At 61.9% G+C, this 115,343-nt stretch carries 88 protein-coding genes and 4 pseudogenes (1 of these 92 running past the window's edge); 40 read left to right on the top strand and 52 right to left on the bottom strand.

Annotation, left to right across the window (positions count from 1 at the left end; genetic code table 11):
* A protein-coding gene (locus tag PseAD21_RS11785) for an AI-2E family transporter (RefSeq protein WP_102355823.1) crosses the window boundary here: on the bottom strand, positions 1–603 show its 5' portion. Its footprint begins 459 nt before the window's first position; 603 of the gene's 1,062 nt are visible here — the first part of the coding sequence; it begins with the start codon at positions 601–603; the stop codon falls past the left edge of the window.
* Positions 604–713: 110 nt separating this feature from the next.
* On the bottom strand, positions 714–1,400 hold the full coding sequence (locus PseAD21_RS11780) for a cysteine hydrolase family protein (RefSeq protein WP_102355822.1): 687 nt from the start codon (positions 1,398–1,400) through the stop codon (positions 714–716).
* Between the two features lie 209 nt (positions 1,401–1,609).
* On the opposite strand from PseAD21_RS11780, the gene yegQ reads away from it, so the two are divergent.
* The gene (gene yegQ / locus PseAD21_RS11775; RefSeq protein WP_102355821.1) at positions 1,610–2,953 is read left to right on the top strand and encodes a tRNA 5-hydroxyuridine modification protein YegQ; all 1,344 of its coding nucleotides are present in this window, start codon (positions 1,610–1,612) and stop codon (positions 2,951–2,953) included.
* Here the strand turns inward: yegQ and PseAD21_RS11770 are convergent.
* A complete protein-coding gene (locus tag PseAD21_RS11770) occupies positions 2,944–3,810 on the bottom strand; it encodes a LysR family transcriptional regulator (protein ID WP_102355820.1) in 867 nt (288 codons plus the stop codon). The two genes, yegQ and PseAD21_RS11770, sit on opposite strands and share 10 nt — an antisense overlap.
* Before the next feature lie 101 nt (positions 3,811–3,911).
* On the opposite strand from PseAD21_RS11770, the gene PseAD21_RS11765 reads away from it, so the two are divergent.
* Positions 3,912–4,805 carry a DMT family transporter gene (locus tag PseAD21_RS11765; RefSeq protein WP_178082122.1) on the top strand — a complete coding sequence of 298 codons (894 nt, stop codon included), beginning with the start codon at positions 3,912–3,914 and terminating at the stop codon, positions 4,803–4,805.
* Positions 4,806–5,009: 204 nt separating this feature from the next.
* Here the strand turns inward: PseAD21_RS11765 and PseAD21_RS11760 are convergent, their stop codons facing one another.
* Positions 5,010–5,726 carry a FadR/GntR family transcriptional regulator gene (locus PseAD21_RS11760; protein WP_102355818.1) on the bottom strand — a complete coding sequence of 239 codons (717 nt, stop codon included), beginning with the start codon at positions 5,724–5,726 and terminating at the stop codon, positions 5,010–5,012.
* Positions 5,727–6,094: 368 nt separating this feature from the next.
* On the opposite strand from PseAD21_RS11760, the gene PseAD21_RS11755 reads away from it, so the two are divergent.
* The gene (locus PseAD21_RS11755; protein WP_102355817.1) at positions 6,095–7,441 is read left to right on the top strand and encodes an MFS transporter; all 1,347 of its coding nucleotides are present in this window, start codon (positions 6,095–6,097) and stop codon (positions 7,439–7,441) included.
* Between the two features lie 35 nt (positions 7,442–7,476).
* Positions 7,477–8,820 carry a glucarate dehydratase gene (gene gudD / locus PseAD21_RS11750; protein ID WP_102355816.1) on the top strand — a complete coding sequence of 448 codons (1,344 nt, stop codon included), beginning with the start codon at positions 7,477–7,479 and terminating at the stop codon, positions 8,818–8,820.
* 42 nt (positions 8,821–8,862) lie between these two features.
* Here the strand turns inward: gudD and PseAD21_RS11745 are convergent, their stop codons facing one another.
* On the bottom strand, positions 8,863–9,735 hold the full coding sequence (locus PseAD21_RS11745; protein ID WP_102355815.1) for a LysR family transcriptional regulator: 873 nt from the start codon (positions 9,733–9,735) through the stop codon (positions 8,863–8,865).
* Positions 9,736–9,876: 141 nt separating this feature from the next.
* Between PseAD21_RS11745 and ampC the strand changes: the two genes are divergently transcribed.
* Positions 9,877–11,049 (top strand): class C beta-lactamase, encoded by a 1,173-nt coding sequence (ampC, locus tag PseAD21_RS11740; RefSeq protein ID WP_371859055.1) that lies wholly within the window; start codon positions 9,877–9,879, stop codon positions 11,047–11,049.
* A 108-nt stretch (positions 11,050–11,157) separates the two neighbouring features.
* Here ampC and PseAD21_RS11735 read toward each other — a convergent pair whose 3' ends face one another.
* Both PseAD21_RS11735 and PseAD21_RS11730 read right to left on the bottom strand, forming a co-directional pair.
* On the bottom strand, positions 11,158–11,424 hold the full coding sequence (locus PseAD21_RS11735) for a hypothetical protein (RefSeq protein ID WP_102355813.1): 267 nt from the start codon (positions 11,422–11,424) through the stop codon (positions 11,158–11,160).
* 22 nt (positions 11,425–11,446) lie between these two features.
* Positions 11,447–11,767 (bottom strand): DUF6124 family protein, encoded by a 321-nt coding sequence (locus PseAD21_RS11730; protein WP_102355812.1) that lies wholly within the window; start codon positions 11,765–11,767, stop codon positions 11,447–11,449.
* A 489-nt stretch (positions 11,768–12,256) separates the two neighbouring features.
* Between PseAD21_RS11730 and PseAD21_RS11725 the strand changes: the two genes are divergently transcribed.
* Both PseAD21_RS11725 and PseAD21_RS11720 read left to right on the top strand, forming a co-directional pair.
* The gene (locus PseAD21_RS11725; RefSeq protein WP_102355811.1) at positions 12,257–13,618 is read left to right on the top strand and encodes an AAA family ATPase; all 1,362 of its coding nucleotides are present in this window, start codon (positions 12,257–12,259) and stop codon (positions 13,616–13,618) included.
* The gene (locus PseAD21_RS11720) at positions 13,611–14,231 is read left to right on the top strand and encodes a retron system putative HNH endonuclease (RefSeq protein WP_102355810.1); all 621 of its coding nucleotides are present in this window, start codon (positions 13,611–13,613) and stop codon (positions 14,229–14,231) included. Before PseAD21_RS11725 ends, PseAD21_RS11720 begins: the two co-directional genes overlap by 8 nt.
* A gap of 86 nt (positions 14,232–14,317) precedes the next feature.
* Here the strand turns inward: PseAD21_RS11720 and PseAD21_RS11715 are convergent, their stop codons facing one another.
* Positions 14,318–14,884: a DUF4174 domain-containing protein gene (locus tag PseAD21_RS11715; protein ID WP_102355809.1), complete on the bottom strand. Its 567-nt coding sequence runs from the start codon at positions 14,882–14,884 to the stop codon at positions 14,318–14,320.
* 208 nt (positions 14,885–15,092) lie between these two features.
* Here PseAD21_RS11715 and PseAD21_RS11710 point away from each other — a divergent pair, with 208 nt between their 5' ends.
* Positions 15,093–15,557 (top strand): GNAT family N-acetyltransferase, encoded by a 465-nt coding sequence (locus tag PseAD21_RS11710; protein WP_102355839.1) that lies wholly within the window; start codon positions 15,093–15,095, stop codon positions 15,555–15,557.
* 16 nt (positions 15,558–15,573) lie between these two features.
* Here PseAD21_RS11710 and PseAD21_RS11705 read toward each other — a convergent pair whose 3' ends face one another.
* The 4 genes from PseAD21_RS11705 to PseAD21_RS11690 form a co-directional block, all read right to left on the bottom strand.
* Positions 15,574–15,888 (bottom strand): hypothetical protein, encoded by a 315-nt coding sequence (locus PseAD21_RS11705; RefSeq protein ID WP_102355808.1) that lies wholly within the window; start codon positions 15,886–15,888, stop codon positions 15,574–15,576.
* Between the two features lie 9 nt (positions 15,889–15,897).
* Positions 15,898–16,683, bottom strand: coding sequence for a sulfite exporter TauE/SafE family protein (locus tag PseAD21_RS11700; RefSeq protein ID WP_102355807.1), 786 nt, complete (start codon positions 16,681–16,683; stop codon positions 15,898–15,900).
* Positions 16,684–16,912: 229 nt separating this feature from the next.
* A complete protein-coding gene (locus tag PseAD21_RS11695; RefSeq protein WP_102355806.1) occupies positions 16,913–18,127 on the bottom strand; it encodes an MFS transporter in 1,215 nt (404 codons plus the stop codon).
* Between the two features lie 79 nt (positions 18,128–18,206).
* Positions 18,207–18,956: a hypothetical protein gene (locus tag PseAD21_RS11690; protein WP_102355805.1), complete on the bottom strand. Its 750-nt coding sequence runs from the start codon at positions 18,954–18,956 to the stop codon at positions 18,207–18,209.
* A 280-nt stretch (positions 18,957–19,236) separates the two neighbouring features.
* Here PseAD21_RS11690 and PseAD21_RS11685 point away from each other — a divergent pair, with 280 nt between their 5' ends.
* The 3 genes from PseAD21_RS11685 (at position 19,237) to PseAD21_RS11675 (ending at position 21,912) form a co-directional block, all read left to right on the top strand.
* Positions 19,237–20,385 carry an aldose epimerase family protein gene (locus tag PseAD21_RS11685; protein ID WP_102355804.1) on the top strand — a complete coding sequence of 383 codons (1,149 nt, stop codon included), beginning with the start codon at positions 19,237–19,239 and terminating at the stop codon, positions 20,383–20,385.
* 206 nt (positions 20,386–20,591) lie between these two features.
* Positions 20,592–21,413, top strand: a complete 822-nt coding sequence (locus PseAD21_RS11680; protein ID WP_102355803.1) for an aldo/keto reductase — start codon at positions 20,592–20,594, stop codon at positions 21,411–21,413.
* 28 nt (positions 21,414–21,441) lie between these two features.
* On the top strand, positions 21,442–21,912 hold the full coding sequence (locus tag PseAD21_RS11675) for a DUF1810 domain-containing protein (protein ID WP_102355802.1): 471 nt from the start codon (positions 21,442–21,444) through the stop codon (positions 21,910–21,912).
* Here the strand turns inward: PseAD21_RS11675 and PseAD21_RS11670 are convergent.
* Positions 21,877–24,237: a DNA polymerase II gene (locus PseAD21_RS11670; RefSeq protein ID WP_102355801.1), complete on the bottom strand. Its 2,361-nt coding sequence runs from the start codon at positions 24,235–24,237 to the stop codon at positions 21,877–21,879. The two genes, PseAD21_RS11675 and PseAD21_RS11670, sit on opposite strands and share 36 nt — an antisense overlap.
* A gap of 221 nt (positions 24,238–24,458) precedes the next feature.
* Here PseAD21_RS11670 and PseAD21_RS11665 point away from each other — a divergent pair, with 221 nt between their 5' ends.
* Complete coding sequence (locus PseAD21_RS11665) at positions 24,459–24,899, top strand: CBS domain-containing protein (protein WP_102355800.1); 441 nt, start codon at positions 24,459–24,461, stop codon at positions 24,897–24,899.
* Positions 24,900–25,022: 123 nt separating this feature from the next.
* On the opposite strand, the gene PseAD21_RS11660 is transcribed toward PseAD21_RS11665, so the two are convergent.
* Both PseAD21_RS11660 and PseAD21_RS11655 read right to left on the bottom strand, forming a co-directional pair.
* A complete protein-coding gene (locus PseAD21_RS11660; protein ID WP_102355799.1) occupies positions 25,023–25,646 on the bottom strand; it encodes a glutathione S-transferase N-terminal domain-containing protein in 624 nt (207 codons plus the stop codon).
* Positions 25,647–25,716: 70 nt separating this feature from the next.
* The gene (locus PseAD21_RS11655) at positions 25,717–26,805 is read right to left on the bottom strand and encodes a DUF1615 domain-containing protein (RefSeq protein WP_102355798.1); all 1,089 of its coding nucleotides are present in this window, start codon (positions 26,803–26,805) and stop codon (positions 25,717–25,719) included.
* Between the two features lie 337 nt (positions 26,806–27,142).
* Here PseAD21_RS11655 and PseAD21_RS11650 point away from each other — a divergent pair, with 337 nt between their 5' ends.
* Positions 27,143–28,678 carry an FAD-dependent oxidoreductase gene (locus tag PseAD21_RS11650; protein ID WP_102355797.1) on the top strand — a complete coding sequence of 512 codons (1,536 nt, stop codon included), beginning with the start codon at positions 27,143–27,145 and terminating at the stop codon, positions 28,676–28,678.
* 122 nt (positions 28,679–28,800) lie between these two features.
* Here PseAD21_RS11650 and hemB read toward each other — a convergent pair whose 3' ends face one another.
* Both hemB and PseAD21_RS11640 read right to left on the bottom strand, forming a co-directional pair.
* A complete protein-coding gene (gene hemB / locus PseAD21_RS11645) occupies positions 28,801–29,775 on the bottom strand; it encodes a porphobilinogen synthase (RefSeq protein WP_003223551.1) in 975 nt (324 codons plus the stop codon).
* Positions 29,776–30,022: 247 nt separating this feature from the next.
* Positions 30,023–30,721 (bottom strand): glutathione binding-like protein, encoded by a 699-nt coding sequence (locus PseAD21_RS11640; protein WP_102355796.1) that lies wholly within the window; start codon positions 30,719–30,721, stop codon positions 30,023–30,025.
* A gap of 318 nt (positions 30,722–31,039) precedes the next feature.
* Between PseAD21_RS11640 and PseAD21_RS11635 the strand changes: the two genes are divergently transcribed.
* On the top strand, positions 31,040–31,714 hold the full coding sequence (locus PseAD21_RS11635; protein ID WP_102355795.1) for a histidine phosphatase family protein: 675 nt from the start codon (positions 31,040–31,042) through the stop codon (positions 31,712–31,714).
* A 299-nt stretch (positions 31,715–32,013) separates the two neighbouring features.
* Here PseAD21_RS11635 and mnmH read toward each other — a convergent pair whose 3' ends face one another.
* The 3 genes from mnmH to PseAD21_RS11620 form a co-directional block, all read right to left on the bottom strand.
* Positions 32,014–33,117, bottom strand: a complete 1,104-nt coding sequence (gene mnmH, locus PseAD21_RS11630) for a tRNA 2-selenouridine(34) synthase MnmH (protein WP_102355794.1) — start codon at positions 33,115–33,117, stop codon at positions 32,014–32,016.
* Positions 33,117–34,151, bottom strand: a complete 1,035-nt coding sequence (gene selD, locus PseAD21_RS11625) for a selenide, water dikinase SelD (RefSeq protein WP_102355793.1) — start codon at positions 34,149–34,151, stop codon at positions 33,117–33,119. Before selD ends, mnmH begins: the two co-directional genes overlap by 1 nt.
* A gap of 268 nt (positions 34,152–34,419) precedes the next feature.
* Complete coding sequence (locus PseAD21_RS11620) at positions 34,420–44,943, bottom strand: autotransporter-associated beta strand repeat-containing protein (protein ID WP_102355792.1); 10,524 nt, start codon at positions 44,941–44,943, stop codon at positions 34,420–34,422.
* A 452-nt stretch (positions 44,944–45,395) separates the two neighbouring features.
* On the opposite strand from PseAD21_RS11620, the gene PseAD21_RS11615 reads away from it, so the two are divergent.
* Both PseAD21_RS11615 and PseAD21_RS11610 read left to right on the top strand, forming a co-directional pair.
* On the top strand, positions 45,396–46,355 hold the full coding sequence (locus tag PseAD21_RS11615) for a nucleoside-specific channel-forming protein Tsx (protein WP_102355791.1): 960 nt from the start codon (positions 45,396–45,398) through the stop codon (positions 46,353–46,355).
* A gap of 15 nt (positions 46,356–46,370) precedes the next feature.
* On the top strand, positions 46,371–47,393 hold the full coding sequence (locus tag PseAD21_RS11610) for a purine nucleoside permease (RefSeq protein WP_102355790.1): 1,023 nt from the start codon (positions 46,371–46,373) through the stop codon (positions 47,391–47,393).
* Positions 47,394–47,539: 146 nt separating this feature from the next.
* On the opposite strand, the gene PseAD21_RS11605 is transcribed toward PseAD21_RS11610, so the two are convergent.
* The 3 genes from PseAD21_RS11605 to PseAD21_RS11595 form a co-directional block, all read right to left on the bottom strand.
* Entirely contained in the window at positions 47,540–48,496 is a 957-nt protein-coding gene (locus tag PseAD21_RS11605) for a zinc-binding alcohol dehydrogenase family protein (protein WP_102355789.1), read from the bottom strand.
* A gap of 31 nt (positions 48,497–48,527) precedes the next feature.
* A complete protein-coding gene (locus PseAD21_RS11600; RefSeq protein WP_081794837.1) occupies positions 48,528–48,701 on the bottom strand; it encodes a DUF1427 family protein in 174 nt (57 codons plus the stop codon).
* Positions 48,702–48,827: 126 nt separating this feature from the next.
* Positions 48,828–49,595 carry a helix-turn-helix domain-containing protein gene (locus PseAD21_RS11595; protein ID WP_178082121.1) on the bottom strand — a complete coding sequence of 256 codons (768 nt, stop codon included), beginning with the start codon at positions 49,593–49,595 and terminating at the stop codon, positions 48,828–48,830.
* A 145-nt stretch (positions 49,596–49,740) separates the two neighbouring features.
* On the opposite strand from PseAD21_RS11595, the gene PseAD21_RS11590 reads away from it, so the two are divergent.
* Together PseAD21_RS11590 and PseAD21_RS11585 are read left to right on the top strand one after the other, a co-directional pair.
* On the top strand, positions 49,741–49,968 hold the full coding sequence (locus PseAD21_RS11590; RefSeq protein WP_102355787.1) for a DUF6555 family protein: 228 nt from the start codon (positions 49,741–49,743) through the stop codon (positions 49,966–49,968).
* 38 nt (positions 49,969–50,006) lie between these two features.
* Positions 50,007–50,279 carry a hypothetical protein gene (locus tag PseAD21_RS11585; RefSeq protein WP_102355786.1) on the top strand — a complete coding sequence of 91 codons (273 nt, stop codon included), beginning with the start codon at positions 50,007–50,009 and terminating at the stop codon, positions 50,277–50,279.
* A 23-nt stretch (positions 50,280–50,302) separates the two neighbouring features.
* Here the strand turns inward: PseAD21_RS11585 and PseAD21_RS11580 are convergent, their stop codons facing one another.
* The 4 genes and pseudogenes from PseAD21_RS11580 to PseAD21_RS11570 form a co-directional block, all read right to left on the bottom strand.
* Positions 50,303–50,470 (bottom strand): metallothionein, encoded by a 168-nt coding sequence (locus PseAD21_RS11580; RefSeq protein ID WP_102355785.1) that lies wholly within the window; start codon positions 50,468–50,470, stop codon positions 50,303–50,305.
* A 310-nt stretch (positions 50,471–50,780) separates the two neighbouring features.
* Positions 50,781–51,374, bottom strand: a pseudogene (locus tag PseAD21_RS30260) (methyl-accepting chemotaxis protein); the annotation flags it as partial.
* A 312-nt stretch (positions 51,375–51,686) separates the two neighbouring features.
* A pseudogene (locus tag PseAD21_RS30255) lies at positions 51,687–52,463 on the bottom strand (cache domain-containing protein); the annotation flags it as partial.
* Between the two features lie 200 nt (positions 52,464–52,663).
* A complete protein-coding gene (locus PseAD21_RS11570) occupies positions 52,664–53,980 on the bottom strand; it encodes a Na+/H+ antiporter family protein (protein ID WP_025108857.1) in 1,317 nt (438 codons plus the stop codon).
* A 384-nt stretch (positions 53,981–54,364) separates the two neighbouring features.
* On the opposite strand from PseAD21_RS11570, the pseudogene PseAD21_RS30250 reads away from it, so the two are divergent.
* Both PseAD21_RS30250 and PseAD21_RS30245 read left to right on the top strand, forming a co-directional pair.
* A pseudogene (locus tag PseAD21_RS30250) lies at positions 54,365–55,654 on the top strand (HAMP domain-containing protein); the annotation flags it as partial.
* A 102-nt stretch (positions 55,655–55,756) separates the two neighbouring features.
* Complete coding sequence (locus PseAD21_RS30245; RefSeq protein ID WP_371859056.1) at positions 55,757–56,512, top strand: methyl-accepting chemotaxis protein; 756 nt, start codon at positions 55,757–55,759, stop codon at positions 56,510–56,512.
* Positions 56,513–56,651: 139 nt separating this feature from the next.
* Here PseAD21_RS30245 and PseAD21_RS11560 read toward each other — a convergent pair whose 3' ends face one another.
* From PseAD21_RS11560 to PseAD21_RS11545, 4 genes are read right to left on the bottom strand one after another with little or no spacing between them, the layout of a single operon-like run.
* The gene (locus tag PseAD21_RS11560; RefSeq protein ID WP_102355782.1) at positions 56,652–57,965 is read right to left on the bottom strand and encodes a sensor histidine kinase; all 1,314 of its coding nucleotides are present in this window, start codon (positions 57,963–57,965) and stop codon (positions 56,652–56,654) included.
* On the bottom strand, positions 57,962–58,630 hold the full coding sequence (locus tag PseAD21_RS11555; protein WP_102355781.1) for a response regulator transcription factor: 669 nt from the start codon (positions 58,628–58,630) through the stop codon (positions 57,962–57,964). Before PseAD21_RS11555 ends, PseAD21_RS11560 begins: the two co-directional genes overlap by 4 nt.
* A gap of 3 nt (positions 58,631–58,633) precedes the next feature.
* Complete coding sequence (locus PseAD21_RS11550) at positions 58,634–58,954, bottom strand: PepSY domain-containing protein (protein ID WP_102355780.1); 321 nt, start codon at positions 58,952–58,954, stop codon at positions 58,634–58,636.
* Complete coding sequence (locus PseAD21_RS11545; RefSeq protein WP_102355779.1) at positions 58,954–59,262, bottom strand: PepSY domain-containing protein; 309 nt, start codon at positions 59,260–59,262, stop codon at positions 58,954–58,956. The genes PseAD21_RS11550 and PseAD21_RS11545 overlap by 1 nt, the downstream gene beginning before the upstream one ends.
* Positions 59,263–59,424: 162 nt before the next feature.
* On the opposite strand from PseAD21_RS11545, the gene PseAD21_RS11540 reads away from it, so the two are divergent.
* The 5 genes from PseAD21_RS11540 (at position 59,425) to codA (ending at position 64,750) form a co-directional block, all read left to right on the top strand.
* Positions 59,425–60,504: a patatin-like phospholipase family protein gene (locus tag PseAD21_RS11540; RefSeq protein ID WP_102355778.1), complete on the top strand. Its 1,080-nt coding sequence runs from the start codon at positions 59,425–59,427 to the stop codon at positions 60,502–60,504.
* Positions 60,505–60,599: 95 nt separating this feature from the next.
* Positions 60,600–60,956 (top strand): 6-carboxytetrahydropterin synthase QueD, encoded by a 357-nt coding sequence (queD, locus tag PseAD21_RS11535; RefSeq protein WP_007955941.1) that lies wholly within the window; start codon positions 60,600–60,602, stop codon positions 60,954–60,956.
* A gap of 204 nt (positions 60,957–61,160) precedes the next feature.
* The gene (locus tag PseAD21_RS11530; RefSeq protein WP_102355777.1) at positions 61,161–61,973 is read left to right on the top strand and encodes an alpha/beta fold hydrolase; all 813 of its coding nucleotides are present in this window, start codon (positions 61,161–61,163) and stop codon (positions 61,971–61,973) included.
* A 243-nt stretch (positions 61,974–62,216) separates the two neighbouring features.
* A complete protein-coding gene (codB, locus tag PseAD21_RS11520; RefSeq protein WP_102355776.1) occupies positions 62,217–63,488 on the top strand; it encodes a cytosine permease in 1,272 nt (423 codons plus the stop codon).
* 14 nt (positions 63,489–63,502) lie between these two features.
* On the top strand, positions 63,503–64,750 hold the full coding sequence (gene codA, locus PseAD21_RS11515) for a cytosine deaminase (protein ID WP_102355775.1): 1,248 nt from the start codon (positions 63,503–63,505) through the stop codon (positions 64,748–64,750).
* Between the two features lie 134 nt (positions 64,751–64,884).
* Here codA and PseAD21_RS11510 read toward each other — a convergent pair whose 3' ends face one another.
* Positions 64,885–65,865 (bottom strand): diaminopimelate epimerase, encoded by a 981-nt coding sequence (locus PseAD21_RS11510; protein WP_102355774.1) that lies wholly within the window; start codon positions 65,863–65,865, stop codon positions 64,885–64,887.
* Positions 65,866–66,240: 375 nt separating this feature from the next.
* Between PseAD21_RS11510 and PseAD21_RS11505 the strand changes: the two genes are divergently transcribed.
* Positions 66,241–67,392 (top strand): MFS transporter, encoded by a 1,152-nt coding sequence (locus PseAD21_RS11505; RefSeq protein ID WP_102355773.1) that lies wholly within the window; start codon positions 66,241–66,243, stop codon positions 67,390–67,392.
* An 84-nt stretch (positions 67,393–67,476) separates the two neighbouring features.
* Here the strand turns inward: PseAD21_RS11505 and PseAD21_RS11500 are convergent.
* Together PseAD21_RS11500 and PseAD21_RS11495 are read right to left on the bottom strand one after the other, a co-directional pair.
* Positions 67,477–67,802 (bottom strand): annotated as a pseudogene (locus PseAD21_RS11500) (TonB-dependent siderophore receptor); the annotation flags it as partial.
* A gap of 40 nt (positions 67,803–67,842) precedes the next feature.
* Complete coding sequence (locus PseAD21_RS11495; protein ID WP_102355772.1) at positions 67,843–68,220, bottom strand: cytochrome c; 378 nt, start codon at positions 68,218–68,220, stop codon at positions 67,843–67,845.
* Between the two features lie 234 nt (positions 68,221–68,454).
* Here PseAD21_RS11495 and nhaA point away from each other — a divergent pair, with 234 nt between their 5' ends.
* Positions 68,455–69,663 (top strand): Na+/H+ antiporter NhaA, encoded by a 1,209-nt coding sequence (nhaA, locus tag PseAD21_RS11490; RefSeq protein ID WP_102355771.1) that lies wholly within the window; start codon positions 68,455–68,457, stop codon positions 69,661–69,663.
* 139 nt (positions 69,664–69,802) lie between these two features.
* Here the strand turns inward: nhaA and PseAD21_RS11485 are convergent, their stop codons facing one another.
* The 3 genes from PseAD21_RS11485 to PseAD21_RS11475 form a co-directional block, all read right to left on the bottom strand.
* On the bottom strand, positions 69,803–74,272 hold the full coding sequence (locus PseAD21_RS11485; protein ID WP_102355770.1) for a hemagglutinin repeat-containing protein: 4,470 nt from the start codon (positions 74,270–74,272) through the stop codon (positions 69,803–69,805).
* Between the two features lie 113 nt (positions 74,273–74,385).
* Entirely contained in the window at positions 74,386–76,113 is a 1,728-nt protein-coding gene (locus PseAD21_RS11480) for a ShlB/FhaC/HecB family hemolysin secretion/activation protein (protein ID WP_102355769.1), read from the bottom strand.
* Positions 76,114–76,221: 108 nt separating this feature from the next.
* Positions 76,222–77,355: an MFS transporter gene (locus PseAD21_RS11475; protein WP_102355768.1), complete on the bottom strand. Its 1,134-nt coding sequence runs from the start codon at positions 77,353–77,355 to the stop codon at positions 76,222–76,224.
* Positions 77,356–77,453: 98 nt separating this feature from the next.
* On the opposite strand from PseAD21_RS11475, the gene PseAD21_RS11470 reads away from it, so the two are divergent.
* The 3 genes from PseAD21_RS11470 to PseAD21_RS11460 all read left to right on the top strand — a co-directional run bounded on the left by PseAD21_RS11470 (position 77,454) and on the right by PseAD21_RS11460 (position 81,025).
* Positions 77,454–78,218, top strand: coding sequence for a helix-turn-helix transcriptional regulator (locus PseAD21_RS11470; protein ID WP_102355767.1), 765 nt, complete (start codon positions 77,454–77,456; stop codon positions 78,216–78,218).
* A gap of 96 nt (positions 78,219–78,314) precedes the next feature.
* The gene (locus PseAD21_RS11465) at positions 78,315–79,436 is read left to right on the top strand and encodes an HlyD family secretion protein (protein WP_102355766.1); all 1,122 of its coding nucleotides are present in this window, start codon (positions 78,315–78,317) and stop codon (positions 79,434–79,436) included.
* Positions 79,433–81,025 (top strand): DHA2 family efflux MFS transporter permease subunit, encoded by a 1,593-nt coding sequence (locus PseAD21_RS11460; RefSeq protein ID WP_102355765.1) that lies wholly within the window; start codon positions 79,433–79,435, stop codon positions 81,023–81,025. The genes PseAD21_RS11465 and PseAD21_RS11460 overlap by 4 nt, the downstream gene beginning before the upstream one ends.
* 138 nt (positions 81,026–81,163) lie before the next feature.
* Here PseAD21_RS11460 and PseAD21_RS11455 read toward each other — a convergent pair whose 3' ends face one another.
* The 5 genes from PseAD21_RS11455 to PseAD21_RS11435 form a co-directional block, all read right to left on the bottom strand.
* The gene (locus tag PseAD21_RS11455; RefSeq protein ID WP_102355764.1) at positions 81,164–81,604 is read right to left on the bottom strand and encodes a carboxymuconolactone decarboxylase family protein; all 441 of its coding nucleotides are present in this window, start codon (positions 81,602–81,604) and stop codon (positions 81,164–81,166) included.
* Between the two features lie 96 nt (positions 81,605–81,700).
* Entirely contained in the window at positions 81,701–83,143 is a 1,443-nt protein-coding gene (locus tag PseAD21_RS11450; RefSeq protein ID WP_102355763.1) for a mechanosensitive ion channel domain-containing protein, read from the bottom strand.
* 160 nt (positions 83,144–83,303) lie between these two features.
* Positions 83,304–83,930 (bottom strand): isochorismate family cysteine hydrolase YcaC, encoded by a 627-nt coding sequence (ycaC, locus tag PseAD21_RS11445; RefSeq protein WP_102355762.1) that lies wholly within the window; start codon positions 83,928–83,930, stop codon positions 83,304–83,306.
* 56 nt (positions 83,931–83,986) lie between these two features.
* A complete protein-coding gene (locus tag PseAD21_RS11440; RefSeq protein ID WP_102355761.1) occupies positions 83,987–84,670 on the bottom strand; it encodes an isochorismatase family protein in 684 nt (227 codons plus the stop codon).
* Positions 84,671–84,755: 85 nt separating this feature from the next.
* Positions 84,756–85,622 carry a pirin family protein gene (locus PseAD21_RS11435; RefSeq protein ID WP_102355760.1) on the bottom strand — a complete coding sequence of 289 codons (867 nt, stop codon included), beginning with the start codon at positions 85,620–85,622 and terminating at the stop codon, positions 84,756–84,758.
* 105 nt (positions 85,623–85,727) lie between these two features.
* Here PseAD21_RS11435 and PseAD21_RS11430 point away from each other — a divergent pair, with 105 nt between their 5' ends.
* Together PseAD21_RS11430 and dkgB are read left to right on the top strand one after the other, a co-directional pair.
* Positions 85,728–86,636, top strand: coding sequence for a LysR substrate-binding domain-containing protein (locus PseAD21_RS11430; RefSeq protein WP_102355759.1), 909 nt, complete (start codon positions 85,728–85,730; stop codon positions 86,634–86,636).
* Between the two features lie 228 nt (positions 86,637–86,864).
* Positions 86,865–87,668, top strand: coding sequence for a 2,5-didehydrogluconate reductase DkgB (dkgB, locus tag PseAD21_RS11425; protein ID WP_102355758.1), 804 nt, complete (start codon positions 86,865–86,867; stop codon positions 87,666–87,668).
* A 4-nt stretch (positions 87,669–87,672) separates the two neighbouring features.
* Here dkgB and PseAD21_RS11420 read toward each other — a convergent pair whose 3' ends face one another.
* From PseAD21_RS11420 to PseAD21_RS11380, 9 genes are all read right to left on the bottom strand, one after another.
* A complete protein-coding gene (locus tag PseAD21_RS11420) occupies positions 87,673–90,891 on the bottom strand; it encodes a transporter substrate-binding domain-containing protein (RefSeq protein ID WP_102355757.1) in 3,219 nt (1,072 codons plus the stop codon).
* An 8-nt stretch (positions 90,892–90,899) separates the two neighbouring features.
* The gene (locus tag PseAD21_RS11415; protein WP_102355756.1) at positions 90,900–91,526 is read right to left on the bottom strand and encodes a response regulator transcription factor; all 627 of its coding nucleotides are present in this window, start codon (positions 91,524–91,526) and stop codon (positions 90,900–90,902) included.
* 143 nt (positions 91,527–91,669) lie between these two features.
* Complete coding sequence (locus PseAD21_RS11410; RefSeq protein ID WP_102355755.1) at positions 91,670–92,104, bottom strand: chemotaxis protein CheY; 435 nt, start codon at positions 92,102–92,104, stop codon at positions 91,670–91,672.
* Between the two features lie 87 nt (positions 92,105–92,191).
* The gene (locus tag PseAD21_RS11405) at positions 92,192–93,400 is read right to left on the bottom strand and encodes an EAL domain-containing protein (protein WP_102355754.1); all 1,209 of its coding nucleotides are present in this window, start codon (positions 93,398–93,400) and stop codon (positions 92,192–92,194) included.
* A gap of 94 nt (positions 93,401–93,494) precedes the next feature.
* A complete protein-coding gene (locus PseAD21_RS11400; protein WP_102355753.1) occupies positions 93,495–93,860 on the bottom strand; it encodes a hypothetical protein in 366 nt (121 codons plus the stop codon).
* Between the two features lie 236 nt (positions 93,861–94,096).
* Positions 94,097–94,813 (bottom strand): MgtC/SapB family protein, encoded by a 717-nt coding sequence (locus tag PseAD21_RS11395; RefSeq protein ID WP_007968289.1) that lies wholly within the window; start codon positions 94,811–94,813, stop codon positions 94,097–94,099.
* A 143-nt stretch (positions 94,814–94,956) separates the two neighbouring features.
* The gene (mgtA, locus tag PseAD21_RS11390) at positions 94,957–97,656 is read right to left on the bottom strand and encodes a magnesium-translocating P-type ATPase (protein WP_102355752.1); all 2,700 of its coding nucleotides are present in this window, start codon (positions 97,654–97,656) and stop codon (positions 94,957–94,959) included.
* A 573-nt stretch (positions 97,657–98,229) separates the two neighbouring features.
* Positions 98,230–99,567 (bottom strand): lysine N(6)-hydroxylase/L-ornithine N(5)-oxygenase family protein, encoded by a 1,338-nt coding sequence (locus PseAD21_RS11385; RefSeq protein ID WP_102355751.1) that lies wholly within the window; start codon positions 99,565–99,567, stop codon positions 98,230–98,232.
* Positions 99,568–99,701: 134 nt separating this feature from the next.
* Positions 99,702–100,184, bottom strand: a complete 483-nt coding sequence (locus PseAD21_RS11380) for a sigma-70 family RNA polymerase sigma factor (protein WP_045122005.1) — start codon at positions 100,182–100,184, stop codon at positions 99,702–99,704.
* 323 nt (positions 100,185–100,507) lie between these two features.
* Here PseAD21_RS11380 and PseAD21_RS11375 point away from each other — a divergent pair, with 323 nt between their 5' ends.
* The 3 genes from PseAD21_RS11375 to PseAD21_RS11365 are packed head-to-tail and all read left to right on the top strand — an operon-like array spanning position 100,508 to position 105,053.
* Positions 100,508–101,680 carry an efflux RND transporter periplasmic adaptor subunit gene (locus PseAD21_RS11375; RefSeq protein WP_102355750.1) on the top strand — a complete coding sequence of 391 codons (1,173 nt, stop codon included), beginning with the start codon at positions 100,508–100,510 and terminating at the stop codon, positions 101,678–101,680.
* Positions 101,681–103,654: a MacB family efflux pump subunit gene (locus PseAD21_RS11370; RefSeq protein ID WP_102355749.1), complete on the top strand. Its 1,974-nt coding sequence runs from the start codon at positions 101,681–101,683 to the stop codon at positions 103,652–103,654.
* A gap of 7 nt (positions 103,655–103,661) precedes the next feature.
* Positions 103,662–105,053, top strand: a complete 1,392-nt coding sequence (locus PseAD21_RS11365) for an efflux transporter outer membrane subunit (protein ID WP_102355748.1) — start codon at positions 103,662–103,664, stop codon at positions 105,051–105,053.
* A gap of 167 nt (positions 105,054–105,220) precedes the next feature.
* Here the strand turns inward: PseAD21_RS11365 and PseAD21_RS11360 are convergent, their stop codons facing one another.
* Positions 105,221–106,840: a PvdJ/PvdD/PvdP-like protein gene (locus PseAD21_RS11360; RefSeq protein WP_102355747.1), complete on the bottom strand. Its 1,620-nt coding sequence runs from the start codon at positions 106,838–106,840 to the stop codon at positions 105,221–105,223.
* 317 nt (positions 106,841–107,157) lie between these two features.
* On the opposite strand from PseAD21_RS11360, the gene pvdM reads away from it, so the two are divergent.
* The 5 genes from pvdM (at position 107,158) to PseAD21_RS11335 (ending at position 115,128) form a co-directional block, all read left to right on the top strand.
* Positions 107,158–108,528, top strand: coding sequence for a pyoverdine-tailoring dipeptidase-like protein PvdM (gene pvdM, locus PseAD21_RS11355; protein ID WP_102355746.1), 1,371 nt, complete (start codon positions 107,158–107,160; stop codon positions 108,526–108,528).
* Positions 108,525–109,805, top strand: coding sequence for an aminotransferase class V-fold PLP-dependent enzyme (locus PseAD21_RS11350; RefSeq protein WP_102355745.1), 1,281 nt, complete (start codon positions 108,525–108,527; stop codon positions 109,803–109,805). The genes pvdM and PseAD21_RS11350 overlap by 4 nt, the downstream gene beginning before the upstream one ends.
* Positions 109,806–109,843: 38 nt before the next feature.
* Positions 109,844–110,752 carry a formylglycine-generating enzyme family protein gene (locus PseAD21_RS11345; RefSeq protein ID WP_102355744.1) on the top strand — a complete coding sequence of 303 codons (909 nt, stop codon included), beginning with the start codon at positions 109,844–109,846 and terminating at the stop codon, positions 110,750–110,752.
* 147 nt (positions 110,753–110,899) lie between these two features.
* On the top strand, positions 110,900–112,549 hold the full coding sequence (locus tag PseAD21_RS11340) for a cyclic peptide export ABC transporter (protein ID WP_102355743.1): 1,650 nt from the start codon (positions 110,900–110,902) through the stop codon (positions 112,547–112,549).
* 116 nt (positions 112,550–112,665) lie between these two features.
* Positions 112,666–115,128 carry a TonB-dependent siderophore receptor gene (locus tag PseAD21_RS11335; RefSeq protein WP_102355742.1) on the top strand — a complete coding sequence of 821 codons (2,463 nt, stop codon included), beginning with the start codon at positions 112,666–112,668 and terminating at the stop codon, positions 115,126–115,128.
* Positions 115,129–115,343 lie beyond the last annotated feature (215 nt).

Below are 115,343 nucleotides of genomic sequence, written 5' to 3'. Positions count from 1 at the left end.
CTGCAAACGCCGTTTGTGACTCTCTTCCAGCGGCACGGCCGTACGGACCTTGCGCACCAGTTCGGCGCCATCGCGCAGAAAGAAAAACAGCAGGTAGAGCATGATGCCGAAGCTGACCACGAACTCGAACGTGCCCTGGCCGAAACTGAAGGCCTGAGTGGCCAGCACCTGGCTGCCCTGCATCGACGCCTTGACGATTTTTTCGCGCAGACCGTTGAGTTCGCCCATGCCGAAGCGATCGAGCAAGTGCTGAAAGTACGGCGGCAGGCTGTGTTTGAACTGCGCCAGATAGGCACCGATGTCCAGTTGGCCGCTTTCGATGTTGTTGTACAACGTCGCGCCTTCCTGGACCAGCAACACGCTGAGGATGATCACCGGCAGAATCGCGATGACCAGGCAAATACCCAGGGTGCATAAAGATGTCAGGTTGCGCTGCCAGCCGAACTTCTGCTGCAACCGGCGTTGCATCGGCGCAAACAGAATGCCGAGGATCACCGCCCAGAACACCGCACCGTAGAACGGCAGCAGAATCCAGATGAAGGCGACCGTCACCAACAGCAGCAACACGGTGAGGGATTTGAATTGCAGGGTTTTCTCGTTCATGTCCGGTCCATGTCAGTCAGGCGTCTCGCACGCCACGAACCTTAGTCCGCCGGGGCGCGCGCGAGTGCCATCTTTGTTCATGGAGCATAGTTGCCGATCGGCAAACGCCGTCAGCGCACCGGCAACTGCACAATCTGTTCAGTCGTGAGCACGTCGCCGAAGGTGTCTTCGACTTCCGCCAGTGCCGCCTTGTGCAGGGAATCCTTGTCGATGGACACACCGTTGCTCCGGGTAATGGCGCGGGTCGCCGAGGCATCGGCAGCGACGATCACGTTGTAGCCCAATGGCGCAGCATCCCGTGCCGCACCCGCCACGCAAGCGTGGGTCATCAGGCCGGAAATGATCAGCGTCTGGATACCGGCTTTTTTCAGTTGCTCGTCAAGGTCGGTGCTGCCGAACACGCTGACCGTGGTTTTCTGCAGAACTACATCCTGCGGACGCGGCTGCATGTCCTTGTGGAACTTCACTGTCTCACCGTCGATGGCAAACACCGCCGAACCGGCCGGCGCGACGTGCTGCACGTGATACACCGGGATTTTGTGGCTGTCGGCGAAGGCGATCAGTTCACCGGTTTTCGTCAGGGCAGTGGCGCCGTCCGGGATCGGCATCTTGCCGCTGAAGTATTCATTCTGGAAATCGATCACCAGCAATGCCGATTTGCCGGCGGACAGATGATCGACCGGCGTGGCGCCGGACATCGCCCGAATGGTCGGGTGGTTGTCGGCCATGGCCGCGCTACTGGCCAACACACCGAAAAATGCACAAGCGGCAAGTAAACGACGGGTGAAGTTCTGCATGGGATGTTCCTGCTTCGGTTGAGTGGATGCGCCAATCTTAAGCAGCCACCCCCCCACCGAACACAGTGAAACCGGCACATGATTTGTGCCAGTCCTGCACAGATCAGCTGCGCAGATCAGCGCGACCCGCGCAAAGGTAGATCCAGATCAATAAACCACGATGGCCACTGCACTACCCTGCCGCGCTTTTGCGACCGATGCCTGCCGCCATGATCCCTGACCTGCCCCTCGCCGCCCCGGAGCTGCTCGCTCCCGCCGGCACCCTGAAGAACATGCGCTACGCCTTCGCCTACGGCGCCGATGCGGTCTACGCCGGGCAGCCGCGTTACAGCCTGCGGGTGCGCAACAACGAGTTCGACCACGCCAACCTCGCGCTCGGCATTCGCGAAGCGCAGGCTCAGGGCAAGCGCTTCTACGTGGTGGTCAACATCGCCCCGCACAACGCCAAGCTGAAGACCTTCCTCAAGGACCTGGCGCCAGTGATCGAGATGGCACCCGATGCGCTGATCATGTCCGACCCGGGGTTGATCATGCTGGTACGCCGGCATTTTCCACAGATGCCGATCCACCTCTCGGTGCAGGCGAATACGGTGAACTGGGCGAGCGTCGAGTTCTGGCAGCAACAGGGGCTGAGCCGGATCATCCTCTCGCGGGAATTATCGCTGGAGGAAATCGGCGAAATCCGCGAGCAGGTGCCAGGCATGGAGCTGGAAGTGTTCGTTCACGGCGCGCTGTGCATGGCCTACTCCGGGCGCTGCCTGCTGTCGGGTTACATGAACAAACGCGACGCCAATCAGGGCACCTGCACCAACGCCTGCCGCTGGAAATACTCGGCGCAGGAGGCCACGGAAAATCAGCTCGGCGAAATCGTGCAGACGTTCCAGCCCGAGCCGACCCTGGGCATCGGTGCACCGACCGATCAGGTGTTCCTGCTGCAGGAAGCCAATCGCCCCGATGAGCTGATGCCCGCATTCGAAGACGAACACGGCACCTACATCATGAACGCCAAGGACCTGCGCGCGGTGCAACACGTTGAACGCCTGACCCGCATGGGCGTGCATTCGCTGAAGATCGAAGGCCGCACCAAATCGCACTTCTATTGCGCGCGCACCACTCAGGTCTATCGCCGAGCGATCGACGATGCGATGGCCGGGCGCGAGTTCGACCGCAGCCTGATGACCGACCTGGAATCACTGGCGCAGCGCGGCTACACCGAAGGTTTCCTGCGCCGGCATGTGCATGACGAATACCAGAATTATCAGAACGGCAGCTCGGTGTCCGAGCGTCAGCAGTTCGTCGGCGAACTGACCGGCGAGCGCCGCGACCGGCTGGCCGAGGTCAAGGTGAAGAACCGCTTTGCACTGGGTGATCACCTGGAGCTGATGACGCCCAAGGGCAATTTCCACTTCGATCTGCACCAGTTGCAGAGTGCCAAGGGCGAGGCCATTGAAGTCGCCCCGGGCGATGGGCACACGGTGTATCTACCGATTCCGGATGCGGTGGATTTGCGCTTTGGATTGTTGATGCGCGATGTCACCGGCCCTCAGGCCTGAAACTCCTCGCGCAACATCGCCACAAACGCCTCGCGCGCCGGGTGCACCCCGGCGTTTTCGTGCCAATAGAACAGGTTTTCGATAGCCGTCAGCTCAGGGAACTCATAGCCGACACACCCGGCGCCTTTGGCGTATTGCTCGAACACGCCCTTGGGCACCAGCGCGACCCCGGCGCCGGCACTCACGCAACCGACAATCGCCCCGTAACTCGCCAGGCTGACGATCGGCAGCGCCTGCCCCTGACGCAACAACCAGTGCTCCAGCGCCGCCCGATAGGGGCAGCCCTGCGGCCACATGAACACGGTCTTGTCCTGCAGGTCATGGATATCGTGCACCGGTCCGAATGACGTCGAGGCAATCAGCAGCAGTTCTTCGCGGTACATCGGTGTGCGTTTGAGTTGCGAGCGCTCGACGTCCACCGCAACGATGGCGCCGTCGAGTCGATGGCTGACGGTGTCGTCGAGCAACTGGCCCCAGGTGCCGGTGGTCAGTTCCAGCGCGACCTGCGGATAGCGCTGGTGAAATTTCGCCAACAGCCGCGGCAAACGCCCGGTGGCCGAGGACTCGATGGCACCGATGCGCAGCGGGCCGGACGGTTCGGCGGCGGGATCGAGCGCACGCTTGGCCTCGGCAGTCAGCGCCAGAATCTTCTCGGCATATACCAGAAACGTCTGCCCCGCCGGGCTGATCCGTAGCCCGCGCCCTTCGCGCAGAAACAGCGCCACACCCAATTCCGCCTCCAGCGCCTTGATCCGCGCGGTGATGTTCGACGGCACACAAAACATCTTTTCAGCGGCCCGGGCAATGCTGCCTTCATCGGCCACGGACTTGAACATGCGGATCTGAGCCAGCTCCATACTCATCACTCAAAGTGAATATTCAGCACAGTATAAGTCAGTTGTGACGAATGATTGCGCGCCCGGATACTCGGCGCATCAACCTCACTGGTGCGCTCATCATGCCGTCCCCCTCCCCTTTGAAAGTCGTTCTGGCCATGGTCTTCGTGGTCGCCTGCTGGGCCTATTCGCCGACCGGCATCCATCTCGGACTGCAAGCCTATGAACCCGGCCATCTGGCGTTGCTGCGGTTTCTCCTGGCATCGCTGTTCATGGCGCTGATCGCGGCGTTCAAGGGCATTCGCCTGCCACAGCGGCGCGACGTGCCCCTGCTGTTTGCATTGGGATTGTTCGCGGTCAGCCTGCATCACGTGGCGCTGAACATTGGCCAGCAAAGCGTCAGTGCCGGCGCCAGCAGTGTACTGGCGCAAACCAGCCCGCTGTTCAGCACGCTGCTGGCGCGCTATCTGTTCAAGGATCAGGTCAGTGCCTGGCGCTGGGGCTGTGTGCTGCTGGGCCTGATCGGCGTGGTGATCGTGGTCAGCGCCGACCGTGGCCTCGGGCAGATCGACGCGCATGGCTTGCTGATCCTGCTGGCGGCGCTGTCGTGGAGCATTTATTTCGCCCTGCAGAAACATCACGCCCGGCGTTACGACGGTTTTAGCCTTGCGTGTTACGCGGTGTGGTCGGGGACGCTGCTGTTGCTGATTTACCTGCCGGGGCTGAGTGACGCAGTGCTGAAGGCGCCATTGCGGGTGCAGTGGGCGGTGCTCGCGCTGGGGGTGTTTCCCAGTGCGCTGGCGTATCTGGCCTGGGGTTTTGTGCTCAAGCATGTGGACTTGAGCCGGGCAACGATGAGCCTGTACCTGATTCCGCCAACGGCGATCGGCATTGCTTGGGTGGGCCTGGGCGAGCGGCCGACGCTGATGGTGCTGGTGGGGGCGGCGGTGGTGTTGATCAGTGTGCTGGCGTTGAATCTGGAGCGGCGGGGGGGGGGTCGACCGGTTGAAGTCTGATCGAAGATCTTTAGTGAGGCTGATGACCTTATCGCGAGCAGGCTCACTCCTACAGGGGGCGCGTTCAACCTGTGGGAGCGAGCCTGCTCGCGAAAGGGCCGACACAGACAATAAATCTCTCGCGCCGGGTTACCCTCAGCGTCTGTCATCCGACAACGGCGTCGGCTCATGCCCGGCGGCGCATCGTGATCGGCCAGTGCCAGCTCATCCGTGCCGGGCACCGAAGCGGTCGCGGCTGTTGGTCAGGTGCAGCCACATGGCGGCGCGCGCGGCATCCGGATCCTGACGCTTGATCGCATTCAAAATTGCTTCGTGCTCCAGATGGGCCAACTGTCCCAGCTTGCTCAAGTCCGCCGCACCGCGTTCGGCAGCGTTGAGCCGTTGACGCGGAATCATCGCGCTGCCCAGGTGCTGCATGATTTCGCTGAAGCAGACGTTGCCGGTAGCTTCGGCGATCAGCAGATGAAAGCGTCGATCGGCCTCGACGCAACTGTCGTTGCTGTCCAGCAGACGCTGGTAGTCATCCAGCGCCTGACGCATGTGCAGCAATTGCTGATCGCTGCGCCGTTGCGCCGCCAACGCGGCGGCCTGCGTCTCCAGGCCCAGGCGCAATTCAAGAATGCTGCGCACGCCGAGCGCGGTGTCGACATTCAGCCGCAAGCCCTGCTCGGCAGCGCGTTCGATGACGAAGCTGCCGATGCCGTGCCGCGTTTCCACCAGCCCCGACGCCTGCAATTTGGAAATTGCCTCGCGCACCACCGTGCGACTGACGCCGTGTTCCTGAACGATGGCGTTCTCCGACGGCAGCTTGTCGCCGGGCAACATCTGGCCCAGCAGGATGCTCTGGGTGAGTTTCTCCACCAGATCATGCGCAAGGTTATGCGCGCGTTTGCGGGCGGGGGCGTCGAGGTCTTCTTGCATGTTCGGTTCCGGTCATCGGGGCTTGCGGATCGTAGCACTGCGCAGTGGCTGACGAGATTGATATTAGTCCTGAAACGACTGCCAGCTTGTATGACAACACTCAATAAAATCAAAAGTATCACGCATACGACAGGTATCTCAGCCACCCAAACCTCGACACCGATGACTGTACGGCCGGTCCAATCCAGTCACAAACCTCCAATAAACACGGTAAAAATCAATAAAAAGGCATAAAAAATCTGCTCTCCAGACAAATTTAATCGCTCCACCCCACTTGTAGGACAAAAAATCTCAGTTGTATGATGTCTATCAACAACGCAGCACCCAGTCCCTACCCCGCATAAAAATAATCAGTGGGAGAAAACCAAGTGAAAACCTCCGTCTCCGGGATGAACGAGGGCGTCGACTCGACACTCGCGTCCGCCATCTCGAAAGTGAAACGCCACGTCCTGCCGCTCTTCGTGATCATGTTCATCGTCAATTACATTGACCGGGTGAACATCGGTTTCGTCCGCACCCACATGGAACATGACCTGGGTATCGGGGCTGCCGCCTACGGCTTCGGCGCCGGGCTGTTCTTCATCGGTTACGCGCTGTTCGAAGTCCCCTCCAACATGCTCTTGCAGAAAGTCGGTGCGCGGATCTGGCTGACCCGCATCATGCTCACCTGGGGCCTGGTCGCCGCCGGCATGGCGTTCATCCAGAACGAAACGCACTTTTACATCCTGCGCTTTCTGCTGGGTGTGGCCGAGGCCGGGTTCTTTCCCGGAGTGATCTATTACTTCACCCGCTGGCTGCCGGGTGCCGAGCGCGGCAAGGCGATCGCGATATTCCTCAGCGGTTCGGCGGTCGCCTCGCTGATCTCCGGCCCGCTGTCCGGCCTGCTCTTGCAGATCAACGGCCTGGGCATGCACGGCTGGCAGTGGATGTACTTCATCGAGGGGATGTTCTCGGTCGGGCTGTGCGTGTTCGTCTGGTTCTGGCTTGATGCCAATCCCCACGACGCAAAATGGCTGACCCGCGCCGAACAGGATGCGTTGGTCACGGCGATCGACGATGAGCAGAAGGCCCGCGAAGCCGCAACGCCGATCCGGCCCTCGATGGGCAAACTGCTCAAGGACCGGCAGATCATCCTGTTCTGCCTGATCTACTTTTTCATCCAGCTGACCATCTACGCCGCGACGTTCTGGCTGCCGAGCATCATCAAGAAAATGGGCGAGATGAGTGACTTCCAGGTCGGGTTGTTCAACTCGATTCCGTGGCTGCTGTCGATCATCGGCATGTACGCCTTCGCCGCCTTCTCGGCCAAGTGGAAGCACCAGCAGGCCTGGGTCGCCACCGCGCTGTTGATCGCAGCGGCGGGGATGTTCATGTCCACCACCGGCGGGCCGATCTTCGCCTTTGTCGCGATCTGTTTTGCCGCGCTGGGCTTCAAATCCGCTTCGTCGTTGTTCTGGCCGATTCCGCAGGCGTATCTGGATGCGCGGATCGCCGCTGCAGTGATTGCGCTGATCAATTCGGTGGGCAACCTCGGCGGCTTCGTCGCGCCGACCACCTTCGGCCTGCTCGAAGAGCACACCGGCTCGATTCAGGGCGGCCTCTACGGTTTGGCTGCGACCTCGATCATCGCCGCGATCATCGTCTTCGCCGCGCGCACCACACCCAAACCCGCTGCTGACCTCGCCGTCGCCGAAGCCGCGGCGAAACACGCCTGACTTACGTTTTGAAGAATGCTGACAAGGATAAGAATATGACCAATCACGACACCGCCAAAGCCCCGATCATCACCGAAATGCAGGTGATTCCAGTGGCCGGCCACGACGGCATGCTGCTCAATCTGAGCGGCGCCCACGGGCCGTTTTTCACCCGCAACATCGTCATTCTCAAGGACAACGCCGGTCACACCGGCGTCGGTGAAATCCCCGGTGGCGAGCGCATCCGCCAGACGCTGGAAGACGCCCGCAGCCTGGTGCTCGGCAGCCCGATCGGCAACTATCAGAAAATCCTCAATCAGGTGCGCCAGACCTTCGCCGAGCGTGATGCCGGCGGCCGTGGCCTGCAGACGTTCGACCTGCGCATCACCATTCACGCGGTCACCGGGCTCGAAGCCGCCCTGCTCGACCTGCTCGGCCAACACCTCGACGTACCGGTCGCGGCGTTGCTCGGTGAGGGACAGCAGCGCGATCAGGTGAAGATGCTCGGCTATCTGTTCTACGTCGGTGATCAGCGCGAAACCAGCCTCGCCTACCGCAGCGAACCGGACGCCGACAATGACTGGTTCCGTGTGCGTCACGAGAAGGCCATGACCGCCGACGCCATCGTGCGCCTGGCCGAAGCGGCGCAGGCGAAGTACGGCTTCAAGGACTTCAAGCTCAAGGGCGGCGTACTCAGCGGCGATGCGGAAATCGAAGCGGTAACGGCGCTGGCCGAACGCTTTCCCGAGGCGCGGATCACCCTCGATCCGAACGGCGCCTGGTCATTGAAAGAAGCGATCCGCCTGTGCCGTGACCAGCATCACGTGCTGGCTTACGCAGAAGACCCGTGCGGTGCGGAAAACGGTTACTCGGGGCGCGAAGTCATGGCCGAATTTCGCCGCGCCACGGGACTGAAAACCGCCACCAACATGATCGCCACCGACTGGCGCGAGATGGGCCACGCCATCCAGTTGCAGTCGGTAGACATCCCGTTGGCCGACCCGCACTTCTGGACCATGCAGGGTTCGGTGCGTGTCGCGCAGTTGTGCCATGAGTGGGGACTGACCTGGGGTTCGCACTCCAACAACCACTTCGATATTTCCCTGGCGATGTTCACCCATGTCGCGGCGGCGGCACCGGGCGATATCACTGCCATCGACACTCACTGGATCTGGCAGGACGGCCAGCGCCTGACCAGGGCGCCGCTGCAAATTGTCGACGGTTGCGTGCAAGTGCCGCACAAGCCAGGGCTGGGGGTGGAGCTGGACATGGATCAGGTGGCCAAGGCTCACGAACTGTACAAAGGCATGGGCCTCGGTGCGCGGGATGACAGCGTGGCGATGCAGTTCCTGATTCCGGGATGGACGTTCGATAACAAGCGGCCGTGCCTGGTGCGCTGAATCCGATCTCCAATCCACCACTGTCCCTACAAGGGTTTTGCATTAACCAGATATTTGCAGCAGCCAGTTTTTGAAAGCGAGCATCGCCGCTGTTTCAGGGCGCGACTGCAAGCGCGTCAGCCAATAGCTGCCGGTGGTGATTTCAATCGCAAACGGCTGGCGAATCACCTCCGCCGCCAGTTGCCGGGCGAACATCAGCGGCGGTGCCAGCGCCACCCCACTGCCCTGCAGCGCGGCCTCCATCATCGCCAGCGATGAGTCGAACACAATGCTCTGCGGCGGCGCTGCGTGGGTTGCCAGGCCTGCGGCGTGAAACCATTCCGGCCATTCATCGGTGCGATAGGAACGCAGCAAGCGCTGTTGCAGAAGATCCCCCGGCGTGTGCAGTTGCCGGGCGATTTCCGGCACGCACAACACTGACAGTGGCGCCTCGAGCAGTCGCGTTGCCTCAATGCCATGCCACGCCCCGGCGCCGAAACGAATCGCGTAATCCAGCCCTTCGGCAGCGACGTCAACCCGGTTGTTGTGGGTCGACAGGCGCAAATCGATCAGCGGGTGTTTCGTCTGAAAGTCCGCCAGCCGCGGCAACAACCACCCGACCGCGAACGTCCCTACCGCCCCGACGGTCAAGGTTTCGCGGTACTGTCCGCCGGCCAGCCGTTCGAGCATCTGCGCGATGTGATCAAATGAGGTGGTCAGCACCGGCAACAGGGTTTCGCCCTCCCCCGTGAGCATCAGCCCACGCGGCAGACGCTTGAACAAGGTGACGTTGAGTTGCGCTTCGAGGCTTTTCACCTGATGGCTCACCGCCGCCTGGGTCACGCACAGCTCCACGGCAGCACGGGTAAAGCTCAGATGCCGCGCCGAAGCTTCGAATGCGCGCAGTGCATTGAGCGGCAATTGCGGTCGAATCATGCCCAGTCCCAAATTTTTCTAATGGCTCATGCGAAAATTCATCGTTTGTCGATTGCCCCCGGACTGCCTAAATTGACGGCGCTGATCAGCCGCCCAACGGGAAATCGTCCGCAGTGTAGCGGGATAACACTATCAACACTCATGGAGAGTGGTTCACTCATGTCCTTCAAAGTCATTTCCTGCAGCGCATTCGGCCTTGTTTTCGGCGCCACCGCGTGCCTGGCCGCCACGCCCGACGACAAACAACTGCAAGCCCTGGTGCAAAAAGCCGTGACCCCGGTGATGCAGCAACAGAACATTCCCGGCCTCGCCGTGGCGGTCACGATTAACGGTCAGCCGCATTACTTTAACTACGGCGTGACCGCCAGGGATACCGGGCAGAAAGTCAGCGAAAACACCCTGTTCGAAATCGGTTCGGTGAGCAAAACCTTCGCCGCGACCCTGGCCGGCTATGCGCAGGCGACCGGCAAACTGGACCTGTCGACCAAGGCCAGCCAGCTCTCGCCGGACCTCAAAGGCAGCGCTTTCGACAACATCAGCGTGCTGCAACTGGGCACCTACAGCGCCGGCGGCCTGCCGCTGCAATTCCCTGACCCGTGGGATTCGGCGGACAAGATGCTCGGCTACTACCAACAGTGGAAACCCAGCTTCCCCGCCGGCAGCCAGCGTCTGTATTCCAACCCGAGCCTGGGCCTGTTCGGTTATCTGGTCGCGAAAACCCTCGGTCAGCCGTTCGATCAGGCGATGAGTGAAACCCTGCTGCCGAAACTCGGTTTGCAACACACTTACCTGCACGTACCGAAAGCGCAGATGAGCCTGTACGCGCAGGGCTACGACAAAAACAACCAACCGGTGCGCGTCAGCCCGGGAGCGATGGATTCAGAGGCCTATGGAGTGAAAACCAGCGCCGCCGACATGCTGCGCTACGTGCAGGTCAACCTGAAACCGGCAAGCCTGGAAGCCCCGCTGCAACAAGCCATCGCCAACACCCACACCGGTTACTACACCGTCGGCGACATGACTCAGGGTCTGGGTTGGGAAATGTACCGTTACCCGATCAGCCTCGATCGCTTGCTGGCCGGCAACAGCACGGAAATGGCCATGCAGCCGCACAAGGTGCAGTGGCTGACCCCGCCGCAACCGCAGGTGGATAATGTGCTGCTGAACAAAACCGGGTCTACGGGTGGCTTTGGCAGTTACGTGGCGTTTGTGCCGTCGAAGGATGTCGGCGTGGTGATTCTGGCGAACAAGAATTTTCCGATTCCGGAGCGGGTGAAGATTGCTCACACGATCCTCAGTGCCTTAGCCGACTGAAAATCAAAAGATCGCAGCCTTCGGCAGCTCCTACAAGTACAGGATCGGGTTTTCAATCGGTCATTGTAGGAGCTGCCGCAGGCTGCGATCTTTTCTATTCAGCCGTCGTTAAAGCTGCGCCTGCAACTTCCAGCCGATGACATCCATCAAGTCACACCTGTCGCGCAATGGAATCGCCATCACCCGGGCGAAATCCTGCAGCAGCAAAGCGTCGTGGCCCTTGCCGTCGCCCAGCGCCAAGGTTTCCATCAGTTGTGTGACACAACGCAACCGGTAAGCTGCTGTGCCATGCAGCACGTCCACCGGTGCATCGCGGTCAATCAGCAGGCAGGGGATCTTGCAGTCGATCCCGGTAATTGGAATGTATCGCGTCATGTTTGAACCTCCCTGTTCTGTGTCAAATCGCCGTTGGCGGGTCGAGAATGTCCAGCGCGCGGTTGACCAGCAACTCGCCGATTACCGCCAATTGCTGAATCGAGAGCGCCAGACTGCGCTGCGCACCACTCAATTCGCAGGCCATGTCGGTAGTGAGGACATTTAATGAAGCAAGGGTTTCGCAGGCATGGCTTAACAGCGTGGGCGGATCGATATCGGGGAGGATGGTGAAGATGTGGCTGATGGGATCGGGGTGATCGGGGTCGCGTAAACGGGGATTTTTGATGTCGAAAGAACCTGAGTTCACAGGAGACTCAGAAGGTTTTGGCGTTGTTTTTTTCATGCACGAAGTACCGTAGTGAATTGTAGGAAAACTACCTATCTCACTTCCACATGAGGGTGGCAGCTGCACGCAGGCGTGGAAGACCAGGCTAATCCACCAAATACCCGGCGCACTCGAAAGTGCTCCTGCGCACAGCCGCCAAAACGCGGCAATGTTGACATAAAGAACGTCAACATGTGCTTTTGAGTCATTGATGGATGTAACCGGCTACCGGACTTCCACGTCCAGCCGCTGTTTTTGCAGCGGCCGAATTAGACTATCCCTCCTCTCCAAGGCCCACTAGTTCACGATGGCCGCCGCGACTTGCAGGAAAAATCAGCGAAGGTTGAAGGGCCTTTGCGTCAGACATTTCGGCGGCCACATACTGCAACGACTTTTGACTACCAACGCAATTCGCCGCATCTACACTGCTTCGGATCAATCTGTGGGCAGGAATGACATAATGCGCGCCAGAGCTTTTAAACCGACTGACCCTCGAAGGGCGTTGTAATGGAAATTACCAGACTTAAACTCGTAGATTTTGGCCGATTTACCAGATTGAGCATTGACTTGGCCCCCACCGAAAAACACGCATCAAACGTCACGGTTCTAGTGGGAAATAACGGCGCTGGAAAAACCACTCTTCTCAAATCCTTGGCCGTTTCATTGAGCTGGCTGGTCGCAAGGATTCGTACTGAGAAAGGTACCGGCAACCATGTAGGCGAAGAAGATATTCGGAACGATGCATTAGGCTCCGTAGTTACCATTGCGGTAGCAGATGCCTCGCATACACATACAGTTGGTCAGAGTTCTGATGATCCTTACTATGTATGGAGCATAGCCAGGGGAAAACAAGGACGGAAATCATTTGTTCATAGCGACTTAGCAGAAGCAACCTTGCTCGCTGATCACTATCGCACTCTACTGACAGCCAACGAAAAAGCATCCCTGCCTCTTATCGCCTACTACCCGGTCGAACGCTCAGTCCTCGAAATCCCGCTGAAAATCCGCACCAAACACACCTTCGACCAACTCGACGGCTACGACAACTCGCTCAACCGAGGCGTCGATTTCCGCCGTTTCTTCGAATGGTTTCGCGAGCGCGAAGACAGTGAAAACGAGACCGGCATTTCCGACACCGCACTGGCCGAAATCTCCGAGAAATTTGGCACCGACAGTGACGTGTGGAAAACCCTGGCCAATCTGAAAGCCTCCTCCCGCGACCGCCAGCTGACCGCCGTGCGCTCGGCCATCGCCGCATTCATGCCCGGTTTCACCAACCTGCGTGTGCAACGCAAACCGCGTCTGCACATGGCCATCGACAAGGACGGCGTCACCCTCAACGTCGCCCAACTCTCCCAAGGTGAGAAGTCGATGATGGCGCTGGTCGGCGACATCGCGCGTCGCCTGGCGATGATGAACCAGTCGCTGGACAACCCGCTGCACGGTGACGGCATCGTGCTGATCGACGAGGTCGATTTGCACCTGCACCCGAGATGGCAGCGCAGCCTCATTCGGCAGTTGAGCGAAACCTTCCCGAACTGCCAGTTCGTCCTGACCACCCACTCGCCGCTGGTGATCAGCGACGCCAAGGATGTGCTGGTTTACGTACTCAATGACGGCGAAATCCACGAACACAACGGCTTGTACGGTCTGGATGCCAATCAGGTGTTGCTGGAAGTCATGGACACCGACATCCGTAACAGCGAAGTACAAAAACGCTTGAACGCACTGCTCGAACGCTTGCAGGACGGTGATCTGGAAACCGCACAGAAGCTATTCGCCGAATTGGCAGAAGAACTTCCAGACGGTCATATCGAACTGGCGAAAGCAGCGCTGTTGCTGCGCAAGCTGGAGCTGCGCCGTGCGTAAGATCACCAAGGGCGCCGAGCCGGAACAACTCATCAGATGGAAACGCGCCAACACAACATTACGTTACCGGGACCTGCCCAGCGAAGAACGCGTGAGCGTGCGCACGGCCTGTATAACGGAACAGTTCAGCCTTTGCGCCTATTGCTGCCAAACCATTGCAGGCGACAACTCACATAACGAGCACGTTGAGGCCCAGGATAAAGCCCCCAATCGCACATTGGAGTTCACCAACATCGTTGCCAGTTGCCAGCGCCAGAATCAATGTGGACATCATCGAGGCACGCGCCCACTAGAGCTGACGCCATTGATGGAGGAATGCGAGTCGGAATTGAAGTTTTATCTGTCCGGTAGAGTGACCGGCAAAACTGAACGCGCAAATTCCGCTCTGGAAATTTTGAATCTCGGCCATACCGAAGAAAGCAATCGCGGACTCATAGGGGCACGGAAACAGCTGGTTGATCAGTTGATCTTTACAGGAGGCATGCAACCCGATGACCTTGAAGATGAAGAGCTTCTGGGCATTCTCCTTGATGACATGCTGACTCCCAAGAATGGCCAGCTTGCGGCTTTTTCTCCGGTTCTGGTCAATGTCATCCGTCAGCTCCTGCCCTGATGTTCAAAGTATCGTGGTCATTCCAGCGGACAAAAAAATGGCGAACGTTCAAACGTTCGCCATTTTTTATTCAGAGCCTGTCTCAATCAATCATCCGGCATTTCCGGTGGCTTGCTCGGTTTCGCCGGTTTGCTCGCCTTGGCGCCCTTCTCGCCTTTCTTGGTCGTCGGTTCAGTGGCCGCTGGAGCAGCTACTGTCGGCGGTGCGATGTCTTTTTCGCTCGCCGGCAACGCATCCACCGTGTCGAAGATTTTCTTCAGGTCCACGGACTTCGCTTCATCGCCCGAGGCCGACAGCTTGGTCTCGCCGTCCTTGCCCAACAGGAACACTTTCGGGTACGCCCCGGCGCCCAGCTTCAGCGAGCGCAACAGGGCCATGGTGTCCTGCTGGCCGAGGTCCTTGCCGTCGAGCTGACCGGCCATATTAAGGATGGTGTAGACCTTGATGTTGCGATCGGTGACGCCTTTCTTGTTCGCCGGATCTTCCAGCGACTTTTTCAGGCCTACCCACACCGGATCGACGGTGCTTTGTGCGATGACGATCAGCGGTCTGGATCGGCCCATGTCCCCGGCGATGGGCGAATCGTTTTCTGCGGCGAACAAGGGGCCGGCAATCGCCAGCAAGAGTGTCAGGGTCAATGACCTGATGAGCATGCGCATCTCCTTTTGATATCCACGCTCTAATGATTGCGCATCGTGGCGATTGTTCCGGGCATGCCCGGCAAATATGTTTCGCCTTGTCAGAAGCTTAGGTCAGCCCCGTCATTGCGCAACATCATCGGTGTGATCGCAATGGGGATTTGATTACCTTTTATAACCACTTTAGGGTGACTGCTCTGCCGACGAAATGGGGTTCACCCGCATGCACATCGATTACCTGTGTGATCACCCGCCATTGATCGAAGAACTGGCCGCACTCCACTTCAAGGAGTGGGGCCAATTTCGCCCCGGGCAAACGGTCGAGAACCGCATCGAGCACATGCGCGCATCCTGTGGCAAAGGCGCGATTCCCAGCGTGGTAGTGGCGCTGGATGGTTCGCGTTTGCTTGGTGGCGCACTGCTGCTCGAAAACGATCTGAAACTGCGCCCGAACCTCACACCCTGGCTGGCCGGAGTGTATGTAATCGCGCAGGAGCGCGGGCGCGGAGTCGCATCGCAACTGGTCAAACGGGTGGTTGAAGAAGCGGCAACGCTGGGTGTGCGCGAGTTGTATCTGTATACCGATGCTTCGCAAGCGCTGTATGCGCGACTGGGTTGGGAGGTAATCGAGGATCTGCTATACGACGATCTACCGGTGACGGTGATGAAGTTTGTCATCCAGCGTTGATCCTGTGAGGGCGGATTCAGCCCAGCGCGGACTCCAGCATTGAAGCATCGACAAGGCGCCCGGCAATTCTGAGCTGCCCGTCCTCCAGGCTGACACTCAGCGTTACCGCAGGGCGATCCCTCGGATACTTGCGCAGCAGCAGATCAATGCCAGTGGCCGTTTCGTCGGCCGTGGACAGCAGGTCCCACAGGCTGTCACTCAGATCCAGCAACACCCGCCCACTTTGGCGATCGACCACCCGCGGCGCATACAGCCAATGGCTCATGCGCATTTCCCGGGGTTCGACGGTGATGGCCAGACGCTCGTTGCAATGCAGGATGGTTTCGCTCATGGCTATCGATCAGAACGCCAGTTTGTAGCCGATCAACAGCAACATGGTCGCCAGACACGGGCGCAGCAACTCATCGGAAATGCGCCCGGTGAGGTGGCTGCCGAGCCAGATGCCCGGCAGCGAACCCACCAGCAGGAAACCCAGCACGCCCCAATCCATGTTGCCCATGCTCGCGTGGCCGAGGCCGGCGACCAGGGTCAGCGGCACGGCGTGGGCGATTTCGGTGCCGACCAGGCGGCGGGTCGGCAGCAGCGGATAAAGGATGAACAACGCGACTGTGCCCAGAGCGCCGGCACCGATCGAGGTCAGGGCAACCATGGTGCCGAGAATCAGACCGGTGATCACGGTCATCACGTTCAGGCGCACGCCGCTCGGGTTGTAATTACCACCGGCGCGCTTGTGGGCAAATTCCAGCAGGCGCTTCTTGAACAGAATCGCCAGCGCAGTGGCGAACAGCACGAAACCCAGGGCTTGCTTGATGATCGCGTTCATCGCCTCGGGCGCGGTGTGCAGAGTGCTGAGGAACCACAAGGTCATGGCAACCGCCGGCACACTGCCCAAGGTCAGCCAGCCGGTGATGGCCCAGTCGATGTTGTTGTTCTTTTTGTGAACCAGCACGCCACTGGATTTGGTAATGGCCGCGTACAACAGGTCAGTGCCCACTGCGGTTGCCGGGTTGATGCCGAACCACAGCAGGATCGGCGTCATCAACGAACCGCCGCCGACACCGGTCATGCCGACAATAAAACCCACCACCAGCCCGGCAATGACCAGGCCGAAATTTGCCAATTCCATTAAGACGTCCAGAAAAACGACAGGAAAAATCTGGCCCGCAGCATAGCGATTTTTCATATAACCACATATATCGATGCGGTCTATCGTTATGCCTTCCAGCTACACCATCTATCCCCTGTGAGAGCGGGCTTGCTCGCGAAGGGGGCGTATCAGTCGATGCACGAGTTGACTGACAAGCCGCTTTCGCGAGCAAGCCCGCTCCCACAGGGGTTGTGTGGTGTCAGGTAGATCAGTGTGCACGCCGGCCCGGCTTGAAGCTGTAATGACGGTTGATCCACACCGTCGCCAGTGCGATCAGCGACAAGATCAGCAGTGCCCACGGAAACGACATCGCCCCTGCCCGGTCCAGCAGCAACCCACCGAACAAACCACCGCCGGCAATGGCCACGTTCCAGGAGGTGGTGAGCATCGCCTGCACCACGTCCACATGCTCCCCGGCCGAATCCGCCGCAGCCGTCAGCAGCAACGTCGCCGAACCGCCAAACGACAAGCCCCACACGGCCATGCAGACGTAGATCAGCCACGGCGACGGTGACACCAGCGCCAGCACCAGTGCGGTCACGGCAAACACCGCGAGGCTGATCAGGGTCAGCCAGCGCAGCCAGCGATCCACCAGCAAGCCGATAATCCAGATCCCCACCAGCGAACACAGTCCGAACGCCAGCAACACCAGATCGACGCGCTCGGCCAGTCCGGCCTGCATCAGGAACGGCGCAATGTAGGTGTAGAGAATGTTGTGCCCGAGCATCCAGGTCAGCACCACGAACAGCACTGGCCGCACGCCCGGCAGGCGCAGCGATTGCAGAAGTGGCAGGCGTTCGGCGCTGGCCTGGCCCGGACGGTCCGGCACCGCAATGACGATCCACGCCGCCAGCACCAGGGCCAGCGCCGACATGATCCCGAACGACGCACGCCAACCGATCAGGTTGCCCAGCCAGGTGCCCGCCGGGGTGCCCAGCGACAGCGCCACCGGGGTGCCAAGCATGGCGATCGCCAGCGCTCGCCCCTGCTGATGCACCGGCACGATCCCCCGGGCATAACCGGCCATGATCCCCCACGACAACCCCGCCGCCATCCCGGCGAGGAACCGCGAAGCCAGGGTCAGGCCGTAATGACTGGAGAACGTGGTCACCGTGTTGAACAGCAGGAAGCCGCCGACCGTCATCAGCAGCACCCGCCGCCGTGGCCAGCCTCGGGTGGCCACGGTCAGCGGGATCCCCGCGACAATCGAGCCCAGCGCATACAGCGTCACCAGTTGCCCGGCGAGCACTTCACTGACCTCAAGCCCGGCGCCGATTTGCGGCAGCAGCCCGGCCGGCAGAGTCTCGGTGAGAATGGCGATGAAGCCGGTCATGGCGAACGCCAGCAACGCCGCATACGGCAGTTTTTCGCTGCGGGCGGCGTGATCGATGCGGGTGAATTCGGTGCTTGCGGAGTCGGTCATGACAGGTGCAGCTCCCTTGGAGTCAAGATGACGGAAGATTGTATACAAACCATCCGACCGCCACTCTACCCGACTCGATTCACTGCACCGGCAAAAAATTCAGAAACAGCAGACTCTGCGCGTAATTCAGGCCAATGCGCCGGTAGCGCTCGTCGAGCATCTGGGTCAGCAAGTCGAGCCGCGCGACGATCTTGCCGAACTCGGTGGCAAAACTGAGGTTGCTGCCCTCCTCCGAGATCTCGTTGGAGAACAGCAGCGGCTGGCCTTCCTTGTTCTGGCGCTGGGCCAGAATCCAGGTGGCTTTCTCGATGTTGCGCGCGGCGTTGTGGACGAAGGTCGGGTTGATCGCATCGGTCATGTAGAACTCGATGCGATTGCCATGGGCGGTGACCAGCATGCTGCCGATGGCATAGATGAACGCGCCGACCCGGTCACCGAGAAACTCCGGACTCATCGCGTAACTGAGCGCCGCCAGATCCTTGCGCCCGCCCAGCACCGGCAACGGTTGCTGCTGCTCGACTGCCATACGCACCTGTTTCACCGCCGTGTTGATGTCGAGGAAACCCGACTTGCGCAGTTCTTCCGGGTTGCGCAAATACAGCTTGCCCATCAACCGGTAAAGACTGTTGAGGTTGTCGCGCATCGCCAGCGTGGCCATGCGGTCGACACTGGTCTGCAAGAATTCTTGCGGCTGACCTTCACGCATCTGGGCGAAGAAACCGTTGCCGTCCTGGTGGCTGCAACCGCTGAACATCAACGACGACAGACACGCCAGCAACAGGCACGGGCGGCGAACAACAGCAGCGATCAGGGCACAAACTCTCGGCATGAATTCTCGAACGGGCACATTCCTGCGCGGCGGGCGTCGCCGCATCCTGGCCATGGATAGAGCCGGCAATTGCGAAAAAGTGCAGTGGCGGGGGTGCCCCGTTGATTTTTGGCGAACGAACGACAAGCAAATTAGTCAGTCTTTATATTTGAAATAAACGACTAATCAGCTATAAATTTTTACTTGACGAACATTTAGTATGACTACTTGCGACATCATCCTCTCTGTTTTACCGATGGAACGTCGCGTGCGAAAACAACAACAAAAAGGAAGGTCAACCATGCATCATTCCCGTCACCTGCTTTGCGGCCTAGGACTGTCCCTGATGATCGCCACTGCCAGCGCCCACGCCAGCGGCCTGACCGCTGAACACAAAGCCTTCGGCAAAACCAATGACGGCACGCCCGTCGAGCAATACGTCCTGCGCAACAGCCACGGCATGCAGGCAACCGTCATCACCTACGGCGCGACCCTGCAATCGCTGCTGGTGCCGGACAAACACGGCAAGTCCGCCGATGTGGTGCTGGGTTTCGATGATGTTCAGGGCTACCAAAAGGGCACGGCGTATTTCGGTGCGACCATCGGCCGTTTCGGCAATCGCCTGGCCGACGGCGCGTTCGAACTCGACGGCAAGCGCTATCAGGTACCGCAGAACGACAAGTCCAACGCCTTGCACGGCGGCACGCTGGGTTTTGACAAAAAGGTCTGGAAAGCCGAGCCGGTCAAAGACAAGGACTCGGTCGGTGTGACCCTGACCTATCTATCGGCGGACGGCGAGATGGGCTTCCCCGGCAACCTCACCACGCAAGTGACCTATCGCCTGACTGACAGCAACGAGCTGCGCATCGACTACCAGGCCAGCACCGATAAACCAACGGTGCTGAACCTGACCAACCACAGCTACTTCAACCTCGCCGGCGCCGGCAATGGCGATGTGCTGAAACAGATCACCACCCTGCACGCCAGCCGCTACACGCCGGTGACCGGCAAACTGATCCCGACCGGCGAACTGGCCCCCGTGGCCGGCACGCCGATGGATTTCACCAGGCCCACCGCCATCGGCGCGCACATCAAGGCTGATCACCCGCAACTGAAATTTGCCGAACCGAAACAGGGCGGCTTCGATTTCAACTGGGTGCTGGATAGCAACGGTGACGTGAACAAAGTCGCCGCCGAGGTCAGTGATCCGCAGTCCGGGCGGCATTTGCAGTTGTTCACCAGCGAGCCGGGCGTGCAGTTCTACACCAGCAACTTCCTCGATGGCACGGTCAAGGGCAAGAGTGGCAAGGTCTATCCGCACTGGGGCGCGTTTACCCTGGAGACGCAGCACTATCCGGATGCGCCGAATCAGCCGAGTTTCCCGAGCACGCGACTGGATCCGGGGCAGACTTACAGCCATAGCGTGGTGTTGAAGTTTTCCGCGAAATAACACCGACCGGTGGTGTAGGGATTTAGCGAAACGTCGCACCGACCCGATGGGCTGCGCTGCAACCCTGCTTCTTGGGGGCGCTGCGCGCCCATCGGGGATAAATCCCCTCGCCACAACCCCGATCCACTTCCTTTCTGGAGGCCATTGGAACCCCTGCGCTATCCTGCTGCCCACTAAGGTATCGACCATCAGCACAGGAGGTTTGAATGCGTACCCTCGAACTGGCAGACGTGCAGGTTCCGGTGATTGGCCAGGGCACTTGGCGCATGGGCGAAGATCGCTCGGCGCATCAGCGTGAAGTGGCCGCGTTGCGCCAAGGCATCGAACTGGGCATGACTCTGATCGACACGGCGGAAATGTACGCCGAGGGCGGTGCCGAAACCGTGGTCGGCGAAGCCATCGCCGGCCTGCGCGACCAGGTGTTTCTGGTGAGCAAGGTCTATCCGCACAACGCCAGCCGCCAAGGCATTGCGCAAGCGTGCGAGCGCAGCCTGCGCCGGCTCGACACCGATTACATCGACCTCTATCTGCTGCACTGGCGCGGCCAGTATCCACTGCAAGAAACCGTCGAAGCCTTCGAACGCCTGCGCGAAGATGGCAAGATCGGCCGTTGGGGCGTGTCGAACTTCGACGTCGACGACCTCGAAGAGCTGGCCTCCCCGGCCTGCGCCACCAATCAAGTGCTGTACAACCTGGAAGAGCGCGGCGTCGAATTCGATCTGCTGCCGTGGTGCCAACAGCAGCGCATGCCGTTAATGGCGTACTGCCCGATCGGTCAGGGCGGTGCGATGCTGGCTGAACCGCTGCTGAACACGATTGCCGCTCGTCACAACGTGACCCCGGCGCAGGTTTCGCTGGCGTGGATTCTGCGTCAGGATGGTGTCATTGCGATTCCCAAGGCTGTGCGACCGGAACACGTGCAACTCAATGCACAAGCGGCGCAGTTGCAACTGGATGCCGGGGATCTGGCGGCGCTGGATCAGGTATTCAAAGCGCCACAACGCAAGCAGCGGCTGGCGATGGTCTGAGTCGCTGGCCGCTGGTGAGGGCTTCGCCATGAGAAGCACTGATCAGTACGACCCGTTCAACCTGCAGCGTTTCATCCAGGCCCAGGACCCGGTCTTCGAACGGGTCCAGCGGGAGCTCGACGAGGGGCGCAAGCGCAGCCACTGGATGTGGTTTGTGTTCCCGCAGTTCGCCGGGCTGGGTGGCAGCGAGATGTCCCGGCGCTTCGCCATTCAGTCTGCCGCGGAGGCCCGGGCCTATCTGGCCCACGACCTGCTCGGCGCGCGGCTGCGCATCTGCACGCAGTTGGTGTTGAATATCCGCCAGCGTTCGATTGCCGAGATTTTCGGCCATCCCGATGACCTGAAATTCCACTCCTCAATGACCCTGTTTGCGCAGTTCAGCGCCGACGACTGCCCGTTCACTCAAGCACTGGAGCGCTACTTCCACGGCATCCTCGACGAATGGACCCTGCAACTGCTGGACTCAAAACAGGCCCAGTTGCCCCCCGATCAGGGTTGAGAAATCGTCGTCGACGAACGGCAGAATCGCATCCGCCACCGGTTGCAGCTGGCGGCTGATGTAGTGGTCGTAGTCGATCGCGGCACGGCGCACTTCCAGTGGTTCCGGCCCGGCCAGGGTGATGACGTAACTGATCCAGCCACCGTTCTGGTACTGCCGCGGACGACCGTGCTGCACGTTGTAATCGTCGGCCAGCCGCGCCGCACGAACATGCGGCGGTACGTTGCGTTCGTAGTCGTCGAGGGTACGGCGCAGGCGCTTGCGGTACACCAGGCGCTCATCGAATTCCCCGGCGAGGGTCTTGCGCACGTAATCACGCACGTAATCCTGATACGGCTTGCGCTGGAAGATCCGCTCGTAGAGCTCCTGCTGGAACTGCCGCGCCAGCAGCGACCAGTCGGTACGCACGGTTTCCAGGCCCTTGTAGACCATTTCTTCGCTGCCGTCGGCGCGGGTCACCAGCCCGGCGTAACGCTTCTTGCTGCCCTCTTCCGCACCACGAATGGTCGGCATCAGAAAGCGTTTGTAGTGGGTTTCGTACTGTAATTCGAGGGCGCTTTGCAGGCCGTATTCCTCGCGCACATGCTCGTACCACCAGTCGTTGACATGCTTGACCAGCGCCCGCCCGATCTGCGCCGCTTCCTCCTGCCCATGCGGGCGGCGCAGCCAGACAAAGGTCGAGTCGGTGTCGCCGTAGATCACCGCATGGCCCTGCGCTTCGATGAGCTGGCGCGTGCGCAACATGATCTCGTGGCCGCGCAGGGTGATCGACGACGCCAGGCGCGTATCGAAAAACCGGCAACCGCTGGAGCCGAGCACGCCGTAGAAGGCGTTCATGATGATCTTCAGCGCCTGCGAGAGTGGCGCGTTGTGCTCGCGCTTGGCGGTCTCGCGGCCTTCGGCGACCCGCGCGACAATCGATGGCAGGCAATGCCGGGTGCGCGAGAAACGCGCGCCGCGAAACCCCGGCACCGAATCGGCATCGTCCGGATGCAGCAGACCTTCGATCAGCCCCACCGGGTCGATCAGAAAGGTGCGGATGATCGACGGGTAAAGACTCTTGTAGTCGAGCACCAACACCGACTCGTACAACCCCGGCTGCGAATCCATGACAAAGCCGCCAGGGCTGGCCTGTGGCGGATTGGTCCCCAGATTCGGCGCAACAAAGCCCTGACGGTGCATCAGCGGCATATACAAATGGGTGAACGCCGCCACCGAGCCGCCGCTGCGATCCGCCGGCAGGCCGGTGACGCTGGCGCGTTCGAGCAAAAACGTCAGCAGTTCGGTCTTGGCGAAGATCCGCGTGACCAGTTCACAGTCCTTGAGGTTGTACTTGGCGAGCGCCGGTTTGTCCTCGGCGAACATGCGGTTGATTTCGTCCATGCGCTGGTACGGGTTGTCGATCGACTTGCCCTCGCCGAGCAGGGTCTGAGCGACGTTTTCCAGGCTGAACGAAGGGAAACTCCAGGTCGCCGAACGCAACGATTCGATGCCGTCGATGATCAGCCGCCCCGCTGCCGAAGCAAAGTAATGGGTGCGGCTGCCGTGTTCGCGCCACTGCATTTCGTCTCCACCACGGCCGATTTTCAGCGGTACACCGAGGCGTCGCGCGTGTTCGTGGAGAATACGCAGGTCAAACTGCACCAGGTTCCAGCCGATGATCGCGTCCGGGTCGTGGCGGGCGAACCATTCGTTGAGTTTCTTCAGGATCACGGTGCGCGAATCGCAATACTCCAGATCGAAGTCGACGATGCTCGCGTCACCGTTGGGCGCGCCGAGCATGTACACCTGACGCTGGCCGCAGCCTTCGAGGGCGATGGAATACAGCTCGCCGGTTTCGGTGGTTTCGATGTCCAGCGAGACCAGCCGTAGTTGCGGTCGGTACTTGGGATCCGGTTTGAGCTGGGCGTTGAGCAATACGCCGTCGGCATCAGGCGTACCGCCGAACAGCACCGGCGCGGTGATGAAACGCTCCATGAGGTAGCGCTCCGGCGGGCGCACGTCGGCCTCGAAGACGTCGACGCCGGCGCGGCTGAGTGCGGTTTCCAGACGCATCAACTGGCCGTGTTGCTGGCAATACAGCCCGAGCACCGGGCGATGCTCGAAATCCTGCAGGGCCAACGGGCGCAGTTCGACGTTTTTTTCGTCGTGCAGCAGACGCTCGGCCGCCTCGCGCTGTACGGCGGGGATAAACGCCACCGACGTCTGCGGCGCCAACCGCACACGGCGCGGCCCGGCGTCGGTCGCCAGCCAGAACTCGACTTCGGTGCCGGCCGGGGTATCGCGCCAATGCCGGGTCAGGACGAAGCCCTGCTGTAAATCCACCGCTGCAACCTCTGGAATTGAATCAGAGGGGCATTCTACGCTGCCCTTCAAGGGATAACCCCATCCCCTCACCACAGAGTTCACCCACCACAGAGCTGGGGTGATCGGGAAATAGTTGGGCAAATGACGTTTTTTGCGTGCTATCTGCCGCTTTGCCACCTTGCCCTGCGCGCAAGGGTCTACGATGCTTGGAGAACAACGACAACACCTGAGTAACTGCCATGAAGACCGTCGCCCAACTGCTCAAGCTCAAAGATCAGAAAAATCAGGAAGTGCACCAGATAAAGCCCGGTCACATGGTGCTCGAAGCACTGATGAAGATGGCCGAGAAAAACGTCGGCGCCTTGCTGGTGGTGGAGAACGACGAAGTGCTGGGCATCATCAGCGAACGCGACTACGCGCGCAAACTGGTGTTGCACGGGCGTTCGTCGGTAGGCACGCCGGTGCGCGACATCATGGTTTCGCCGGTGATCACCGTGGACACCCACCAGACTGTCGACACCTGCCTGGGCATCATGTCCGACAAACGCCTGCGCCACTTGCCGGTGGTGGAGAACGGCAAGCTGATCGGCCTGCTGTCGATCGGCGACCTGGTGAAAGAGGCGATTGCCGAACAGGCGGAGCTGATCAAACAGCTGGAGCAATACATTCGCGGGGAGTGACCTGCAAAATCCCCCCTGTAGGAGTGAGCCTGCTCGCGATAGCGGTCTGTCAGTCACAACATTTCTGACTGATACATCGCTATCGCGAGCAGGCTCACTCCTACAGTTGGTTCTGCGCGGTGTTCAGGACGGCCAATGCCGGGCAAACACCGGTGCCAGCACCGGATGCCGGTCGATGCGCTGCAACCACGCATAAAACCCCGGACGGGTCTGGCGCAAGTGCTCACGGCTGCCCGCCCAGCGCGTCACCACCGCTGCCAGCACATCCAGTGCTCCCGGCGTTTCGTCGTCCAGGTACAGTTCGGCGGAAAACTGGTCGGCAAACACTTCCCAACCCCAGTGCAAGTGCTCGCGGGCGCCGGCCACCAGGTTTTGCCGCGAGGCTTCGTCGGGCATCACCAGCCAGCGCTCGGGGTAATCGATGACGCCAATGGCCGCGTAACAATTGCTGGCGATGTAGACCATGCCGCGAATCGCCTGATCGCGATCAGCCGCCGTGGTCGGCAACAGGCCAGACTTGGGAAAGCTCAGACCCAGATGAATCAGAATCGCCACGCTTTCGGTGATTGCACTACCGTCGGGCAATTGCAGGGTCGGCACCTGTTTCAGTGGATTGAGGCGTGCCAGCGCCTCGGCGGCTTCGCTCGACGCTTCGATATCAATGAAGCGGTACGCGATCTGGCACAACTCCAGCGCCGCTTCGATGGCCGCTGCGCCCGAGTTTCTGTGCCCGTAAAGTTGATACATGACGCCCCCCTTTCACTTGTGTGCGCGGTCTTCAGGGTCAACTGTAGCTGCTTCGCCGCCAACGGCAGGCTCAACCCTTGGCCATGCAGCGCTTGTAGCGCTCATCCACCCGTTTGGCAAACCACGCGGTGGTCAGTTTGCAGGTGATTTTCGGGCTCTGCAGCACGATCCCCGGCAACACCGCGCGCGGCAAGGTCTTGCCTTCGGCCTGCTCGGCCAGTTCGAACACCCGTCGATAAAGTCTGGTTTCTTCGAATTCCAGGGTCTTGCCCTGTTCCAGTTGATCGCGGATGGTCGGGTTGCGCATGCCCAGCGACTTGCCGAGGGTGCGCACCGCCAGCTCGGTGCTGCCGGGCATGATCGAGTCGTAGCGAATCAAGTCGCCATCCAGCGCCAACGGGATTCCCGAGGCACGGCTGACCGCGTTCTGAAACGCCGCATTGCGGCTGGCGTACCAACCGGCATTGAAGTCGGCAAAACGGTACAGCGGTTCGCGGTAACTCACCGGATAGCCGAGCAAATGGGCAATGCCGAAGTACATGCCGCCACGACGGGTGAACACTTCGTGGCGGATCGTACCGTTGAGCGGATACGGGTAAGCCTTGGCATGCTGCTCGGCAAATTCGATGCTGACCTGCATTGGGCCGGCGGTGTGCACCGGGTTGAAGCCACCGAACAAGGTGCGCCCCATCGGCACCATGCCAATGAAATCGTCGAAGATCGCACTCAACTCTTTCTCGCTGCGCGCAGCGCTCAGGCGTTCGCTGTAGGTTTTGCCGGTGGGCGAACGCACGGCCAGGGCGGCGCTGACCAGCATTCCGGGGATGTGCGCCTTGCCGGCGCGGCGGTCGATTTCGTCGCGGGCGATCTTGCCCAGGCCCGGCACCGTCGGGTCGACCTGAAACGTCGATTCCTGCTCGGCCACGGCCAGCACCGAACACAGGTTTTGCGTGGTCGGACTGATGTCCTGCGCGGCGAACGCGGCGTAGATATCAGTGGCCCAGCCCTGACGGTCAGGCACTTTTGCCGGCATCAGCCGCACGATCTCGGCCTTCACTTCGGCGGGTGTGCGCGGCGCTGGCTCTTGATTGCGCTGGCCGGCGCAACCGGCGAGCACCAGCAGCGCGGCGAGGGTGATCAGTAATCGAGGGGTGTGCATAGCGCTCCTTGGCATGCGGTGAGCCGGGTTCACCATACGATCAAAGGTGTGGCGCAGGCTAGGACTGCAGCAACGAAACACTGTTCCCATGAAGACCGGGATCTTTGTAGCAAGGGAGCTTGCTCCCGCAGAGTCGCGAAGCGGCCCCCGCTTCCTGGATAGAAGCGGATTGCCAGGCAGTCCAGCGGGAGCAAGCTCCCTCGCCACAGAATCTCAGCCAAAAATGAAAAAGGCCCCGCAGCTCCACCGCTGCGGGGCCTTTTTCCGTCTGGCTGACAAACTGGCCGCCCCGCCCTGCTGATCCATACTTGCTGCACAGCAAACGGAGGACAGGCCCATGAACCGCAGCGACGTACTGATCATCGGCGCCGGCCCGACCGGTCTGGTGCTGGCTCTGTGGCTGAGCAAACTGGGCGTGCGCGTGCGCATCCTCGACAAGACCTCCGCCCCCGGCACCACCTCGCGGGCGCTGGCGGTGCAGGCGCGGACCCTGGAGTTGTACCGGCAGCTGGACCTGGCTGACACCGTGGTGCGCAACGGTCACAAGGTCGCCGCAGCGAATTTCTGGGTCAAGGGCAAACCGGTCGCACAGTTGCCGCTCACGCGCATCGGCGAAGGCCTGACGCCCTACTCGTTCATCGAAATATTCCCTCAGGACCAACACGAACGGCTGCTGCTCGAACGCCTCGAAGACTATGGCGTGGTGGTTGAGCGCAACACCGAACTTGAGAGCTTCGAAGAAACCGCTGACGGCCTCACGGCGCATCTGCGTTTACCGGACGGGCAACAGGAAGTCTGCCAAGCGTGCTTTCTGGCTGGCTGCGACGGCGCGCGCTCGGTGGTGCGCAAAACCCTCGACACCGGTTTTCCCGGCGGCACCTATCAGCAGATTTTCTACGTCGCGGATGTCCAGGCCAGCGGCCCGGCGCTCAATGGTGAACTGCACCTGGATCTGGACGAAGCGGATTTTCTCGCGGTATTCCCGCTAGCCGGCGAAGGCCGGGCACGGCTGATCGGCACGGTGCGCGACGAACGCGCCGATCACGCCGAAACCCTGCAGTTTGCCGACGTCAGCAGCCGCGCCATCGAACACCTGAAAGTGCACATCGACGAGGTCAACTGGTTCTCCACCTACCGCGTGCATCACCGCGTGGCCGAGCACTTTCGCAGTGGCCGGGCGTTTCTGCTCGGCGATGCCGCGCACGTGCACAGCCCCGCCGGTGGCCAGGGCATGAACACCGGCATCGGCGATGCGATCAACCTGGCGTGGAAACTCGCCGCCGTGCTCGACGGCAGCGCCACGGCGCAACTGCTCGACAGCTACGAAACCGAACGCATCGCCTTCGCCCGCCGACTGGTCTCGACCACCGACAAGGTGTTCACCTTCGTCACCGCCGAGGGGCGCATCGCCGACCTGCTGCGCACGCGCCTGGCACCGTTTCTGATCCCGAAAATGGCCACGTTCGAGGCCAGCCGCGAGTTCCTGTTTCGCACCGTCTCGCAAGTCACCCTCAACTATCGCGGCATGCCGCTGAGCCAGGGCAGCGCCGGCCACGTGCACGGCGGCGACCGCTTGCCGTGGGCGCATGATGGTGAGGGCGATAATTACGAGCCGCTGCGGCAGCCCTGCTGGCAGGTGCATGTGTACGGCGACACCAGCGACGAGATGATCGCCTGGTGCAATGAACACCATCTGCCGCTGCACGTGTTCGACTGGCGACCGGCGTTTGAAACGGCGGGGGTGGGGCGTAACGGGTTTTATTTGTTGCGCCCGGATACTTATGTGGCAATTGCCGATAACAGTGCTGATCCGAAGGTGATCGAACGGTATTTCCGCGATCACGGGATCCGACCCTACTTCAACTGCCCCTGACACAGCACAAAAAACTGTAGGAGTGAGCCTGCTCGCGATAGCGGTGTGTCAGTCAAAAATGCTGTGACTGATACACCGCTATCGCGAGCAGGCTCACTCCTACAGGGGCTATGCGCTGGGGTTCAGATCCCGGCCAATGCCAGGTCCATCGCAAAGTAGGTGAAGATCAGGTCCGCACCCGCACGCTTGATCGCGCCCAGGCTTTCACGCACCACACGATCCTCGTCGATCGCACCGGCCTGCGCGCCGAACTTGATCATCGCGTACTCACCGCTGACCTGGTACGCCGACAGCGGCAGGTTCGAGGCTTCACGAATGTCGCGGATGATGTCGAGGTACGCACCGGCCGGTTTGACCATCAGCGCGTCGGCACCTTCCTGCTCATCCAGCAGCGATTCACGCAAGGCTTCGCGGCGGTTCATCGGGTTCATCTGATAGCTTTTGCGGTCGCCCTTGAGCGCGCTGCCGCCGGCTTCGCGGAACGGGCCATACAGCGCCGAGGCGAACTTGGTCGAATAGGCCATGATCGGAATCTGCGTGAAACCTGCGTCATCCAGCGCCCGGCGAATCGCCCGCACCTGGCCGTCCATCGCCGCCGATGGCGCGATCACATCAGCACCGGCACGGGCAGCGGCTACTGCCTGTTTGCCGAGGTTGATCAGGGTCTGGTCGTTGTCGACTTCATGGTTGTGCATCACGCCGCAATGGCCGTGATCGGTGTATTCGCAGAAGCAGGTGTCGGACATCACGATCATTTCCGGTACCGCGTCCTTGGCAATGCGCGACATGCGCGAGACCAGGCCGTTTTCGCGCCAGGTGTCGCTGCCGTTGGCGTCCAGGTGATGGGACACGCCGAAGGTCATCACCGACTTGATGCCGGCACGGGCATAGCGCTCGATCTCGCTGGCCAGCTTGCGCTCGGGAATACGCATCACCCCCGGCATGCTCTTGATCGGCACGAAGTCGTCGATTTCTTCTTCGACGAAAATCGGCAGCACCAGATCATTCAGGCTGAACTCGGTTTCCTGGAACAGACTGCGCAGGCTCGCATTGCGGCGCAGACGGCGGGGACGTGCTTCGGGGAACTGGCTGGACATGGTGCTTCCTGAAAACGGCAGATGAGACAAAAGTCGTAGGGGGCGAAGCTTATGCCTTCGGTGGGCGCAGGTACAAACCTGGATCAATCAAGAGTGCATTACCGGGAGCGCAATAATCTTTCAGCCAGCACACGTTTTCCTGTAGGAGTGAGCCTGCTCGCGATGACGGTGTATCAGTCGACATCCATGTTGGCTGACACGACGCCATCGCGAGCAGGCTCATTCCTACAAGGGGGTCATGCGCAAATCAGGAAGGAATGGTCAGGCCTCGAATGACCGCCGGGCGCGCCACAAAGCGCTCCAGCACCCGGGTGACGTTGGGGAAATCATTGATCCCGACCAGATCCCCGGCCTCGTAGAACCCGATCAGGTTGCGCACCCACGGGAACGTGGCGATGTCGGCGATGGTGTAGCGCTCGCCCATGATCCAGTCGCGACCTTCCAGGCGTTTGTCGAGCACGTTGAGCAGGCGTTTGCTCTCCTCGACGTAGCGGTCACGCGGACGCTTGTCCTCGTAGTCCTTGCCGGCGAATTTGTTGAAGAAACCGAGCTGACCGAACATCGGGCCGATACCGCCCATCTGCCACATCAGCCACTGAATGGTTTCGTAACGCAGCGCACCTTCCTGCGCCAGCAACTGGCCGCTCTTGTCGGCGAGGTAGATCAGGATTGCGCCGGACTCGAACAGCGGCAGCGGTTGGTCCTCGGGGCCGTGGGGGTCGAGGATCGCCGGAATCTTGTTGTTGGGGTTCAGCGACAGGAACTCGGGGGACATCTGGTCCTGCGTGTCGAAGCCCACGCGGTGCGGCTCGTACGGCAGGCCGATCTCTTCGAGCATGATCGAGACCTTGACGCCGTTGGGGGTCGGCAGGGAATAGAGCTGAATCCAGTCAGGGTACTGCGCCGGCCATTTGTGGGTGATCGGGAACGCGGACAGATCGGTCATGGGAAGCATCCAGTCACAAATTAAAGGCCTGAGCATAATCCATGACCGGCCGCTCCAGCTCGGGTTCTTTGCTGGCCGGAAACGTCCCGTACTTAAATCCGCAACATCCTGTGGTTAACCTCTGCCACCAGTCGCTCATCGTTGCCGTTAGAGTGCGGCGCACCGGCGCGAGTCGAACCAAATCGGCCTCAGGGGACTCTGAGCTATGCCTTTCGCAAAGGAAGCGCGACACACGACATGGAGAACGCCCGGTGCTGGGAGCCCGAGGCGCAAGGGTTTGTCAGCCTTAACCAAATTTGCTGAAGAACCTTTTATTCAATGACGAACCTCATGAGATTCGCCAAACGCTTCAAACATCGCGCCTATGTGGCCTTGCCCTCCCTGCTGGCGGTGAGTGCGCTGACGTTGTCGCTGGAATCGAGCCAGATTCGCGCACAACCGGTGGACGGCACCCAGACCCTGATCTTTCTGCGCCACGCGGAAAAACCTGCCGGTGGGCTCGGCCAGCTCAACTGCCAAGGGCTGAACCGCGCGATCGAACTCTCGACCCTGCTGCCGGAAAAATTCGGCAAGGCCGATTACGTGTTCGCCGCCAACCCGACGCGCAATGTCGAGGAAGGTGAGCTGGACAATTCCTACAGCTACATCCGCCCGCTGATGACCATCAGCCCCGCCGCGATCAAGCTCGGCCTGCCGGTGAACATCGAGTACTCCGCCAACGACACCAGCGACCTGGCGCGTGAACTGACCGAAGACAAATACCACAACTCAACGATCTACACCGCGTGGTCCCACGGTTATCTGCCGGAGCTGATCAACAAGGTCGCGGGCAACGCGGTTGGCGAGAAGCAATCCATCACCGAAGACTGGGCGGCCGGCGACTTCGATTCGCTGTACGTACTGACCCTGACCTGGCACAACGGCAAGGCCAGTTTGCAGAGCCACAGCTACAAGCAGGGGCTGGATAACGGCAAAGTGACTTGCCCGACTTGATGTCTGCGGTGCCTGTGCCGGCCCTTTCGCGAGCAAGCCCCGCCCACAGGGGATCTGCGTCAGGCACACAATGTCAGCCCCGTGAAGATCCGATGTGGGAGTTTGCAGAGCTACTGCTACAAGCAGGGGCTGGATAACGGCAAGGTGACTTGCCCGACTTGATGTCTGCGGTGCCTGTGCCGGCCCTTTCGGGAGCAAGCCCGCTCCCACAGGGGATCTGCGTCAGGCACACAATGTCAGCCGAGTGAAGATCCAATGTGGGAGCGGGCTTGCTCGCGAATAGGCCCGCAAGATCACCCTCAAACCCGCTGATTCAGCCGCTCGCGCAGGTACTCAAGCACCGCCTCGCGCTCCCCGGCAAACTCGATCCGCCCACCCTTCTTCTCGCGCTGGAACGCATACATCGGGTCGTAATACTCGCGCAGCAACACACTGATCCAGTCACGGAACATCTCGACCGAACCGCTACGCGCCTGCTCGGCCAGGGCCTCTTCCATCTGCAGGAACATCCGCTGATGGCGTTCGCCACCCAGCCGGCGTTGAATATTGTTCAAACTCGCAATCAAGCGTTCGGCATACAGCGCATAGCCCTGCTCGCCATGCACGGTGACGAACTCGGCGTGCAGGTCGATCACATAATCCTGCAGGATCCGCTCGACTCGACGCTCCAGGCTGTCTTCCAGCCAGACCATCGGGGCCACTTGCATTGCGCGGTACAGTGGCAATGGCAAGGCGCAACTGCCGACCACCCGACTCTCGTCTTCCAGCACAAACTGTTGGATGCCGCCGGCGCGTTTTTTCAGCACATCAACGGCGAGACGGTTCTCAAAATCGATGTTGCCCGGTTGGCCGGTCGCACGTTTGCCGAAACTCGATCCCCGATGATTGGCGTGCCCCTCCAGATCCAGGCCATTGCTCAACTGCACCAGCACTTCGGTCTTGCCGGTACCGGTCATGCCACCCAGCAAGACCAGGTCGCACTCGGCCACAGCCTGATCAACGGTTTCCAGCAGGAACGTACGCATGGCTTTGTAGCCACCGCCGACTCGCGGGTAATCAATCCCGCCCTCTTCCTTGATCCACTGCTGAACGATCTGCGAGCGCAGGCCGCCACGAAAGCAATACAGGTAGCCGTCAGGATGGGCACGAGCAAACTCGACCCAGCCTTGAATGCGCTGTTCCCTGACCTCGGCAGACACCAGCCGCTCACCCAGAGCGATGGCAGCTTGTTGCCCATGCTGCTTGTAGCAGGTCCCTACCTGCTCACGCTCGCGGTCGTTCATCAGCGGCAAGTTGACCACGCCGGGAAATGCGCCGTGGGCAAACTCGACCGGCGCACGGGCATCCATCAGCGGCCGTTCGTTGAGGAAAATATCGCGGTAGTCAATGCAGTCGCGTGACATCAAATCACCTCGACTGCGTGGGTCTGTCGCTCGACCAGCTCGCCGATCGGCGCCAGGTTCAGGCCCAGTTCGGCGGCCACCGCGAGGAACTCGGCGTTGCCTTCCGGGGTGACCGCGATCAGCAGGCCGCCGCTGGTCTGCGGATCGCACAGCACACGCTTGTGCAGCTCCTGCAAACGGCCAAGCTTGCTTGAATAGCTGTCGAAGTTGCGCAAGGTACCGCCGGGCACGCAGCCCTGTTCGAGGTAATACTCGACGCTGTCCAGACGCGGCACGTGGTTGTAGCCGATACGCGCGGTCAGATGGCTGCCGTCGGCCATTTCCACCAGATGCCCGAGCAGGCCGAAACCGGTGACGTCGGTCATCGCGGTAACACCGGTGAGTTTGCCGAAGCGGCTGCCGGGTTTGTTCAGGGTGCACATCCAGTCGCGGGCCACGCCGACATCGTCGGGGCGCAATTTGCCCTTCTTCTCGGCGGTGGTGAGAATGCCGATACCCAGTGGCTTGGTCAGGTACAGCAGGCAACCGGCCGTGGCGGTGTCGTTACGCTTCATGTGGCGCTTTTCGACCAGTCCGGTCACGGCCAGACCGAAGATTGGCTCCGGCGCATCGATCGAGTGTCCACCGGCCAGCGGAATGCCGGCAGCGTCACACACCGCACGTCCGCCGCGAATCACTTCCCGCGCCACTTCCGGCGCCAGCACATTGACCGGCCAGCCGAGGATCGCAATCGCCATCAACGGATCACCGCCCATCGCATAGATGTCGCTGATTGCGTTGGTCGCGGCAATCCGGCCGAAGTCGTACGGATCGTCGACAATCGGCATGAAGAAGTCCGTGGTCGACACCACACCGCGCTCGGCATCGATTTCGTATACCGCCGCGTCATCACGCGAGGCATTGCCGACCCACAGTTTCGGATCGAGGTTTTGCGCACCGCTACCGGCCAGAATCACTTCCAGCACCTGCGGGGAAATCTTGCAGCCACAACCGGCACCGTGGCTGTATTGGGTCAGACGAATCGGCTCGCTCATGGGAGAGTCTCTGGCAGTTGATGGGGCGGATTCTAGCAGAGCGCAAGGCGGCTGATTTTTGCGCAGAATGTCCGGCCCCCTTCGCGAGCAAGCCCGCTCCCACATTTGATCGCAGCCATTCACAAATCCTGCTTTCACTGAAGATCCCCTGTGGGAGCGGGCTTGCTCGCGAAAGCTTTCGACTGGTCGCCGCGGCTTCACGGCCGGAGACTCTGTGCAGGCACAAAAAAACCGCCCTTTCGGGCGGCTAAAGTGCTTCGACCATGATTCAGAAGCTTTGACTGAAGCTGATGTTGAACGCGCTGTCGTTGTTGTCGCTCGACACCTGGCCCGAGTAACTGATGCCCAGCTTGCCGGTCGGGGTGACCTGGAAGTCGATGCCGGCTTCGAGCAGTGCGCTGTCCTTGGCAATCGGCACGCCCTGGGTGCTGAACGAGGCGCCGCCGTCGATGAAGGTCAGATCAGCGTCTGGTTTGGTGTCGCCGTAGGCATGACGCCAGCCGATGGCGGCACGTGGCGTCAGTTGGCTGCCGTTGGCCAGGGTCACCAACTTGCCGACGCGCACCCCGAGGGTCGAATAGGTGATGTCCTGATCGGCGTCGGCCTTCAGGCGCCCCACTCCGCCTTTTTCCTTGGCGGTGTCGCTGTCGTAGTTGACGTAGGCAAGCCCTGCGAACGGTTCGATGGCAACCCCGGCGGCGCTGATCGCGTAGCCCACTTCACCGAACACCTGAGCACTGCGCGCGTCGTAATCGGCCTTCAGGCGATCATTGTAGCTGCCGACGCTGACATCGCGTTTGGTCTCGATGCTGTGCCAGCTGTAAGCCGCGCCGAGGCGCACGGCCAGTGCATCGAACTGCGAGTTCAGATAACCCGCCAGGTGGTAGGTGTCGACCTTGGCATCGGAGTTGCGGTCATGTGCGTTGAGGTTGCTGCGGGTGTAGCCGGCCGCCATCCCTGCGCGCCAGGTGTCATCAAGCGCCTTGTCGGTACCGAGCATGAAACCGCCGAGGTTGCGATCGACTTTCGCCGTGTTGCTGTCGCCGCCCATGTCACCCCAGGCACCGATGGCCCGAATCCAGCCGACCATTTCATCGTGGCAACCGTTGCTGCTCAGTTGCGTGTCGCTCGGCGCCAGCGTTCTGCGTGGGTCGTCCGAGGCGCTGCACGATGGTTGGCGCATGCGGTCATTGACCGCTTCACGGATGAAGCGCGAATCCTCAAGCATGGCGCTGGCGGTGCTGGCGTGGATTTCGCCGGACAGGCTGTCGAAAGCATTACGCGCACCGGCCACACTGAGGTTGACGATCTGGTTCTGCAGCGCCGCGCCGGCCGCTCCGTTGTTGGTCAGAGCCGTGGCGGTGCCGCGCTGGTTACCGGTGGCCGCGACGTCGGCGAACGAGTTGCCGTTGCGACTCACGGCCAGGGTGACCGAATCGGCAGCGTAGACCAGCGAGCTGTCGAGGAACGCGTACTGCGGCAGATCGGCCGCACTGAAGGTGCCGGACACACCGCCACCCGCGGTGATCAACGAGTAAGTGGTGTTGCCGGTGAACGGCGCAAGGCTGTTGACCGCCAGACCACCGCCCAGGGCGGCCGTGCCACCCACTGCCAGCGGCGTGGCGGTTGGCGAACTGACTGTCAGCGCCAGCACACCATCACTGGCGTTGGTCAGGTTACCGGCCACGCTCAAGGTCCCGTCGGTGCCACCGGAAGCCACCACACCGTGGTTGACCACCGAACCGACGCTGCCGTTGCCGCTGAGGCCTGCGCCGTTGGCGACGGTGACCTGCCCACCCAGCGAAGCCCGGGCTGCACGGCTGCCGACTTGCAGCACGCCTTGATCGACGGACACGGTGCCGCTGAACGGCTGATTACCGGTCAGCAACAAGCTGCCCGCACCGCGTTTGGCCAGCGCGCCGATACCGCTGAGGACGCCATTGAACTGGCCATTGGCATTCTGCTGGAACACCAGCGAGGCGTTGTCGGCGATGTTGCCTTGCAGGCTGGTGGTGTTACCGATCAGCGTACCGCCGCTGACTGTGGTGCCACCGCTGTAGGTGTTGGCGCCTGTGAGGATCAGGGTGCCGGAGTCAAGTTTCTCGATACCACCGGTGCCGATCAGCGGCACATCGATTTCGGCGCTGGCGCCGGCATTCACCCGCACCGGTGCAAGCGTACCGTCCGCACCATTGACCGGCGTCAGTGTACCGCCCGCCCCCGGCACCAGGCTGTAACCACCGGCGAGGAACTGCAGGCCGGTGAAGTTCTGATTGCTCTGCACGGTAACGACACCTGGCTGGCCGCCGAACACCGCGAACTGACCATTGGACGCCAACGCCTGAGTGCCGCTCGGATCGGTCCAGTTGGTCCCCGGGCCCCACACGCCACTGCCGCCGCCGATGCTGCCGTCAGGGTTGGTGGTGCCGCCGTTCCAGAACTGCACTTCGCCCGGAGTGCCCTGTACCAACAGGTTGATCTGATTGGCAATCGCGGTTTGCAGGGTCAGGTTGGCCGCCGACACCGGCAGGCTACCGTAGACCAGACCGTTGTCGGTCAGGCTGCCGCCGTAACGGAACAGTTGATAGACCCCGGTACCGAAGCCGCCGGCGTTGCTGATGTTCAGCGTACCGTCGAGGGTCAGGTTGCCGGCGACATTGACCACCGTGGTAGAGCTGGCGGCCGAGCCGAGGCTGAAGTCCAGATTGGTGCCCGAGGACAGTGCCAGCGCACCGACCGACAACGGTGTGGCCGCGCCGCCACCCGTCAGCGTTGCACCGCTGGCCAGTTGCACGTTGCCGCCCAGTTGCCCGCTGCCGCCGACTTTCGCGCCGCTGGCGACGTTGACGTTGGCGCTGTTGAGCACGCCGTTGACGATCAGGTTGCCGGCCTGCACCGAGGTGTCGCCGGTGAAGGTGTTGTTGCCAGTCAGCAACAGCTGGCCGGTGCTGGTTTTGTTCAGCGTGCCCGCGCCGGTGAGGTTACCGGTGTAGCTGCCATCGGCGTTCTGCGCGAAGGTCAGCGCCGCATTGTTGACGATGGCGCCTTGCAGGCTGCTGGTGTCGCCAGTGGTACTGCCGCCGTTCAGCGTGGTCCCGCCGCTGTAAGCGTTGGCGCCGCTGAGCAGCAGATCGCCGCTACCGTTTTTCACCAGGCTGCCGGTGCCAGTGACGGCGCCGAGCAGCGTGGTGTTCTGGTTGCCGGCCAGGGTCAGTTGCGCACCGAGGTTGACGGCATTCGCCAGTTGCAGCGTCGAAGTGCTGTCGAGGGTGCCGTTGCCGGTCACGCTCAGTGCGCCGCTGCTGATTGCGCTGTTGTTACCCAGCACCAGCGTGCCGCCAGCGAGCTGAGTGCCGCCGCTGTAGGTGTTGCTGCCGTTGAGGGTCAGGCTCGATGCGCCAGTCTTGATCAGGCTGCCCGCTCCGCTGACTACGCCGTCGAGGGTCAAGGCGTTGCTGCCGGCGACGCTCAGGCCACCATTGAGCACCACATTGTTGGCGAGGCTGACCGCCGCGTTGCTGTCCAGCGCCGTGCCGTCCGCAGCGGTCAACACGCCGGTACCGAGCGCCGAGTTATTGCCCACGATGATCTTGCCGCCGTTGAGTGCGGTGCCGCCGGTGTAGCCGTTGGCGGCGTTGAGCACCAGCGTGCCGCTGTCGTATTTGCCCAGGGTACCGGCGCCGTTGAGCGCTACGCCGAGGGTTGCGGTGGCGTTCGGATCGACCCGCACCGTAGCGTTGCCCAGCGAGCCATTGACCAGGTTCAGCGCTCCCGCCGTGCCGTTCTGCAGGCTGTAGCCATCGGTGACGAACTGCAGGCCGGTGATGGTTTGTGCACCGTTGACGGTGACCGTGCCCGGCGCGCCCTGGAACACCGCGAAGTTGTTGGTCCAGGCCTGATTGGTGGTGCCGTTGACGTCGGTCCAGTTGGTGGTGCCGGTGCCCCAGGTGCCACTGCCGCCATCGACCGAACCGTTGGCCACCAGTTGGTTGCCATCCCAGAACTGCACGGTGACGCCCGGTGCGGTGACCAGCAGGTTGATCTGGTTGGCCAGCGCGGTTTGCAGGGTCAGATCGCCCGGAGTGACGCTGCCCGGCACCGTGCCGATCAGCATGCCGTTGTCGGTCAGGCCACCGGTGTAGTTGATCAGGCGATACACGCCGCTGCCAAAACCACCGATGTCGCTGACGTTGAGAGTGCCGTCGAGGGTCAGGTTGCCGCCGACATTGACCAGCGCATTACCGCCACCGGAGACCGGAGCGCCGAGGCCGACATCGAAGTTCGAGTTGCCGTTAAGCACCAGCGAATCCATCGACAGAGTACTGCCGGTCGCGCCCGCCAGATGCCCGCCATCGGCCACCGTCACCGCACCGGTCAAGGTGCCGCTGCCGCCGAGGGTGCCGCCACTGTTGACCAACACGTTACCGCTGGCCAGTGAACCATTGACCTGCAAGGTGCCGGCGTTGACGTTGGTGTCGCCGGTCAGGTCGCTGGTACCGCTGAGGGTCAGGGTGCCCGTGCCGAGTTTGCTCAGCCCGCCGTCACCGCTGAGGATGCCGGCGAAGGTGCTGCTGACATTGTTGCCGCCCAGGGTCAGGGTGTTGCCGGTACCGACCAGCGCGGTACCGCTGCCAGTCAGGCTGGCGAGGCTGCCCGAAGCGCCGAGGTTCAGTGCCGCGCCGCCAGCGAGATTGACGGTGGCGTCGTTGCCCAGTGCCGTGCCGCTGAGGGTGGTCAGGCTGCCGGAGAGCACATCGAAGGTACCGCTGAAAGTGTTGTTGCCGCTCAGGGTGACGTCGGCCAGACCGTTTTTGGTCAGAATGCCCGCCCCGGCAATCACGCCGCCGAGGGTCAGGTTGTTGTTGCCGGCCAGACTCAGGTTGGCATTTAGGTTGAGGTTGTTCGCCAGCACCAGCGGCGCGCTGTTGTCGAGGCTCGATGCCCCGGCCACGGTCAGCGCACCGCTGCCCACAGAGGCGCCAGTGCCGAGGGTCAGCGTACCGGCGTTGAGGGTGGTGCCACCGGTATAGGTGTTGATGCCGTTGAGGGTCAGGTTCGATGCGCCGTTCTTGAGCAAACCACCCGTACCACTGATCACGCCCGCAAGGGTCAGGTTGTTGCTGCCGGTGTTGCTCAGGTTGGCGTTGAGCACCACGTTGTTGCCCAGACTCAGCGCACTGTTGCTGTCCAGCGCCGAAGCGCCGGCCACGGTCAGGTTGCCCAGGCCCAGCGCCGAGTTGCTGCCTGCGGTCAGGGTGCCGGCGTTCAGAGTCACGCCGCCGAGGAAGTTGTTGTTGCCGCTCAGGGTCAGGTTGGCCGCGCCGTTTTTACTCAGGCTGCCAGCACCATTGACCGTGCCGGCCAGCGTCAGATCCGCCGTGCCGCCGATGCCAAGATTGCCGGCGAGGTTGACTGCGTTGTTCAGCGAAACCGCGGTGGCGGCATCCAGCGTGGTGCCCCCTGCTGCGTTCAGCGTGCCTGAGCCCAGCGCCGAGTTCGACGCCAGAATCAGCCCGCCGGCGTTCAGGACCACCGGGCCGAGGAAGGCGTTATTGCCGCCGAGGGTCAGGTTCGCCGCGCCATTTTTGATCAGCCCGCCGGTACCACCGATCACGCCGTTGAGGGTCAGCGCATTGCTGCCGACCACGGTCAGGTTGCCGTTGAGCGTGGCGGCGTTGCCGAGGGTCACGGCGGTGTTGCTGTCCAGTTGTGTACCGGCGTTGGCGGTCAGCGCACCACTGCCCAGCGCAGTGTTGCTGCCGACAATGATCTGGCCGCCGTCCAGTTGCGTGCCACCGCTGTAGGTGTTGGCGCCATTGAGCACCAGGGTGCCGGCGTCGAGTTTATTGAGGATGCCGCTGCCATCGATGTTGACGCCGATGGTGCCGGTCACGCCCGGATCAACCCGCACCGCCGTGGTCCCGCCGGTGCCGTTGACCGCCGTCAGTTGCCCTGCCGCACCGTTGACCAGGTTGTAGCCGTCGGTGACGAACTGCAGGCCGGTGAACAGTTGCGTGCCATTCACCGTCACGGTGCCGGCGGCGCCCTGGAATACCGCGAAGTCACCGGCCCATGGCTGGTTGACCAGACCGTTGGCATCGGTCCAGTTGGTGCCGACCGCGTTCCAGGTACCGCTGCCACCATCGACCACGCCGTTGGCGATGGTCTGGCTGCCGTCCCAGTAACGGATGTTGCTGTTCGGCGCTGACACTTGAATGTTGATCTGGTTGGCCACGCCGGTTTGCACCACCAGATCGCCCAGCGCGTAACCGACCGGCACGCTGGCGACGTCCAGCCCCAGGTCGGTCAGGCTGCCGGTGTAGTTGAACAGGCGATACACACCGACACCGAAACCACCGGCATCAGTGACGTTGAGATTACCGTTGAGCGTGAGGTTGCCACCGATGTTCATCAGCGAGGTGGTCGACGGTGTCGCCAGCGCCACATCGACGTTGCTGCCCGCACCGAGGGTCAGCACACTCGCCGACAAGGTGTTGCCCGCCGACAGCGCCAGATGGCCGCCACTGTTGATATTCACCGCACCGATCGCCGAGCCGGTACCGGTCAGGGTACCGCCGGTATTAACGTTGAGCTGCGCGCTGGCCAGCGAACCGCTGAGGTCCACCGTACCGCCGTTGATTGCGGTGTTGCCGGTGATGCCGTTGATTCCGGTGAGATTCAACGTGCCGGTGCCAACTTTGACCAGGCCGCCGCTGCCACTGAGATCACCGTCAAACGTGCTGGTGACGTTGCCGCCACCGACGGTCAACGTGTTGCTGCCGGTCAATTGCACACTGCCGCTGCCGGTCAGCGCGCCGAGGCTGGCATCGCTGCCCAGATTCAGGCCGGCACCGGCACTGATATTGACGCCGGAAGTCGCGCCCAGCGCATTGGTGTTGAGGGTGGTGACGCTGCCGGAAACGATGTTCAGTGCACCGGTAAAGGTGTTGTTACCGGCCAGGGTCAGGTCCGACAAACCGTTTTTGGTCAGGCTGCCAGCGCCGTCGATGATGCCGTTGAAGCTCAGGTCGTTGTTGCCTGCGACGGTCAGCCCGGCATTCAGCGTAATCGCGTTACCGATGCCGAACGAGGCGCTGTTATCCAGCGTCGCCGCGCCGCCGACGATCAAGCTGCCACTGCCAAGGCCATTGGCATTGCCCAGGGTCAGCGTACCGGCATTGAGGGTAGTGCCGCCGCTGAAGGTGTTGTTGGCGTTGAGAGACAAATTGGCCGCGCCGTTTTTGATCAGGCTGCCAGCGCCACTGACCACATTGCCAAGCGCAAGGTCCTGCGTGCCGCCGACGGTGAGTGCGGCATTAAGGGTCAGTGCATTGCCGAGGTTCACCAGTGGCGAGTTACTGTCCAGCGTGGCTGCTCCGCCAACGGTCAGCGCTCCGTTACCCAGTGCCAGACTGTTGCCGACGGTCAGGGTGCCGGCGTTCAGCGTGGTGCCACCGAGGTAGTTGTTGGCCGCGTTGAGAATCAGATTGGCCGTGCCGTTTTTCACCAGGCTGCCAGCGCCGCTGACCAGACCGCTCAGGGTCAGGTCCGCCGTGCCGCCGACGTTCAGCGCCCCGGCCAGGCCCACCGCGTTGTTCAGGCTGACCGCCGTGTTGGCGTCCAGCGTAGTGTTGGCCGCCGCGTTCAGCGTACCAGCGCCCAGCGCGGTGTTGCTGCCGACGATCAATTTGCCGGTGTTCAGTGCGGTGTTGCCGAAATAGCTGTTGGCGCCGTTGAGGGTCAGGTCGGCGGCACCGTTCTTGATCAGGCCACCAATGCCGGCGACCACGCCGCCGAGGGTCAGCGCATTCGTGCCGCCGACGGTCAGGGTGCCGCCGAGGTTGACGTTGTTGGCCAGTGTCGCGGCTGCACCGGCATCCAGCGTGGTGCCGTTCGAGGCGTTCAGGGCGCCAGTCCCCAGCGCGGTGTTGGAGCCAACGATCAACGAACCAGCCGTCAGCGCCGTGGTACCGGTGTAAGTGTTATTGCCGTTCAGAGTCAGGCTCGACGCGCCGGTCTTGACCAGGCCGTTGACGCCACTGATCACGCCGCCGAGGGTCAGCGCATTGGCGCCGCCAACGGTGAGGTTGGCATTGAGAATCACGTTGTTGTTCAGGCTCACGGCCGAGCTGCTGTTGAGCGTGCCCGCGCCTTCCACCGACAAGTCGCCGGTGCCCAGTGCGGCGCCGTTGCCCATGGTCAGGCTGCCGGCATTCAGCGTGGTGCCGCCGCTGTAGGTGTTGCTGCCGTTGAGCGTGAGATTGGCGTTGCCGTTTTTCACCAGTTGGCTGGTGCCGCTGATCACCCCGCCGAGGGTCAGCGCGTTGCTGCCGCCAATCCCCAGACTGTTATTGAGGATGATGTCGTTATTCAGGGTCACCGCGGCATTGCTGTCGAGGGTCGCCACGCCGCCAACGGTGATGGTGCCGCTGCCGAGCGCCGCATTCGCGCCCGCGGTGATGGTGCCAGCGTTCAGCGCGATGGCGCCGAGGAAGGTGTTGGCGCCATTGAGAATCAGGTTGGCCGCACCGTTCTTGGTCAGCCCGCCACTGCCGCTGACAACGCCGCCGAGGGTCAGGTTGGCGCTGCCGCCGATGTTCAGGTTGCCGCCGAGGGACAGCCCGTTGGTCAGCGACACCGCAGTGCTGGCGTCGAGGGTGGTGCCTGCCGCAGTGGTCAAGGCGCCGGTGCCCAGCGCGGTGTTGGAGCCGACAATCAGCGTACCGGCGTTGAGCGAGGTGCCGCCGGCGAAGGTGTTGTTACCGCTGAGGCTCAGGCTCGCGGTGCCGTTCTTGATCAGGTTGCCAGCGCCGCTGACGACCCCGCTCAGGCCCAATGCCTGGGTACCGCCGAGGGTCAGATCCGCCGCCAGCCCGATGGCATTGGCCAGGGTCACCGCCGTGGTTGCATCCAGTGTGGTACCGGCCGCCGCGCTCAACGCGCCAGTCCCCAGCGCGGTGTTGCTGCCGACGAACAGGCTGCCGCCATTGAGGATCGTGTTGCCAGCGTTGGTGTTGTTGCCGCTCAGGGTCAGGCTGGCGCTGCCGGATTTGGTAATCCCGCCAGTGCCGGACAACACGCCGCCCAGGGTCAGGGCATTGCTGCCGAGCACGTTGAGTGCGCCGGTCATTGCGATGTTATTGGCCAGCGAGACGTTGGCCGTGCTGTCGAGGCTGGTGCCGACGGCGGTGTTCAGCGCGCCGCTGCCCAGCGAGTTGTTGTTGGTCACCAACAGGCTGCCGGCACTCAGGGTGGTGGTGCCGGTGTAACCGCTGTTGGCGCCGCTGAGGGTCAGGCTGCCGCTGCCATTCTTGGTCAGGCCACTGCTGCCGGTGATCAAGCCGCCGAGGGTCAGCGCGCCCGTGCCGCCAGCCGTCAGTGTGCCGCCGAGGCTGATGGCATTGTTCAGGCTGATCGTGCCGGGCGCGCTCAAGGTTGTCGCGCCGGTGACGTTGAGGGTACCGGTGCTCAGCGCCAGGTTGTTGCCCAATTGCACGGTGCCGCCGTTGAGCGTGGTGTTGCCCAGGTAGGTGTTGGCGGCGCTGAGGTTGAGTTGTCCGGAACCGACCTTGGTCAGGCCACCGCTGCCGGAAATGACCCCGCTCAGGGTGGTGGCGTTGGTACCTTGCACGGTCACGCCACCGGCACCGAGGGAAATCAGGTTGCTGATGTTCAACCCGGCGTTGCTGGCTTGCAGAATCCCGCCGTTGGAGGTGAGGACACCGCTGCCGAACGTGGCGTTGTTGTTGAACTGGGCGACACCGCCATTGAGCGTGGTCGCGCCGCTGACCAATGGCCCCTGCAAGGTCCAGGTGCCGCTGTTGATGGTCAGGTTGTTGAAGTTGACGTAGGTCGCGCTGGACGCCGTGCCGACCCCCGTGGTGCCACCACCGACCCCGATCGGGTTCTGCAGGATCAGGCTGTTGGTGCCGCCCGCGCCGCCGTCGACGGTGCCGGTCGGGGCGAAAGTCAGGTTGATGCCGATCAAGCCGCCGAGGCCGACGCTGATCTGCACGCCGTCACCGACCTGCACCGAAGAACCGGTCACCGCGGTGAAGGTGTTGGTACTGCTCGCACCCATCGACACGCCACCGGTGATCGCGCCGGCGTTGGTGAAGGTGTTGCCCGCCGCCGACGTCTCGAACGCGATCCGGCCGTTGATGACGCCGGTGCTGCTGTTGGTCATGTTGACTTGCGAGCCGCCGTAGACGCCGACCACCGGAGTATCGGCCAGGGTGATGCCGCCGACCGAGAGGCCGGTCGAGGTGATGGTGCCGTTGTTGGTGATGCTGGTGGTGCCGGCCGCCGCGTTGTTCACCGCAATACCCAGGCCGTCAACGCTGGTCAGGTTGAGCCCGAGCAGCATGCCGGTGCCACGAATGATCCCGCTGGCATTGTTGAGCACGCTGACGGTACTCGTTGCGCCGGTGCCGATGAAGGCACCGCCGCTCAGCACCGAGACCAGTCCCAGCAGCGCCGGGTCGAGGGTGCCGGAGTTGTTCAGGCTGATGTTCACCCCGGTCAGGTCCATCACGTGGCCGCCGAGGGTCGCGTTCATCTGCGCGCCGGAGTTGACGTTGACCGTCAAGCCGCTGGTGGCGCTGGAAAAGTTATTGAGAAATAGCGGCAGACTCGGCACACCGGTACAGGTCACCGTGGAACCGGCCGTGGAGCACGTAGCCAGTGCAGGTGCGCTCACGCCGCCGAACAACAGTCCGGCAACGCTCAGATGCACAGCAAGGGAAAGAGGGGAAAAACGCGAAACGAGGGCGACACCAAACCTTGCTTCCACGGGCTACTCCTTGTCGTGGCCAAATTCTTCCTTGAAGGCGTGCAAACCGGGCTTATTCCACACGCGAATCAAGACTGCGACGGTCATCACAAAACCGCGTCATGGTGGACAAGCTAGTAGACGCCCCGACATGGAGCACGGATTAAATGGTGTTAATACTTTAAGACTAGGCCCGTCTAGAACAGGGGTTTCGGCCAGCAAACACAGAATTTTGACCTCATGATGCCCCCCCTGTGGGAGCGGGCTTGCTCGCGAAAGCGGTGTATCTATGAAAGATGTGTCAGTTGACCCGACGCCGTCGCGAACAAGCCCGCTCCCACAGTGAAATAGGTGTACATGGAAAACTGGTACGCCTTGTGCAAACGTTTGCGACCTGCCTATAACGGCTTTTTCGTAACAAAACCGTACAGACCCGCAGAACCCGGGCCTCGATCTGCAAAAAAGGACTTTGAATGCACGCCGCTTCCCTTCTTCGTGCCCCATTTGCGCGCACGTTTGCTGTTTCCTTGCTACTGACCGGCGTTACCGGAGTTCTCAGCCACAGCGCGCTGGCGCAACCGGCCGCGCCCGAAGAATCCGCCCAGGGCGAGAGCCTCAGCCCCGAAGCCAGCCCGCCGAAACAAGGCGCCTATCTGTCGGACTGGTACAACCAGGACCTGACGCTGATCGGCAGCAAGGACATCAGCTTCGGCCCGCAACCGGCCGACGATATCTATCTGGAATACGAGTACTTCGGGCGCAAGGGCCCGTTCGAGCTGTACGGCTACGTCGACATTCCGAAGATTTTCAACATCGGCAACAGCCACGACAAAGGCGTGTGGGACCACGGCTCACCGGTGTTCATGGAGCACGAACCACGGATCTCCATCGACTACCTCGCCGGCCGCAGCCTGGCCATCGGCCCGTTCAAGGAATGGTACGTGGCGTTCGACTGGATCTACGATCACGGCAGCCGCAAGGAGAACCGCGCCAACACCCTGTACAGCGGTTTGGGCACCGACATCGACACCCACTCGCGGGTCAACCTGTCGGCCAACCTGTACGGGCGCTACCAGTGGGAAAACTACGGTGCGAGCAATGAATACTCGTGGGACGGCTACCGCGCGCAGCTCAAGTACATCGTGCCCATCGACAAGTTCAGCAACGGCGCGTCGCTGACCTACATCGGCTTCACCAACTTCGATTTCGGCTCGGACCTGCACAAGGACAACCCGGCGCGTACCGCCAACGCCACGGTGGCGACCAACGTGCTGCTGTACTCGTTCACCCACTTGCGCTTCACCCTGGTCGGCCGTTATTTCCACAACGGCGGCAACTGGGAGGATGGCAGTGAGCTGAACTTTGGCGACGGCAATTTCCGCGCGCGCTCCAACGGTTGGGGTTACTACGCCGGCATCGGCTACCAGTTCTGAATTCAGGAGATTCTCATGCAAGCAATGACGCGTCTGACCCTGGCCGCTGCGGCCCTGCTCTCTTCCACCACGTGGGCGGCTGAAGCGCCGATCCAGCCGAAAGTGCTGCTGATCACCATGTTCGCCCCCGAGGCACAAAACTGGATCGAACGCCTGGAGCTCAAGCAGGAAATCCGCGTGCCGGGCCTGTCCGCCGAATACCCGACCATCCGCTGCAACACCCAGCAGGTGTGCCTGCTGACCACCGGCATGGGCCAGACCAACGCCGCAGCCTCGACGCTGGCCTTGGCCCTGTCGCCGAAATTCGATCTGCGCAAAAGTTACTTCCTGATCGCCGGGATCGCCGGCATCAGCCCGAAGCACGGAACCATCGGCACCGCCGCGTGGGCACATTACCTGGTGGAATTCGGTACGCAATGGGAGCTGGATTCGCGCGACGCACCGTCGAGCTGGCCGACCGGTTACCTGGGTATCAACACCAAGGGCCCGAATGAAAAACCGCCGCTGGACTACAAGACCGAAGTCTTCGAACTCAACCCGAAATTGCAGGCAAAAGCCTTCGCCCTGAGCCACCAGATCGAGCTGAGCGAAAGCAAGGAATCCGCCGCGTGGCGCCTGAAGTACCCGTCAGCCCCGGCCAATCAGCCGCCAGTCGTCACCCGTTGTGACACGCTGGCCGGCAACACCTGGTTCTCCGGCACACGCCTGAGCGAACGCGCCGAGGTCTGGACCAAACTGCTGACCGACAACAAGGGCGAATACTGCACCACGCAACAGGAAGACAACTCCACCTACGAGGCCTTGTTGCGCGCCAGTCGTGAAGGCCTGGTGGACGTGCAACGGCTGGCGGTAGTGCGTGCTGGCTCCGACTTCGACCGGCCCGCACCAGGCGGCAGCGAAGTGGATAACCTGCTCAAGTACGCCGATCAAGGCGGCTTCGTGCCGGCGCTGGAGAATCTCTATCGCACGGGTAATCCGCTGGTGCAGGACATCCTGAAAAACTGGTCGGCGTGGGAGAACGGCGTCCCGCAATCCTGAAGCCTGTGCAGCAAAAAATGTGGGCGCGGGCTTGCGTTCTAACTGTGGCAGGGGGCTTGCTCCCGAAGGCGGTGGGTCAGGCAGTCTTTGGTTGAATGGCGAGCCGCTTTGGCGAGCAGGCTCGTTCCCACAGTTGTTTTGTGGCGTTAAGGGATAAGGATAGTTTTGTCGCCACTGCCCTGATTCACCTCTGCATAGCGCTGCAACCCTTCCGCCAGCGGCACCTCCACCAAACCTTGCGGCAATGGCAGCCGATCCTCATCGAAGAACCGTCCGAACTGCTCGAGCATCGCCGCGCAGGCCTGCACGCCATACAGCAGCGAATTGATCCCGACCACCGAACCGCCCTTGCGGTACAGCGCCAACGCTGGCAACTGCACATGGCCGTCGACCGGAGCGGCGATGATCGCGATACGCCCGAACGGTGCCAATGCCGCCACTGAGGCCGGCAGCCAGAAACCGGTGGTGTCGAAGATCACATCGGCACCACCGCTGTACACCGCGTTGACCTGCGCGCCGAGGTCTTCGGGCTTATCCAGCTGAACCGTCCGGAAGCCCTGCGCCTGCAAGTCCTTGACCTGCTCCGACCGCCGCGCCGCTGCCATTATCTGCGCACCACGAACCTTGGCCAGCGCTAACGCCGCCGTCGCCACCGCACCGCCGCCGATCACCAGCAGCCGGGTTTGCGCGCTGACCAGGCTGCGTTCCAGCGCATCCCACGCCGTGGTGTACGGCACGCCGAGGCTGGCAGCCTGGGCGAAACTCAGGTGCGACGGTTTGTGCGCTACGCCATTGGCCGGCAGTTTGACGAACTGCGCGTGCGAGCCATCGGCGAAAAAGCCCAGCTCACGCCCGGTGCCCCACACCTCCTGACCGATCAAGGCTTGCGGCCCGGCAACCACTACGCCAGAAAAATCGCGCCCGGGAATCCGCGGCAATGTGGTGTAGGGGAAACGCCCAAGCACGTTCTTCACGTCGCTGGGGTTCAAACCGGCCGCCTTGATCTCGACCAGCACGTCGTCAGCGCCGGGCACCGGAGTGGCTACGTCGACCAAACGCAGGGAGGACAGGTCGCCGGTTTTATCGAATTGCAGTGCTTTCATGAGGACATCCACCGAAGGGAGAAAGGAAAGTTCACGAGAACCAGCCAGCGACCAGTTGCCGCCCCAGCGGCCACAACTGCTCACCGGCGAGCATGCCGAGCAACCCCACCAGGGCGATGGCCGGTGGCGCCGGCGAACGAAAATGCAGCGCACCATAGAGCAGGCCGACACCCAGACCGATGGCCAGCGAAATCAGGTAGTTCATGGGGGAGCTCCGCCGCGTGAAAACAATGGGCAGAGTCTAGGGAAGGATCGGCAGCGGCGCCGGCCAAGGACTTCTGAATTTCGGCCAATTGCGTGAGTTCACTGCAGTCCCCCACAGGAATTGCGCTCAGGTGGTCATGAATTGCGAGGGCGCCACGCCCAGTTCCCGGCGGAACATGTCACTGAAACTGCTCGGCGAATAACCCAGCTCGCGGGCAATCGCGCTCACGGCCACGCCCTGAATCAACTCCGCCACCGCCGTCGCCAGCTGCACCTGCCGCCGCCATTCGGCGAAACCCATGCCGAGGCTGTCCTTGAACAATCGCGCCAGCGTGCGCATGCTGGCTCCTGCGTTTTCCGCGTGCTGTTCGAACGGGATCTCCAGCGACGGCGCCGCCATCACCGCCTGACACAAGTTCATCAGACGCCGGTCGGAATCGTCGGGCAGCGGGATCTTCAATTGCGAGCGCCGGGCACGCTTGAGCTCCAGCAGCGCCAGCCCGACCAATGCGTCGTAATAGGCCGGCTCACCGCTGTCGCCCTGCTCCACCAGCCCGACGATCAACTCACGCAGCAACCCACCGACCTCGATCACCTGCACCGTCGCCTCCAGCGTCGCCGCCAGCGCCGGGCGCAGGTAGATATTGCGCATCTGCAAGTCCGAAACCACCCGAATCCCGTGCGGCACCCCGGGTGGCAACCACACCGCCCGTTGCGGCGGCACCACCAGCGCCTCATGCGGGGTCTCGACCCACATCACCCCGCTCATCGCATACAGCAACTGCCCCCAGACATGCTCGTGCGGCTCAATGAACAACCCACGCGGATAAGTACGCGCCAGCGGTTGCACCGGCACATCGGTATCACTCAGATCGGGGGGCGCGGCGAGGGCCATGGCGAGCATTCATTGGGGTTGGCGGAGCGGCCATGGTAACCAGTGCGCCTATGTGTCGCCAACGATAGATACCGTCGGACAATCCGAGTGAATTTTCCCGACGCGCCGCGATCCTTCTAATACCACAGGGAGGAATACGGGCTTTATGAACAACGCAAAACTGTTTGTCATCGACTACACCCTTCACGGCACGCCTAAATCGTTCATTATCCGTTCGGACAGAATGGACAACGCCGAGGCGTGGCACTGGGCAAGCTGCGACGCCGGCGTGGGTCGCATCCCGCGTTTCGGCCGGGAAAAAGTGCAAAAGACCAGCAAACCGATGGCGGAAAAATTCGGCGTGGAAAACGTCAAATGGCGACCGGCGAGCTAGACTCTCGCCAGGCAACGGGGACTTTTCGGGGGATACACATGAGCAACATCTTCAGCCCGGCGCACCTGGACTACGGCCTCGACACCCTGTTCGGCCGCATTCCCAAAAGCGTCGACTGTCAGCTGGGCCTGGAACCCGTCGAAGATGATCCGTATCGCTTTGCCGTGCGCGTACCGGCGCCGTTCCCGGACGACCTCGACCAGGCGAAAACCGTGGTGGTGCGGGTTGACGGTCGACGGCTGCAAGGCACGGTCCGCCATACCGAACGGCTGGATGATGAAAGCCTGAAACTGGAAGTGGAGCCTGATTAGGCTCCACTTTTTTATGCGCGCGGTTATTTGGGGTGGGCGCAATGGCAGCCTTTGCTTGAACACTCCTCACCGCCCTTGTGGTGGTGCGCGCAGGCTTCACAGCAATAGTGTTTGCCGTGTACGGCGTAGGCGTGGTCGCCTTCCTTGATGGTGCATTTGCAGGTGGGGCAATCGCATTTTCTATCGGGCATGGCACAGACTCCTTTGGTGGTGGTTGTCTGGGGCTTTTGGGGCAAGCCGTAGAGGACAGTGTAGGAGGTGTCGGGGATCTTGTTTTTTCGGTTGGGTGTATATCCGTTTCTGCGGGTGTTGCCGCTGGCAGTTTCCCATTTTTCGTGTTCCCGCCCGCGATACGCAAAGTACCGGGACAGACCTTGAGCCCTGCACAAAACCAATGCGGGAGTGAGCCTGCTCGCGATAGCGCCGGCACATTCAACATCAATGTGTCGGATAAACCGCTATCGCGAGCAGGCTCACTCCTGCAAGGGTTCTGTGTGCGGATCAGATACGGAACTGCCCGACCAGTTTACCCAGCCGCTGCCCCAGATCCGCCAGACTGCGTGACGTCTGCGCGCCCAACTGGGTCTCATCCGCCACGCTGTCCACCGCCACCGCAATCTGATGCACGCTGCGGTTGATCTCTTCGGCCACGGCGGTCTGCTCTTCCGCGGCACTGGCGATCTGCGCGTTCATCGAGTTGATCGTCGCGATCAGCTCCGCCATGGCATCCAGCGACGCCCCGGCCTGATTGGCCTGCGCCGAAGTACCGTCCCCCGCCTCGCTGGACCGGCGCATCGCCTCGACCGCCGACTGCGTACCTGCCTGCAAGCGATCGATCATGCCCTGAATTTCCTGGGTGCTGATCTGCGTACGACTGGCCAGCGCCCGCACTTCATCGGCCACCACCGCAAAGCCGCGTCCGGCCTCGCCGGCACGTGCGGCTTCAATCGCGGCGTTCAGCGCCAGCAGGTTGGTCTGCTCGGCAATCGAGCGGATCACCCCGAGCACGCCGACGATCGACGACACGTCCTGCTGCAGGCTGTCGAGGGACACGCCGCTGCTGCGAATATCATCCACCAACGCATGAATCTGTTTGATGCTTCCCGCCACGACGCGCTTGGCGCTCTGCCCTTCTTCATCGGTCTGCTGCGCGGCAACCGCTGCGTTCTGCGCGCTCCTGGCGACTTCCTGGGCAGCGGCGGACATCTCGTTGATCGCCGTGGCAACCTGATCGGTCTCGTGACGCTGACGCTCCATCGCCTGATCCGAGCGCTGGGCCTGATCCGACACCTGGGTCACCAGGCCAGTCAGTTGCGTGGTCATCTCGGTGATCTGCCGCACCAGCCCGTGGATCTTGTCGACGAAGCGGTTGAACGAGCCGGCCAGTTCGCCGAGTTCATCCTGGCTGGTGATGTTCAGCCGACGCGTCAGGTCGCCCTCGCCCGCCGCGATGTCATCGAGGTTGGCTTTCATCAGGGTCAGCGGCCGCAAAATGGCGTTGGCCAGCAGCATCCCCGCCGCAGCGATCACCAACAGCACCACCACGGCCACGCCGACGATGCTGAGGATCACGCCTTCCATACGCTCCTGCACCTGGCCTTCGACCACCGCCACCTGCGCTTCGATGCCGTCGAGGTTGACCGAGGTACCCACCGCCATGTCCCACTTCGCCAGGTACTCGGTGTAGCCAAGTTTTGGCACCAGCACATTGGCGTTGCCCGGCAGCGGCGAGCTGTATTGCAGATAGTGGGTGCCGTCCTTCGCCACGCTCACCAGACCGCGGTTGACGTAAACGCCGTTGGGGTCGCGATTGTCCTTGAAGCTTTTGCCCACGCCTTCAGGGTCGTTGGCCTTGAACAGGCGCACGGTCTCTGAGTCGTAGCCGAAGAAGTAGCCGTCCTTGCCGTAGCGGATCCCCGACAGCAGCTTGATCGCCTGCGCCCGCGCCTCGGTGTCACCGGGGGCGGCCGCGTCGTACAGCGGCTTGATCGTGGTCATCGCCACGGCGACATAACTTTGCAGCGTGGCCTTGGCGTCGGCGAGCAAGCGCTCGCGAGTCTGCTCGACCTCGGTGTGCGCCTGTTGCTTGAGGATGAACAGCGTGGTCAAGCTGATGACCAGCGCAAAGAGCAACACCGGCAGGACGGCAAGGGACAGGACTTTGGCCTTGAGACTCAAGCGCATGGGAGGAGCTCACTCTTTTGGTTTTATTGGCGTGGTTAAAGGCGTTAACGGCACGCGCAAGCAAAAGTTGAGCTTCGGGGTCACCCCGCCCTCTGTAGGAGTGAGCCTGCTCGCGATAGCGGTGTGTCAGTCAACAATTGTGTTTCTGATACACCGCCTTCGCGAGCAAGCCCGCTCCCACAGTTTGGGATTCGTGGTGCTCAGAGGACCATCGCGGCCACCCAGCCGAACGCCAGCAACGGCAGGTTGTAATGCAGGAAGGTCGGGACCACGGTGTCCCAGATATGGTGATGCTGGCCGTCGATGTTCAGACCGGAGGTCGGCCCGAGGGTCGAATCCGAAGCCGGCGAACCAGCGTCGCCCAAGGCCCCGGCAGTGCCGACGATGCAGACGATTGCCAGCGGGCTGAAGCCCAGTTGCACGCACAGCGGCACGAAAATCGCCGCAAGGATCGGCACGGTGGAGAACGACGAACCGATACCCATGGTCACCAGCAGCCCGACCAGCAACATCAACAGTGCGCCGACGCCCTTGCTGTGATTGATCCACGACGCCGACGATTCGACCAGGGTCTGCACCTGCCCGGTAGCCTTCATCACTTCGGCGAACCCGGACGCGGCGATCATGATGAAACCGATCATCGCCATCATCTTCATGCCTTCGGTGAACAGGTCATCGGTCTCGCGCCACTTGACGATGCCCGACACCGAGAAGATCAGAAAACCGACCAGCGCCCCGATAATCATCGAGTCCAGCAGCAGTTGCACAATGAACGCCGCTGCAATCGCCACACCGGCGATCATCAGGCTCAGCGGGTTGTACTGCACCGCCACCTGCTCGACCTGCTCGATTTTCGCCAAGTCGTAGACGCGCTTCTTGCGGTAACTGATGAATGCCATGGCCAGGCCGAACACCATGCCCAGCGCCGGAATGCCCATGGCGTGGGTGACGTTGATGCCACTGATGTCGACGCCACTGCGCGCGACGTTGGCCAGCAGGATTTCATTGAGGAAGATGTTGCCGAAGCCCACCGGCAGGAACATGTACGGGGTGATCAGGCCGAAGGTCATGACGCAGGCGATCAGGCGACGATCGAGTTGCAGCTTGGTCAGCACATATAAAAGCGGCGGCACCAGCAGCGGAATGAACGCAATGTGGATCGGCAGGATATTCTGCGAGGCAATCGCCACCACCCAGAGCAGGCCGATCAGCAGCCATTTGACGCTGCCGCCACCGGTCGCGTGTTGCCGGTCAACCATCGCCAGGGCCTTGTCGGCCAACGCATGGGCCAGACCGGACTTGGCAATCGCTACGGCAAAAGCACCGAGCAACGCGTAGGACAACGCCACGGTCGCCCCGCCGCCCAAGCCGCTGTTGAACGCCTTGAGCGTGGCGTCGATGCCCAGACCACCGGTCAGGCCACCGACCAGCGCACCGACGATCAGGGCGATCACCACGTGCACACGGGACAGGCTGAGGATCAGCATGATGCCGACCGCAGCAATCACTGCATTCATTTCACTACCTCAAAAACACTGCGATGAAATCATCACCGCCAGACAGGATGAGTCCGCCAACGGTTAACCGGCGGATTTGCAAAGAGGGTCTTATTAGAAGGGCGCGCACTGTGCCGCAGAGTGGCCGCAGTGTCAAAACAAGCGAATGTAACAATCGATGAACAACCCGTACCTGTAGGAGTGAGCCTGCTCGCGATAGCGGTTTAACTTTCAACATTTTCGTTGACTGCCCCACTGCTATCGCGAGCAGGCTCACTCCTACAGGGAATCGGCGGAATTCGGCTGCTGCGGCAATTGGTCATATTGTGTTTCAACAATAAAGAAAGCCGAAGCGCGGCCGCTACAGTGCAAAGTCTCAGATATTTATCGAATAAGGACGTCTCCATGTCGCTCAGACAACTTTCCATTCAATGGAAAATCACCCTGCTCGCCGGGCTCTGCCTGGCGGCCATCGTGACCCTGCTGGTGGGTCTTTCGCTGTACCGCATGGAGCACAGCTCCGAGCTGGTGAAGGCTTCGAGCATGGAGATGCTGACCGAGTCGGCCCAGGCGCGCATTGAATCGCAAGGCGAAGTGCAGGCTGCCGGCATTCGCCAACAGTTCATGGACGCCTATCAATACGGCCACGGTTTCTCGCGTCAGGTGCTGTTTTTGCGTGAGCAGGCAGAAAAGCGCTTCCTCGACGCCTTCGATCTGCGCGAAGACATGACCCGTCAGGTCAAATCCGCGCTGCAGGCCAATCCGGAACTGCTCGGCCTGTCGTTGGTGTTCGAAGCCAACGCGCTGGACGACAAGGATGAACTGTTCGCAGGTCAGGCTGAACTCGGCAGCAACGACAAGGGCCGCTTCGCCCTGTACTGGTCGCAACCGACCCCGGGCAAAGTCACCTCGATGGCCCTGCCGGAAAGCGACATGGCCGACACCAGCACCGGCCCCGGCGGTCAGGCCGCCAACGCCTGGTTCACCTGCCCGCGCACCACGCTCAAGCCGTGTGTGATCGAACCGTACTTCTACGTGATCGACGGCCAGAACGTGCTGATGACCAGCATTGTGTTTCCGCTGATGGTCAACGGCAAAGTCATCGCCTCGCTGTCGGTGGACATCAACCTCAACAGCCTGCAAGCGATCAGCCAGGGCGCGAGCAAAAAGCTCTACAGCGGGCAGACCGCCGTGAGCATCATCAGCCCTACCGGCCTGCTCGCCGGTTACAGCCCTGACGCGAGCAAGCTGAGCAAGCGTCTGGATGCCGTGGACACCGTCAGCGGCGCCGAACTGCTGCGTCAACTCGGCGCCAGCAGCAGCGTCAGCAGCCTGCACAGCAACGGCCAGTTGAAAGTGCTGTCGCCGTTCCAGCCGATCCCCGGCGGCCCGTCGTGGGGCGTGTTGCTCGACGTGCCGGAAAAGGTTCTGGTCAGCCGCGCCGAAGCGCTCAAGCAGCAACTGGACGCAAGCAACAACTCAGGCACCCTGATCGAACTGAGCCTCGGCGTGCTCGCTGCCCTGGTCGGCCTGCTGCTGGTGTGGCTGATGGCGCGCAGCGTGACCAAACCGATCCTCGGCGTGGCCCACATGCTCGAAGACATCGCCAGTGGCGAAGGTGATCTGACCCGCCGTCTGGCCTACGACAAGAAAGATGAACTCGGTCAACTGGCTGGCTGGTTCAACAAGTTCCTCGACAAGTTGCAACCGATCATTGCCGAAGTGAAACGCTCGGTGCAGGACGCGCGCAACACTGCCGACCAGTCCTCGGCCATCGCCACTCAGACCAGCGCCGGCATGGAGCAGCAATACCGTCAGGTCGATCAGGTCGCCACCGCGTCCCACGAAATGAGTGCCACCGCTCAGGACGTTGCGCGCAGTGCCGCGCAAGCCGCCGAAGCGGCCAAGGACGCCGACCGCGCCACCCGTCAGGGCCTGACGGTGATCGATCGCACCACCGCGAGCATTGACACCCTCGCCGCCGACATGAACGCGGCGATGGTCCAGGTCGAAGGCCTGGCCGCCAACAGCGAGAAGATCGGCACCGTGCTGGAAACCATCCGCGCCATCGCCGAACAAACCAACCTGCTGGCCCTCAACGCGGCGATCGAAGCGGCGCGCGCCGGTGAAGCCGGTCGTGGTTTTGCCGTGGTCGCCGACGAAGTGCGCAACCTCGCCCGCCGCACGCAGGAGTCGGTGGAAGAAACCCGTCAGGTGATCGAGCAGTTGCAGACCGGTACCCAGGAGGTGGTCGGTTCGATGGGCAACAGCCATCGTCAGGCCCAGGGCAGTGTCGAGCAGGTCGGGCAAGCGGTGACCGCATTGCGCCAGATCGGCGATGCGGTGACGGTGATCAGCGACATGAACCTGCAGATCGCCAGCGCGGCAGAAGAACAGAGCGCGGTGGCCGAGGAGATCAACAACAACGTGGCGACCATTCGCGACGTGACCGAATCGCTGTCCGGGCAGGCCAACGAATCGGCGCGGGTGAGCCAGTCGCTGAACAGCCTGGCGAATCAGCAGCAGAGTCTGATGGATCAGTTCCGCGTCTGACGCGGACTTGCATCCAGCTGAATTCCAATGTGGGAGCGGGCTTGCTCGCGATAGCGGTTTGTCAGACACATTGATACTGAATGTACCGACGCTATCGCGAGCAGGCTCACTCCTACACTGGGCTGTGGTGTTTGGGGGATCAGCGTTTTGGCAACTCGATCACCACCTTCAACCCGCCCCACTGACTCTCGCCCAGCACCAGCAACCCGCCCCACGTCTCAACGATATCGCGGACAATCCCCAGCCCCAGACCATGCCCGTGGGTCTGCTCATCCAGCCGTGTGCCCCGGCTGAACACCTGACTGCGCTGCTCTTGGGGAATCCCCGGCCCGTCATCTTCCACGCTGAAGGCAAAACCATCGGTACGCTCGATCACACTCAGGCGCACCTCGGCGTCCGCCCATTTGCAGGCGTTGTCCAGCAGGTTGCCGAGCAGCTCCAGCAGATCCTCACGATCCCACGGCAGTTGCAGCCCCGGCGGCGCGACGTAGCTCAAATGCAGATGCTCGCCATGGATCATGTTCAGCGTCGCCAGCAGCCCCGGCAGTTCCGCATCACAGTCGAACAGCGCACCAGGCAGCGCATCGCCGGACAGGCGTGCGCGATTCAGTTCGCGATTGAGCCGCTGCTGCACCTGTTCCAGTTGTTCCTTGAGGATCTTGCGCAACTCGGGATGAGCATCCAGTTTTTCGTTCGAGGCCAGACTCAACAGTACCGCCAGCGGCGTCTTCAAGGCATGGCCCAGATTGCCCAGCGCGTTGCGTGAGCGCTTGAGGCTGTCTTCAGTGTGGGCAAGCAAATGGTTGATCTGCGCCACCAGCGGCTCCAGCTCCACCGGCACCTGATCGTCGAGTTGCGAACGCTGGCCCTGCTGCAACTGGGCGATCTGCTCGCGGGCCCGCTCCAGCGGACGCAAGGCGCGGCGCACGGTGAGGCGTTGCAGCAGCAGAATCAGCAGCAAACCGGCCAGCCCGAGACCAAGCCCGATCTGACGCATGCGCTGAAAACTCTCACGCACCGGGGTGTAATCCTGCGCGACGCTGATCGAGATCGACTGCCCCAGGCGCCGATAGTCCGAGCGCAACACCAGCAACTGCTGGCCATCCGGGCCCAGTTGCAGGTTGCTGTGCAGCCCGGGATGATCAAGCAGCGGCAAGTCCTGATCCCACAGCGAACGCGAACGCCAGTGGCTGTCGGCAAAATCGATGCGGAAGTAATGCCCGGAAAACGGACGCTGATACGCCGGCGACAGGTGCCGCTCATCCAGTTGCAGCCCTTGCGGGCCACGCACCAGCGCCACCAGCAGGCTTTCGCTGTCGTTGCGCAACCCGGCTTCGAAATAACGCTGCAGCCCCACTTCGAACAACCACAGGCTGGTTTGCGCCAGCACCAGGCCGACGACCACCATCACGCTGATCAAGCCCAGGCTCAAGCGGCGCTGGATCGACCTCACGAAGCTTGCCCGCCGAACAGGTAACCCTGGCCACGACGGGTTTCGATCACGGCTTTGCCCAGCTTGCGCCGCAGGTGATTGACGTGGACTTCGAGAACGTTGGAGTCACGCTCGGTCTCGCCGTCGTAGAGGTGTTCAGCGAGGTGGGTTTTCGACAGGATCTGTTCCGGGTGCAGCATGAAATAGCGCAGCAGGCGGAACTCGGCGGCGGTCAGTTGAATCTCGCTGCCGTCGCGCATCACGCACTGGCGACCTTCATCCAGATGCAACCCTGCCGCCTTGAGCGTCGGCTGATTGGCCTGACCCTTGGAGCGGCGCAACAGCGACTGCACCCGCAGGTGCAACTCTTCCGGGTGAAACGGTTTGGTCAGGTAATCGTCGGCACCGGCCTTCAGGCCTTCGATGCGCTCGGCCCAGGAATCGCGGGCGGTAAGGATCAGCACCGGGGTCGAGAGGCCACCGGTGCGCCATTGCGCCAGCACCTCCAACCCGGGAATGCCGGGCAAGCCGAGGTCGAGAATGATCAAGTCATAAGGCTCGCTGCTGCCCTGATAGACCGCATCGCGGCCGTCCGCCAGCCAGTCCACCGCATACCCCTGACGCTGCAGGCCGGCGAGCAGTTCGTCGGCCAGCGGCACGTGGTCTTCCACCAGAAGCAAACGCATCGGTCAATCTTCCTTGTCTTTCATCAATTCGCCGCTATCGGCCTTCAGGTGCAGCTCGCGCGCCACGCCCTCGACCGTCAGCAACTCGACTTCATACACATAGACGTCGTGCTTTTCCTCCAGCTCGACTTCCAGCAGTTTGGCCCCCGGATAGCGATCCAGCGCCTTTTGCAGCACTTGCTCCAGTGGCAGGATCACGCCCTGCTGACGCAAACGCAGGGCTTCGTCCTGGTCCAGGTCGCGAGCCGCCGCCACCGAGCAGAATGCCAATAGCACCAGGGCCAGTCGGCTCCCGGTGCGTGGCTGTAACAAATACGGCTTCATTAAGTATCCTGATGATCCCTGAGCACTTGCCCGCTGACCGCGTCCAATTCCAGGTCCCACTCCAGCCCTTGCGGGTCACGCATTTCGATCTGGTAGATGTACTTACCGTACTGTGCTTCCAGCTCGGTATCGGTGATGGTCGAACCCGGGTGTTTGGCCAGCGCCGTGGCGTTGAGCTTCTCGAAAGAGACGATAGTACCAGCGTCGCGCAGGCGCAGGGCTTCATCCGGGCCAAGATCGCGGGCGTGAGCGAGGCTGGCGGTCAGGCCGATGATCGAGGCAATGGTCAGGGCAGTCAGGGTTTTCATGGGTGTCTCCGTTTTTTTATGTGTCGCTACGGTGGGCACCTTAGCGGGATCAACTTAACTGAAACTGAATGGCCATCATTGCCCCAGAGCAACACCTTCCCCTCCTACAAGGTTTTGCAACATGTGCTTATAATTGTTCGCTTGCTAACGATCGAGACCGGTATGACCGCCATCCACATCAAGTTCCCCGCCCTCACCCTCAAGGCCGGCCCTCGGGCCATGGCGCGCATTCGTGCCCAGGGCCTGAACGCCGCGGACGTCGGCACCCTGCCCGGTGCCGCCGGAGGGCCGAAGGCGCTGGGGATTCAGGGGCTGGATCTGGCGTTGTTCGGTGAATGGCTACCCAGCGCGCCGCGTGAGCGCTCGCTGATCGGCGCGTCGGTCGGCTCCTGGCGCTTCGCCAGCGCCTGCCTGCCGGACGCCGCCGAAGGCATCCGCCGTCTCGGTCAGCTGTACGCCGAGCAGAATTTCAACAAGGGCGTGAGCATGGCCGAGATCAGTCAGAGCTCGCAGCGCATGCTCAATGACCTGCTCGACGGCCGCGACGCCAGCATCCTCAACAACGCCGACTACCGCCTGAACATCATGGTGGTCAAAAGCCACGGGCGCCTGGCCGATGACCATCGCGGCCGCCTCGGCCTCGCGCTGGGTTCGGTGATCGCCGATAACCTGCGCGGGCGGGCGCGGCTGTCGCGGCACTTCGAACGCCTGATCATTCACGACCCGCGCCTCGCCCCGCCGGTCAATGCATTGAACGACTTCCCGTCGCGTTTCGTCACCCTCAATGCAGGCAACCTGCGCCAGGCGCTGCTGGCCTCCGGTTCGATCCCGATGGTCATGGAAGGCGTGCGCGACCTGCCGGGCGCCGGTGCCGGCACGTTCCGCGACGGCGGTCTGCTCGACTATCACCTCGACCTGCCCTACAGCGGCGACGGCATCGTGCTCTATCCACACTTCACCGACCGGGTGATCCCCGGCTGGTTCGACAAGACCCTGCCCTGGCGCCGCGCCTCGGTCGAGCGCTTGCAGGACGTGCTGTTGCTCGCGCCGTCGAAGGAATACCTGGCGCGCCTGCCCTACGGCAAACTGCCCGATCGAAATGACTTCAAGCGTTTCATGGGCGATGCGCCGAGCCGGCAGAAATACTGGCACGCGGCAATGGACGAGAGCCGCCGCCTGGGCGACGAGTTTCTTGAGCTGAACGCCAGCGGTCGCCTCGCCGAGCGCTTGCTGACCCTTTAGTCAGTGTTTTCCCGCATCGCCAAACACAAGCTGGTAAACTCGCCGCCTGCCCGAATCGCTGCGGCGAACGCCACCTGAACAGAGCCGAAAATACTGTGGAAATCTTCAAGGAATTTACATTCGAATCCGCCCACCGCCTGCCGCACGTACCGGACGGCCACAAGTGCGGCCGCTTGCACGGTCACTCGTTCAAAGTGGCGATTCACCTCAGCGGCGACCTCGATCCGCACACTGGCTGGATCCGCGACTTCTCGGAAATCAAGGCGATCTTCAAGCCGCTGTACGAGCGTCTGGACCACAATTACCTGAACGATATTCCCGGCCTGGAAAACCCGACCAGCGAAGTGCTGGCCAAATTCATCTGGAATGAATTGAAGCCACTGCTGCCGGAACTGAGCGCGATCCGGATTCACGAGACCTGCACCAGCGGTTGCATTTATCGCGGTGAGTGATACAAAACAAATCCCCCTTGTAGGAGTGAGCCTGCTCGCGATAGCAGATTGGCATTCAACATAGATGTCGACTGATACACCGCTATCGCGAGCAGGCTTACTCCTACAAAGGATCGGTGCTTGTCAGGAAAACAGAGAACAGCCCCCGAGGCTGTTTTTTTATGCCTATGCTTTTTGGCTCAACCCCGCCAAGAGGACAGGCCGATGACGGACTGGCTGCTGGATCAGGTCTTTGACTTCAACGGGCATCAAATACGCCATGCCGTGCGCGGTGACGGCCCGCCGCTGGTGTTCGTGCATGGCACACCGTTTTCGTCCTGTGTGTGGCACCGCATCGCGCCGCATTTCTTCGCCAGCCACCGGGTGCATTATTTCGACCTCCTGGGCTACGGGCGTTCCGCTAAACCTCACGCCGATGTTTCCCTCGGCGTGCAGAATCAACTTCTCTCGCGGTTGCTCGATCACTGGAATATCCAGCGCCCGGACGTGGTCGCCCACGACTTCGGCGGCGCCACCGCGTTGCGCACGCATTTGCTCAACGGCAAGGACTACCGCAGCCTCACGCTGATCGATCCGGTGGCGCTGACGCCGTGGGGTTCGCCGTTCGTGCAGCACGTCCGCCAGCATGAAGCGGCGTTCAGCGGCCTGCCGGACTACATCCAGCGCGCCATCGTCCCGACCTACATTCGCGGGGCGATTCACCGCGACATCCCCGACGCTGAACTGGCGCCCTACGTACAACCGTGGCTCGGCGATCCGGGGCAAGCGGCGTTCTACCGACAGATTGCGCAGATGGACGAGCGCTATACCCAAGAAGCCGAAAGTTTGTACCCGATGATCCGCTGCCCGGTGCAGATTCTCTGGGGGGAAGAGGATCAGTGGATCCCCATCGAACGTGGCCGCGCATTGCACGCGATGATCCCCGGTTCGCAATTCCACGCCATCCGCAACGCCGGCCACCTCGTCCAGGAAGACGCCCCCGAAGCCATCGTCGCCGCGTTATTGAGATTTCTCTGACCCAAACCCAATCCCTTGTGGGAGCGAGCCTGCTCGCGAATACGGTATGTCAGTCACTGCAGAGGTCGCCTGACACTCCGCTTTCGCGAGCAGGCTCGCTCCCACATTGGGCTTCGGTGCATCCAGTTGCACTGCTTTCGCGCCAATCCACACGACTCGTCTATACATAACCCGCGCCAATCAGGAACTGGCACGACCACTGCAACCTGCTTCGCGTCTCCCCAATCCAGCAAGGAACGCCCCATGTCGCAGAACGACCCAGGCAACGACTACCCCCTCAGCGAAGTCCCGATGCACGCGCGCAAAGGCCTGGCCTCGACGGCGATGGTGCTGCTGGGCTTCACGTTTTTCACCGCGACCATGTTTGCCGGCGGCAAGCTCGGTGTGGCGTTCAGTTTCAGCGAGATGCTGGTAGTGATCATCGTCGGCAATCTGCTGCTCGGGCTGTACGCGGCAGGCCTGGGTTACATCGCCTTCAAGAGCGGCCTCAATTCAGTGTTGATGGGGCGCTTCTGTTTCGGTGAGGTCGGCAGCAAGCTCAGCGACCTGATCCTCGGTTTTACCCAGATCGGCTGGTACGCCTGGGGCACCGCAACGGCGGCGGTGGTGCTGGGCAAATACTTCGCACTGGACCAGGGCACGGTGCTCGGCCTGATGGTGCTGTTCGGGCTGATGTTCTGCGCCACGGCGTATGTCGGTTATCGCGGCCTGGAGATCCTCTCGTACATCGCGGTGCCGGCGATGATGTTGCTGCTGATGCTGTCAATGTGGGTCGCCACGATGAAGGTTGGCGGTCTCGACGGTTTGCTCAGCGTGGTGCCGACGGGTTCGCTGGACTGGTCGACCGCCATCACCCTGGTGTTCGGCACCTTCGTCAGCGGCGCGACCCAGGCCACCAACTGGACTCGTTTCTCGCGTTCGGCGCGGGTGGCGGTACTGGCCAGCCTGATCGGTTTTTTCATCGGCAACGGATTTATGGTGCTGATCGGCGCCTACGGTGCGATCGTCTATCAGCAGCCGGACGTGGTTGAAGTGTTGCTGTTGCAAGGCTTCGCCATGGCCGCGATGGCGATGCTGTTGCTCAATATCTGGAGCACTCAGGACAACACCATCTACAACTTCGCCGTCGCCGGTTGCAACCTGCTGCGCACCGGCCGGCGCAAGACCGTGACCCTGGCGGGTGCGGTGATCGGCACCCTGCTCGCCCTGCTGGGCATGTACGACATGCTGGTGCCGTACCTGATTCTGCTGGGCACGGTGATCCCGCCGATTGGCGGGGGGATCATGGCCGACTTTTTCTTCCGCTGGCGCGGGCGCTATCCGCGCCTGGCCGACGCACGGCTGCCAGCGTTCAACTGGCCGGGGCTGGGGGCTTACGCGGTCGGTACGCTCGCCGCGTTCCACTCGCCGTGGGTCGCGCCGCTGGTAGGGATTGCCGCCGCCGCGCTAACGTATGTCATCGTCTCCGGCCTGCTCGGCGCCCGTCGCGCCACTGCGCCACTACAAGACCTATAAGAAGGATTCGCCTGATGCACATCATCAACGCCCGACTGCGCAACCAGGAAGGTTTGCACGAATTGCACCTGGAGGACGGTCTGATCCGCAGCATCGGCCGCCAGACCGAAGCCCCGACCCTCAACCCCGGCGACCTCGACGCCGGCGGCAATCTGGTGGTACCGCCCTTCGTCGAACCGCACATCCACCTCGACGCTACCCTCACGGCCGGCGAGCCGCGCTGGAACATGAGCGGCACGCTGTTCGAGGGCATCGAGTGCTGGGGCGAACGCAAGGTCACCATCACCGAAGAAGACACCAAGACCCGCGCCAAGAAGACCATTCAGACACTGGCCGCCCACGGCATCCAGCACGTGCGCACCCACGTCGATGTCACCGACCCGCAGCTCACGGCGCTCAAGGCGATGCTCGAAGTGCGCGAGGAAAGCCGTCATCTCATCGACCTGCAAATCGTCGCCTTCCCGCAGGAAGGCATCGAGTCGTTCCGCAACGGCCGGGAACTGATGGAAGAAGCAATTCGCATGGGCGCCGATGTGGTGGGCGGCATTCCGCATTTCGAGTACACCCGCGATCAGGGCGTCAGTTCTGTGAAGTTTCTGATGGACCTGGCCGAACGCACCGGTTGCCTGGTGGACGTGCACTGCGACGAAACCGATGACCCGCATTCGCGCTTCCTCGAAGTGCTCGCCGAAGAGGCACGCAGCCGCGACATGGGTGCCCTGGTCCCCGCCAGCCACACCACGGCGATGGGTTCCTACGACAACGCCTACTGCGCCAAACTGTTCCGCCTGCTCGGGCATTCCGGGATCAGCTTTGTCTCGTGTCCGACCGAAAGCATTCATCTGCAGGGGCGCTTCGACAATTTCCCCAAACGCCGTGGCGTGACCCGGGTCAACGAGCTGCTCGAAGCCGGCATGAACGTGTGCTTCGGCCAGGACTCCATCGTCGATCCGTGGTACCCGCTGGGCAACGGCAACATCCTGCGCGTGCTCGAAGCCGGGCTGCACATCTGCCATATGCTCGGTTACCGCAACTTGCAGAACGCGCTGGATCTGGTCACCGACAACAGCGCCAGGGCCATGCACCTGGGTGAGCGTTACGGGTTGGAACCGGGGCGACCGGCCAACCTGCTGATTCTGTCGGCAGACAGCGATTACGAAGTGATCCGCAGCCAGGGTCTGCCGCTGTATTCGATTCGAGGCGGCAACGTGCTGATGAAACGGCAGATGCCGGTGGTGGAGTTCAGTGCCGATCTGAGCTGAATCGACTGGCCCCTTCGCGAGCAGGCTCGCTCCCACATGGGGCTGCATTCCCCTGTAGGAGTGAGCCTGCTCGCGATCACGCACGGGCTGCATTCCCTTTGGGAGCGAGCCTGCTCGCGAAGGCGATTGCCGCTTCAACCCATCGATCGAGCCGTACCAAACAGCCTCACCCGCATCAATTCACCCTGCTCTTGTTCAAGCAAAACAGGCGCGGTCCCGCCCGGCATGACCACGTGCACTTCACCGCTCACCACCCAGCCCACCGCCCATGCGGCACAGGCCACGGCACTGGCACTGGTGCCGGAAGACGCCGTCGGCCCTTCCCCGCGCTCGAACACCCGGGCGACGATGCGTTGCGCTGATTCATGCGCAGCCCATTGCAGATTGACGCCCGCCGGGCACGGTTGGCCGGCGCCGGTGGGCATGGCGTAGGCGATACAGGTCAGGCCTTCGGCCCATGGCGATTCGCCCATTTGCCGGTTGCTCGGCAAGGCGGCAACGTCGGTCAGCAACGTCACGCAATGCGGGTTGCCGATGCGCACGAACTGGCTGTGCTGCCACGCGGGGTCGAGCTGGGCCAATGGCGCTACGTGGCTCACTTCCCGACCGTTGAATGCGCGGTTTTCAACCTTCTGCGCTCCCACTGCAGCAGGCCCGAAGCCCGGTTGACCGAGGTCCAGCCAGAAGCCGCTCACGCCTTCGACTTCTGCCGGTTTCACCGAGGTTTCCACGGCGTCACCCTTGTCGTGATAAACCCGCAGCAACGCGCCCTCCGCTGGCATCAGCCCCTGTTCAAGCAACGATTGGGAAAAGATCGTCAGGCCGTTGCCGCTGCGTTCGGCCAGGGTGCCGTCGGTGTTGACGATGAGCACATCGAACGGCGGCGTCGATTGGAACGGACCGATCAGCAGGCCGTCGCTGCGGTGGGATTTGCTGCCGGCCGGACGCTGCCCCTCAGGCCAGTCACAACACAGCGCAATGGCTGTCTGACTCCACGCCGGTCTCGACACAGCACACTGCGCGGCATCGATCGGCAAATCGACCCCCTCCTCGCGAAGTGCCTGGGGCGAAATCACCCCGTAAATATTGCCCCGTGCATCATAGAACTGCGTCATCACCGGCCCTTACTGTTCAATCCCCAGAAGCTGCCACTGTAAAACGCAATCCCCGGTGGGAGCGGGCTTGCTCGCGAAGGCGGTCTACCTGGCGCCATATTCTTCGCCTGAACCAGCGCTTTCGCGAGCAAGCCCGCTCCCACATTGGATGACCGGCGCCCATAAATGCCCGATTCTGCACAGGTCCCGGTGGGAGCGGGCTTGCTCGCGAAGGCGGCGCATCAGTCGATATGTTTTTGACTGACACTGCGCTATCGCGAGCAGGCGAACGCCTACAGGTTAGGATGTCGGCTGCACTTTCCCCAGGCTTGCGATCGAACCTCGACGCGCGAGCACTGTCATTCGGGGACGCGACGTTTTTTGCCAAGGATCGATATGACCAGCCTCAACCCCCAAGACACCTTCGTCCCCGGACGCCTGCAACAGATGTCGACGCGCATCGCCTTTTTCATCGCCGGGCTCGGCATTGCCGCGTGGGCGCCGCTGGTGCCGTACGCCAAGGCCCGAGCCGGACTCGATGAAGGTACGTTGGGCCTGCTGTTGCTGTGCCTGGGGGTCGGTTCGATTCTGGCGATGCCGCTGGCGGGGATTCTCGCCACACGGTTCGGCTGCCGCAAAGTGGCCACCGGCGGCACCCTGCTGATTTGCGCGGCGTTGCCGTTGCTGGCGACGGTGTCGTCGATTCCGGCGCTGATCGCCACGCTGTTCATGTTCGGCGCCGGTTTGGGCACGGTGGATTCAACCGTCAACCTGCAAGCGGTGATCGTCGAACGCGCGAGTGGCAAGAACATGATGTCGGGCTTTCACGGCCTGTTCAGCCTCGGCGGGATTGTCGGCGCAGCGGGCGTCAGCGCCCTGCTCGGCCTCGGGCTGACGCCGCTGGCGGCAATGCTGGTGGTGGTGGCCGTATTGATCGCCGCGCTGTTCAAAGCGGTGCCGCACATGCTGCCGTACGGCAGTGAAAGCTCGGGACCGGCGTTCGCCATTCCCCACGGCATCGTGCTGTTCATCGGCGGCATGTGCTTCATCGTGTTCCTCACCGAGGGCGCGGCGCTGGACTGGAGCGCGGTGTTCCTCGCGCAGGAACGCGGGATCGACACGGCGTACGCGGGATTGGGTTACGCAGCATTTGCCCTGACCATGACGGCCGGACGCTTGATGGGTGACCGGATCGTGCGCAGTGTCGGTGCCACGCGGATCATTCTGTTCGGCGGTCTGTTGGCGGCGGCCGGCCTGTTTCTGGCGACCTTCGCCCCGAGCTGGGAAGCGGCGCTGCTGGGCTATGCGCTGGTTGGCGCCGGTTGCTCGAACATCGTGCCGGTGCTGTACACCGCCGTGGGCAAGCAGACGGTGATGCCGGAAAGCATCGCGGTACCAGCCATTACCACATTGGGTTATGCCGGGATTCTGGCGGGGCCGGCGGTGATCGGTTTTGTCGCCCATGCCAGCAGTTTGAGTTTTGCTTTCGGATTGATGGCAGTGCTGCTCGTGGCAGTGGCCATCGGCGGCAAAACACTCAAAGTCTAAAAACATCGCGAGCGGCTCACTCCTGCAAGGATCACACTAAATCTGTAGGGGTGAGCCTGCTCGCGATGGGGACGACACGGCTTATCAGAAACCTACGCTGGCCTGCACAAAGAACGTCCTCGGCGCCCCCACATACATCCCCGAGTTGTTGTCGCTGGAACGGGTGAAGTACTGCTTGTCAAAGATGTTTTTCACCCCGGCGCCGAGCTCCAGATTCGACACTTGCGGGCCGAAGTCATAACCGCCACGCACATTCCAGGTCACATAACCCGGGATATCGCCGTACTGACCGTCCGCCGTGCCTTCGGTGATGTAGTTGCCGTTGAAGCTGCCATCGGCGTTGACCCCGGTGCCCGGCGAGCGCTGTTTCGATTGGGAAAACCGTCGAGGTTGTACGTCCAGCGGTTGATGTTCATTCCTTGGACGCCGAGCACGCCGCTGATCCCGGGATCAGCGTGATTTTGCAATCACCTCACTCATGTATTGATGCAGATCGCGAAAATCCTGAACGCTCCAGGCGTGCGGCGCGATCTTTACGCCGTTCTCCTGCAAGGTTTTGGGAATCAGGTTGCCGTTGGGGCGAAGGATGATCGAGGACACGATAACGCCCGGATAATCATTCAGGCGCTTCTTGAACGCGGAGGTTGTCAGGTCAGGTGTCGGCGGTTTGCTTTTGTTGGCCAATGGCCCTGTCGCCTTGATATCTGCGCCGTGGCACACGGCACAGCGCTGTGTATAGAGATTCTTGCCATTGGCATTTTCCGCGAAGGACAGGGATGTTTGAATGACGGATACAAAGCCGAGTAAAACGATGAAGGGTATTTTCATTTTTATAGAGGGTCAGAGGCTGAAACGAACGGCGTACAGCTAAGCACACTTCTGGAAGCCCGTTTCTTCATATCGAGAAATTGTTGGCCGACGACACACAGCGCCGAAACTGCACCCGCGTTCCCCCAAGCCCCCGCCTATTGTGTAAAATGCCGCCCGGGTGCCACCGCAACAACGCGGCAGGGCAGGTTTAATTCAGCGCAGGTCGGGCCGCCGCGCGGAGTTGCCGTGCCTATGAGCCACGATCCGTCACGCCTGCATGCTACCCAAGCCCGTCAGGGCTCGCCGTCTGCGATGGCCTTTCTCTCCCGTTTTTTCGCTGCCGAATCTGCCGGTGGCCTGATCCTGATGGCGGCTGCGCTCGCCGCACTGCTGATCGCCAATTCGCCTTGGGCGGCCACGTATTTCTCGACCCTGCACATCAAGATCGCCGGCTTGTCGATCGAGCATTGGGTGAATGATGGCCTGATGGCGATCTTCTTCATGCTGGTGGGCCTGGAAATCAAACGCGAAATGCTCACCGGTCAGTTGTCGACCTGGGGCCAGCGCGCGCTGCCGGGCTTCGCCGCGCTGGGCGGGATGCTGGTGCCGGCGCTGATCTATGTCGCCATCAACTGGGGCAATCCAGAGACCCTGAGCGGTTGGGCGATTCCCGCCGCCACCGACATTGCTTTCGCCCTGGGCGTGCTGTCGCTGCTGGGCAAACGGGTGCCCGTTTCGCTGAAAATCTTCCTGTCGGCGCTGGCCATCCTCGATGATCTGGGTGCGGTGGTTATCATCGCGATTTTCTACACCAGCGGCCTGTCGGTGAGCATGCTACTGGCCTCGTTGGCGGTGATTGCATTGCTGGTGATCCTCAACCGCTGCGGGGTCAGAAAGCTTTGGCCGTACCTGATCGCCGGTGCCTTCCTGTGGTTCTTCATGCTGCAATCGGGGATCCACGCGACCCTCGCCGGGGTGATTCTGGCGCTGTGCATTCCGTTGGGTAATCCGGAGGACGAGCACAACTCGCCGCTGCTGTATCTCGAAGAAAAAATGCATCCGTGGGTGGCCTTCGCCGTGGTGCCGATTTTCGGCTTTGCCAACGCTGGCGTGTCGTTGACCGGCATTTCCCCGAGCAACCTGCTGGAGCCGGTACCGCTGGGCGTCGCGCTGGGCCTGTTGTTCGGCAAGCAGATCGGCATCCTCGGCCTCGGCGCACTGGCGATTCGCAGTGGTCTGGCGCAACTGCCGCAAGGCTCGAGCTGGCTGCAACTGTACGGCGTCGCCCTGCTCTGCGGGATCGGCTTCACCATGAGCCTGTTCATCGGCGCGCTGGCGTTCCCGGGCGCACCGCATCTGGTCGACTCGGTGAAGGTTGGGGTGTTGCTGGGCTCGATCCTGTCCGCGCTGCTGGCGGTGATCGTGCTGATGAATGCGGGTAAGGCGAAGGCTTCGAACTAATAGTCGGATCTGGTCGAGACAGAAAACTAATGTGGGAGCGGGCTTGCTCGCGAAGGCGTCAATTCAGTCAGCTGATTTATCGACTGAATCATCGCCTTCGCGAGCAAGCCCGCTCCCACAGTTTTTACAGCGGTGTGGTTTAGCCTTTTTCGTCGATCCCGGCTTGCAGGGTCTGGCTGTCCAGATTGCCGCTCAGGGTCACCGGACCGACTTTCAGATTACCGTTATCGAACGACACCTTCGGTGTGTTCTCCTCGGTTTTCTGCGGCAGGGCCAGCCCGGCTTTCACGCCGTACTCACGGTTGACCAGGTCGCTGCTACCGACCTTCGAACCGCCCAGATCGACCTTGCCGTCACTCGCCGATATCCGCGCGCCGGTCAGTTGGGTGCCACCACCAACGTTCAACTTCACACCTTGATTGCCACTGATGCCGGACGCCTGCGCCACGCTGTCCTTGTGCGTGTATTCGCCTTGCGCCTTCAGCGTCGGCTTGTAGTCGGTGCCAGCGAGTTTTTCCTTGTCGCTCGGTGGATTTTTCTTCGCGGTCAGACCCAGATCGACATCGACCTTGGCTAGCGTCTTCGAGTCCTGACGGCTATCGACGGTCAGATCACCGGCAACCTTGCCGCTGACCGTATTCGCGTCGATCCGCGCCCCCGACAGCTGTGCATCACCGGCACTGTTCAGCACCACAGTGTCAGCCTTGATCTGGCTGTTCTGCTGGCTGGTGCCTTGCAGGTAATCGACGCCAACCTTGGCCCCGGCGTTGAAGCCGTGATCGCTGCTGGCCTTTTCATCGGCAGCGGTCGGAGTCTTGCTGCTCAGGTTGCCGCCGGCATTCAGCGCGACGCTCCAGTTGTTGCGACTCTCGGTGGACTGCGCCGATTCCTGGACGAAACCGCCCTTCTGCGCATCGATGTTGACGTTCGGCGCACCGACTTGCGTGCCTTGCAGGTGCACCGCGTCAGCGCTCAACGCGACATTGCTCTGGCTGTTGAGCTGGCCGCCGGTCAATGTCTGCGAGTTTTCGTTGACCCGACCGATGTTGAAGTTACCGCTCAGATTGCCGCCCTGATCGCGACTCTTCTCGCTGCTGGATTTGCTGCCGCCGCCCTTCAAACCGCCGCCGAGATTGCTCCCGGTCGCCGTGTGTGTATCGGTGGCCGCTTGCAGATCGAGCTTGCCGTCAGCGTGCAGATCGATGGCGCCGGCGCTGTCGATCTTCGTGCCTTGCTGGACCTGATTGCCGCCGCTGCTCAGTTGCACGGCACCGTTGCCGCTGATGCTCGCAACGTGGGCCTGAGTGTCAGTGGTTTGCTTGCCGGTGTGGTCAAGCTGGAACCCGGCGCCGAGGTCGACGTTGGTGCCGTCGGTACCCGGCAAGGTGCCGACCGTCAGCGAGCCGTTGCCGCGCAGGCTGGAGTCGCTGCTGCTCTGGCGGTCATTGGCCTGATTCAGCGCCAGATCACCGCCCGTCTTGATGTTCACACCGCCGTGCCCGCCATCGAAACGGCTGCCGGCGAACTGCGCGTCACCCCCGACATTGATGTTCACGCCCTGGTTGCCGGCATAGCCGCCAACCACCGCCGTGCTGCTGTCCTTGCTGCTGTAGCTGTTGCCACCGGCGCCGCTGCCGGCGACATTCACGTCTTCGCCGGTCTTGGTGTAGACCCGCACGTCGACCTTGGCGTCCACTGAGTTATCGGTACTGCTGTGAGTGTTGCTCGCTGCATCGGCAACCAGTTTGTCAGTGCTGATGTTGACCTTGCCGTTGCTGGCGCTGTACTGCGTGCCCTGGTCGTGCAGGATGCCGGCGGTTTTTACATCGACGCTGCCACCGTCGAAACGGCTGACCACGGCGGTGCTGTTCTGCTCGGTCTTGTCGGCGCTGCCGTGACCGATCGCCACGTCGATGCCGACGTTCGGCTGGCCGAGATTGCTCAGGGCTTCCTTGTCCGGCACCTTGCCGTTGAGCACATCCTTGACCGCACCGGCAATCGGGCGGGCGATGTCCTTGTACTCGACGTTGGCGCCGATGTCCGCCGACCAGTTGCTCTGGTTGTGCGTGCTGCTTTCAGTGTTGCTGGCGGCGCGGTTATCGATCTCGTTGGCCGCGACGTTCAGACCGTTGCCGGCCTTGACCTGCGCGCCTTCAGTCAGCAGTTTGTCGGCGTTGATGTTCAGGGCGCCGCTGCTCTGCACAGCTGTGGTTTGCGCGGTGGTCTTGCTGCTGGTGTCTTGTGTGGTGCCGTGGGCGAAATCGACGCCACTGCCGGCGCGGTCGAGGCCGCCGGTGTAGTAGAAACCACCGCCGGTGCTGGAGGTATCGGTCGAGGTTTTGTGGCTGTCCTGTTCGGCCAGCAACGACACGTTCTTGCCGCTCAGCGTGGTGTCGCCCGCAGTGGATTTGACCTCACCGCCCTTGATGGTCAGATCGCCGCCGGCGTTCACCTGCACGCTGCCACCGCTGAGGCTTGAGCCTTGCTGGTTGACGTCGTTGCGGGTGACGGTCTGCTGTTTGTCTTCGTAATGCACCCCGGCGCGGTATTGCTCCGGCGTTTGCTCTTTGGCGTAGGCATCGAAGCCACGGGTCTCGGTGGTCGAGCTGCTGTCGTGGCTGTTCTGCGTGGCATGCACGTTCACATCACCTGCCGCGTCCGCCGTCAGCACGCCGCCGGTCTTGACCGTGGAACCGGCCACTTCGATGTCCTTGGCGCTTTTGAGCTTGAGGTTGCTGTCGGAAACCAACTCGCTGCGCACCGTGGTGCTGTCCTTGGAGTTCTGCCGCGTCTCGTCCTTGGTGATGCCGAAAAACTTGCTGTCCTTGTCGTGGTTGTTGCTGTGCGCGGTGTCCTGCACGCCGTCGATCACCAGCGAACCCTGGTCGCTGATCACGCTGGCCTCGGTGCCGCCACGGACCTGGCTGCCGCTGATGCGCACGTCGTCAGCCTTGACGATCAGTTTGCCCGCCGCGTTGATTTTACTGCCCTGATGCTGGGTCTGGCCCTTGTCGGCGTCACCGGTCTTGCCGAAGAAACCACCGCCGACCAGGTCGCCGGAGTAGCTGTTGTTGTTGCTGCGGTTGGTGCGAGTGGCCGTGGTGACGTCCACTTGCTTGCCCGCCAGTTTCACATCGCCAGCGCTGTTCAGTTCAGCGCCTTCGGAACGCAACAAGGCAGCGGTTTGCAGGGCGATATTGCCACCCTTCAACTGGCTGCCGATGCTGCGCTGTTCTTCGCTGCTGCTGTTCCAGTCGGCCTTCCACAGGTGCTTGCGGTGGTTGCCCTGATCGGTCTGCGTGCGGCTTTCGGTGGCTGCGGTCAGGCGCAGATCGCCGCCGCTCTGCACATCGAGATTCTTCGCCGCTTCGACCTTGGCGGCTTTGAGTTCAGTGTCTTTGCCGGAGGACAATTTCGCGTCGCGGCTGGCGACGATCTGGCTGCCGTGCTGGCGCGAATCACTGTCGGTCTGGGTGCGGTCGTAGGTTTCCCAAGTGATGCCGATGGTGCTGTTGTTCCAGTTTTCGCGTTTTTCCTGGAGCCTGCGGCTTTCGACGGTGCTCAGGGTCAGGTTGCGCTTGGCATCGACGCTGACGTCGCGACCACTGACATCGGCAGCGGCCAGCGTCAGATCCTTGCCGCTGTGCAAGCCGACATCGCCCTGACTGCTGCGGATACCGGCACGGGTCACTTCAAGGCTGTTGGGAATGGCTTCACCGCTGACGCTGAGATCGCCGGCAGAACGAATCTGCACGCCGTCACGTCCGGCCACTTGCACCGCACCCACCCGCACGCCCGCGCCTTCGGCGGTGCTGACGATATTGATGCGCCCGGCCTGCATCGCACCGAACAGGCTGGCGTCGATGCGTTGGTCAGAGGTAGTGCCCGCCGGGTCCACGGTTTTCACCTGACCGCTGGCGTAATCCAGCTGATTGCGCCCGACCGTGAGGTTCAGTTGATCGCGCGCATTGATCGCGCCCTGGCTGTCGATACGCGGGGCGATCAGGTTGATCGAACCCTCACCGTTGCGCAGGCCACCGCCCTGGATCTGCAACTGGCCGCTGGCATCACGAGTATTCAGAGCCTGCAGTTTGCCGTCGTGCAGCTCCGGACGACCGACCACCAGATTGGCGTTCGGCGTGTTGATGAAACTGCCGCCGTTCACCGAAATGCCGTTGGGGTTGGCCAGCACGTAATCGGCGGCGCGGCCGAAGATTTCCTGGGCACCATTGATCGCCGAAGGGTTGCGGCTGATCACCTCGTTGAGGATCACGCTCGCCGCCTGCCCCTGCAGTTGCGGGTTGGCCGCCAGTTGCCCGGCGAGCTGCGATTGGCCGGCCTGCAAGGCGTTGTTCAGCACCAGGCCCTGACGGTCGACGTTGTAGTCAAGGAACTGGTTATGCGACAGGCCCGAGCCGTTGGGCGCGACGATGTTGACGATGGGCACGCCGCCCTGGGTCTGCAATTGCGCGGTGCCGCCGGGGCCGGGAGCGACCACCACACCGCCGGCAATGGCGCTGGGCAGGTGCACGGCGAAGAACAGGCTGGCGATCGCCCAGCGCAATTTGCCCCGAGGAGAAAGATGGAATGCAAAGGTGTGTGCTGGCATAAAAACGTCTCCATGTAAGTACGGCATCACGGCGCGCGATTGAGTATTGGCCGTGGCTGTCGCGCTCAGATCCGACGGCTGTTTGTTCACTGTTTGATGAGTCTCGGTGGTGCTCATATCTGCAACCCCACGCGCATCAGCCAGGTCTCTGGCTCGTGCTGCAAACCGTTGGGGGTGTTGAGGGCGCGTTGGTAATCGACGTCCACTTGCAGATTCTTCCAGCCCAGGTTCAAGCCGACGCTGGCGCCGCTCAGGCGTTGGCCCGGCGCGCCGTGGTCGGCCTTGAGCCAGCCGTTGTCCAGGCCAACACGCGGGGTGATCTGCACCGGCCAGTCGGTGCGCAGCGGCAGGCGCAAGGTGTTGCGCCAGATCGCGCCGCTGGCCCCGGATGCACTGTTGACCCGATAGCCGCGCACTGCTGAATCGTCGGTGCCGAGTAGTTGTTCGATGGCCGGCAACGGGTCAGGGCTGTATTGCAGATTGAGCTGGCTCTGCCACTGCCAGGCCTGCGCGCCGAACTGGCCGTTGCGCCACTGGCTGAGGCCGGCGCGGTACTTGCGAAATTGCGCTTTGGGCAAGTTGTTGACTTGATGATTGGCGTCGTCATCGGCGCCGAGCCAGCGCAAGCCTTGCGAGTAGGTGAAGTCGAGGTTCCACACCGCCCGGTCGAGCCAGAACAGGTTGAGTCCGGCTTCGGCCACGGTCAGGGTCGGGCTTTGAATGCCCAGACGGGCATCTTCCAGATAACTGTCGACGTCCTTGTGTGCCAGTTGCAGGTTGGCACTGAGCTGGCGGCTCTGGTCGCGCCACAACACGCGGTCGGCGCGCAGGCTCAATTGATCGGTGATGCCGGTGCTGTGAAACGTCACGCTGGGCAGTTTGAACGGCGCGCGGTATTCGGCGTGGCTGGCAAACACACTGTAGGTCCAGTAGCCGTAGGGAATCGCGTAATACAGGCTGGCGTTGCGGTTGTAGCGATCCCCCTGATTCAAGGTGTCGCTGGCGCTGAGGCTCAACAGATCGTTGAGTTGCAACGGGCTGTCGACGCTCAGACTGACGCTGTTGCGATCACGCCCAGTGCTCGCGCTGCCGAGGTTGTCGATTCCCAGCCCCAACGCCCAGCGCGACTGCCCGGCCGTGCGCGAGCGCAGGATAATCCGCGACGCGCCGGGCTGGCTGCCCGGGGCGATGTCGGCGGTCAGGTCGATCGAGCGCAAGCGGTTCAACTGATCCAGTCCCTGCTCCAGATCGCGCAGGTTCAACGGCTGGCCGAGCATATGCGGGAACGCGCCGCCCAGCGACACCGGCAGGCTCTGGTCGGCCAGTTCGATGGACTCGATGTAGCCCTCGTCGATCATGATATCCAGCGACTGCCCCGCCGCCGGTGCGCTCAACAGGTACGGGCGGCTGGCGATGTAACCCTTTTCAACGTAGCTCGCAGTGATGGTCGCCAGCAAATGGTTGATCTGGCCGACGCCCATGCACGGCGCCAGCAACGGTTTGATCCGTGCGTTGAGTTTGTCGCTGTCGATCAGGGTGACGCCGCCAATGCGCGTGCCGCTCAGTGGCCAGCAGCGTTCATCGGGAGCAACCGTCTGCGGGATCGCCGGTGTGGCGGGCGCCGGGCCGAACGCGCCGCGCTCCAATTGACGCTTGCGTTGCTCCAACTGCAGTTGTTGCAGATCGCGCTGTTGCTGTTGCTGCTGGCGCAGCACTTCCTGGCCCGGCGCGACAGGGTCAGCCGCTTGAATGGAGGAGGCACACACACTCAACACAACGGCCGACAACAGCGGGCAACGCGTGGAACGACGACGAAAAACAGCGCGAAGCGAATACGGCACGCAACATCCTTGCAATCATAAAATGGCGTAATGCCACCTCATCAATGCGAGTGATAGTCAGAGCCTTCCTACACAAATGCAAGACGCTTCCTACAACGCTTACATTTCTTAAACAATTGATTTATCAGCCTTGAAGGTCAGCAGCAAAGCCACGCCGCTGCAGGCTATGAGGGTTTCCCCGAGGGCTTGCACCCAGCCGGCGAGCATCAGTCCGGCACCGATCAACAGGTAATAAAGCAGCCCCAGAAGTGCCCCGGCGGTGCCCAGGCGATCGGCGTAATTGACCAGCGCCGAACCGAGAACATTCGGGATGGCCATGCCGAAGGCCAATACCACCAGCAACATCGGCAATACGAATGCGCCGCTGTCCTGCAGCCGCCACACGCCCAGACCACCGAGCAAACTGCAGATGGCGGCGAGGCGAATCAGTTGCAGTGCGTTGCAGCCGCGCCGCAACAACCGTTGGTTGAGCCATGCTCCAAACCCTGAGCCCAGAGCGAGGATCACCCCGCTGTAGCCGAACGCTGCACTACTCAGGCCGAGTCGCTCGAACAGGAACGGTGCGAGACTGTAGTAACTGAATAGCGCCACATTGAACGCGGCGATCCACAGCGCCGAGCGCCAGATACCGGCATCTCCCAGCATGCGCACGAGGGTGTCCAGCAGCCCCATGCTGGTCCGTGCGCACGGGCGGGTTTCCGGCAAGGCGCACCAGCTCCATAGCCACAACGCCAACGCGATCAACAGCAAGGCCGCGAGCACCCCACGATACCCAAAACCATGCACCAGCCCTGCGCCACTGAACAGGCCAATCGCCGGACTGGCCGCCAGTGCCATGCCCACGAGCGAAAACACCTGCGCCAGTTCCGCACCCTGGAAGCGGTCGCGCAACAGAGTCTGGGTGACCACCGAACCGACCGCAGCACCAAATGCCGCGAGGGCCTGGACCAGCAACAAGCCGTTGAAACTGCGCACACTCAAACCGATGACGCAGGCCACGATGCAGATCGCCAGACCGGCCAACATCGCCGGGCGCCGACCGATCCGGTCACACACTCGCCCCCACGTCACCACTCCGAAGGCGAACGCCAGAAAATACACCGACAAGGTCTGCGCCGCCGCTTGCGGCCCGACGCCGAACGCTCGGCCGATATCGCCGAGCGCCGGGCTGTAGAGGGTCTGGGCAATCTGCGGAAACATCAGCAGGGCAATCGCCAGCAGCAATAGAGATCTGTTGTTCATCGACGTTTCTCTTCAAGTGAAAGCGCCGAAGAGTTTAAAAACTATCGACTGGCGTATTATCCAAACCCTGCCAAATTATCGTTGAAACCGGACAATCCATGGCTTGGCTCGACGCCCACGCAACCTTCGACCCTGATCACTTCAGCGCACCGGTCATCGGCATCGCCTCCACCCTTGGCGATCACGACTCAGGCCTGCATTGCCATCAGCGCGGGCAATTGCTCTACACCCGGCAAGGCTGCACGCGCATCACGCTGGCGCAGCAGTTGTGCCTGTTGCCGCCGTCGCGGGCAGCATGGATTCCCGGGGGTGTCAGCCATCGTGCGGTGATGCAACAGAGCGTCGATTACCGCTCGATCTGGCTGCTGCCTGAACTGTGCCGCGAGCTGCCGCAACAGGTGTGCGTGATTGAGGTCAGCCCATTGTTGCGGGCAGTACTGGAGCCGATGGCCCAGGCCGATTTCGCCAGTAATTGGCAGCACGGCAAACTGTTTCATCTGCTCGGTCTGTGCCTGAGTGAGATTCGGGAAGCCGCACAACAGCCGATGCTGCTTCCCCTGCCCCGGGACAAACGCCTGGCGCCGCTGCTGTCGACCCCCGAACAACTGCCTCCGGAACTGCAACTGCTGGAACAACAGATCGGCGCCAGCAGCCGCACCATCGGGCGGATCTTCCAGCGTGAAACCGGCATGAGCTATCAGCAATGGCGCCAGCAGTGGCGCTTGATGCGCGCCATGGAGTTACTCGCCACCGGACGCAGCCTCAGTTACTGCGGATACGAACTGGGGTTTGCCAGCGACAGCGCATTCATTGCGTTCTTCAAGGCCATGAGCGGCACCACCCCCGGCCACTGGCTGAAATAAGCAACTGACGACCGGAATGAAAATTCAATTGCCACAAAATATTACTAGCGTCATATTACGTCCGTAATAACGATCCATTTGCGCAGGTATTACGCCATGACCAGTATGCCCACCCTCAAGCCCGATCTGTCTGCAGTGGTGACCAACACCAAACCGCCACTGCGCAAACGTCTGCTGCTGACCGGCGCCGGCCTGATCACGCTGGTGGTGGTCGGCGTGTACGCCGCGCACTGGTGGGGCACCGGGCGTTTTCTGCAAGAGACCGACGATGCCTACATCGGTGGCGACGTCACGGTGATCGGCCCGAAGGTCGCCGGGTACATCGAAGAAGTGCTGGTCAGCGACAACCAATCGGTGAAGGCTGGCGACGTGCTGATCCGCCTCGACGCGCGGGACTACCGCGCCAACCTCGCCAAAGCCGAAGGCGCCGTGGCTGCCGAAGAAGCGTTGCTGGCCAACCTCGACGCCACCGAACAGTTGCAGCAAGCGGTTATCGGCCAGGCCCGCGCCGGCATCGATGCGGCAGGTGCCGAAACCGCTCGCTCGCGGGACGACAACACCCGCTACAAACGGCTGGTGAGCACCAATGCCGTGTCGGTGGAAAGTGCCCAGCGCGCCGACGCCACGTTCAAGACAGCGCAAGCCCTGAGCGCCAGAGCCCAGGCCGAACTGCTCGCGGCTCAACGCCAACTGGCGGTAATCGATACCCAGAAACAACAGGCCCGCGCCGCCCTGCAACAAGCCCGGGCCGAGCGTGATCTGACGCAGTTGAACCTCGGCTACACCGAGCTGCGCGCGCCGGTCGACGGAGTGATCGGCAACCGCCGCGCGCGGGTCGGCGCCTATGCCCAGGCCGGTTCGCAACAGTTGTCGGTGGTGCCAGCCAGTGGGCTGTGGGTCGATGCCAATTTCAAGGAAGATCAACTGGCACGGATGAAACCCGGACAGCGGGTGAGCATCCGCGCCGACGTCCTCTCCGGCCAGGAATTCCACGGCCGCCTCGACAGCCTCGCCCCCGCCACCGGTTCGCAGTTCAGCGTGCTGCCGCCGGAGAACGCCACCGGCAACTTCACCAAAATCGTCCAGCGGGTGCCGGTGCGAATCCTCCTCGACCCGGCCGATGGCGTGCTCGGCCATCTGCGGCCGGGGCTGTCAGTCACTGCTGAAGTCGATACCCGCGCACAAGCTGAAACCAGCGCCGTGGCGGTCGCACCGTGAGCACCGCCCTTGCTGCCCCGGCGCAACCGTTCAACGCAGCGGACATGGCCACCGCGACCAAGGTGTTCGCCTTCGCCACGATGTGCATCGGCATGTTCATTGCCCTGCTCGACATCCAGATTGTTTCGGCGTCGCTGCGTGACATCGGTGGCGGACTTTCGGCCGGCACCGACGAAACCGCGTGGGTGCAGACCAGTTACCTGATCGCCGAAATCATCGTGATTCCGTTGTCGGGCTGGCTGTCGCGGGTGTTCTCCACGCGCTGGCTGTTCTGCGCCTCGGCGGTCGGTTTCACTTTGGCCAGCCTGCTCTGCGGGGTGGCCTGGAACATCCAGAGCATGATCGCCTTTCGTGCGTTGCAAGGTTTTCTTGGCGGCTCGATGATCCCGCTGGTGTTCACCACGGCGTTCTTTTTCTTCACCGGCAAACAACGGGTGATCGCCGCGGCAACCATCGGCGCGGTGGCGTCACTGGCGCCGACATTGGGTCCGGTTATCGGCGGCTGGATCACCGATATTTCCTCGTGGCACTGGCTGTTCTACATCAACCTGGTGCCGGGCATTTTCGTCGCCGTGGCGGTGCCGATGCTGGTGAAGATCGACCAGCCGGAACTGTCGCTGCTCAAGGGCGCGGACTACCTGAGCATGGTGTTTCTCGCGCTGTTTCTCGGCTGCCTGGAATACACCCTCGAAGAAGGCCCGCGCTGGAACTGGTTCAGCGATCAGACGATTCTGACCACGGCATGGATCAGCGGCCTTGCGGGTCTGGCCTTTATCGGTCGCACCTTGCATGTGGCCAATCCGATCGTCGACCTGCGCGCCCTCAAGGACCGTAACTTCGCCCTCGGCTGCTTCTTTTCCTTTGTCACCGGGATTGGTCTGTTCGCGACGATTTACCTGACGCCGCTGTTTCTCGGGCGGGTGCGCGGTTACAGCGCGCTGGACATTGGACTGGCGGTTTTTTCCACCGGGGTGTTCCAGATCATGGCAATTCCGCTGTACGCCTTTCTCGCCAATCGCATGGATCTGCGCTGGATCATGATGATCGGGCTAGGCTTGTTTGCCGTGTCGATGTGGGAGTTCAGTCCGATCACCCACGACTGGGGTGCCGCTCAGTTGATGCTACCGCAAGCGCTGCGCGGGATCGCCCAGCAACTGGCGGTGCCGCCGGCGGTGACACTGACGCTGGGAGGACTGGCACCGGCACGCTTGAAGCACGCTTCGGGGCTGTTCAACCTGATGCGCAACCTCGGCGGCGCCATTGGTATTGCGGCGTGCGCGACCATTCTCAACGACCGCACCAACCTGCACTTCACCCGCTTGGCCGAGCATCTGAACAGTAGCAACGAGGCGATGAATCAATGGTTGTCGCAGGTCTCCGGCAACCTCGCGACGCTGGGCCAGAGCGGTGACGTCGGGATCACCGCCGGCCTGCATCAACTGTGGCTGCTGACGTACCGTGAGGCGCAGACCCAGACCTACGGCGACACCTTCCTGATGATCATGCTGTGCTTCATCATCGCCACGGTGATGGTGCCCTTGATGCGCAAGGTACAACCACCGGCCGCGCCGAGTGCGGATGCGCATTGATCACCCTTCTGAGGGGTATGCACTTTCCACTGTGGGAGCGGGCTTGCTCGCGAAAGCGGTGTGTCAGATAACCACTAATGTGACTGACACGACGCCTTCGCGAGCAAGCCCGCTCCCACAGTTATCGACCGTGAACTGTCAGAGCTGTGGGGTTTTGCGGAAGCCCACTGCCAGGCGGTTCCAGCTGTTGATGGTGTTGATCGCCACGCTGAGATCGACCATTTCCTTGGGCGTGAATTGCGCGGCGACGATGTCGTAGTCTTCGTCCGGGGCGTGGGTCAGGCTCAGTTGGGTCAGCGATTCGGTCCACAGCAGCGCAGCGCGTTCACGCTCGGTGAAGAACGGCGCTTCACGCCATGCCGTCACCGCGAACAACCGGCGTGGGGTTTCGCCGCCCTTGATCGCATCGGCAGTGTGCATGTCGATGCAGAACGCACAGCCGTTGATCTGCGAAGCGCGCAGCTTGACCAGTTCGACCAGGGTCTTTTCCAGCGGCAATTTCGAGACCGCAGTTTCCAACGCGATCATCGCTTTCAGGGCGTCTGGGGAAGCGGTGTAGAAATCGGTACGAGCTTTCATGGTGAGTTTCCGGGGCCAGTGAATGTGTGCCTAAGGTAGACCCGACCCTGCCCCGGGCAAATAGCCAATCTCCCGGAAGACGAGTAGACCACCCTGTCACACCCGATTGCGCAACCACTGCAGGAACCCGGTTTTCGCCGCCACGGCCGGCACGTCCTGGGTCAGTGTCTGGGCCTTGTGCAGCCGGTAATCGAGCAAGGCTTTCATCGCCTCGTTGATGTCGTGGCGGGCATCCAGGCAGGGTTTGAGGTAGCTCTTCTCGATGCGGTACAGCGCACAGAAGGTTTTCGCCGCGAAGGTGGCCGGCACCGACGAGTCGGACAGAATCCCGGCCTCGCCGATCACCTCCCCCGGCCCCATGCGCCCGGATTCGAACGGGCTGCCATGGCGGATCAAGGTCACGCTGACCACGCCGGATTCGATGATAAACAGATGATCGCTGACCTCCCCGGCTTCAAGGATCGTCTCGCCGGCACGGAAGGTCTGCAGGGTCATGTTCTGGCTGAAGGTGTCCTTCTCCTCCTGGCGCAGGGTGGAGAAAATCGGCGAACTGTCGAGCAGCGCCCGTGGCCGCGACAGGCTGCTCGGCGCGTTCGGCTCCACACTCGACAACAGATTGACCCCGGACGCCTGCAAGTGCCGATAGGCCAGATCGAACAGTTGATTGCGCACTGGACGTTTCTGGTCCATCGACGACACGAAACCGCTGATTTCGTATTCGGCCCCGGTGCTGCCGGAGCTTTTCAGCGCGACGCTCGGAGAAGGATTGTCCAGCAGCGGACGGCAGCCCTGCATCGCCCGTTCCAGCGCGTCGATCACCGTGGTCGGGCGCGCATGCGGGCTGACCTGCACACTGACGGCCAGGCCGAACATGTTGCTCGGCCGGCTGAAGTTGATGATCTTGGCCTTGGCCGCCAGTGAGTTGGGAATCACCGCCATGCTGCCCTGGCTGGTTTGCAGCCGCGTGGCGCGCCAGTCGATGTCGATGACCCGACCTTCGGTGCCGTCGATGGATATCCAGTCATCGATCTGATACGGCTTGGTGGTGTTGAGCACGATCCCGGAAAACACATCGCTCAGGGTGCTCTGCAACGCCAGACCGACGATGATCGCCAAGGCCCCGGACGTCGCCAGCACGCCTTTGACCGGCAAATCCAGCACGTAGGCCAGCGCCGCGATGATCGCGATCAGGAAAATCACCGCACCGAGCAAGTCCTGCAACAGCCGCCCGGTGTGCCCGACTCGCTGCATCATCACCGCACCGATCAGCACGGTCAGGGTGCGCGCACCAAACAGCCACCAGCCGATCTGCAACCCGGTCGCCGCCAGGTGCAGCGGCACGTTGTCGGCCCACGGCGCCGGCTCCATCGGGTTGAGGCCTTCGTTGAACAATACCGCGCTGAACAGGCCGAAAATCAGCACCCGCACCAGCAGCTTCCACTCGCTGCCTCGGAAGCTGATCAGGCGCCACAGGCCCAGATCGAGGAGGATCAGGATCAACGCGCAAAACAACGGATGTTCAGTCAAAAAAGACAACATCAAAGCACTCCGGCACGGGCCAATCGCGAGAAGATCGCACAGATTGGGCAAGTGTAGGAGTAATTGATTTCAGCGGATGAACGCCCGCACAAAAACACCCAAAAAACCCTGTGGGAGCGAGCAAGCTCGCTCCCACAGGGGGGGATGGAGGTGTTGCTGATTACTTGCCGTTAGTCAGGGTGGTGTAGCTGGTGAACAGGTTGCGGTAGTCCGGGATGTGGTTGGAGAACAGCGTGCCGAGGCCTTCGATGTCGTTGCGCCAGTCACGGTGCAGCTCGCAGGCCAGGCCAAACCAGGTCATCAACTGCGCGCCGGCGCTGGACATGCGGTTCCAGGCCGATTCTCGGGTCAGCTCATTGAAGGTGCCCGACGCATCGGTGACCACGAACACATCAAAGCCCTCTTCCAGCGCCGACAGCGCCGGGAATGCCACGCAGACTTCGGTCACCACGCCGGCGATGATCAGTTGCTTCTTGCCGGTGGCCTTGATCGCCTTGACGAAATCTTCGTTGTCCCAGGCATTGATCTGACCCGGGCGGGCGATGTACGGCGCCTCCGGGAACAGCGCTTTCAGCTCGGGCACCAGCGGGCCATTGGGGCCGGTTTCAAAACTGGTGGTCAGGATGGTCGGCAGCTTGAAGTACTTGGCCAGATCGGCCAGCGCCAGCACGTTGTTCTTGAACTTGTCCGGGTCAATGTCACGCACCAGCGACAGCAGGCCGGCCTGGTGATCGACCAGCAAAACAGCGGCGTTGTTTTTGTCCAGACGTTTGTATTGAGTGGTCATTGCAATAATCCTCGCGGGTTGTCAAAGCCGACCGGCGGTCGGCGTGGATGAAACGATCAGCGCTGCGAATCCAGCACTTCGTGTTCGTTCGCGACTTGCTGAGCCTTGAGGTAACTCTCGATCAGCAACTGATAATGCGGCATGGCCTGGGCGTAGACGGCCGCCCACTGCTCGGCATCGGGACGGTTCCACGAGCCTTGCAGCTCGGAAAGCGTAGCCATGATGTCGATCGGCACCACCCCGGCCTGGGCCAGACGGGCAACGGTCAGATCAGTGGCCATTTTCGAGTGGTTGCCCGAGGCATCGACCACGGCAAACACCTTGTAGCCTTCGTGCACGGCGGCGATAGACGGGAACGCCAGGCACACGCTGGTCAGGGTGCCGGCGATCACCAGGGTTTTCTTGCCGGTGGCTTTGACTGCCGCGTGAAACTCGGCGTTATCCCAGGCGTTGATTTCACCTTTGCGGGCCACGTATTGCGCATGCGGCGCGGCCTCATGAATTTCCGGGATCAACGGCCCGTTCGGCCCCTGCGGCACGGACGCGGTGGTGATCACCGGCATCTTCAGCAAGGTCGCCGCCTTGGCCAGTGCCACGGCATTGGCGCGCAGTTGCGGCACATCCATGTCCTTGACGATCTGGAACAGACCGCTCTGGTGGTCAATCAACAACATCGCGGTGTCGTCGGGATCGATGGTCGGTTTCAGGCCATTGAAGTTCGCTGCATAGACAGTGCTCATGGGCGTTTCCTCTTTCTTTGGGCAACAGCCATCCCTGGCCTTCGAACCGGCCTACGCGTCCTGTGTAGAGCGGAGTGGTTTTGCGTTAAGCGTGCATCTGGCCGAAGCGGCCGGACTGGAAGTCGGCGAATGCCTGGTGAATTTCCTGCTCGGTGTTCATCACGAACGGGCCGTGGCCGACGATCGGTTCGTCGATCGGCTCGCCGCTGAGCAGCAACACCATCGCGTCCTGGCTGGCTTCGAGTGTCAACTGATGGCCGTCACGCTCGAACAGCGCCAACTGCCCTTCGCGCACCGATTCCAGACCGTTGACCTGCACCGAACCTTTGAGCACCACCAGCGCGGTGTTACGGCCTTCGTGCAGATCGAGCGTCAGCAATTTGCCTGCGTTCAGGCGCAAGTCCCACACGTCGATCGGGGTGAAAGTGCGTGATGGACCGGTGTGGCCATCGAACTCACCGGCGATCAGGCGCAGGCTGCCGGCGTTGTCCTTGAGTGCGATGCTCGGGATGTCGCTGTCGAGAATCGTCTGGTAGCCCGGCGCAGCCATTTTGTCCTTGGCTGGGAGGTTGACCCACAGCTGCACCATTTCCAGTTTGCCGCCGGTTTTGGCGAAGTTGTCCGAATGGAATTCCTCGTGGAGGATCCCGGAAGCCGCGGTCATCCATTGCACATCGCCAGGGCCGATGACCCCGCCACTGCCGGTCGAGTCGCGGTGCTGCACTTCGCCCTCATACACGATAGTCACGGTTTCGAAACCACGGTGCGGATGCTGACCAACGCCACGCCGCTCGGTGGTCGGAGTGAAGTGCGCCGGGCCGGCGTGATCGAGCAGCAGGAACGGGCTGATGTGTTTGCCCAGGTTGTCGTAGGAAAACAGTGTGCGAACCGGGAAACCATCGCCGACCCAATGGCCGCGCGGGCTGGTGTAGATACCGATGATGTTTTTCATGGTTGTCTCCAATTGGGGTGAGTGATGCGATGGATTAAGCTTAAATCCATGATCATTAATGCACTAGACTGCAAAAATCAGCCTTAGCGTTCTATCTGGAGAACGATGGTGGAAGACCTCAACACCCTCTACTACTTCACTCAAGTGGTGGAACACCACGGATTCGCCGCCGCCGGGCGGGCGCTGGACATGCCCAAGTCGAAACTCAGCCGGCGCATTTCCGAGCTCGAAGAACGCCTCGGCGTGCGCCTGTTGCACCGCACCAGCCGCCATTGTTCGCTGACCGAAATCGGCCAGGCGTACTACCAGCGCTGTCTGGCGATGCGCGTCGAAGCCGAAAGCGCGGCCGAACTGATCGAACGCAACCGCTCCGAGCCGCAAGGACTGGTGCGTCTCAGTTGCCCGACGGCGCTGCTCAACTCCTGGGTCGGGCCGATGCTCACCCGCTACATGCTCAAATATCCGTTGGTCGAGTTGTTCATCGAGAGCACCAACCGCCGGGTCGATCTATTGCACGAAGGCTTCGACATTGCGCTGCGGGTACGTTTTCCGCCACTGGAAAACACCGACATGGTGATGAAGGTGCTGGGCAACAGCACCCAGTCGGTGGTCGGCAGCCCGATGTTTGTCGAACGCCTGTCCTCACCGCCCTCGCCGGCCGATCTCAACGGCCTGCCGAGCCTGCATTGGGGTGCGGCGCAGCGCGAATACCAATGGGAGCTGCTCGGGCCGAATGACAATACGGCGGTGATTCGGCATACGCCGCGCCTGGTCACCGATGACCTGATTGCCTTGCGCCAGGCGGTCATCGCCGGGGTCGGCGTGGCGCACCTGCCGAGCGTGGTGGTGCGTGAGGACATTGCCGCCGGACGCGTGGTGGAACTGGTACCGGGCTGGGCGCCGAAATGCGGGGTGGTACACGCGATTTTCCCGTCGCGCCGGGGACTGCTGCCGTCGGTGCGCACGTTGATTGATTTTCTTGGGGAAGAGTTTGCGCAGAGCGATATAGCCTGAATCGGTGGTGCGCCCTTCGCGAGCAGGCTCGCTCCCACAGGGGATTTGTGAACACCGCAGATCTCCTGTGGGAGCGAGCCTGCTCGCGAAGGGGCCAGACCAGACAACACAAACTCCATATTGGATTCATGACTTCTGCTCAACAGTGCTTTGCCCCACCAGCGGTTTTTCTCAAGGAAGCAGACGCGGATACTCCTGCCCATTCCCACTGCAACCCTGGAGTCATCAATGTCTGTTCCCGCTTTTGGTCTGGGTACGTTTCGCCTGCAAGGTCAGGTGGTCATCGATTCGGTGAGCACCGCGCTTGAACTCGGTTACCGGGCCATCGACACCGCGCAGATCTACGAGAACGAAGCCGAGGTCGGCCAGGCCATCGCCGCCAGCGGCATCGCCCGCGACGAGCTGTTTATCACCAGCAAGATCTGGGTCGCCAACTTCGCCAAGGAGCGCCTGATCGACAGCCTCAAGGAAAGCCTGCACAAGCTGCAAACCGATTACCTGGACCTGACGCTGATCCACTGGCCCTCGCCGGAAGACCAGGTGCCGGTCGCCGAGTTCATGGGCGCGCTGCTGGAAGCCAAGCGTCTGGGCCTGACCCGGCAGATCGGTATTTCCAACTTCACCATCGAGCTGATGCAACAAGCGATCGCCGCAGTCGGCGCCGACAACATCGCCACCCATCAGATCGAACTGCACCCGTACCTGCAAAACCGCAAAGTGGTCGAGTTCGCCCAGAGCCAGGGCATCCAGATCACCTCGTACATGACCCTCGCCTACGGCGAAGTGCTCAAGGACCCGCTGATCCAGCAGATCGCCGCACGCCTGCAGGCCACCCCGGCACAAGTCACCCTGGCCTGGGCGATGCAGTCGGGATACGCAGTGATTCCGTCGTCGACCCAACGCGCCAACCTGCAAAGCAACCTCGGCGCGACAACGCTGACCCTGAGTGAAGCCGACATGGCGCTGATCGCCACGCTGGAACGCGGCCAGCGCCTGACCAGCCCGAAAGGCATCGCCCCGCAGTGGGATTGATCGTTCAGGCCTGAAGACGTTGCGCGAGGCCGAGCATGGCCACGCGCAGCGCATCGGCCGAGCGCTCGACCGCTTGGCTTTCGGTGTCTCGACACGCCTGCTCGAGATCCGCACAAGCTGCCGCCACTCGTGCGGCACCGACCATCTGCGCGCCGCCCTTGATGTGATGCGCCAGCGTGCGCAATTCGCTCAGGTTCTGGGGGTGGCGCACAGCGTCCAGCCGTTGCAGGTCATCCTGCAGACTGCGCAACACTTGCTCCCGCAATCGTTGAATCACCGCGTGATCGTCACCGGCCATCTGTTCCAGCGCGCTCAGATCGAGCTCAGTCAGCGACAGCACCGGGTTTGGCTCGTACTCACTGTCGTGGTGACTGGCGCCCTGCAACGCCAGCGCCAGATCAGCCAGGCGGATCGGTTTGAACAGGCAATCATCCATGCCGGCCTCCAGACAGCGGACCTTCTCTTCGATCTGCGCATTGGCGGTAAAACCGAGGATCAAGCACCGCACCCTGCCACTCGCGGCCTCGTCGTCACGGATCGCCCGAGCCAACTCGTAGCCGTTGCGCCGTGGCATGTTGCAGTCAGTGATCAGCACATCGAACGCTTGTGCCCGCCAGCACTCCAGGCCCTGCTCACCGTCCTCGATGTCGACCGTGCGATGGCCCAGTTCACTCAGTTGCCAGCACAGCAGCAGACGGTTGACCGGGTGATCATCCACCACCAGCACGCTGAGTGAGCACGTGGGCTTATCCGCGACCTCAGGGCTTGCCAGCTCAGGCTCACGCGCGGCCAGCCGTGGCAATTGCAGGCTGACTTCAACCCGGGTTCCCTGCCCGGGCGTACTGTCCAAGTGCAGGGTACCGCCCATCATTTCGCAGAGGCTGCGGCTGATCACCAACCCCAGTCCAGAGCCGCTGCGCGCTGACTGGCCAGGGTTGCCGGCCTGGACAAACGGGCTGAACAGGCGCTGCTGGTCTTCGGCGCTGATGCCGACGCCGCTGTCGGCAATCTCGACTGTCACGGCCATCAGCCCCAGCGGTGTCGCGCTCACCGACAATTGCAGGCTCACCTGGCCGTGCCCGGTGAACTTGATCGCATTGCTCAACAGGTTCGACAGCACTTGCTTGAAGCGTGTCGGGTCGATCATCACGTCGACGTCACTCTGCGCATCCAGCTCGATGTACCACGCCAGGCGCTTCTGTCGCGCCAGCCCTTCAAACACCCGGCACACCGAGCTCACCAGTTCGCGCAGGTTGGCCCGCTCCGGCGCGAGGGAAAGATGCCCCGACTCAATGCGCGCGATGTCGAGAATGTCGCCGATCAGTGCGAGCAACTGCTGGCCGGCGCCGGACGCGACCTGAATCGCCAGGCGGTCGGTCACGCCCTCCTCGGCACGTTTGAGTGCAAGTTCGAGCATGCCGATCAAGGCGTTCATCGGGGTGCGGATTTCGTGGCTCATGGTCGCCAGAAAGGTGGTCTTGGCCCGATTGGCGTCGTCAGCCACATCCTTGGCCTGCTGCAACTGACGCAACCATTGCTGACGCTGACGCAACTGCCAGCGCTGAAAGCCGATCCAGGCCAGTGCCAGCACCAGCAACCCCGCCGCAGCGGCAAACCCCAGGAAAATCTCGCGGCGATGGCGCAGCCAATAGCTCTCCTCCACCACCACATCATGGCTCCAGCGCTCGACCAACTCGTCCATCTGCTGGGGCGCGATGCTCAGCAGCGCCTTGTTCAGGATCGTGTGCAGCGCCGAGCCTTGCGGGGCGGTAGCCAGGGCGATGCGGGCTGGTTGATCGCCAATGGTGTTGGTGATGCGCAGGCGCTCACGGTAATGGCGAGCAATCAGAAAGCGCGCCACCAGCAATGAACTGACGGTCGCATCGGCCTGACCTTTGACAATCAGTTCCATGCCCTCGGCGGGGCTGCTGACCTCGACCAGACGCACCCGGGGCAGGCGCCGCAGAATGTAGTCGCGCAACGGATGACCGCGATAGATCGCCAGCCGCTTGCCCTGCAGATCGTCGAGGCTGCGCGGGCTGCGGGGCGCTGTCGATCCGACCAGCACAAACGGGTTGTTCAGGTATGCACGGGTGAACTGCAGCTCGGCTTCACGCTCACTGCTGGGCGTCACCACCGGCAATACATCGAGTTCGCCGGCCTTGAGCTGTTCGATCTGGCGGTCCAGCGACCGCCCACGGACCACCTCGAATTGCAGCCCGGTGCGCTGACTGATGAGGTTGAGCAGCTGCGCCGACAGCCCGCTGAAACGCCCGTCGGCATCAAAAAACGTCAGCGGTGCGAAGTCTTCGATCACTCCCACTCGTACCACCGGGTGCTGCTCCAGCCACTCCTGCTCGCTGGCGCTGAGGCGTACCCGAGACTGTGCGGCCACTTGCGCGCGCCCCGCACTCCAGCGTTGCTCGATCAACTGACGACGTTCCATGGGAATCGCCGCCAGCGCCTTGTCGATGAGGCGCTTGAGGCGGAGTTCGCTGCGCAGCAGGGCGAAACCGAAGGCGTTAGCGTCCAGTCCCGATGGCCCGGCCAGTTGCAGGTCATTGCGGTAGTTGGTGTTGATCAGGTAATTGCTGCTGATCAGGTCACCCAGGCACCCGTCATCGACCCCGAACGCCACCGCACCGAGTGCATCCATCGCCGAGGGGTAGCGCTGCACGTTCGCCCGGGGATAGAACGCCTGCACGCTGGCCAATGGCAGATAGTCCTCGACCATGGCGATGCGCTTGCCCGCCAGATCCGCTGGCAAGGTTTCGTCGAGTCGGGTCACCAGCATCGGCTGGTCTTCGGCGTAGGGGCGCGACAGGATGAAGTCCGGGTCGACGAGTTCGAAGCTGTTGGAGGTCCCCAGCAAGTCCAGTTCGCCGCGCTTGAGCGCTGCCATCACCGCGTCACGGTTGGCGAAGCGTTGCACGTCGATGCGCACACCGAGCAGTTGCGCCAGCAGTTCGGCGTAATCGGCAGTCAGTCCTTCCAGCTCCTGCCGATTGCGGGTGATTTCGAACGGCGGGTAATCCGCTCCGGAGATGCCCATGCGTATTTCCGGGTGCTGGTGTAGCCATTGTCGGTCCTGCTCGTCGAACGCGAGCTGGATATTCCCCAGCCCCGCCTGAGTCAACAGCTCAAGGCGCTGCGGCGGTTCACTGGCCCAGCAGAGGGTCGAGATGCCCAACCACAGCACATACAGCCAGCAAACCGGTCTCATCGGGACATTCAAATCAGATGATTGCGCTTGGCGAAATCGCGCAAGTGCACCGCTGAGTTCGTACCGAGCTTTTTCATCAAGCGGGTTTTATAGGTGCTGACGGTTTTATGGCTCAGGTGCATGTCTTCAGCAATTGCCTTGTTGGCCTTGCCCTGCGCCAGTTGCTCAAGGATGTTCAGCTCACGGTTGGACAGATCGTCGATCATCTGTTTTTCGCTGCGGTGCAACGGGCTCGACGAATAGTCCTTGTCAGACGGCGCCGCGAAATAGGAATAGCCCGACATCAGCGCCTGGATTGCCTTGTGCAATTGCACCAGCTGGTTGGTTTTGGCTACGAAGCCCAAGGCTCCGGCACGCAGACAGCGGCCCTGATAATACCGCGGGTCCTGGGAGCTGAAGATCAGCACCTTGCACTTGGGGTCGATGGCCTTGAGCCGTTCCAGTACCTCCAGGCCACCGATTCCCGGCAGTTTGAGATCGAGCACCACCAGTTGGGGCTTGTACTTGCGGTTCAGCTCCATGGCTTCGCTGGCGCTCGCTGCTTCGTGAATCTCCTTGAACCGCTCGGTTTCGAGTACGAGCCTCACGGCCGCCCGCACCACCGGATGATCGTCGACGATCAGCGCTGACTTCATGACCGCTCCCAGTGCGAAAACAAGACGATGACGCCACCGGCGTCGGCTGCGCCTGACACGATGGCTGCGCAAAGACTGTTACACGGGAATCCGGCGGGATCTACCTGTCAGATCTGACAGTTGCGATCAGCGGTTATCCGTGCTCAAGCCCGACGCTGCAGGGCCGCGACCGGGTTCCAGACGTTCGATGCGCACACCGGGAGAACATCGACGTGCGCCATCAGGTGCTTGATCGCGGCGGCATTGGGCAGTGCGGCATGGCTGATCAGCACGTTCTCCTGAGCGAAGCCTGCCGCTGTCTGCTCCGGGGCCGATGGCTCGTTGTAGATCAGGGCGTGACGCACATGCGGGTTGTTCAGGAAAAAGCCGAGCAGATCCAGAGACCCGCCTGCCAGCTCGGCGTTGATGACCACAGCGTCGAACGGTTCAGTGCCGTACTCCACCAGCGTCAGCAGTTCCAGCAGGCTCTGTACCGGGGCAACACGGAAGTATTCGAGGCCATTGAACAGGCGCTCGATCTTCATCCGGTGAAAATGCTGCGCGTCGGCAATCAGGATACGCAGGGTTTTATTGATCATGCTCGTTCTCCTGGAGGTCGAGGGGGGATGTACCAAGACTACGCACGGCACTGGAACAGCTCTGTAGGACCTTTCCTAAAAAACCGGTCATTCGTCCGAGCCCTTCGCGTGGCTGCGCCGTTGCAACCAATTCAACAAATCGGCCCCGGCCATCGGCCTCGCGTACCAGTAGCCCTGCCCCTGCGTGCAGCCCAGCGCCAGCAGTTCGCGACGTTGCGCATCGGTCTCGATGCCTTCGATCACCACCGCCATGCCCAGCGTTTCACCCAACGCCAGGGTGCTGCTGATCGCCGCACGGCAACGTGGCTCATACTCGAGGCTGCGGATGAACTCGGCGTCGAGCTTGATTTCGTTGAACGGCAACTGACACAGACGCTGCAACGAAGAAAACCCCGCACCGAAGTCATCGATGGACAGACGACAGCCCATCATCCGCAACCGCACCAGACTCTCCAGGCTGGTGGCGGGCGCTTCCAGCAGGCCGCTTTCAGTCAGTTCGAAAGTCAGGCTCGATCCCGCCACGGCATGCCGCGCCAGGGTGGCTTTAAGGGTATTGGCCAACTCCGGATTGGCCAATTGCACGGTTTGCAGATTGAACGCCATATTCAGCGCGAAGCCCTGGGCCCGAGCGCTCTGGTGCAGGCCCAGCGCCTGTTCCAGCTGGGAAAACAGCAGGTCGTCGAGCAAGCCACAGCGCTCCAGCACCGACATGAACTGCGCCGGGGCGATAATCCCCCGGGTCGGATGCAACCAGCGGCAGAGCACCTCGACACCGCAGACTTCTCCGGTGTGCAGGTTGAATTTGGGTTGATACCAGGCATGCAGTTGCTGATCGGCCAACGCCTGACGCACTGACGCTTCACTGGCCAGCTCCACTGCCCCGGCCGTGCTATCAGCGATGACCGGTCTGTCGACGAACGAGTCCAACAGCCCTGCCAGCACCTGCGCATGCATCGGTTTGCCGACATCGCCCAACAGTTCCAGACCGAGCAATGTCACCATCTGATGCACCGCCCGACGCAGATCCGCCGACAACGAACTGCAGATGATGACCGCCTTCACTTGCCCGGAGGCCCCCACCCGCTGCAGGAATTGAAGACCGTCCATGCCCTCCATCTGCAAGTCGCACAGGGCAATATCGACCCTGCCGACCTCATCGAGCAGCGCCAGCGCCTGCGCCCCGTCACTGGCTTCGAACACCTGGTGGCAACCCAGGCTCTGCAGCATGCTGACCGCCACCGAACGCTGGAACGGGTGGTCTTCAAGCACCAGGATACGAAGCGGCGGATTGGACATGGTTTTGGGCTCGTGGTGAGTGAAAGACCTATGAGCGTCCGCTACCTGAGCGTTGAACTCACGGGGAAAGGTCGGAAACGGCGTGGGAAATTGCCTAAACATCGAGGTACGCCAGCACCGTGCCAAGGCTCTGTCGGTCCAGCGTACGCAGCATGAACAGCTGCCGTCGACCGGTCGCAAATATCGCCTCAGCCTGCGGCAGACCCCGCCGGGCATCGTGGATCACGCCATGCCGAATCTGTGGATTGCTCTGAAAGAACCGCACCGGATCAACCCCCGTCGTGGCAATCAACTCGCCATTGATGATCATCAGATCGTATTGCTCGAACGGGTCATGGGCGTAATGCGTCAGAGCCAGCAGTTCACGAAACGAACGTATCGGCGTGAGATCGCGATAGCCCAGTTCGTTGCAGACTCGGGCGATTCTGGACTGCAGAGCGGGCTGTTCTTCGACGATCACGATTCGCCTGCACTTGTAGGACATAGAATTCAACGGCGTAGGAAATGTGCTGAACACGCTAACCAGAACGCTTCAAAATCTATGTAGGAAAAGTCCTAAAAACAGGCAGAATTCTCTGGAAAACCGAAAAAATCGCCGCACAGGTCCGATCCGACGCGGCGATTTTCTTGCCGGAGGTAGCGATAACCCGGGGTTACGCTGAAGGGCTGTTCAATTGGCGGCTCGATACGATTGCCTTACTCCGTGGTACTCGGACTCCAGAACGCCTGCACCACCAGCGCCGACGTGGAAATCCGCGCCACCAGCGCGTCCAGTTCGTCGCCGTCTACCGAGGTGGTCGCCAGCGTGGCTTCGATCTCGATTTCGTCGGCGCCAAAGGCATGCACGTCGACGTCACTGGCCGGGTAGTTGCTGCGCTCCAGCTCGGCTTCGAGCAGGGCGAACACGGCTTTCTGCTGCGAACGCCGGGCAATGACATAAACGATGTTGGTGACTTCCGCCGAGACCACGTCCAGTGGCTGGCGGTTGATGTTGTTGACGATCGGCCGCAGCAAGGTGTTGGCGGCGAGGATGAATAGCGTGCCGAGCACCGCTTCGGCCAACAGGTCGGCACCGGCGCAGGCGCCGACGGCGGCTGAGGTCCACAGGGTGGCGGCGGTGTTGAGACCGCGCACGTTGCCCTCTTCGCGCATGATCACCCCGGCACCGAGAAAACCGATGCCGGAGACCACGTAGGCGACCACCCGCACCGCGCCTTCAGCGCCGCCGAGGCGGTTGGCCATGTCGACAAAAATTGCCGCGCCGACGGCCACCAGCACATTGGTGCGCAGGCCGGCGGTGCGTTGCCGGTACTGGCGCTCGAAACCGATCAGGCCACCGAGGATGAACGCCGCGCTGAGGCTGACGAGGGTGTCGAGCAGCGAGGTGAGGTTGAGGTTGTTGATGGCTTGCATGATGAAGCTCCTTGAATAAACCACGGTCCCCTGTGGGAGCGGGCTTGCTCGCGAAGGCGGTGTGTCAGCCACTACAACTGTGACTGAACAACCGCCTTCGCGAGCAAGCCCGCTCCCACAGGGGAACAGTGTTGTCCGAACCTTTATTGCCAGCCGAATCGGCGGATATAGAAGCCTTTCACCGCCTGGGTCAGCGCCATGTACGCCAGCAGGATCACCGGCAAGAACACGAAATACATCGACGGCAGCGCCTGCAGTTTGAAGTAGTTCGCCAGCGGCCCCATCGGCAGGAAGATCCCGACGGCCATGATGATTCCGGTCATCACCAGCAGCGGCATGGCTGCACGGCTTTGCAGGAACGGAATCTTCGGCGTGCGGATCATGTGCACGATCAGCGTCTGGGTCAGCAGCCCCACCACGAACCAGCCGGACTGGAACAGGGTCTGGTGATCCGGGGTGTTGGCATCGAACACATACCACATCAAGGCGAACGTCAGGATGTCAAAGATCGAACTGATCGGGCCGAAGAACAGCATGAAGCGACCGACATCACCCGGCTGCCAGCGCTGTGGCTTTTTCAGCATTTCCTCGTCGACGTTGTCGAACGGAATCGCAATCTGCGAAATGTCGTAGAGCAGGTTCTGTACCAGCAGGTGCATCGGCAGCATCGGCAGAAACGGGATGAACGCACTGGCCACCAGCACCGAGAACACGTTGCCGAAGTTGGAACTGGCGGTCATCTTGATGTACTTGAGCATGTTGGCGAAGGTGCGGCGCCCTTCGAGCACGCCCTCCTCCAGCACCATCAGGCTCTTTTCCAGGAGGATGATGTCGGCGGCTTCCTTGGCAATGTCCACCGCGCTGTCTACCGAGATACCGATGTCGGCAGTGCGCAGCGCCGGGGCGTCGTTGATCCCGTCGCCCATGAAACCGACCACGTGCCCATTGCCCTTGAGGATGCGCACGATGCGCTCCTTGTGCGATGGCGTAAGCTTGGCGAACACGTTGGTTTTCTCAACCGCCACGGCCAGTTCGGCATCGCTCATGCGCTCGACATCGTTACCCAGCAGCAAGCCCTGTTGCGCGAGGCCGACTTCGCGGCAGATCTTCGCAGTCACCAGCTCGTTGTCGCCGGTCAGTACTTTGACCGCCACGCCATGCTCGGCCAGGGCCTTGAGCGCCGGTGCGGTGCTTTCCTTCGGTGGATCGAGGAACGCCACGTAACCGATCAGCGTCAGTTCCTGCTCGTCCGCCAGACTGTAGGTGTCGCGACCTTCGGGCATCGAGCGGGCAGCCACCGCCACCACGCGCAAGCCTTCAGCGTTGAATGCTGCGGTGACCTGACGTATCCGGGTCAGCAATTCATCGCTCAAGGCTTCCTCGACATCACCGTGCTGCACACGGCTGCACACCGCCAGCACTTCTTCCACCGCGCCTTTGCAGATCAGCAGATGTGGCTCGCCACGCCCTTCGACCACCACCGACATGCGCCGACGATTGAAGTCGAACGGGATCTCGTCGACCTTGCGAAACGCCGTGCCGACTTTAAGTTCACGGTGGATTTCCACGTGTTCCAGCACCGCCACGTCGAGCAGGTTTTTCAGCCCTGTCTGGTAGTAGCTGTTGAGATAAGCCATTTCCAGCACGTCATCGGAGTCGTTCCCCCAGACGTCGACGTTGCGCGCGAGGAAGATCTTGTCCTGAGTCAGGGTGCCGGTCTTGTCGGTGCACAGCACGTCCATCGCGCCGAAGTTCTGAATCGCGTCCAGGCGCTTGACGATGACTTTCTTGCGCGACAGGAACACCGCGCCCTTGGCCAGCGTCGAGGTGACGATCATCGGCAGCATTTCCGGGGTCAGACCGACGGCGATCGACAGTGCGAACAGCAGTGCTTCAGTCCAGTCGCCCTTGGTGAAACCGTTGATGAACAGCACCAGCGGCGCCATGACGAACATGAAGCGGATCAGCAGCCAGCTGACTTTGTTCACGCCCATCTGGAACGAGGTCACGGCCCGGTCAGTCGCACCGACCCGTTGTGCCAGCGCGCCGAAATAGGTGCTGTTGCCGGTGGTGAGAATCACCGCCACGGCCGTGCCGGACACCACGTTGGTGCCCATGAACAAAATGTTTTCCAGTTCCAGCGGATTGCGCGTGTCGCGATCGGCCTGACGCGGGAATTTCTCCACCGGCATCGATTCACCGGTCATCGCTGCCTGGCTGACGAACAGATCCTTGGCGCTGAGCACCCGGCAGTCGGCCGGAATCATGTCGCCGGCCGACAGTACGATCAGGTCACCCGGCACCAATTGCTTGATCGGCAGCTCAATGCGCGGCTCATCGCGACGCATCACCGTGGCGGTGTTGCTGACCATCGCCTTGAGCGCGTCGGCGGCCTGGTTGGATTTGCTTTCCTGCCAGAAGCGCAACAGCGTCGACAGCACCACCATCGAGAAGATCACGGTGGCGGCTTTCAGGTCTTCGGTCAGCCAGGAGATGACCGCCAACAGGGTCAGCAGCAGGTTGAACGGGTTTTTGTAGCAGTGCCACAGGTGGGTCCACCACGGCAGCGGCTGCTCGTGTTCGACTTCGTTGAGGCCGTACTGCGCGCGCAGTGCGTCGACTTCAAAGTCGGTCAGACCGTCGGTGTGGGTGCCCAGCGACGACAGCAGTTCGCCGCTGTCGCGATGAGCCGCATCGACCAGGGTGTTGGCCAGGGTGGGCGGTACTTCACGGCTGACCGTGGTGTCGTTGATCGATTCCAGCAACGCCAGACGACGGAAGTGCCGGGCGATGTGGCGTGTGCGCAGGAAGCCTGCGAAAAATTCCTTGAGCGTAAGTTTCATGGCTGTTGCCCCTATGGTCAGCCGGGAAACCGTCAAGCAGGTACAGCCGCGCCTCGTCCACCGGAAAAACCGGTACGGCAAGGCTTGGCGCGCCAGGCAGAAAAGACTGGCGTGTCGATAGAGTTGCGATGACGACCCTAAAGGTCGAAACCACACTTTTTCAGTGTCGATGAGAAGGACGTCGGGACATGACCTTACTGGTCATGCTCAGGATGCCGCTGCTCGCTTTACGGCGAGACAACGGCAGAGAAAGGCTGCGCGTTATCTTGCCGAGAATCTGCCGGTTACCGAGACCGGCCGACAACTGTCACTCGAACAAGTACCCACTGTGGGTCTCCGCTATTGATGAAAACGCGCGAAGCTTACGCCTCGATGATTGGAGAGTAAACCCGCGAAAGGAAGTGTGTCGGGGAATGTCAGGAATGTTCAGGAAAGGTTCAGGATGATCGTTCCCACGCTCTGCGTGGGAATGCAGCCCGGGACGCTCCGCGTCCCTATCGAAGGCCGAACGCGGAGCGTACGTTGAGGCGTTCCCACGCAGAGCGTGGGAACGATCTGGCCTGGAAATCGGCGTTAGCTGGCAGTCGCCAACAACAGATCCGCCATCGAACGGCTGTGCCCACGGTTCTTGCCGTGCTCATACAGCGAACCGGCGATCTCGTCGGCCCGCACCGGCAACACCGACAGCAGTGTGTCGCTCAGACCATGGCTGGCCTGGCAGAAGCCCTGCATGTACAGGCCGGCCTTGCAGCGTTCGTCGGTGATCAGTTTGTAGTTGCGATCGACCTCGAAGTCGCCCAGGTATTCCTGCAGCGGCGCCAGCAGTTTGCGGTGCATCTGACGCTCGTAACCGGTGGCCAGCACCACCGCGTCGTAGATGCGCACGGTGACTTCGCCGGTGGCGTTGTTGCGCACCGCCAGTTCGATACCGCGCTCGGTGGCGGTGGCGCTCTCGACGGTGGTCAGGGTGCGGAACGCATGACGGGCGATGCCCGAGACTTTCTGGCGATAGAAGATGCCGTAGATGCGCTCGATCAGATCGATGTCCACCACCGAGTAGTTGGTGTTGTGGTACTCGTTGACCAGGCGTTCACGCTCGGCGCTGTTCTGCTGGAACACCAGGTCGGTGAACTCCGGCGAAAACACTTCGTTGACGAACGGGCTGTCGTCCGCAGGCTTGAGGGCCGAGCCGCGCAGGATCATGTCGACCTGCACCGAGGGGAACGAATCATTGAGGTCGATGAACGCTTCCGCCGCGCTCTGTCCACCGCCGATGATCGCGATGCTCATCGGTTGACTGTTCACGCACGGCTGTTTGGCCATCTGCGACAGGTATTGCGAGTGATGGAACACACGGCTGTCGCCCTTGAGCGACTTGAACGCCTCGGGAATACGCGGCGTGCCGCCGGCGCTGACCACCACCGAACGTGCGGTGCGTACGAACTGCTGGCCGGCGGTATCGCGGGAGATCACGCGCAGCGCTTCAACCTGATGGTTGTGCAGCACCGGCTCGATGGCCAGCACTTCTTCACCATAACGGCTCTGCTCGGTGAACTGCCCGGCGACCCAGCGCAGGTAGTCGTTGTACTCCATGCGGCACGGGTAGAAGGTGCCGAGGTTGATGAAGTCGACCAGGCGGCCGTGGGCCTTCAGGTAGTTGACGAACGAGTACGGGCTGGTCGGGTTGCGCAGGGTCACCAGATCCTTGAGAAAGGAAATCTGCAACTCGCTTTGGGTCGACAGGGTATTGCCGTGCCAGCTGTAGTCGGCCTGCTTGTCGAGGAACAGCACATCCAGCTCGCCGTGGGTCGGGCCGCGCTCTTGCAGAGCGATGGCCAGCGCCAGGTTCGAAGGGCCGAAACCGACGCCGATCAGGTCGTGAACGATGGGCGATGCAATTGCCTGAGTCATTTCCAGTGTCCTCTGGATGAACCCCTCAACAAGGGGAAAGGAGAGCCTAAGTGACCTGACCGGCCTTGAGCAGGACAGCAGGTCGTCTGTTGAGTAGGAACGAGGACAGTGAAATAAAATTTAACGATGTCGGCTCAATGGGCATCCCATTGCTTGATGCGCAGGCGGCAATGCTTCATCGCATTGACGATGTGCTTTTCCACCAGCGCCTTGGAAATGCCCAGGTGTTCGGCGATCTGTGGGTGCGACAGGCCTTCGATCTTGCGCAGCAGAAAACTGTCGCGGCACAGCGGCGACAGCTCTGCCAGTGCGCGCTGCAGCATCTCCAGACGCTGGCCGTGATCGAGGGTGCCGTGGGGCGACGGGGTGAAATAGCGCTCTTCGCTGTCGAGCACTTCCAGCGGTTCGACCTGGCGCAAGGCGTTACGCCGATGATCGTCGATGACCAGATTCAACGCCGTGCGATAAAGAAAGGCCCGGGGCTGCTCGATCGGCGTGTCGCTGGAACGCTCCAGAACCCGCACATAAGCGTCATGCACCACATCTTCGGCGACCTGACGGTTGCCGAGCTTGGCGTTCAGGAAACACACCAGCTCGCGATAGTAGTTTTCCAACATGACTCCCGGCCGCTTCGATGCGGATTCGATCCTTGAGCACACTGATCGACGGCCCCGCAAACACGGGTAGCAAGATAGTGGCAACTTGAGGCGCGTAATTTATAGTAATTCTCATATAGATTTAAAGTGGCGTTTGTCGTTGCCCGCTAAATAGTGCCGTTCTATACCTGTAACATCCTGTGTCTTCGCTTAAATTCCCTTCTGCTTTCATCGTTTACAGGACAGCTCCCCGTGTCTGTCGCGCCCTGCGACAGCGTTCAGCGGCTGCCCGCCTTCTGCGTGCAGCCGAACGACGGGCCGAATTCCACTGGCCGGAACCCTGCATGAAACGTCCCCGCCCCGCCCGACGCGCCCTGCTCGTAGTCCTTTGTCTGATCCCCGTTGTTGCCTACGCCGCGTGGCAAATCATGCCGCCGGGCCGGGACCGCTTCGCCACCGTGCAAGTCACCCGTGGCGACATCGAAAGCAGCGTCACCGCGCTGGGCACCCTGCAACCGCGACGTTATGTGGATGTCGGTGCGCAGGCCTCCGGGCAGATCCAGAAAATCCACGTGGAAGTCGGTGATGTGGTCAAGGAAGGCCAGTTGCTGGTGGAAATCGATCCGTCCACGCAGAAAGCCAAACTCGATGCCGGGCGCTTCTCCATCGAAAACCTCAAGGCGCAATTGCAGGAACAACGCGCCCAGCATGAGCTGGCGCAACAGAAGTACCAGCGTCAGCAGCATCTGGCCGCCGGCGGCGCTACCCGTGACGAAGACGTGCAGACCGCACGCGCCGAACTGAAAGCCACGCAGGCGCGCATCGACATGTTCCAGGCGCAGATCCGCCAGGCTGAAGCCAGCCTGCGCAGCGATCAGGCCGAACTCGGCTACACCCGGATCTACGCGCCGATGGCCGGCACCGTGGTCGCCCTCGACGCCCGCGAAGGCCAGACCCTCAACGCGCAACAACAGACACCGCTGATCCTGCGCATCGCCAAACTGTCGCCGATGACGGTGTGGGCCGAGGTGTCCGAGGCCGACATCGGCCACGTCAAACCGGGCATGACCGCCTACTTCACCACCCTCAGCGGCGGCCAGCGACGCTGGAGCAGCACCGTGCGGCAGATTCTGCCGGTGCCGCCCAAGCCGCTGGACCAGACCAGCCAGGGCGGCGGCAGCCCGGCCAGCACCAGCAAAAGCGGCAGCGCGCGCGTGGTGTTGTACACCGTGCTGCTCGACGTCGATAACGCCGACAACGCCTTGATGGCGGAGATGACCACCCAGGTGTTTTTCGTCGCCGACCAGGCCAAAGGTGTGCTCACCGCGCCGGTCGTCGCCTTGCAGGGCAGCACCACCGCCAACCTGCAGACCGCGCAGGTAATCGCTGCCAATGGCGACATCCAGCAGCGCGAGGTGCGCACCGGGATTAGCGACCGGCTCAAGGTGCAGATTGTCGACGGCCTCAACGAAGGCGATCATCTGTTGATTGGCCCGGCCGACGGCAACGGGGGCTGAATGCAAACGCCTCTGATCGACCTGCAGGACATCCGCAAATCCTACGGTGGCGGCGACGCCCCCGAGGTTCACGTGCTGCGCGGTATCGACCTGTCGATCCACGCCGGTGAGTTCGTGGCGATTGTCGGCGCTTCCGGCTCCGGTAAATCGACCCTGATGAACATCCTCGGCTGCCTCGACCGCCCAACGTCCGGCGAGTACCGTTTTGCCGGGGAAAACGTCGCCGGCCTCGACAGCGACGAGCTGGCCTGGCTACGCCGCGAAGCCTTCGGTTTTGTGTTTCAGGGTTATCACCTGATTCCGTCCGGCTCGGCCCAGGAAAACGTCGAGATGCCGGCTATCTATGCCGGCACTCCCGCCGCCGAACGTCACGCCCGCGCTGCCGCCCTGCTCGACCGTCTCGGCCTGGCCTCGCGCACCGGCAACCGCCCGCATCAGTTGTCCGGCGGTCAGCAGCAACGGGTGTCGATTGCCCGGGCGCTGATGAACGGCGGCCACATTATCCTCGCCGACGAACCCACCGGCGCCCTCGACAGCCACAGCGGCAAAGAGGTGATGGCGCTGCTCGACGAACTGGCGAGCCAGGGCCACGTGGTGATCCTCATCACCCACGACCGCGAAGTCGCGGCCCGGGCCAAGCGCATCATCGAAATTCGCGACGGCCTGATCATCAGCGATAGCGCCCGGGACAATCCCGAAGCGCAGACCAGCGCCAACCCCGGCGCCCTGCAAGCGGTCGATCTGCGCAAGCGTCTGGCCGTGGGCGCGGAAGCCACCGGTGCCTGGAAAGGTGAATTGGTCGATGCCCTGCACGCGGCATGGCGGGTGATGTGGATCAACCGCTTTCGCACCGCACTGACCTTGCTCGGGATCATCATCGGCGTGGCGTCGGTGGTGGTCATGCTGGCGGTCGGCGAAGGCAGCAAACGCCAGGTGATGGCACAGATGGGCGCGTTCGGTTCGAACATCATTTATCTGAGTGGCTCGGCGCCCAATCCGCGTACACCGCCAGGGATCATCACGCTGGACGATGTGCATGCACTGGCCAGCCTGCCGCAAGTCCAGCGGATCATGCCGGTCAACGGTGCCGAAGCCGGCGTGCGATACGGCAATGCCGACCACCTGAGTTACGTGGGCGGTAACGACACAAACTTCCCGGCGATCTTCAACTGGCCGGTGGTGCAAGGCAGCTATTTCACTGAAGCCGACGAGCAGAATGCCGCAGCCGTCGCGGTGATCGGCCACAAAGTCCGGAGCAAACTGCTCAAGGATGTGCTCAACCCGATCGGCCAATACATCCTGATCGAGAATGTGCCGTTCCAGGTGGTCGGCGTGCTGGCGGAAAAAGGCGCCAGCTCCGGCGACTCCGACAGCGACAATCGCATCGCCATCCCTTATTCGGCAGCCAGCGTCAGGCTGTTCGGCACACGCAATCCGGAATACGTGGCCATCGCCGCCGCCGACGCGCGCAAGGTCAAGGACACCGAGCAGGCCATCGAGCAACTGATGCTGCGCCTGCACAACGGCAAGAAGGATTTCGAACTGACCAACAACGCCGCGATGATCCAGGCCGAAGCGCGCACCCAGAACACCCTGTCGCTGATGCTCGGTTCGATTGCCGCGATCTCGCTGCTGGTCGGCGGCATCGGCGTGATGAACATCATGCTCATGACCGTACGCGAGCGTACTCGCGAGATCGGCATTCGCATGGCTACCGGCGCCCGCCAACGCGACATCCTGCGCCAGTTTCTCACCGAAGCGGTGATGCTCTCGGTGGTCGGCGGCATTGCCGGCATCGCCCTGGCACTGATCGTCGGCGGCGTGCTGATCCTCAGCGAAGTGGCCGTGGCCTTTTCCTTGATGGCGGTACTCGGCGCGTTCGGCTGCGCCCTGGTCACCGGTGTTGTCTTCGGCTTCATGCCTGCCCGCAAAGCTGCCCGGCTCGACCCGGTCACGGCTCTTACCAGTGAATGATCGACCTATGAAACCGCGTCTCAGCCTGTTGACCGTGTGCCTGTTCCTCAGCGCCTGCGGCAGTCCCGTACAGCGTCCAGACAGCGGCGTACAAGCGCCGGCCGCCTGGCAATCACCCCATGCCGCCAGCGTCGCACGCATTGATCCACAGTGGTGGACACAGTTCGGCAGCCCCGAACTCGACCGCCTGATCGAGCAGGCACGCCTGGGCAGTTTCGACCTCGCCGCTGCCGTCGCCCGCGTGCGTCAGGCCCAGGCCGCAACGGTGATTGCCGGTGGTTCGCTGCTGCCCGAGGTCAAGGCCGGCCTCAATGCCAACCGACAGAAACTGCTGCGCGGCAGCGGCTACAGCCAACTGGACACCAACAGCAGCAACAAGGCCGTGGACTATTTCGACAGCAACCTCAGTGCCACTTACGAGGTCGACTTCTGGGGCGGCAATCGCGCCGCTCGCGACAGCGCGCAATTCAGCCTGCAAGCCAGTGAATTCGATCGGGCGACCGTCGAACTGACGCTGTTCAGCGGGGTCGCCAACAGCTATGCGCAAACCTTGTCCCTGCGTGAACAAAGGCGCATCGCCGAATTGAATCTGGCCAACGCGCAGAGCGTATTGAAACTGGTGCAGACCCGCTTCGAGGCAGGCTCGGCCACCGCCCTGGAACTGGCCCAGCAGAAAAGCCTGGTCGCCGCCCAGCAATGGCAATTGCCACGGGTGCAGCAACAGGCCGAGGACGCGTTGATCGGCCTCGCCGCCCTGCTCGGCCGACCGGTGCAGCAGGTGTCGCCGCAGGCTTCCTTCGCGCAACTGCAGTGGCCAGCGATCGATGCCGGCGTGCCCAGTGAGTTGCTCAGCCGCCGTCCGGACATCGCCCGCGCCGAGGCGCAACTGGCCGCCGCCGAAGCGGACGTCAAGGTCGCCCGTGCCGCCATGCTGCCGAAGCTGACCCTGACCGCCCAGCTCGGCTCGGGTGCCAACCAGTTCGATGACCTGCTGCGCAACCCGTTCTACAACCTCACGGCCGGTCTGGTTGCACCGATTTTCAACAATGGCCGCCTGAGCGCCGAACGCGACAAGGCCAAGGCTCGTCAGGAGGAACTGCTGGAGACCTATCGCGGCGCGATCATCAATGGTTTCGCCGACGTGGAAAAAGCCCTGAACAGCATTCGCGGGCTGGATCGCCAGCGTCAGTGGCAGAGCGAAGAACTGAATCAGGCGCAGACCGCATTCGACATCGCCCAAAGCCGTTACCAGGCCGGTGCAGAAGACTTGCTGAGCGTCCTCGAAACCCAGCGCACACTGTATGCGGCGCAGGACCAGAGCGTGCAACTGCGCCTGGCGCGGATGCAAGCCAGCATCGCCTTGTACAAGGCACTTGGCGGTGGGTGGCAGACTTTGTAATGGCTGCGCCCGACGGATCGCTTTCGCAAGCAGGCTCGCCCCCACATTTGATCGCGTTCCCTCAGAAGGAATGCGCTCCTACAGGAGGTTGTGGTCAGCTCAGACATTGTGGTCTGACATCAAACCTGTGGGAGCGGGCTTGCTCGCGAAGAACGATAACGCGGTGCTTAAGCCGGACTGGACTTGGCTTTCAGATTGCGCGCATACCATGGCCGCTGCGGCACGCGACGGAACAGACCGGCGAGCTTTTCCTCGTCGGTGATAAAGGTGATGCGCAGCGCCAGCTTCATGGTTTCCGGATCCATCTCCACCGTCTTGCCCATCTGCAGCCCCGGCGTGGTGCTGCAGCCATGGGTGATCGGCCCAAGCCACGGGTCATCGACTTCTACCCAGCGCCCCGGGGCAAACCATGGCACGCCACTGACCTGCAGCCGCGTGACTTCACCCGGATGGAACCGCTCGTGAGCGCGGAACCAGTCCTCGATGCGATCATCGATCCAGCCATGGAAATGCCAGAACGTCGGGTTGACGTGGGAAGAAAACGGATCGCCAAGGAAGTCGTTTTCGGCGTTGTACCAGCGGGCAGCGAAGTCCGCCGGATCGCGGGCAAACGGCACCGGCTGACCGCTGGAGGGATCACGCGGCACTGAGGCCCAGCGCATGTGCAGCCAGTCATGCAGGCCCAACTCGACTTCGGAGCCGAACTGGCCGAGGGTGAGCCGGGCCAGGTACGCCGGATCGCGGTACTGCGACTCCCAGACCTGGAAGTTGCTTTCGTAGGTCTCGGCAGTCTTGATGTCGCTGACCCACTGACTGAATTCGTCATCGCCCGTAGCTGTCCAGGTCGGCGGCAAGGCCGTGCCATCGTGATTGTCGAAATAGCGGGCAAAGCCGACGCGGTCGCGGATCAGCTCCGGCTGCGGCAGCGGGAAAAACGCCCAGGACGGCAGATCCTGCATCGAGCGCGCCGTCCCGAGCATGTGCCGGTGCATGAAGAAAAAGTCCACGCCCGAGCCATTGCGATCCTTGCGTGGGCCACGCGCATCGCGCTCCTTGTCGCGCGGGCCGGGCTGCCAGCCAATGCCACGCAAGGCCTCGCGCTTGTCTTCGGGCAATTTGTGCCACTTGTCCCGGGTCGCATGCCACAACTGGTGAAACAGTCGATGCTCGGGGGAGATCAGCCACGCCAGCAACGTCGGGTTGAGCGGCGTGCGCTCGCGGGCTTCGGGAAACAGCCGCTTGACGGCGACGAAGTGGTTGTCCTGCGCCGGCAAAGCCAGTGACCGATCCAGGCGTAACGCCTTGCCGCTGAGCGTGCCACTGCCGGCATTGCCGAAATCGGCCCAGACCTCATCAAGGATCATCTCCAGCTCATAGCTGATCTGGCCATCGGCGCCGATCAGGCGCCAGCTCAGTTTCGCCGCATCGGCTGCCGCGAGGTCACCCAGAATTCGGTACCGCGGTGTTTCGCCGGAACGCAGGCGCTCGGGCGTGTCGAGAAAACCGCACACGCCGCGCCCCTTCTGGCCGATGTCGAGAAACACTTGCAGGCCCTTGAGCGGCAGACCTTCGAGGCCTGCATCACGACCTTCGAAACGGATATCCCACACCCCGCGCAACGCATTGGCCAAGCGCTGCCCGGCCCTGTCGGCGACGTCGAAAGACGCTTCGCCCGGGGTGATCGTCGGATCCGGCTTCGTCCATTCACGATGCCCAAAATACGCCGCAGGCACGGCAGCGCCGGTCAGCGCCAGGCCCGCCATGAACCATCGTCGAGAAATCTTCATTGCCCTACCTGTGTCAGCCATGAAGCAGGCTTTATCCAAGCTAGAACGTTTGTTGCCCCGGCAAATTTAACTCACCCGACGATGATGACCTGTGGCGAGGGGATTCATCCCCGATGAGTTGCAAAGCGACTCCAATCCGACGCTGGCGGCTACGCCAGAAGGGACAGCGCTCGCAGGCATTGCGAGCGCTCGCTCGATCGGGGATAAACCCCCTCGCCACAGTGCCAGGCTTAAATTTTGCGGCCAATCACTCGTTCTTCCCAGATAGCGAAGGCCCCCGCGCCTGCACCTCGATGGCGAACCTGACTGAGATGGCAATGACAAAACCACGTTCGAAAAAGGCTCTATTCATCGGCCTGCCGTTGGCCCTGGCGATCAGCGCCGGCGCAGGCTTTGCCGTTTGGCACCACTGGTTCAAGGGCGACCTCGGCTACCCGGTCAAAGTCATGAAGCAGGCCGATGAGCTGCACGAACGCATGCTCTCCTTCGACAGCCATGTCAGCCTGACGCAAAATTTCGGCACCGACGGTCACGAAGCCGACAAGGACGGCGACGGTCAGTTCGACCTGGCCAAGGCCAACCGTGGGCGTCTGTCAGGCGCTGCGCTGACCATCTTCGGCTGGCCGGAAATGTGGAACGGCCCGAACGCCCCGCACAAGCCGACGCCCGGCTTCGTCGACGAGGCGCGCAACCAGCAGGAAATCCGTTTCAAGATCATCTCCGGCATGGTCCGCGACTACCCCAATCAGGTCGCCATCGCCTACACCCCGGACGATTTCCGGCGCTTGCACGGTGAAGGCAAATTCGCGATTTTCATCAGCATGCTCAACGCCTATCCGCTGGGCCATGATCTGAACCTGCTGGACCTGTGGACGGCGCGCGGCATGCGCATGTTCGGTTTCAGCTACATCGGCAACAACGACTGGGCGGATTCGTCGCGGCCGCTGCCATTTCTCAATGACTCGCCGGACGCCCTCGACGGCCTCTCGGATCTGGGCAAACAAGCGGTCAAGCGCCTCAACGACCTGGGCGTGATCATCGACGTCTCGCAAATGTCGACCAAGGCCCTCGAGCAAGTCGCACAGCTGAGTCGCACCCCGCTGGTGGCCTCGCATTCGGCGCCGCGTGCGATGGTCGACATCCCGCGCAACCTCAGCGACAAGGAAATGCAGCTGATCAAAAACAGCGGCGGCGTGGTGCAGATCGTCGCGTTCTCGCAGTACCTGCGTCCGCTCACCCAGCAAACCCAGGACAAGCTCAACGAGATGCGCAAGGACTTCGACCTGCCGCCCCTGCCGAACCTGGCAATGGCGCTGATGCCGGGCGACCCGATCATCGCGGCGTGGTCCGAGCAGAAGTTCGGCCAGTACGCCAGTCGCCTGTACGGGATTCTCGAAGGCGAGCCGAAAGCCAGCCTCAAGGACCTGGGCGATGCCATCGATTACGCCGTGCGCAAGATCGGCATCGACCATGTCGGCATCAGCTCCGACTTCAACGAAGGTGGCGGCGTCAAAGGCTTCGAGAACGTCGGCGAAATCCGTAACGTCACCGCCGAATTGATCTCGCGCGGCTACTCGGACGCCGACATCGCCAAACTCTGGGGCGGCAACTTCCTGCGGGTCTGGGATCAGGTCGAGAAAGCCGCGAAACCGGCCTTGGCCGCCGCGCCGGGCACCGCCAAGCCATGAGCAATCGTCGTGAGTTCTTGAAGCAGGCCGGGATTCTTGCCGCGGCACTGCCACTGGGCGCGAGTCTGCCGAATGTCGCCGGTGCAGCGAGCCCCGCGCCCGTGACCGGCAACAAGTGGGCGCAGCTGCAGCAGCTGTTCGATCAGGATCCGGCGTATCTGCACTTCTCCAATTTCCTGATCACCTCGCACCCCAGGCCGGTGCGCGAAGCGATTGCACGGCACCGCGCCGCCCTCGACAAAAATCCCGGCCTGGCCATGGATTGGGACCTCGGTGTGATCGAACAGCGCGAGGAGAACGTCCGCGTCTGGGCCGGTCGTTACCTGCAAGCCGATGCCAGACAGATCGCCCTGACCGGCAGCACCACCGAAGGTCTGGCGATGATCTACGGCGGAGTGCACGTGCGCCCCGATCAGGAAATTCTCACCACCGTGCACGAGCACTACGCCACCCACACCATCCTCGCCCTGCGTACCGAACGCGACGGCACGCGGGTGCGCAAGATTCCTCTGTTCAAGGAACCGTACAGCGCCAGCAAAGCCGAAATCCTCGCCGCCATCGACAGCGCCATTCGCCCGCAAACCCGCGTTCTGGGCATGTGCTGGGTGCATTCGGGCAGCGGCGTGAAACTGCCCATCGGTGAGATCGGCGCCATCGTCGACAAGCACAACCGCGGTCGCAGCGACGCCGACCGCATCGTTTACGTGGTCGACGGGGTTCATGGCTTCGGCGTGGACAACCTGAGCTTCGCGCAGATGAACTGTGACTTTTTCATCGCCGGCACCCACAAGTGGATGTTCGGCCCTCGCGGCACCGGCATCGTCTGCAGCCGCTTCGCCGAGGTCAGGTACGTCACCCCGATCATTCCGACGTTCTCCGAAGCCACGGCGTTTTCCACCACCATGACGCCCGGCGGCTACCACTCGTTCGAGCACCGCTGGGCGCTGGACGAAGCGTTCAAATTGCATCTTGACTTGGGCAAGGCCGAGGTCGAGGCACGCATCCACGCGCTCAACAGCTACCTGAAACAACACCTGCAGCAGCGTCCGCAGATCGAACTGGTCACGCCACTGAGCCCCGAGCTGTCCGCCGGTTTCACCTTCTTCCGGGTCAAGGGCAAGGACAGCGACAAGATCGCTGCGCACCTGATGGCCAACCGCGTGGTGGCCGATGCGGTGCACCGCGACGTCGGCCCGGTAATCCGCACCGCACCGGGGCTGCTCAACGACGAACAGCAAATCGATCGCTTGCTGGCGGTACTCGACCAGGCCCTTTGAACCCGGGCGATCCCTTTTTCCTTTTAGCGAGACTCGCAATGAACAGTGAACTGCGTCGATTTTCCTTGAAGGCGCTGCCGGCGCTGATGCTCACCACCCTCGCCGCCGGCCTGCTGCCTGGCGCTGCCCATGCTGCCACCCCGCCTGCGCCGGGCAGGGTGTTCAAGGACTGCAAGGACTGCCCGGAAATGGTCGTGCTGCCCACCGGCACGTTCACCATGGGCACCCCGGACGATGAGGTCGGCCGCGAGCCGGATGAGGGACCGAGGCACCCGGTGACGTTTGCCAAACCGCTGGCGATCAGCCGTTTCCAGATACTGCGCGGCGAGTGGGACGCCTACCTCAAGGACAGCGGCTACAAAATGCCCGACGGCGACACTCGCCCCGGTCGCGCATGTAAGGCGGGCATCCCGGACTATCAGGGCAGCGACCCGCGCAAACAGTACACCGACAAGCATCCAGCGGTGTGCATGGACTTCCCGGAAGTCGAGGCCTATGTGGCCTGGCTGTCGAAAAAGACCGGCCAGCCCTATCGACTGGTCAGCGAGTCCTTGCGTGAATACGCCGCACGCGCCGGCAGCACGGGACCCTTCCCCTTCCCGTTCGACGAAGGCAAGGAATACAGCATCGCCAAACACGCCAACACCTACGGCGCCGCCGATGGCTACAACTTCACCGCCCCGGCCGGCAGTTTTCCGGCCAACGCCTTCGGCGTCTACGACATGCACGGCAATATTTATGAGTGGACCGCCGATTGCTACAACGAGAACTACGTAGGCGCGCCAAGCGATGGCAGTGCCTGGCTGAGCGGCAAGTGCGAAGTGCGGCGCATCCGTGGCAACGACTGGGGCGAGGCACCGGTGTTCTCGCGCTCGGGCAACCGCAACGCCACCTACACCGACACCCGTGGCGACTGGATCGGCTTGCGGGTCGCCCGCGATCTGTGACGCTATCGCCCGGCTAAATTAGCCGTCCTGCCAGTCGTTTTACAGATGGGCGCGATCCTCCATGGCGCGCCCACCGCCCTCTACGTCATCCAGGCGAACCCCACGAGCAGTGCCGGTTTTCGCCGCTCCTTCAAGCAGGGAACCTCCATGAGCAAACCAACACGCGGGGTGATCAATGAATTGTTCGCGCTGCTCAAACCCTTTCGACTGATCGTCAGCGTTTCGATCCTGCTCGGCATGGTCGGCGGCCTGAGCGTCACCGCGCTGCTGGCGACCATCAACAATGTGCTGCACACCGAGGGCGCACTGACCAGCACCATGGTCGCGGTGTTCGCCGGCCTGTGCCTGCTGGCGCTGACCAGCTCGATTTTTTCCGACATCGGCACCAATTTCGTCGGCCAGCACATCATCGCCAGGCTGCGCAAAGAGCTGGGCGAAAAAGTCCTCTCGGCGCCGATCGAACAGATCGAGCGCTATCGCAGCCATCGCCTGATTCCAGTGCTGACCCACGACGTCGACACCATCAGCGACTTCGCTTTCGCCTTTGCGCCGCTGGCAATTTCCCTGACGGTCACCCTCGGTTGCATGGGCTACCTGGCGATGCTGTCGTGGCCGATGTTCCTGATGATGGCGGTGGCGATCCTGATCGGCACGGTCATTCAGTACATCGCGCGCGGGCGCGGCATGCAGGGCTTTCTCAAGGCCCGGGATTACGAAGACGAGTTGCAGAAGCACTACCACGCAGTCGCCGAGGGTGCCAAGGAACTGCGCATCCACCGCCCGCGCCGGCATCGCATGTTCGTCTCGGGCATCGAAGGCACGGCCGACAAGATCTGCGATACGCAGGTACGTTCGGTGAACATTTTCGTGATCGCCAAGACCTTGGGGTCGATGCTGTTCTTCGTGGTGATCGGCCTGGCGCTGGGCCTGCAATCGCTGTGGCCGAGCGCTGACAAAGCGGTGATGAGCGGCTTCGTGCTGGTGCTGCTGTACATGAAAGGACCGCTGGAACACATCATCGGCACCTTGCCGATCGTCAGCCGCGCGCAGATCGCGTTCCGCCGTATCGCCGACCTGTCCGAGCAGTTTTCCTCGCCCGAGCCGCACCTGCTGCTCAGCGACCAGGGCCACCAAAAGACCCCGGTGCACAGCCTGGAACTGACCGATGTCTCGTACAGTTTCCCGACCGTGGCCGGTGCCCGGCCGTTCCGGCTGGGGCCGGTGAACCTGAAAATCGAACAGGGCGACATCATTTTCATCGTCGGCGAAAACGGCTGTGGCAAGACCACGCTGATCAAGTTGCTGCTGGGCCTGTACGCGCCACAGCAAGGCGAGATCCGCCTCAACCAGCAGATCGTCGACGCCAGCAACCGCGACGATTACCGCCAATTGTTCACCACGATCTTCGCCGACTACTACCTGTTCGACGATGTGGTCCAGGGCGATACCCATATCCCGGAAGACGCCAACAAATACCTGGAGCGCCTGGAAATTGCGCACAAGGTCAGCGTGCGTGACGGCTCGTTCACCACCACCGACCTGTCCACCGGCCAGCGCAAGCGTCTGGCCCTGATCAATGCCTGGCTCGAAGAGCGTCCGGTGCTGGTGTTCGACGAGTGGGCTGCCGACCAGGACCCGACCTTCCGCCGCATTTTCTACACCGAGTTGCTGCCGGACCTGAAACGTCTGGGCAAGACCATCATCGTCATTTCCCACGACGATCGTTACTTCGATGTCGCCGACCAACTGGTGCGCATGAGCGCCGGCAAAGTGGTCACTGAGCTGCAACCCGCCTGACTGTGAAAAATCTTTAAAAAAAATGCGTTGAGCTTTCCGGTTTTCGGAAGGCTCAACGTCTTACTAACAGTTAATAGAAATAGTTCTCAGTCAACACTTTGAAGAGTAGAAGAACAATGCCCGCACCGCACGGACTCCACCCGCTCGCCAAGGCCCTGCTGATCCGCCGCTCCTTCCGTTGCACCTTGCCAGCGTTCTGCGCCATGGCCCTGACCGTGCCGATGATCGGCCAGGCCCAGGCCGCCGCCGTGGCGATCAATATTCCTGCACAGTCGCTGGGGAGCGCGTTGCAGGAATTCGGTCGCCAGACCAACCTTCAGGTACTTTACAGCCCGGATGAAGTGAGTGGCCTGCGCAGCAGCGCCGTCAACGGTAACCTGGAACCGACCGCCGCCATCGCGCAACTGCTGCAAGGTACGAACATCGCCTACAGCGTCGAAGGCAATAACGTCGCCTTGCGTTCGCGCAGCAGCGGCGGTGCCAGCCTCGATCTGGCACCGACCAACATTTCCGCCACCGCGGAATCGGCCTGGGGCCCGGTAGACGGGATCGTCGCCAAGCGCAGCGCCACTGGTTCGAAGACCGACTCGTCGCTCAAGGAAATTCCGCAGACCATCAACGTCGTCACCCAGGACGAAATCAAGATGCGCGGCTCGAAGACAGTCACCGAGGCCCTGCAATACACGCCAGGCATGACCGGCGGCGGTTTCTCGGACCGGGTGAAGATCTTCGACGAACCGACTTCCCGTGGCTTCTCCCCTACTCCGCTGTACCTCGACGGCCTGCACATGCCTTACGGCGGCGGCAGCACCGGCGGCTCGCTGCAGATCGACCCGTACACCCTGGAGCGCGTCGAAGTGCTCAAGGGCCCGGCCTCGGTGCTGTACGGCCAGAACCAGCCGGGCGGTATCGTCAACATGGTCAGCAAGCGTCCGACCGCCACCCCGCTGCACGAAGTGAAGCTCGGTGGCGGCAGCTATGACCGCAAGTACGGTGCCTTCGACCTCGGCGGCCCGATCGACGACCAGGGCGAATTCCTCTATCGCCTGACCGGTGTGGTCAACGACAGCGGCTCGGCCATCGACTACGCCAGCCAGAACCGCATGCTGCTGGCGCCAAGCCTGACCTGGCTGCCCAACGACCAGACCACCATCACCGTGTTCGGTCAGTACCAGAAAGACCACGACGTACCGGAAGCCCAGGGCCTGCCCGCCAACGGCACCGTGCATCGCAGCCAGGCCGGGCGCATCAGCCGCAGCCTGTTCCTCGGCGAGCCGGACGTGAACAAGTACCACCGCGAGCAGTTCGTCGTCGGTTACGAGATCGCCCACGAACTCAACGACGTCTGGACCCTGAAACAGAACGCCCGATACGCCGACGTCAACGACCAGTACGTGGCGCCGCTGCACGGTTATTCGTTCCCGACCAACCCGGTCACCGGCCTCAACGACGGCAGCTACCAGAGCCGTTATGCAGTGGATTGGTCGCAGCACAACAAGGTCTACGGCATCGATAACATCGCCCAGGCCAAGTTCAACACCGCAGACGTCGAACACACCGTGCTGCTGGGCGTGGACTACTACCACTTCAACTCGAAATTCCTCGGCCTGTATGACCGCACCGCTCCAGGTCTGGACCTGTACAACCCGGTGTATGGCAGCCAGATCAATTTCCGCCAGCCGTACAAATGGGACAACACCATCACCCAGACCGGCCTGTACGCTCAGGATCAGTTGCGCTGGAACCAGTGGTTCCTGACCCTCGGCGGTCGGTATGACTTCGCCGAAACCGACAACAAGCAACCGCTGAGCGGCGGCCACAGCAACCAGAAAGACGAGAAGTTCACCGGTCGTGCCGGCCTGGGCTACGAGTTCGAAAACGGCATCACGCCGTACGTCAGCTACGCCGAATCGTTCCTGCCGCAAACCGGTACCGACATGAGCGGCAGCGCCTTCGAACCGACCTCCGGCAAGCAGTACGAAGTCGGCGTCAAGTACGAGCCGAAGTCCATCGACGGTTTCATCCAGCTGTCGGCGTACCAGATCGACCAGGACAACATGCTGACCTCCGACCTCGCCAACCCGGGCTTCAGCACCCAGAGCGGCTCCGTGCGTTCGCGCGGTATCGAGCTGGAAGGCAAGGTCAACGTCACCCGCAACCTGCGCGTGCTGGCGGCAGTGTCGCGTAACCAGACCAAGTGGGAGAAAGACAACGACGGTCGCGAAGGTCGCACCCTGGCCATGCGTCCGCCACTGACCACCTCCGCGTGGGTCAACTACGACTTCGACATCTCCACCGCCCTCGCCGGTTTCGGCATGGGGCTGGGCGCCCGCTACGTGCGCAGCAGCTACGGTTCGGACTACGAGTCGGACTCGTTCCAGATCCCGTCCTACACGGTGTATGACGCCATGGTCTCCTACGACCTGGAAAAATCGCCGCTGCACGTCAAAGGCGTGAAACTGCAAGCCAACCTGCAAAACCTCACCGACGAGAAATACGTTGCCGCGTGCAACGGCACCCTCGACTGCTACTACGGCGAAGGCCGCACCATGACTGCTGACGTGACCTATAACTGGTAACCCCCGCTCAGCGCTCGACAAACGCCGGCATTTGCCGGCATTTGCCGGCGTTTTTTTGGGGGGCTTGGCGGCCTTTGGGCCGACCAGGCTCTTGGGGTTTTGGGTTTTGGGTTTTGGGTGAATATCCGTTGCTTCGGGTGCTGCTGCTGGCGGTTTCGCTCTTACAGCCATCCCTTTCAAGGTCTTTTCGTTTTGGCTCCCTTGATTACCCTGTC

The sequence above is a fragment of the Pseudomonas sp. AD21 genome (genome assembly GCF_002878485.1).
Classification (GTDB): domain Bacteria; phylum Pseudomonadota; class Gammaproteobacteria; order Pseudomonadales; family Pseudomonadaceae; genus Aquipseudomonas.
Note: the sequence above shows the minus strand (reverse complement) of the source record. Positions and strands in the feature narration are given on the sequence as shown.

Bases quoted from the DNA above. Each gene is read 5' to 3' on its own strand.
- PseAD21_RS11780 (WP_102355822.1), bottom strand. From the start codon at position 1,400: ATGCAGAACTTCACCCGTCGTTTACTTGCCGCTTGTGCATTTTTCGGT.
- yegQ (WP_102355821.1), top strand. From the start codon at position 1,610: ATGATCCCTGACCTGCCCCTCGCCGCCCCGGAGCTGCTCGCTCCCGCC.
- PseAD21_RS11770 (WP_102355820.1), bottom strand. From the start codon at position 3,810: ATGGAGCTGGCTCAGATCCGCATGTTCAAGTCCGTGGCCGATGAAGGC.
- PseAD21_RS11765 (WP_178082122.1), top strand. From the start codon at position 3,912: ATGCCGTCCCCCTCCCCTTTGAAAGTCGTTCTGGCCATGGTCTTCGTG.
- PseAD21_RS11760 (WP_102355818.1), bottom strand. From the start codon at position 5,726: ATGCAAGAAGACCTCGACGCCCCCGCCCGCAAACGCGCGCATAACCTT.
- gudD (WP_102355816.1), top strand. From the start codon at position 7,477: ATGACCAATCACGACACCGCCAAAGCCCCGATCATCACCGAAATGCAG.
- PseAD21_RS11745 (WP_102355815.1), bottom strand. From the start codon at position 9,735: ATGATTCGACCGCAATTGCCGCTCAATGCACTGCGCGCATTCGAAGCT.
- ampC (WP_371859055.1), top strand. From the start codon at position 9,877: ATGGAGAGTGGTTCACTCATGTCCTTCAAAGTCATTTCCTGCAGCGCA.
- PseAD21_RS11735 (WP_102355813.1), bottom strand. From the start codon at position 11,424: ATGACGCGATACATTCCAATTACCGGGATCGACTGCAAGATCCCCTGC.
- PseAD21_RS11730 (WP_102355812.1), bottom strand. From the start codon at position 11,767: ATGAAAAAAACAACGCCAAAACCTTCTGAGTCTCCTGTGAACTCAGGT.
- PseAD21_RS11725 (WP_102355811.1), top strand. From the start codon at position 12,257: ATGGAAATTACCAGACTTAAACTCGTAGATTTTGGCCGATTTACCAGA.
- PseAD21_RS11715 (WP_102355809.1), bottom strand. From the start codon at position 14,884: ATGCTCATCAGGTCATTGACCCTGACACTCTTGCTGGCGATTGCCGGC.
- PseAD21_RS11710 (WP_102355839.1), top strand. From the start codon at position 15,093: ATGCACATCGATTACCTGTGTGATCACCCGCCATTGATCGAAGAACTG.
- PseAD21_RS11705 (WP_102355808.1), bottom strand. From the start codon at position 15,888: ATGAGCGAAACCATCCTGCATTGCAACGAGCGTCTGGCCATCACCGTC.
- PseAD21_RS11700 (WP_102355807.1), bottom strand. From the start codon at position 16,683: ATGGAATTGGCAAATTTCGGCCTGGTCATTGCCGGGCTGGTGGTGGGT.
- PseAD21_RS11695 (WP_102355806.1), bottom strand. From the start codon at position 18,127: ATGACCGACTCCGCAAGCACCGAATTCACCCGCATCGATCACGCCGCC.
- PseAD21_RS11690 (WP_102355805.1), bottom strand. From the start codon at position 18,956: ATGCCGAGAGTTTGTGCCCTGATCGCTGCTGTTGTTCGCCGCCCGTGC.
- PseAD21_RS11685 (WP_102355804.1), top strand. From the start codon at position 19,237: ATGCATCATTCCCGTCACCTGCTTTGCGGCCTAGGACTGTCCCTGATG.
- PseAD21_RS11680 (WP_102355803.1), top strand. From the start codon at position 20,592: ATGCGTACCCTCGAACTGGCAGACGTGCAGGTTCCGGTGATTGGCCAG.
- PseAD21_RS11675 (WP_102355802.1), top strand. From the start codon at position 21,442: ATGAGAAGCACTGATCAGTACGACCCGTTCAACCTGCAGCGTTTCATC.
- PseAD21_RS11665 (WP_102355800.1), top strand. From the start codon at position 24,459: ATGAAGACCGTCGCCCAACTGCTCAAGCTCAAAGATCAGAAAAATCAG.
- PseAD21_RS11660 (WP_102355799.1), bottom strand. From the start codon at position 25,646: ATGTATCAACTTTACGGGCACAGAAACTCGGGCGCAGCGGCCATCGAA.
- PseAD21_RS11655 (WP_102355798.1), bottom strand. From the start codon at position 26,805: ATGCACACCCCTCGATTACTGATCACCCTCGCCGCGCTGCTGGTGCTC.
- PseAD21_RS11650 (WP_102355797.1), top strand. From the start codon at position 27,143: ATGAACCGCAGCGACGTACTGATCATCGGCGCCGGCCCGACCGGTCTG.
- hemB (WP_003223551.1), bottom strand. From the start codon at position 29,775: ATGTCCAGCCAGTTCCCCGAAGCACGTCCCCGCCGTCTGCGCCGCAAT.
- PseAD21_RS11640 (WP_102355796.1), bottom strand. From the start codon at position 30,721: ATGACCGATCTGTCCGCGTTCCCGATCACCCACAAATGGCCGGCGCAG.
- PseAD21_RS11635 (WP_102355795.1), top strand. From the start codon at position 31,040: ATGACGAACCTCATGAGATTCGCCAAACGCTTCAAACATCGCGCCTAT.
- mnmH (WP_102355794.1), bottom strand. From the start codon at position 33,117: ATGTCACGCGACTGCATTGACTACCGCGATATTTTCCTCAACGAACGG.
- selD (WP_102355793.1), bottom strand. From the start codon at position 34,151: ATGAGCGAGCCGATTCGTCTGACCCAATACAGCCACGGTGCCGGTTGT.
- PseAD21_RS11615 (WP_102355791.1), top strand. From the start codon at position 45,396: ATGCACGCCGCTTCCCTTCTTCGTGCCCCATTTGCGCGCACGTTTGCT.
- PseAD21_RS11610 (WP_102355790.1), top strand. From the start codon at position 46,371: ATGCAAGCAATGACGCGTCTGACCCTGGCCGCTGCGGCCCTGCTCTCT.
- PseAD21_RS11605 (WP_102355789.1), bottom strand. From the start codon at position 48,496: ATGAAAGCACTGCAATTCGATAAAACCGGCGACCTGTCCTCCCTGCGT.
- PseAD21_RS11600 (WP_081794837.1), bottom strand. From the start codon at position 48,701: ATGAACTACCTGATTTCGCTGGCCATCGGTCTGGGTGTCGGCCTGCTC.
- PseAD21_RS11595 (WP_178082121.1), bottom strand. From the start codon at position 49,595: ATGGCCCTCGCCGCGCCCCCCGATCTGAGTGATACCGATGTGCCGGTG.
- PseAD21_RS11590 (WP_102355787.1), top strand. From the start codon at position 49,741: ATGAACAACGCAAAACTGTTTGTCATCGACTACACCCTTCACGGCACG.
- PseAD21_RS11585 (WP_102355786.1), top strand. From the start codon at position 50,007: ATGAGCAACATCTTCAGCCCGGCGCACCTGGACTACGGCCTCGACACC.
- PseAD21_RS11580 (WP_102355785.1), bottom strand. From the start codon at position 50,470: ATGCCCGATAGAAAATGCGATTGCCCCACCTGCAAATGCACCATCAAG.
- PseAD21_RS11570 (WP_025108857.1), bottom strand. From the start codon at position 53,980: ATGAATGCAGTGATTGCTGCGGTCGGCATCATGCTGATCCTCAGCCTG.
- PseAD21_RS30245 (WP_371859056.1), top strand. From the start codon at position 55,757: ATGGAGCAGCAATACCGTCAGGTCGATCAGGTCGCCACCGCGTCCCAC.
- PseAD21_RS11555 (WP_102355781.1), bottom strand. From the start codon at position 58,630: ATGCGTTTGCTTCTGGTGGAAGACCACGTGCCGCTGGCCGACGAACTG.
- PseAD21_RS11550 (WP_102355780.1), bottom strand. From the start codon at position 58,954: ATGAAGCCGTATTTGTTACAGCCACGCACCGGGAGCCGACTGGCCCTG.
- PseAD21_RS11545 (WP_102355779.1), bottom strand. From the start codon at position 59,262: ATGAAAACCCTGACTGCCCTGACCATTGCCTCGATCATCGGCCTGACC.
- PseAD21_RS11540 (WP_102355778.1), top strand. From the start codon at position 59,425: ATGACCGCCATCCACATCAAGTTCCCCGCCCTCACCCTCAAGGCCGGC.
- PseAD21_RS11530 (WP_102355777.1), top strand. From the start codon at position 61,161: ATGACGGACTGGCTGCTGGATCAGGTCTTTGACTTCAACGGGCATCAA.
- codB (WP_102355776.1), top strand. From the start codon at position 62,217: ATGTCGCAGAACGACCCAGGCAACGACTACCCCCTCAGCGAAGTCCCG.
- codA (WP_102355775.1), top strand. From the start codon at position 63,503: ATGCACATCATCAACGCCCGACTGCGCAACCAGGAAGGTTTGCACGAA.
- PseAD21_RS11510 (WP_102355774.1), bottom strand. From the start codon at position 65,865: ATGACGCAGTTCTATGATGCACGGGGCAATATTTACGGGGTGATTTCG.
- PseAD21_RS11505 (WP_102355773.1), top strand. From the start codon at position 66,241: ATGACCAGCCTCAACCCCCAAGACACCTTCGTCCCCGGACGCCTGCAA.
- PseAD21_RS11495 (WP_102355772.1), bottom strand. From the start codon at position 68,220: ATGAAAATACCCTTCATCGTTTTACTCGGCTTTGTATCCGTCATTCAA.
- nhaA (WP_102355771.1), top strand. From the start codon at position 68,455: ATGAGCCACGATCCGTCACGCCTGCATGCTACCCAAGCCCGTCAGGGC.
- PseAD21_RS11485 (WP_102355770.1), bottom strand. From the start codon at position 74,272: ATGCCAGCACACACCTTTGCATTCCATCTTTCTCCTCGGGGCAAATTG.
- PseAD21_RS11475 (WP_102355768.1), bottom strand. From the start codon at position 77,355: ATGAACAACAGATCTCTATTGCTGCTGGCGATTGCCCTGCTGATGTTT.
- PseAD21_RS11470 (WP_102355767.1), top strand. From the start codon at position 77,454: ATGGCTTGGCTCGACGCCCACGCAACCTTCGACCCTGATCACTTCAGC.
- PseAD21_RS11465 (WP_102355766.1), top strand. From the start codon at position 78,315: ATGACCAGTATGCCCACCCTCAAGCCCGATCTGTCTGCAGTGGTGACC.
- PseAD21_RS11455 (WP_102355764.1), bottom strand. From the start codon at position 81,604: ATGAAAGCTCGTACCGATTTCTACACCGCTTCCCCAGACGCCCTGAAA.
- PseAD21_RS11450 (WP_102355763.1), bottom strand. From the start codon at position 83,143: ATGTTGTCTTTTTTGACTGAACATCCGTTGTTTTGCGCGTTGATCCTG.
- ycaC (WP_102355762.1), bottom strand. From the start codon at position 83,930: ATGACCACTCAATACAAACGTCTGGACAAAAACAACGCCGCTGTTTTG.
- PseAD21_RS11440 (WP_102355761.1), bottom strand. From the start codon at position 84,670: ATGAGCACTGTCTATGCAGCGAACTTCAATGGCCTGAAACCGACCATC.
- PseAD21_RS11435 (WP_102355760.1), bottom strand. From the start codon at position 85,622: ATGAAAAACATCATCGGTATCTACACCAGCCCGCGCGGCCATTGGGTC.
- PseAD21_RS11430 (WP_102355759.1), top strand. From the start codon at position 85,728: ATGGTGGAAGACCTCAACACCCTCTACTACTTCACTCAAGTGGTGGAA.
- dkgB (WP_102355758.1), top strand. From the start codon at position 86,865: ATGTCTGTTCCCGCTTTTGGTCTGGGTACGTTTCGCCTGCAAGGTCAG.
- PseAD21_RS11420 (WP_102355757.1), bottom strand. From the start codon at position 90,891: ATGAGACCGGTTTGCTGGCTGTATGTGCTGTGGTTGGGCATCTCGACC.
- PseAD21_RS11415 (WP_102355756.1), bottom strand. From the start codon at position 91,526: ATGAAGTCAGCGCTGATCGTCGACGATCATCCGGTGGTGCGGGCGGCC.
- PseAD21_RS11410 (WP_102355755.1), bottom strand. From the start codon at position 92,104: ATGATCAATAAAACCCTGCGTATCCTGATTGCCGACGCGCAGCATTTT.
- PseAD21_RS11405 (WP_102355754.1), bottom strand. From the start codon at position 93,400: ATGTCCAATCCGCCGCTTCGTATCCTGGTGCTTGAAGACCACCCGTTC.
- PseAD21_RS11395 (WP_007968289.1), bottom strand. From the start codon at position 94,813: ATGCAAGCCATCAACAACCTCAACCTCACCTCGCTGCTCGACACCCTC.
- mgtA (WP_102355752.1), bottom strand. From the start codon at position 97,656: ATGAAACTTACGCTCAAGGAATTTTTCGCAGGCTTCCTGCGCACACGC.
- PseAD21_RS11385 (WP_102355751.1), bottom strand. From the start codon at position 99,567: ATGACTCAGGCAATTGCATCGCCCATCGTTCACGACCTGATCGGCGTC.
- PseAD21_RS11380 (WP_045122005.1), bottom strand. From the start codon at position 100,184: ATGTTGGAAAACTACTATCGCGAGCTGGTGTGTTTCCTGAACGCCAAG.
- PseAD21_RS11375 (WP_102355750.1), top strand. From the start codon at position 100,508: ATGAAACGTCCCCGCCCCGCCCGACGCGCCCTGCTCGTAGTCCTTTGT.
- PseAD21_RS11370 (WP_102355749.1), top strand. From the start codon at position 101,681: ATGCAAACGCCTCTGATCGACCTGCAGGACATCCGCAAATCCTACGGT.
- PseAD21_RS11365 (WP_102355748.1), top strand. From the start codon at position 103,662: ATGAAACCGCGTCTCAGCCTGTTGACCGTGTGCCTGTTCCTCAGCGCC.
- PseAD21_RS11360 (WP_102355747.1), bottom strand. From the start codon at position 106,840: ATGAAGATTTCTCGACGATGGTTCATGGCGGGCCTGGCGCTGACCGGC.
- pvdM (WP_102355746.1), top strand. From the start codon at position 107,158: ATGACAAAACCACGTTCGAAAAAGGCTCTATTCATCGGCCTGCCGTTG.
- PseAD21_RS11350 (WP_102355745.1), top strand. From the start codon at position 108,525: ATGAGCAATCGTCGTGAGTTCTTGAAGCAGGCCGGGATTCTTGCCGCG.
- PseAD21_RS11345 (WP_102355744.1), top strand. From the start codon at position 109,844: ATGAACAGTGAACTGCGTCGATTTTCCTTGAAGGCGCTGCCGGCGCTG.
- PseAD21_RS11340 (WP_102355743.1), top strand. From the start codon at position 110,900: ATGAGCAAACCAACACGCGGGGTGATCAATGAATTGTTCGCGCTGCTC.
- PseAD21_RS11335 (WP_102355742.1), top strand. From the start codon at position 112,666: ATGCCCGCACCGCACGGACTCCACCCGCTCGCCAAGGCCCTGCTGATC.